Below are 115,343 nucleotides of genomic sequence, written 5' to 3'. Positions count from 1 at the left end.
CTGGAGGCCGCCGAGCAGGGCGACCAGCATGAAGGGCACGCCGAGCCAGATGTTGACGGCGATGACCGAGAACTTGGCCCAGGTGGGGTCGTTGAGCCAGGGCACGGCGTCGATGCCGCCGCCCGCCAGGAGCTTGTTGAGCAGGCCCCGGTCCTCGTTGTAGAGGAACCGCCAGGCGAAGACGGACACGAAGCCGGGGACGGCCCACGGCAGGATGAGCATCATCCGGTAGGCGGAGCGGCCCGCGATGCGGCGGTTGAGGAGGTTCGCGAGGGCGAGGCCGAGAACGAAGGTGAGGCCGACGCAGGACACCGTCCACACCAGCGTCCAGCCGAGGGTGGCGAGGAACTGACCACCCGTCAGGGCGTCGGCGTAGTTGTCGAGTCCGACGAACTCGTAGGTGGCGGGGAGGTGGTTGACGCCGATGTTGCGCTCGACGTTGCGTTCGTTGGCGTCGGTCAGCGACAGATAGAAGCCGCGCAGCAGCGGGTAGCCGACGATCACGCCGATCACGGCCACCACGGGGGCGACCATCGCCCAGGCGTACCAGTGGGTCGCGGCCGAACGCCGCACCCCGCCGGGGGGTTTGCCAGTGCCGCGGCTCCGGCCGCGGGCGACGTCCGAGTCACCCGCGGCCTTCACCGCCGACTGGCCGGTGTGCACAGCCATCAGCCGGCCTGCCTTCCTTTCCCTCGCTCGGTCCTACTTCCAGCCCTTGAGCAGCTTGCGGTAGGAGTCACCGGTCGTGCTGACGCCCTCCTCCGGGGTGGCCTGGCCGGTGAGGACCTTGGTGTACTCGGTGACCAGCGGGGCGAACAGGCTGCCGGTCTCCGGGATCCAGGGGCGCTCGACGGCCTTGTCGACGACCGGCTTGAAGAAGCCGACGATCTCGTTCTTCGCGACCTCGGGCCGGGCGTAGACCGACGTACGGGTCGGCAGCAGGTTCAGCTCGGTGGTGATCTTCGCCTGGGACTCGGCGGAGGACATGTACTCCACGAAGGCGTACGAGGCGTCGAGGTTCTCGGACCCCGCGTAGACACCGAGGTTGTGGCCGCCCTGCGGGGCGCCCTGGCCGGCCGAGCCGGCGGGCACCGGGGCGACGCCCAGGTTGGCCTTGTCGGTGAACTGCGGTCCGGCGTAGGTGTCGGCGATCGCCCACGGGCCGTTGATCATCATGGCCACGTCGCCGCCCTTGAAGGCGGCCTGCATGTTCTCCCAGCCGTCGGTCGCGTCGGTCTTGGCGGCCCCGGAGTCCACGAGGTCCTTGACGACCTCCATGGCCTTGACGCCGGCCGGGCTGTCGACGGTGATGGTCTTGGCGTCGGCGTCGACCAGGTCGCCGCCCTCGCCGTAGAGGAACGACAGGAACCAGTACGCGTCGTCGCCGCGCAGATACATGCCGGTCTTGCCGGTCTTGTCCTTGATGGTCTTCGAGACCGTCTTCAACTCGGCGATGGTCGTGGGGACTTCCACCCCGGCGTCCTTGAACAGCTTCTTGTTGTAGAAGATGCCCAGGGAGTCGATGACCTGCGGGACGGCATAGGTCTTGCCGTCGTACTTGGTGGAGGCGGCGGCCTGGGGGACGAAGTCCTTCTCGTCCTTCAGCGCGGCCGTGCCGTCCAGCGGCGCGAGGTAGCCGAGGTCGGCGAACTCGGGCGTCCAGGCGACCTCGGAGCGGATGACGTCGGGCGCGCCGGAGCCGGACTGCGCGGCGTTCTTGAACTTGTTCTGCGCCTCGCCGAACGGCACGTTCACATACTTGACGTCGACGCCGGGGTGCGCGGTCTCGAAGTCCTCGGCGAGCTTCTTGAAGACCTTGTCCTCGCTGCCCACGGTCGAGGTGTCCCACCAGGTGACCGTGCCCGAGAGCTCGCCGGGCTTCGAGCCGCCCTCGGTCTTCTCGTCGCCGCCGCAGGCGGTCGCCGCGAGCGCCAGGGTCGCGGCCAGGGCGGTGGCCGTTATGCCACGTCGCATCCGAACTCCTTCAACTGCCGTACCGCTCCGTCGCGGCGCCGGGTCGACGTGAAGGTAACAAGGTTGAAAGAAGGCCGAAAGAGCTTGCGGAAGATTTCTGCAAGCTCCCACGATCGTTACATTCGCGTGTCCGCACAGTTGCCGCAAGGGCTCTTGACGGGGAGCGCGCGGGCCGGCACGCACGCTCCGTGTCGGCCGTTACCGGCACGGTGAGCGGTCCGGGCGCTCCGGCGGAGCCGTCCCGCAAGGTCTTGCAAGAATTTGCCGTCCGGCGGCCCGCGACGCGCCGCGAGGCCGCCGGGCGGGCCCCTCACCGGCGTCGATGGCCGATAAGGGCGCTCGGTGGGCAATCGCGCACCCGCCCGGTAGAGTCGATTCACATGACCGCACGGCTAGCCGACATCGCAGCCCAGGCGGGGGTCAGCGAGGCGACGGTCAGCCGCGTACTGAACGGCAAGCCGGGTGTTGCCACGGCCACCCGTGAGTCCGTTCTCGCCGCGCTCGACGTCCTCGGCTACGAACGCCCGGTGCGACTGCGCCGGCGCAGCGCCGGCCTCGTCGGGCTGATCACGCCCGAGCTGGAGAATCCGATCTTCCCGGCGCTCGCCCAGGTCATCGGCCAGGCTCTGACGCGCCAGGGCTACACCCCCGTGCTCGCCACCCAGACGCCCGGCGGCTCCACCGAGGACGAGCTGACGGAGATGCTGGTCGACCGGGGTGTCTCCGGCATCATCTTCGTCTCCGGGCTGCACGCGGACACCTCGGCGGACATGGGGCGTTACGAGCAACTGCGCGCCCAGGGCGTGCCGTTCGTCCTCGTGGACGGTTTCTCACCGGTCGTCAAGGCGCCGTTCATCTCGCCCGACGACCGGGCGGCGATGCGGCTCGCGGTGACCCACCTGGTCTCGCTCGGCCACCGCCGGATCGGTCTCGCCGTGGGGCCCAAGCGGTTCGTGCCGGTCCTGCGGAAGATCGAGGGGTTCCGCGCCACGATGCGTGAGCAGCTGGGGCTGGCTCCGGACGAGATCGAGGAGTTGGTCCAGCACTCCCTGTACACGCTGGAGGGCGGCCAGGCGGCGACGACGGCGCTCATCGGGCGCGGCTGTACGGCGGTGGTGTGCGCCAGCGACATGATGGCGCTGGGCGCGATCCGCGCCGCGCGGCAGCTCGGCCGGGAGGTGCCGCGCGACGTCTCCGTGGTCGGTTTCGACGACTCTCCGCTCATAGCGTTCACCGATCCCCCGCTGACCACGATCCGCAAGCCGGTGCCGTCGATGGGCCAGGCCGCGGTCCGCACGCTGCTGGAGGAGATCGGCGGCACCCCGGCTCCGCAGAGCGAGTTCGTGTTCATGCCCGAGCTGGTGGTCCGGGGTTCGACGGCCTCGGGTCCGGTGCCCGGTCCCCTGGGGAATTTCCCGGAGGACAACGGCCGGAAGTAGGGGTCGAGGGGTCCTCCGCGGGGCGTAGCGCATGCGGCCGGGACCCACCCGGGGGATGATCGGTCGAAGGCGTAAATCTGGCAGACTCTCTCTCCATGGGTGAACTGACCGTGAAGATTCCGGAAGGCACGACGGCCACGCCGACACCCCCCGCGGGTGCGACGGCCGACGGGTCCCGCCCGGTGTCCTTCGCCGGTCGGCTGCGCCGGTCGAGGTCGCCGCGACGCCCCCGGATCTGGTTCGAAATCCTGCTGATCGCGCTGAGTTACTGGGTGTACTCACTGGTCCGTAACGCGGTGCCGGAGCAGCGGGCCGAGGCGCTGAAGAACGCGGACTGGATCTGGCACGCGGAGCGTTCCCTTGGGCTGGCGTTCGAGGAGAGCGTCAATCACGCGGTGAATTCGGTGACATGGCTGATCATCGCCATGAACTACTACTACGCGACGCTGCACTTCATCGTGACCGTCGCGGTCCTGGTCTGGCTCTACCGGCGCCATCCGGGCCGTTACGCGGCGAGTCGGCTCATTCTCTTCGCGACCACCGCTGTGGCACTGCTCGGTTACTATCTGTATCCGCTCGCGCCGCCCCGGCTGATGAACGGGCAGAACTTCATCGACACGGTGAAGGCCCACGAGACCTGGGGTTCGATGGCCTCGGGCAACTTCAAGGCCGTGTCGAACCAGTTCGCGGCGATGCCCTCCATGCACATCGGCTGGTCGCTCTGGTGCGGGCTGACCATCTTCGCGCTGGCCAAGGCGCCGTGGGCGAGGATCCTGGGGCTGCTGTACCCGGTGGTCACGCTGGTCGTGATCGTCGCGACCGCGAACCACTTCTGGCTGGACGCGGTGGGAGGCATGGTCTGTCTGGCGTTCGGGTTCGCCGTGTCGTACGCCTGGTACCGGGCGCTGCCGCACCAGCTGCCGCGCTGGGTCGAGGACGACCGGCCGAGGCGGCGGTGGTGGCCGCGCCGTCCGGGCACGCGGGGGCCCTCCGGGGAGGACCGGGCGCCGGAGCACACCGCACCGGGCGCGAGTGTCCCGAAGGTGCCGGCCGCCGGGCTGGCCGCCCGTGCTCCGGCGTCGACGCGGGCGTCGCCGTCGCCGCGGAGCGGGCCGTCCCGGCGCGGTGACGCGGCCCGGCGCAACGAGCCTCCCCGGGGCGAGAAGGCGCCGCGCAACGAGAAGCCGCCCCGGAACGAGAAGCCCTCGCGCGGCGACAAGCCGTCGCGGACCAGACCCTCCTCGACGCGGAGCACGTCGCCCTCCCGGACCACTCCGTAGCGCTCAGACGACCCCGCCGTAGAACAGCTCCTCCATCACCGCGCGTGCGCGCCGGGTGGTGCGCCGGTAGTCGTCGATCATGTCGCCGCTGTGGCCGTTGTACGGGTTCGGGCCGGGCGTCGCCGGGCCGGGGCCGTAGCCCAAGTACCTGCCCATCGCGGCCAGTTCGCGGCCGTCCGAGGGGAAGGTGTCGCCCGCCCTGCCGCGTACCAGCATCACGCCGTTGCGCACCCGGGTCGCCAGTACCCAGGCCTCGTCGAGGATCTGGGCGTGCTCCGTGCGGATCAGGCCCGCGGTGTGCGCGGCGGCCAGTGCCTCGCGGGTCCGGGTGGTGCGCAGGCCCGGCACCTCCCAGGCGTGCCGCATCTGGATCAGCTGCACCGTCCACTCGACGTCCGAGAGCCCGCCCCGGCCCAGTTTGGTGTGCAGGGTGGGGTCGGCGCCGCGCGGCATCCGCTCGGTCTCCATCCGGGCCTTGAGCCGGCGGATCTCCCGTACAGCGGCGTCGCTCAGGCCCCCGTCGGGATAGCGCAGCGGGTCGATCAGCCCGATGAAGTCACGGCCCAGGTCCGCGTCCCCGGCCATCGGCTCGGCGCGCAACAGGGCCTGGCTCTCCCAACCCAGCGACCAGCGGCGGTAGTAGGCGGCGTACGAGGCGAGGGTGCGGGCCAGCGGGCCGCTCTTGCCCTCCGGGCGCAGATCGGCGTCGATCATCAACGGCGGGTCGGCCGTGGGAATCTGGAGGAGCCGGCGCATCTCGGAGACGACGGTGGCGGCGGCCCGTGACGCCTCCTGTTCCTCGACGCCCTCGCGGGGCTCGTACACGAACAGGACGTCCGCGTCGGAGCCGTAGCCCTGCTCGTGGCCGCCGAAGCGGCCCATGCCGACGACGGCGAACCTGGCGGGCAGGGTGTCGCCCCAGCTCTGCCGTACGGCGGCGCGCAACGCCCCTGCCAGGGTCGCGGAGTTGAGGTCGGTGACGGCCCGGCCGACCCGGTCGACCAGTTCGCCGGGATCCTCCTCGGCGGGGTTCTCCTCGGTGCCGTACGAGCCGATGATGTCGGCGGCGGCGGTCCGGAACAGTTCGCGGCGGCGCACCCCGCGGGTGACGGCGACGGCGGTCTCGGCGGTCTCGGCCCGTCCGACGGCGGCCAGCACCTCCTGCTCCAGGTGTTCCCGGCCGCGCGGGCGCAGACCGCCCGGGTCGCCGAGGATGGCGACGGCCTCCGGGGCGCGCATCAGCAGGTCGGGGGCGAGCCGGCCCGCCGACAGCACCCGGGCCAGATTCTCGGCCGCCGCGCCCTCGTCCCTGAGCAGCCGCAGATACCAGGGGGTCTTGCCGAGGGCGTCGGAGACCTTGCGGAAGCCGAGCAGTCCGGCGTCCGGGTCGGCGGAGTCCGCGAACCAGCCCAACAGCACGGGCAGCAGGGTCCGTTGGATGGCGGCCTTGCGGCTGACGCCGGACGACAGGGCCTCCAGGTGCCGCAGCGCGGCCACCGGGTCCGCGTAGCCGAGGGCCTCCAGCCGCTGGCCGGCCGCCTTCGTGCTGAGCCGGATCTCGCCGGGGGCGAGCTGGGCGACGGCGTCGAGGAGCGGCCGGTAGAAGATCTTCTCGTGGAGCCGCCGGACCATCGCGGCGTGCCGTTTCCAGGCCCGGGTCAGTTCGGTGACCGGTTCGGTCCGCAGCCCCAGCGAGCGGCCGAGACGGCGCAGATCGGCCTCGTCGTCGGGCACCAGATGGGTGCGCCGCAGCCGGAACAGCTGGATGTGGTGCTCCATGGAGCGCAGGAAGCGGTACGCCTCGTCCAGCTGGGCCGCGTCGGTCCGGCCGACGTAACCGCCGGCGGCGAGGGCGCGCAGGGCGACGAGGGTGGTGCCGCTGCGCAGTGACGTGTCGCTGCGGCCGTGCACCAACTGGAGGAGCTGCACGGCGAATTCGACGTCCCGCAGTCCGCCGGGGCCGAGTTTCAGTTCGCGTTCGACCTGGCCGACGGGAATGTTGTCGACGACCCGGCGGCGCATCTTCTGCACGTCGGGCACGAAGTTCTCGCGGTCGGCGGCCTGCCAGACCATGGGGGCGACGGCGGCCACGTAGTCCTGGCCGAGCGCGAGGTCCCCGGCGACGGGGCGGGCCTTGAGCAGGGCCTGGAACTCCCAGGTCTTGGCCCAGCGCTGGTAGTAGGCGAGATGGCTGGAGAGGGTGCGGACGAGGGGCCCGTTGCGGCCCTCGGGGCGCAGATTGGCGTCCACGGGCCAGATGGTGCCCTCGGCGGTCGTCTCGGAGCAGATCCGCATCATGTGGGCGGCGAGCCGGGTGGCGGCGCGGACGGCCTCGGCCTCGGCCTTCGACGCGTCGGCGGCCTCCTGGGCGGCGGCGTCGGCGTTTGGGGCGGTCCCGCCTGCGCCCTTGGCGGTGGTGTCGTGCGAGGGGGCGTGCGGGTGGGCCGGTTCGCCGACGAAGATGACGTCGACGTCGGAGACGTAATTCAGCTCCTGCCCGCCGCACTTGCCGAGCGCCACGACCGCGAGCCGGCACGCCGCCGCGTCCTCGGGGGTGGCGGCGCGGGCGATGGCGAGCGCGGCGCGCAGCGTGGCGGTGGCCAGGTCGGCGAGTTCGGCGGCGGTCTGGGCGACGTCGGTGGTGCCTCGGACGTCGCGGGCGGCGAGGGAGAGCAGACAGCGGCGGTAGGCGACGCGCAGGCTGTCGACGTCGTGGGCCTCGGCGAGCCCGGCCTCGAACTCGGCCACGCCGGGGTGCAGATCGGCCGACTCGTAGGTGACGAGCACCTGCCAGTCGGCGGGGTGCCGGGCCAGATGGTCGCCGAGCGCCTCGGACGCCCCGAGCACCCCGAGCAGCCGGTCGCGCAGCGGTTTCGCCGCGAGCACCGTGTCGAGCAGCAGCCGGCGGTCGTCGTCGCCCTGTGCCTCGACCAGCCGGACGAAGCCGCGCAGCGCGAGGTCGGGGTCGGCGGTGGAGCCGAGCGCGTCGAGGAGGACGGGGTCCGTGCGCACCGTCGCCAGCTCGGGCAGGTCGAGCAGCCGCCCGGCCGCGGACGGATCGGTGAAGCCGTGCCGGAGCAGGCGGGTGAAGGTACTGCTCCTGCGTCCCTGCACCGTCATGCGGCCTCTCGTCCGTCCGATCGGGGTCCGCACCCGAGCCTAGTACTCCGCCGCGCCCCGGGGAGGGCGGCCACTCCCTTCGAACGGGCGGCGGGCCGCCGGGCGTCGGGTGGCCGGGGTGCGGCGCCGGGCCGCCGGGGTGGCGCCGGGTCACCGCGGTCGCGGCGGGGCCTCGCGTACGGAGGGGTCGTGAGCGTACTCCCGTACGCGGCCGTACCGGCCTCCGAGGAAGGAACCCATGTGAGGGAGCACCAGGAACCCGCGCCGAAGCAGCCGGCCGACACGCGTCTGGACGCCCGTTACAGCCACCCGGCGGCGGTCGCCGACGGCTGGGCGGACGCGGTGGACCGGCTGGCGGCGGCGGAGATCTTCTGGCTGTCGACGGTTCGCCCCGACGGCCGCCCGCATGTCACCCCGCTGCTGACGGTCTGGTGGCGGGACACCCTGTGGTTCAGCTCGGGCGAGCGGGAGCGGAAGGTGCTGAATCTCCGGGCCAACCCGGAGGTGGTCCTGACCACCGGCACGAACGCGCTCGTCGGCGGCCAGGACCTGGTGGTCGAGGGCACGGCGGTCCGCGAGAGCGACGACGCGCGGCTGCGCGAGCTTGCGGCCCTGTGGGAGCTGAAGTACGGCCCGGAGTGGCGCTTCGAGGTGCGGGACGGCGCGTTCGTGGGGGCCGGCGGCACGGTGCCGGTCTTCGGTGTCGTCCCCCGTACGGCCTTCGGCTTCACGAAGGACCCGTACAGCCAGACGCGCTGGCGCTTCGACTGACCGGCGGCCGGGGCAGCCGGCCGCCGGCGGACGGCCGTTGGCGGACGGCCGTTGACGGACGGCCGTTGACGGACGGCCGTTGACGGGGGCGCGACGGGATTGCGGCGCCGCCGGGGGATGCCCGGCGGTGTGACCCGGGGAGTCCTCGGCGCGGCGGGGCCGTGGCCGGCGCTCCGGTCCGGTACGACGCCGTGCGGTCCGGCTCACCCGGGGTGCCCGGGGACGAGGGCCGTAGCATGGGTCATCGTCATGGACACGATCAGCATGATCAGTACCTGGGAATTCGCCGCGCTCGCCGCCGCGGCGGCGCTCGTCGGGTTCTCCAAGACGGCGGTCAGCGGCGCCAATACGGTCAGTCTCGCGGTGTTCGCGGCCGTGCTGCCCGCCCGTGAGTCGACCGGTGTACTGCTGCCGATCCTCATCGTGGGCGACACGATCGCCGTGCTCACCTACCGGCGTCATACGCACTGGCCCACCCTGTGGCGGCTCTTCCCGGCGGTCGCCGCGGGGGTGGCGGCGGGCGCCGTCTTCATGCTGTGGGCCGACGACGGGGCCGTACGTGTCTCCATCGGGACCATCCTCCTCCTGATGGCGGGCGTGACGATGTGGCGGCGGCGTCAGTCGCTGGAGGACAGGCCCGCACCCGAGGACACCCTGTCCCTCAAGGGCCGGGTCAAGGCGCGCTCGTACGGGGTGCTCGGCGGCTTCACCACGATGGTCGCCAACGCGGGCGGTCCCGTCATGTCGCTGTATCTGCTGTCGGCCGGCTTCCGGAAGCTCGGCTTCCTGGGCACGTCCGCCTGGTTCTTCCTGATCGTCAACATCTCGAAGGTGCCGCTGAGTGTGGGCCTCGGCCTCATCAGCGCCCGATCACTGCTGCTGGACGCGCTGCTCGTGCTCTTCGTGCTGCCCGGCGCGGTCGTCGGCAAGCTGTGCGCGGACCGCATCAACCAGACCGTCTTCGAACGCCTGGTGATCGGCGCGACCATCCTGGGCGGCCTTCAACTGCTCCTGCGCTGAGCGGCGTCGTACGACCGCCGGGCGGCCTCGACCTGGTCCATGTTCCGCTCGGCCCAGTCCGCCGTGGCGCGCAGGACGGGCATCAGGCTCTGCCCGAGCGCGGTGAGCGCGTACTCGACCCGTACCGGTACGGCGGGGGTGACGGTGCGGGCGACCAGACCGTCGCGTTCGAGGCGGCGCAGCGTCTGCGTGAGCATCTTGGGGGTGACACCGGCGAGCGTACGGGCGAGGTCGCCGTACCGGCGCGGTCCGCCGGCCAGTTCCTTGAGGACCAGTGCCGTCCACTTCTCGCCGACGCGCTCCAGCAGCCGGTTGGCCGGACACGCGGCGACCCGGACCAGGTGCGCGCTCCGGGCATCTGCCTGCCGCTCGGCCGCGGTACGGGTCGTCATGGCTCTCCTCGACGTGCCCAGGGCACCTTGAAGTGCGTACTCCCGGCCCACGGTAGCCGCCGTCCAACGTCGCCGACGAGCGGCACGATCGTCACCCGGCCCCAGGAGCGGATCCCCCATGACCACCATCGCCGTCCTCGGTTCAGGAGCTGTCGCACGGGCCCTCGCCGGGGCCTGGCGGGACGCCGGCCACGAGATCGTCGTCGGCTCCCGCGACCCGCGCGGAACCGTCCCGGGAGCACACGTCACCGGCCTGCCGGAGGCGGCACGGGCGGGCGGCGTCGTGGTCAACGCCCTGCCCGGCGCGGTCAGTCTCAAGGTCCTCGGGACGCTGGCGCCCTCGCTGGCGGGCAAGGTCCTGATCGACGTCGCGAACGCCGTCGAGACCGACGCCCTGGGGTTCGCGACGGCACCCCTGTTCCCCGGGGGAAGCCTCACCGAGGAGATCCAGCGGGCGCTGCCCGCCGTACGCGTGGTGAAGACCCTCAACACCATGCACGTGTCGGTGATGGCCGCCCCGCACACCCTCAGGACCCCGCCGACGGCCTTCCTGTCCGGCGACGATCCCGGGGCCAGGAGGACCGTCGCCGCGCTGCTGGCCGATCTGGGCTGGCCGCCGGAGTGGGTCACCGACCTCGGCGGCGCGGAGACGGCACGGGCCCCGGAGGCTTTCCCGCTCATGGTGGGAAGCCTGGTCCGGGCCTGGGGCCCGGTGCCGTTCGCGCTGTCGGTCGCCCGCTGACCGGTCGTTACAGCACCGGCAGCAGGTTCTTCAGCTCGAAGGCCGTCACCTCGGAGCGGTACTCCTCCCATTCGCGCTTCTTGTTGCGGAGGAAGAAGTCGAAGACGTGCTCGCCCAGCGTCTCCGCGACCAGTTCGCTGCGTTCCATCAGGGAGATCGCCTCGCCGAGGTTCTGCGGCAGCGGTTCGATGCCCATCGCGCGGCGTTCCGCGTCGGAGAGGGCCCAGACGTCGTCGTCGGCGCCCGCCGGGAGTTCGTAGCCCTCCTCGATGCCCTTCAGACCGGCGGCGAGGAGGACCGCGTAGGTCAGATAGGGGTTGGCGCCGGAGTCGATCGAGCGGACCTCCACGCGCGCGGAGCCGGTCTTGCCGGGCTTGTACATGGGGACGCGGATCAGCGCGGAGCGGTTGTTGTGGCCCCAGCAGATGTAGGAGGGTGCCTCGCCGCCCGAGCCCGCCGTGCGGGTGGAGCCGCCCCAGATGCGCTTGTAGGAGTTGACCCACTGGTTGGTGACCGCCGAGATCTCGGCGGCGTGCCGGAGGAGTCCGGCGATGAAGGACCGGCCGACCTTGGAGAGCTGGTACTCGGCGCCGGACTCGTAGAACGCGTTGCGGTCGCCCTCGAAGAGGGAGAGGTGGGTGTGCATGCCGGAGCCCGGATACTCGCTGAACGGCTTCGGCATGAAGGACGCGTGCACCCCCTGCTCCAGCGCGACCTGCTTCATGACCAGACGGAAGGTCATGACGTTGTCGGCGGTGGAGAGCGCGTCCGCGTACCGCAGGTCGATCTCCTGCTGGCCGGGGGCGCCCTCGTGGTGGCTGAACTCCACGGAGATGCCCATGGATTCGAGCATGGTGATGGCCTGCCGGCGGAAGTCCATGCCGACGTTCTGCGGGGTGTGGTCGAAGTAGCCGGAGCTGTCGGCCGGGGTGGGGCGCCCGCCATCGACCGGCTTGTCCTTCAGGAGGAAGAACTCGATTTCGGGGTGGGTGTAGAAGGTGAAGCCCAGGTCCGACGTCTTGGCGAGGATCCTCTTCAGGACGAAGCGGGGGTCCGCGAAGGACGGGGAGCCGTCGGGCATGAGGATGTCGCAGAACATCCGCGCGGTGCCCGGGGCCTCCGCGCGCCACGGGAGGATCTGGAAGGTGCCCGGATCGGGCTTGGCGATCATGTCCGACTCGTACACCCGCGCGAATCCCTCGATCGCCGAGCCGTCGAACCCGATGCCCTCGTCGAATGCCTGCTCAAGCTCGGCGGGGGCGACGGCGACCGACTTGAGGAAGCCGAGCACATCGGTGAACCACAGGCGTACGAAGCGGATGTCGCGTTCCTCAAGGGTACGGAGCACGAATTCCTGCTGCTTGTCCATGTCTGCTGTCCTACCCATCCTTGCCGGTCAGGCCGCCTGCTCCCGCACTGCCGAGTACGCACCGGGGCACCCGAGCATGACACCACAGGATTTCCGGAAGGTTGCACACCGGCGTACTAAAGCATTGTCGGACACGCGCCCCGGGGAGCGCGCGTCCGGGGGCCGCGCCCGGACGGGCGGCGGCCGGGCGCCGTCCGCGCGGTCAGTGGAGCGGGGCCGTACCGTCCGACCAGCCCAGCGGGTACGGCTCCCCGTCGTCGTCCGGCAGGGGCCGTTCGCCGCCCGCCTCGGTGAAGGCCGTGAGGGCCGTCACGAGGGCCGTGCGCTGCTCGGGGGCCAGCCGTTCGACGATCGCCGTGATCCGGCGTCTGCGGGCCGCCGAGACGTCCGCGACGAGCCCCCGGCCCTCGTCGGTGAGCCGTAGCTCGGTCTCCCGGCGGTTGCCGGGGTTGGTCCCGCGCTCGGCCAGCCCGGCCGCGATGAGCCGGTCGACCATGCGCATCGCTGTGGAGGGGTTCACGCCCAGCCGGTCGGCGACCGACACGAGGTTGTCGCCCGCGTGCGCGGAGAGGACCTTCAGCAGCCGGAACTGGGGCAGGGTGACCCGGTCCTCGACCGTGGCCAGGGAGCGTACGGAGACGCTGACGAGCAGCCGGGAGGCGACCAGCACCGCGCGCGTGACGGCGTCCACGTCGGAGTCGGCGGACGGGGCGGGGCCGGACTCGGGCCCGGACCCGGGGGGATCGGCAGGGGCGACCGGTCCGCGCTCGGATTCGGGTTCGGGTTCGGGCTCGGGTCCGCGCTCGGGCTCGGGCTCGGGGGGATCGGCGCCGGCGGCGGGCGCGGCGGGTCCGTGCGGTGGGGGTTCCGGAGGGTCGGCCATGCCTCTTTGTACCGCGCCCGGGTCCTGCCGGACCCCTCCGCGCGGAGCCGCCTCGGCCGCCTCCTCACGGAGGACGACTCGGACCCGCGGGCACGTTCCGGACTCGTTGGCCGCCGCGCCCTCCTGTTCGGCCACCTGTACGGACTACGATCTGCGCCCATGGGGGGACGACGCCACATACGCGACGCGCGTCCCACGGCGCTGCTGAGCGCCGTGGCGACGCTGCTCGCCGCGCTCTCCCTCTGTCTGGCCTCCGTCGACCCGCACCACCCGGCCTCGTCGCCGGACCGGGGCGCGGCGGCCCACTCCGCGAGCGCCGGCATCACCCTCCGTACGGATGTGGCGGGCACCTCGGCCGGGCGGGCCGCCGCCCCCGAGTACATCTGCCCGTACGAGCGCAACGGCTGCCGCTTCGTGCCGCACCTCTGGCCGGCCGTGCTCACCGCGCCGCACCCCGCCGATCCGCCGGGCACCGGCGAGGTGAGCCCCGCGCGTCCCGCGCCGCTGACCGGCACCGGTCAGGTGGCCCGCTCCGGAGCGTCCCCCCGCGCGCCTGATCTCCACGTCCTTCAAGTACTGCGGACGTAGGGCGTCCGCCCCACCGGGTTCCCGCACCTCCCCCACCCCCGTTCCGCAGGTTTTCGAGAAGGACGACACAGACACCATGGCTTCCAAGACCCAGAGCACCGAGCGCAAGGCCCGAATAGAGCAGATGCGCCGCGCCGAGCGGGCCCGCGAGCGGCGCAACCGCATCATCACGATCACGGCGAGCGCCGCCGTGGTCGTGGCCCTCGTCGGCTTCGGCGCGTTCGTGCTCAACAAGGAGTCCGAGGAACAGAAGGCGCAGGACAAGGCCGCCGCCGCGCCCGTGAAGGGCGAGAAGTCCTGGGACGCGAAGAAGCTCGGCCGTGACCACGTCGCCGAGGAGGTCAAGTACCCGCAGACCCCGCCGGTCGGCGGCAACCACAACCAGGCGTGGATGAACTGCGCCGGCGACGTCTACAAGGAGCCGGTCCCCAACGTCAACGCCGTCCACTCGCTGGAGCACGGCGCGGTCTGGGTGACGTACAACGACAAGGCGTCCGACGGCGACGTGAAGACGCTCGGCGAGCTGGTGGGCAAGACCCAGTACTCGCTGATGAGCCCGGTGAAGGAGCAGGCCGGGACGGTCATGCTGACCGCGTGGGGCAAGCAGGTCACCGTGGACAGCGCGGACGACCCGCGCGTCGACCAGTTCCTCGCGAAGTACGTGCAGGGCGCGCAGACGCCCGAGCCCGGTGCGGCGTGCACCGGCGGAATCGGTGCCCAGTGACCCGCACGAACTGGGCCGCCGTCACGGCGGTCGTGCTCGCCCTGCTGTTCGCGGGGGCGGCCACGGTCGCCTCCGCGGGGCCCGACAAGGCGCCCGCGGCGTCGGCCACGCCCTCGGTGGGCTCGGCCGACGCCGGGTTCGCCCGTGACATGGCGGTCCACCACCAGCAGGCGGTGGAGATGTCGTTCCTCGTGCGGGACGGCACGGACGACGAGGAGGTGCGCCGCCTCGCGTACGACATCGCCAACACCCAGGCGAACCAGCGCGGCATGCTGCTGGGCTGGCTCGACATGTGGAAGCTGCCGAAGGCCGTGACCGATCAGGAGCCCATGGCCTGGATGGCGGACGACGGCGGGCACCCGGGCAAGGGCGACGCCCACGGCATGGACGGTATGGACGGCATGGAGGGCACGGACAGCGGCGAGGGCATGGATCACGGCGGCCACGAGGTCCGTGACGGCTCCCTGATGCCCGGCATGGCGACCCGCACGGAGATGGAGGCGCTGCGGACCGCCAAGGGCGAGAAGGCGGAGATCCTGTATCTCCAGCTGATGACCGACCACCACAAGGGCGGCGTCACGATGGCCCGTGGCTGCGCCGAGTCGTGCGAGTTCGGTACGGAACGGACCCTGGCCGAGGGCATGGTGGCGGCCCAGCAGTCCGAACTCAACCTGATGGCCGACCTGTTGAAGGCCCGGGGCGCGAAACCGCGCTCCTGAAGGCCCGTACCGCCCTCGTTCCGCCCTCGTTCCGCCCTCGTTCCGGCGTCGTTCCGCCTCGGAGACGCCGGACGAGTCCGTACGACGCACACCGCCGCCCCCGCCCGCGTGGATCACCTCCGCGGGCGGGGGCGGCGCCGTTGCGCGCCGGACCCCCGATTCACCCGTTCGGGTGACAGCGGTCGCGTACACCCGTTCGGCCCACCGACGATGGGGGCGTCAGGGCGGACGCTCTTCGCCTTACGGACATGCGGACACTCGGACGATCAGAGGACACACCCGGCCGATCAGAAGGGACCGACCCATGACCACCGCCAAGGACATCATGAATCCCGGCGCCGACTGGATCCCCTCGCACGAGACGCTGGACCGGGCCGCGCAGCTCATGCGGGACCTGGACGTGGGGGCGCTGCCCATCGCCGACTCCGGCGAGCGGCTGACCGGCATCCTCACCGACCGTGACATCGTCATCGGCTGTGTGGCCATGGGCCACGACCCGGCGAAGATCACGGCGGGCGAGATGGCCCACGGCACGCCGCGCTGGATCGAGGCGGACGCGGACGTGAACGATGTGCTGCACGAGATGCAGGAGCACCAGATCCGGCGGCTGCCGGTGATCGAGGACAAGCGCATGGTCGGCATGATCAGCGAGTCGGACCTGGCGCTGCACCTGACCGACGCGCAGATCGCCGGGTGGGCGGAACGGGTGTACGCGCACGACTGACCCCGCCGCGCGGCCGATGCGCTCCGGGTGCGGTGCGGTGCGGGGGCGATGCGGTGGGGTGCGGCGACGGCGCCTTGGCGGGGGCGGTACGGGCCGGAGTGGCCGGTGAGGCGTACGGGCCGGTGCGGGACGACGAGGGGCGGGCCCGCACCGGCCCGTACGCCGTCCCCGCGGTCCGGTCCGCTCCGGTCCGGTCCGGGCCTGCCCCGGTCGCCGCCACCCCGCCCCGGCCCGAGACGCTCCCCACAGCCGCCCGAACCCCCATCGCGTCAGAAAGACGATTACAGTGGGAGCCGTGCCTCAACTACGTCTCGCTCTGAATCAGATCGACTCGACCGTCGGCGATCTCGCCGGGAACGCCGAGGCGGTCGTGCACTGGACCCGGCACTCCGCCGAGCAGGGCGCGCATCTCGTCGCGTTCCCCGAGATGGTGCTGACCGGCTACCCCGTCGAGGACCTCGCCCTGCGCTCGACCTTCGTCGAGGCGTCCCGGGACGCGCTGCGCGCGCTCGCCGTCCGGCTCGCCGACGAGGGCTTCGGCGAACTGCCCGTCGTGGTCGGCTATCTGGACCGCTCGGAACGCGACCGGCCGCGCATCGGCCGCCCGGCCGGCTCCCCGCAGAACGCCGCCGCCGTGCTGCACCGGGGCGGTGTGGCGCTGGCGTTCGCCAAGCACCATCTGCCCAACTACGGCGTTTTCGACGAGTTCCGCTACTTCGTCCCCGGCGACACCATGCCCGTCGTGCGGGTGCGCGGCGTCGACGTGGCGCTCGCGATCTGCGAGGACCTGTGGCAGGACGGCGGCCGGGTCCCGGCCACCCGGGCCGCCGGGGCGGGGCTGCTGCTGTCGATCAACGCCTCGCCGTACGAGCAGGCCAAGGACGACACCCGGCTCGAACTCGTGCGCAAGCGCGCCCAGGAGGCCGGCTGCACCACCGCGTACCTCGCGATGATCGGCGGTCAGGACGAGCTGGTCTTCGACGGCGACTCGATCGTGGTGGACCGGGACGGCGAAGTCGTCGCGCGCGCACCGCAGTTCGCCGAGGGCTGTGTGGTCATCGACCTCGATCTGCCCGCTGCCGCCGCCGAACCGCCCGGCGGTGTCGTGGACGACGGGCTCCGTATCGACCACGTCGTCCTCTCCGAGGAGCCGCTGCCCGCCTACGAACCGGAGCTGACGGGCGGTCACGCGGAGCGGCTGGACGACGACGAGGAGGTCTACACCGCGCTGGTGGTGGGCCTGCGGGCGTACGCCGCCAAGAACGGGTTCCGGTCCGTGCTGATCGGCCTCTCCGGGGGCATCGACTCCGCCCTCGTCGCCGCGATCGCCTGCGACGCGCTCGGCGCGGCGAACGTCCACGGCGTCTCGATGCCGTCCAAGTACTCCTCGGACCACTCCCGGAGCGACGCGGCCGAACTGGCCCGCCGTACGGGGCTGAACTTCCGCACCCTGCCCATCGAGCCGATGTTCGACGCGTACATGGGCTCGCTCGCCCTGACCGGGCTCGCGGAGGAGAACCTCCAGTCGCGGCTGCGCGGCACGATGCTGATGGCCCTGTCCAACCAGGAGGGCCAGATCGTGCTGGCGCCGGGCAACAAGTCCGAGCTGGCGGTGGGGTATTCGACGCTGTACGGCGACTCCGTCGGGGCGTACGGCCCGATCAAGGACGTCTACAAGACGGCGGTCTTCCGGCTCGCCCGCTGGCGCAACCGCGCCGCCGAGGAGCGCGGCCAGGTCCCGCCCGTCCCGGAGAACTCGATCAGCAAGCCGCCGAGCGCCGAACTGCGCCCCGGCCAGGTCGACACCGACTCGCTGCCGGACTACGACGTGCTGGACCGGCTGCTGGCGATGTACGTCGACCGGGACCAGGGCAAGGAAGCGATCGTCGCGGCGGGCTTCGACGCCGAGACCGTGGCGCGGACGCTGCGCATGGTGGACACGGCGGAGTACAAACGGCGGCAGTACCCGCCGGGCACCAAGATCTCCGCGAAGGGCTTCGGCAAGGACCGGCGGCTGCCGATCACCAACCGGTGGCGCGAGTCGCCGACACCCTGAACCGGGCCGGTGGGAAAGGGAGTTCAGAGTTCGATACGGGCGGCGATCGGCAGATGGTCGCTGCCCGTCCGGGGCAGGGTCCACGACGACATCGGCTCGACGCCCCTGACCATGATCTGGTCGATCCGCGCCATCGGGAACGCGGCGGGCCAGCTGAATCCGTAACCGTCCCCGGCGGCGCCCTGGGTCGAACGCATCTGCGACGTCACGGCGTTGAGGGAGCGGTCGTTCATCGTGCCGTTGAGATCGCCGAGGAGCACGACCCGCCGCAGGGGCTCGTCCGCGATCGCCTCGCCGAGCGCGTCGGCGCTGTCGTCGCGCTGGTTGGCGGTGAACCCGGCGTGCAACTTGACGCGTACGGACGGCAGATGGGCCACATAGACAGCCACGTCGCCCCGGGGTGTCGTCACCGTGGAGCGCATCGCGCGGGTCCAGCCCATCCGGATGTCGACGGGCCGGCTGCCGGTCATCGGGTATTTGCTCCAGAGCCCCACCGTGCCCTGGACGGAGTGGTACCGGTACGTGCCGCCCAGCGCCTTCTCGTACGCGGGAACCGCCGACACCTTCAGCTCCTCCAGCGCGACGACGTCCACGCCGGACTCCACGATGCCGCGCGCGGTTCCCTCCACGTCGGCGTTCTCCGCGTTGACGTTGTGCGTGGCGACCGTCAGATCGCCGCCGGTGCCCGACTTGCCGAGCAGCAGGCCGCCGAAGAGATTGATCCAGACCACGAGCGGCAGCAGCAGCGCGATCAGCGCCGTGGCGGAGCGCCGTACCAGCGCGGCGGCCAGGATCACCGGCACGAGCAGCCCCAGCCACGGCAGGAACGTCTCCATGAGACTGCCGAGGTTGCCGACCCGGTTGGGGACCTGGGCGTGCAGGATCATCAGCAGCGCCGTCAGGACGGCGAGCACCGCGAGAACGATGCCGCGCCGCCAGATGCCGCGGTCGCCGCGCCAGCGCTCGCCGAAGGAGCGGACACGGCTCGTGGGAGGGTCGTTGTCATCGGCGCCGTCCACCGGGGACTCAGCCGTGTACTCCTGCGTCATTCCGCTGCCCTCACTGCCTTGCCGTTCACACCCGCCGTCGACCCTAGGCGATGACGGGCGTTCTCCCTGCCGTCTCCCGACGGCCGTACGGGGTCAAGGACGAGTGTCGCGGGGCGGCGGGTTCCGGTCGGGGGCCGGTGACCCGCCCGCTGTGACGCACCACGCACCACACGCGACGCACCCCGTACGGCCCGAGGCGGTCAGTCCCCGGTGTCCCCGTCCGGCCGGCCCGGCGCCCCCGCCGCCGCCCGCTCCCGGGGGAGCAGCCCTTCGAGGAGCGCCCGGAGAATGCGCTCGGAGAGGTCGTCGCCCAGCGGCGCGTCCTTGCGGTGGACGGTCCGTACGAGCATGGGGCCGACGAGCAGTTCCTCGATCAGCTGCGCGTCGACGTCGTCGCGGAGTTCACCGGCGGCGACGGCGCGGCGGACCGCCGCCGTCATCTCCACGCGCCGGGGCTCGATGACGGTTCGCTGGTACGCCTCCCAGAGCTTGGGGTGGCTTTTCATCTGCGCGAAGACGTTGTGCAGGAGCGCGGAGCCGCGCTGGGCGAGGCCCCGGCGGCGCATGGACTCCAGGCCGACGAGGATGTCGGCGAGGCCCGAGGTGCCGGAGAGGGCGGGTTCGTCGGGCTCGATGGCCTGGAGGACGTCGACGAAGAGGTCCTCCTTGCCGGGCCAGCGGCGGTAGATGGTGGCCTTGCCGACGCCCGCCGTCCGCGCGATGCGCTCGATGGAGAGCCCGGCCAGCGGCTCGCCCTCCTCAAGGAGCCTCACCACGGCCTGCACGATGGCCCGTTCGGCGGCCTCGCTGCGCGGCCGGCCCCGGCGGGGCTCCCGTACGCGGTCGTGCTCGCGTCGGCCGTCCTCACGGCGGCCGGCCCGCGCCGGTCGCCGGTCCGGCCGGTCCGGCTGCTGGTCCGGCGGTTCCCGGTGCTGGTCCCGCAGTTCCGGGCGCCGGTCCGGCCGGTCGGCCGGTTCCGGGCGCTGTTCCCGCCGCTGGTGTTGTCGCTGCTGTTCCTGATCCGGCAATGCCTCACCTTTCGCCCTGCTCGCGGGGGGCCGCGCACCCGGCGCGGCCCCCCGCACGCGCCGCCCCGGCCCCGTTTCCCCCGTGCCCGGCGCCCCACGTGTCCCGTGGGCCGATTCTCGCCGACGGCGGCGGGCCCGGGTGACCGCCGAGCCGTACCCGGCCGACGGGCGGCCGGGCCCCCACCGCCACCGCCACCGCCACCGTCGCCGTCGGTTCAGTCGCGCACGGCGGGTTCGGGCGGCGACGCCCCCGCGGGCTCCTGCCGTACCGGGTGTTCCGGAGCCGTACGGCCCGGCATGAAGCGCGCGACCACGGCGGTGCCGATCAGCGCGACGACCGCCGAGCCGAGTGCGGTGACATGCATCGCGGTCAGGAAGGCGTCGTGCGCGGCGGAGATCAACGGGCCCCCGGCGGGGCCGAGTTTCCCGGCGACCGCCATGGTGGCCTCGATCGACTCCCCCGCCGCGTCACGGGCGGCGGCCGGGACGGCGCCGAGATGGCCCTCGATCTCACCCCGGTAGGTGGTGGAGAGCAGCGAGCCGAGGACGGCGATGCCGAGCGCCCCGCCGACCTGGCGGAAGGTGTTGTTGACGGCCGAGCCCGAACCGGCCTTCTCGCGCGGCAGGGCCTGCATGACGGCGACGGTCACCGGCGGCATGATGTGTGCCATTCCGGTGCCCTGGACGAAGAAGACGACGCACAGCACCCAGACGGGCGTGGTGGCGTCGAACAGCGCGAACGCGGCGAGACCCGCCGCGACCAGCAGCATGCCGCCGGCGCAGACCGCGCGGGCGCCGTACCGGTCCACCACCAGCCGGGCACGCGGCGCGAACACCATCTGCGCGACGGCGAGCGGCACGATCAGCAGGCCCGAGTCGAGCGCGCTGTAGCCGCGCACGCTCTGGAGGTAGAAGGCCGAGAAGAAGGTCACGCCCATCAGGGCGAAGAAGACCAGCGCGATCGCGGCGACGGCGGCGGCGAACGCCGGCTTCTTGAAGTAGGCCATGTCGATCGACGGGTGGTCGCTGCGCTTCTCGTGCAGGACGAAGGCGGTCAGTACGGCCAGTCCGCCGAGGACCGGGGCGAGCACCGTGGCGTCGGTGAAGTCGGCCAGTTCGCCCGCGCGGATGATCCCGTACACGAGCAGGACGAGGCCGACGATCGAGAGCAGCACGCCCAGCGGGTCGACCCGGCCCGGGTTCGGGTCCCTGGAGTCCGGCACCAGCACCACCATGGCGATGAGCGCGACAACCACGACGGGGACGTTGATCAGGAAGATCGAGCCCCACCAGAAGTGTTCGAGCAGGACACCGCCGGTGATCGGCCCGATGGCGATGCCCAGCCCGACGCTGCCCGCCCATATGCCGATGGCCTTCGGCTGTTCGTCGCGTTCGAAGACGTTCATCAGGACGGCGAGGGTGGCGGGCATCACGAAGGCGGCGCCGAAGCCCATCACGGCGCGGTACGTGACGAGTTCGGCGGGCGACCCGGACAGCGCGGCGAGGGCGGAGCCGATGCCGAAGACGACGATGCCGAAGAGCAGCACCTTCTTGCGGCCGATCCGGTCACCGAGCAGACCGGAGGTGAAGAGCATCCCGGCGAAGACCAGGGTGTAGGAGTTGATGGCCCATTCGAGCTCGCTCTGGGTGGCGCCGATCCCGACGGGTTCCGGGCTGGCGATCGTCTTGACCGCGACATTCAGGATCGAGTTGTCGAGGACCACGATGAGCAGGCTGAACATGAGGACGCCGAGGATCACCCAGCGGCGCCGGTGGACGGCTTCGGGGACGCCGGGCGCGGAGTCGCGGGCGCCGGAGGGCGCGGATGACGGGAGGGACATGGCGGTGAGCCTAGGCCAATTTCAATACGGCACCGTCTCGTATTGTAAATTCTTTACCGAGGTGCCGGGGACGGCGGAACGGCCCCCCACTTCCCGTGAGTGGCCCGGAGATGCCACCATGGAGGCGGTCCGGGGACGCCGTCAGGGTGCCTCGAGATGACGAAGGAGCCGTGAGCCATGACGTCCGAGGCTGCGCAGAAACCGCCCGGGGCCTCCCCCGGGACTTCCTCCGGCGACACCCGGTCGCTCTACGGCGGCGCCGGTACCCGCCGCGTCACCGTCCACGACATCGCCGCCGCCAAGCGACGCGGCGAGAAGTGGCCCATGCTCACCGCCTACGACGCGACGACCGCGTCCGTCTTCGACGAGGCGGGCATCCCGGTCGTGCTCGTCGGGGACTCCATGGGCAATGTCCACCTCGGCTACGAGACGACCGTGCCGGTCACGCTCGACGAGATGACGATGCTGTCGGCCGCCGTCGTACGGGGCACCAGGCGCGCCCTCGTCGTCGGCGACCTCCCCTTCGGCTCGTACCAGGAAGGCCCCGTCCAGGCCCTGCGCAGCGCGACGCGGCTGGTCAAGGACGCCGGGGTCGGCGCGGTCAAGCTGGAGGGCGGGGCGCGCTCGCTGCCGCAGACGGAAATGATCGTCCAGGCGGGCATCCCGGTCATGTCGCACCTCGGGCTGACGCCGCAGTCCGTGAACACCCTGGGGTACCGGGTGCAGGGGCGCGACGACGAGGCCGCGCACCGGCTGCTGCACGACGCCAAGTCGGCGCAGGCGGCGGGGGCGTTCGCGGTGGTCCTGGAGCTGGTGCCGGCCGAGCTCGCCGCCGAGGTCACCCGTTCGCTGGACATCCCCACCATCGGCATAGGCGCCGGCCCGGACACGGACGCGCAGGTGCTCGTCTACACCGACATGGTGGGTCTGACGGGCGGCAAGGTGCCGCGCTTCACCAAGCAGTACGCGAATCTGCGGCAGACCCTCGGCGACGCCGCGCGGGCGTTCGCGGACGAGGTCACCGGAGGAACGTTCCCGCGCGAGGAGCACACGTTCCACTGAGCGCACCGCCCGGCCGGCCCACCACCCGGCCGGGCACACCACCCCACAGCCACTGCCGCACGAGAAGACAGCCCGCCGACATCCCCCATCGGCGGGCTGTCGGCGTTTCCCGGGCCTCGGTACGGCCGGTCCCGCGCGACCGGCCAACAGCGCCCCCGCACTCCCCCGCCACGCCGCCCGGCCACCCGGCACGTGACCGTCGGGTGCGTGTCGGCGGGCTGTCGGTCGGCTGTCGGCCCGCTGTCAGTGGCGGCTGCCAGGATCGTCGGTATGAACCACATCGGAACGATCCCTGCCGACGGCACCCCGGCCGTCACGGTGCGGGGCCTGGTCAAGCACTACGGTGCGACCAAGGCGCTGGACGGGGTGGACCTGGACGTCCGTGAGGGCACGGTCCTCGGTGTCCTCGGCCCCAACGGCGCCGGCAAGACCACCCTCGTACGCTGTCTGTCCACCCTGATCCTTCCCGACGCGGGCACGGCCGTCGTCGCCGGCTTCGACGTCGTGCGGCAGCCCCGGCAGCTCCGCCGCACCATCGGTCTCACCGGTCAGTACGCCTCGGTCGACGAGAAGCTCTCCGGCCGGGAGAACCTCTACATGATCGGGCGGCTGCTCGATCTCTCCCGTACGGCCGCCCGTGCGCGGGCCGACGAGCTGCTGGAGCGGTTCTCGCTCACGGAGGCGGCGAAGAAGCCGGTGCTCCAGTACTCGGGCGGTATGCGCAGGCGGCTGGACCTCGCGGCCTCGATGATCGGGCAACCCGCGGTGCTGTACCTGGACGAGCCGACGACGGGGCTCGACCCCCGTACCCGTAACGAGGTCTGGGCGGAGGTCAAGCGGATGGTCGCCGAGGGCGTGACCGTCCTGCTCACCACGCAGTACATGGAGGAGGCCGAGCAGCTGGCCGGGGAGCTGACGGTCATCGACCGGGGCCGGGTCGTCGCGGGCGGCCGGGTGGACGAGCTGAAGGCCCGGGTCGGCGGCCGGACCCTGGAGGTCCGCCCCACCGATCCCGGCCGGCTGCCGGAGATGGCACGGGCGTTGAGCGAGACGGGGCTGGACGGTGTCGCGGGGTCGCAGATCCGCGAGGGCATGCTGTACGTGCCGATACTCGCCGACGAGCAACTGACCGCCGTGATCGGCCTGCTGGGCGCACGCGGCTTCGACATCGCGCACATCGGCACCCATCTGCCCAGCCTGGACGAGGTGTTCCTGGCGATCACCGGGGAGCGGGCGAGCGACCCGGCCGCCGGACCGGCCGGTGACCCGCACGACGATCCGGCCGGCGACACGTACGACGACGCGGGGGACGGCACCCGGGGCGGCACGCGGCGGAAGAAGGAGGTCGCAGCATGAGCACGGCAACGACAACGACAACGACGAACGTGACGGACTCCGCGCCGTCCCCCCGGACCGGGCTGCCCGGCCGGGCAGCCACCGACGAGGGCCGGATCGGTCTGCGCGCCAATCTGCGGCACATCGGCGCCCTCGCCCGCCGCAACGCCCTCCAGATCAAGCAGGACCCGGAGTCGATGTTCGACGTCCTGCTGATGCCGATCGTCTTCACGCTGCTCTTCGTGTTCGTCTTCGGCGGGGCCGTGGCGGGCAAGGGCAACCAGTCCGAGTACGTCAGCTATCTGGTCCCCGGCCTGATGGCGATGATGGGGCTCAACATCTCGATGTCCGTGGGCAGCGGGATCAACGAGGACTTCCAGAAGGGAGTCATGGACCGGTTCCGTACGATGCCGATCGCCCGGTCGTCGGTCCTCATCGCCAAGATCGTGGTCGAGATAGGCCGGCTGATGGTCGCGTTCGCGATCCTGCTGATCGTGGGCTTCGTGCTCGGACTGTCCATCGAGACGTCGCCGCTCCACGTCCTGGCGGCGGTCGGGCTCTCGCTGATCTTCGGCGCGTCACTGATGTGGGTCTTCATCCTGATCGGTCTGACCGTGAAGACCGCGCAGGCGGTGCAGGGGCTGGGCTTCCTGGTGCTGATGCCGCTCCAGTTCGGCTCCTCGATCTTCACCCCGCCGTCGACCATGCCGGGCTGGCTCCAGAACTTCACGGACTACAACCCGCTGTCGAATCTGGCCGACGCCGCGCGCGCGTTGTTCATCGGCGGGCCGGTCGCGCACGACGTGTGGATGACGCTCGGCTGGGCGGCAGTGATCACGGTGGTGACGGCGCCGGTCGCGGTGGCCAAGTTCCGGAAGAAAACGTGACCGTTCAGGCCCGACGACCTGGGGCGCCCGACCATTCAGGTCCGACGGGCCGGGGGGCCTGACCATTCAGGTCCGACGGGCCGGGGAGCCTGACCGTTCAGGTCCGACGGGCCGGGGAGCCTGACCATTCAGGTCCGACGGGCCGGGGAGCCTGACCGTTCAGGTCCGACGGGCCGGGGGGCCTGATCGTTCAGGTCCGACGGGCCGGGGGCGGGGCGGGGGCGCGCGTCAGGCGCCGGCGAGGGCGAACGCCTCGTCGAGGGTGAGCGCGCGGCCCTCGGCCAGGGCCTCGTCGTAGGCCGCGCCGTCCAGCCCCGCGGCCCGTACGACCCCCTCGGCCGCCGCCCGGCTCTCGCGTTCCTGCGAGGCCGGGTGGTGGCCCTTCGGCAGATGCGCCCGGTACGCGCCCAGCAGCCGCGCCCCGTCCCGTACGCGCTCCGGGCCGCCGAGCCCGGCCAGCGCCCAGCCCGCGGTCAGCAGATGGACCGCCGGCATCTGCGGCGCCACCATCCCCGACATCGGGTCGCGCGAACTGGTCAGCGCGAGCCGTGCCCGGTCCAGCCCTTCGGCGTACCGGCCGTCGAGATTGTCCAGCCACGCGAGCATGCCGAAGACGAAGCCCTCGAAGATCGCGAGGTTGGAGTGTTTGAAGACCTCCAGCAACCGCCCCAGTTCCGCGCGTCCCTCGGCGGCGCGCCCGCTGCGGCCGAGCCGGATCGCCAGAAAGAGCCGGGCCGCCGGTTCGGCCTCGTAGTCGCGCCGGGCGCTGCGGGCGAGGATCTCTCGCAGCACCGCCTCGGCCTCGTCCCCGTCGCCGGTCTCCATCATCACGCCGGCCAGCCGGGTGCGCAGCAGGGAGACCTGGGACTCGGCGCCGAGCCGCCGGGTGTTCTCGATCGCGGCGCGGAAGTCGGCGGAGGCCAGGGCGAACTCACCGTGGCGCTCATGGGCCTCGGCGCGCGCCGACAGGGCCTCGGCGGCGCCCCACGCGTCGCCGAGCCGGGTGAAGATCTCCAGGCTCTCGTCGGCGTCCCGGCTCGCGTCGCCCAGCCACTCGGTGCGGTTGGCGAGGACGTTGGCACGCATCTGGAGGGCCGACGCCAGCTCCCACTCGTAGCCGAAGCCGTACTCACGGCACGAGTCCACCGTCACGTCCATGATCTCGCGGAACGTGTCGGCCTGGCCCGTCAGCAGAATCGCGAAGAACCAGAGCGATCCGGGCATCCGGCAGGTCTGCGGCAGACCCGGCCGGTACACCTCGCCGACGCGGCGCAGCCACTCCTTGGCCTCGGGCGAGGTCCAGCGGTCGAACTCGTGGTTCATGCTCGCGAGGTGGATCAGGCGGGCACCGCGCCGCGCCTCCAGCAGTTGCTCGGGCGCCATCGGCGGCGGGGTGTCGGTGCACCGTTCGTGAAGGGGAGGCGCGGGGGTGGTCGGCGGGTCGAAGGGGTCGGGGCCCAACTCGGCGGCGGCGTGCGACCAGTGCCGCGCGTCGGCCCGCAGATCGAGGATCTGCCAGTACCAGGCGAGCGCGTGGACGAGGCAGAGCGCCTCGTGCTCGTCGCGGTCCGCGACGGCGCGCCGCAGCGCGGTGCGCAGATTCTCGTAGTCGAGCGTGATCCGGGCGATCCAGACGAGCTGGCCGGGCCCGCGCAGCTTCGGGTCGGCGAGCCGGATCAGCTCCCGGTAGTGGGTGAGGTGGCGGCGCTCGGCCGCGGCGCGGTCCCCGGACTCGTCCAGCCGTTGGGCGGCGTACTCCAGGACCGTCTCCAGCAGCCGGTAGCGCATCGCGCCGTCGGGAGCGGGGGTGGCGACCACGAGGGACTTGTCGACCAGTGAGCCGAGCAGTTCGAGGGCGTCGGGGCCGCACACGGCTTCGGCGGCGGCCAGGTCGCAGCCGCCCGCGAAGACGGACAGGGCGGCGAGCGCGGTGCGCTCCGGGCCGGCGAGCAGGTCCCAGGACCAGTCCACGACGGCGCGCAGGGTCTGCTGCCGGGGCAGTACGGTGCGGCTGCCGCCGGTCAGCAGCCGGAACCGGTCGTCCAGCCGGTCGGCGATCTGCCGGAGGGTGAGCATCCGCAGCCGGGCGGCGGCCAGTTCGATCGCCAGCGGCAGCCCGTCGAGACGGCGACAGATCTCCTCGGCGGCGGCCGGGTCGTCCTCCGTACGGAAGCCGGGGCGGGCGGCGGCGCCCCGGTCGGCGAGCAGCCGCAGCGCCATGGGTTCGGGGAGGGGGCCGACGGGGCGTACGAGCTCACCGGGCACCCCGAGCGGTTCCCGGCTGGTGGCGAGGACGGTCACGCCGGGGCAGCGGGCCAGCACCTCCTCGGCCAGCCGGGCGGCGGCGTCCACGACGTGCTCGCAGTTGTCGAGCAGGAGCAGCAGCCGGCGGCGCGCGCAGTGCTCGACGAGCCGTACGAGCGGGTCGTCGGCGCCGGGGTCGACGGCCCGCAGCCCTTCGGCGCCCGCGCCCCGCAGCACGGTCTCGCGCGCGCCGAGCGCGACGAGCACGGCCTCGGGGACGGTCGCCGGGTCCTCCACGGGGGCGAGTTCCGCGAGCCATACGCCGTCGGGCCAGGCATCGCGGTCGCCCCCGGCGGCGGCCTCCTGCGACAGCCGTGTCTTGCCCGCGCCGCCGGCGCCGAGCAGGGTGACGAGGCGGGCGTCGCGAAGATCGCCCCGGAGCGCGACGAGATCGGCGTCGCGCCCGACGAAGCTGGTGATGCGGGCGCGGAGGTTGCCGGGGGGCGGTTCGGGGGGCGCGGCGGGGTACGGGGCGGGGGCCTGTCCGGTGTCCGCCGGGGTGGCTCCGGGGCGGGCGGCGGTGTCCGGGGCGGCGGGGAGGTGCCCGGGTCCGGTGGCCCGCTCGGCGCCGGCGCGCCCGTGGGGTGCGTGGTGCGGTCCGCCGCGCTCCGCCTCGTGCGGTCCGCCGCGCGGTACGTCGAGGGGCGCCGCGGGCCGCACCGTGGCGACGGCGCGGCCCGGCCGGGGCGGGGCGTCGGGGCCGGGGTCGTATCCGTCCTGGTCCAGCAACTCCTTGTGCAGCGCGCGCAGTTCCGGACCCGGGTCCATGCCCAGCCGGGTCGCCAGGTCGCGGCGGACGTCCTCGTACGCGGACAGTGCCTCGGCCGTACGCCCGACGGCGCGCAGCGCGCGGATGCGCAGGGCCTGGAGCAGTTCGTCGATCGGGTGCTCGTCGCAGAGCGCGGCGAGTTCGGGCAGCGCCTCCTCGGCGCGGCCGAGGGCGAGCGCCGCCGTGAGCCTGGCGCGGCGGGCGGCCAGCCGCCGGGACTCCCAGCGCGCCGCCTCGGCGCTGCGGTCGGGCAGATCGGTCAGCGCGGGCCCGTGCCACAGGGCCAGTGCCTCGTCCAGCAGCTCGGCGGCCCGCGCGGGGGCGCCGTCGTCCAGGGCCCGTACGCCCTCGGCCGTGAGCCGCTCGAAGTGGTGGAGGTCCACGTCCTCGGGGGCGGCGCACAGCCGGTAGCCGCCCGTCTCGGACACGACGGTCCCGGCGCCGAGCGCCCGGCGGAGCCGGCTGACCAGCGCCTGGAGCGCGCCCGCCGCGTCGGCGGGCGCGTCGCCGTCCCAGACCTCGTCCACCAGGGTGGCCGCCGGGACGGTCCGGCCGGGCCGCATGGCGAGCACCGTCAGGAGCGAGCGCAGCCTGGCGCCGCCGACGGCGCAGGGAGTGCCGTCGGCGCGCAGCGCCCGTGTCGGGCCGAGAAGCCGGTAGCGCACCCCACCATTGTCCGGTACGGCCATGCGCACGGCCGCCCGCGCCCCCCCCGGACCGGCGGATTCCGCCTCCGGGGGCGGGGCCGACGTTCACGGGCGGGGTCTGCGTTCGGCGCCGCCCGGCCGGTGCGGCCCGGCCGACCGACGGCGGGCGGTTCCCGGCGACGCCGCTGCTTTCCCGGCGACGCCGCTGTACGGTGCGACACCCCGGTACGGTCGGGCACGCACGGTCGGCCACACCGCACCGGCCGCCGCCGCCCGCGCCCGTCAGGAGCCGCGCATGACCACCGCACCCTCCCGTCGTGACGACCGGCGGATCAGTCCCGTCTTCCTCGGGATCACGGCCGTCACGGCGGCGGCGGGCTGGGCGCTGTGGGCGGACTTCGCGGCGGACGCCCGTGTCGTGGTGTTCCTGTTCGTCACGTCGGCGTGGGTGGTGTCGCTCTGCCTCCACGAGTACGCGCACGCCCGCACCGCCCTGCACAGCGGTGACATCTCCGTCGCCGCCAAGGGCTATCTGACGCTCAACCCGCTCGCGTACACCCACGCCCTGCTGAGCGTCGTACTGCCGGTGCTCTTCGTCGTCCTCGGCGGCATCGGGCTCCCGGGCGGCGCGGTCTTCGTCGAACGCCACCGGATCAGGGGCCGCCTGCGCCACAGCCTGATCTCGGCGGCGGGCCCGCTGACGAACGTCCTGTTCGCCCTTGTGTGCACGGCCCCGTTCTGGCTGGACGCGCTCGACGGCGTACCGGAGACCTTCCGCTTCGCCCTGGCCTTCCTCGCGCTGCTCCAGGTGACGGCGGCGATCCTCAACTTCCTCCCGGTGCCCGGCCTCGACGGCTACGGCGTTCTCGAACCGTGGCTGTCACGCGGCCTGCGGGCACGCGCGGAGTCCTTCGCGCCGTTCGGGATGCTCGCGGTCTTCGCGGTCCTGTTCATCCCCTCGGTGAACAACGCGTTCTTCGAGGCCATCGACACGATCCTGTCCACCCTGGGCGTCGGCGACGGCCAGACGTACTGCGGCCAGAACCTGTACCGCTTCTGGACGGGGCGGGACGAACTGTGCGGGTCGCTCGTCAACTAGTGCGGGTCTTCGCCCTGCGCACGTAGTACCACGCCATGTTCGAGGAGAGCCCTGCCAGCAGCACCCAGACGACGCCCAGCCAGCTTCCCTGGACGAAGGACACCACCGCCGCCGTGGCGGACAGGAGGCAGACGGCGAGGGCGTAGAGAGCGAGGCGGGGCATGGGGTCGGCTCCTGTCGGGGCGTGGGGCGTGCGGGTGGCGCGCGTCCAGTGTCCCCCATGCCCCGGACGGGTCAGACGTCGGTGACGCGCAGGCCCGCGTGGGCCTTGTAGCGGCGGTTGGTCGAGATCAGGTTGGCCACCAGCGACTCCACCTGGTGCGCGTTGCGCAGCCGGCCCGCGAAGACGCCGCGCATGCCGGGGATGCGGGCGGCGAGGGCCTGCACGATGTCGGTGTCGGCCCGGACCTCGCCGAGGACCATCACGTCGGTGTCGATCCGCTCGACCTCGGGGTTCTGGAGCAGGACGGCGGACAGGTGGTGGAACGCGGCGGTCACCCGGGAGCCGGGCAGCAGGGCGGCGGCCTGTTCGGCGGCGCTGCCCTCCTCCGGGGTGAGGGCGTACGCGCCCTTCTTGTCGAAGCCGAGGGGGTTGACGCAGTCCACGACGAGCTTGCCCGTGAGTTCGTCCCTGAGGGATTCGAGGGTCCTGGCGTGGCCCTCCCACGGCACGGCGACGACCACGATGTCGCTGCGGCGCGCGCATCCGGCGTTGTCGGTGCCCTCGATGCCGAGGCCGAGTTCGGCCGCCGCCGACTCGGCGCGGTCGGCGGCGCGGGAGCCGATGATCACTTTCTGCCCGGCGCGCGCCAGCCGGTAGGCGAGTCCCCGCCCCTGGTCGCCCGTGCCGCCGAGGACGCCGACGGTCAGGTCCGAGACGTCGGGGAGTTCCCAGGGGTCCTTCGCGGGGGGCTTCGGCGTGCTGCCACTGTCGGTTGAAGTCATGACCATGACCCTACTCGTCGGTACGGAGGCGCCGGGAGCACGGCCCGCGTACCGGTTCCGGCCGTCCGGGACGACTCCTTCGGGTGACTCCGTCCCGGACCTCCGGCGCGGGGCGCGCGGGCGCGGCAGGATCGCCGGCCATGGATGCCGTACGCGTCGCGCTGCTCCGTGACGTCCTGGCCGGTACGGAGTGGCCGGCCGCGACCCGCCGGTTCGCCGCCTCCCTGCGGTCCTCCGTCGTACCGCGCGGCGGCGGGCTGCTGCTGGTCGGGACGCGGGCGTACGAGCCGTGGCATCTGGCCGCGCATCTCGTGGACGAGGCGGCGTGGGCGGGATGTCCGGAGCTGACGCCGTCGCTCGTACGGCACCGGGTCCGGCCCGGCGACCCCGCGCATCTGTCCGTCGGGCTCGGCAGGCTGGAGGGCGCGGGCCGGGGCGAGACGCTGCTGCTGGTGGCGCCCGAGCGGCCGGACGGCGGGCTGCTGGAGCGGGTGCGGGACGCGCGGCGGGCGGGCGCGACGGTGCTGTCGCTGGGCAGCGCGGACCCCGAGGTGGTGGGGCTCGCGCACGACGCGCTCACGCTCGCCCGGCCCGAACCGGAGCGGGAGGAGCCGTCCGGCCTGGATCTCGACCTGGTGCAGCACCTGGTGAGCGCGGCGGCGGGTGAGAACAGCCTGCCGTCGACGCGGGGCAGGCGCCGCTTCCGGGACCGGCTGTCCCGGCTCGCCGACCAGCTGACCGCACCGCCGCCCGGCCGCTGGTGACCGAGGACGCGCCGGTCGGCCACGTGCCGTACCCGCTCCGGCGGATACCTCCTGAAGAAGGTGCCCGCCCGGATCGGGTCCGGCGGGAAACCTCCTAAAGGAGTTGCCCGGGGCGACCGTCGCGGCGCAGCATGGCCCCTCGTGACCAGAAAGCTCTCGGCGATCCTGCCGGACCTCTCCCCGCTGCGTACCCTGCGTGAGTTCCGGCTCCTCTGGATCCAGGGCCTGGTGACGTACTTCGGCAGCTCCATGGCCATGATCGCACTGCCGCTCCAGATCAAGGACCTCACCGACTCGCCGCTCGCGGTCGGCGCGATGGGCGCCGTCGAACTGGTGCCGCTGATCGTCTTCGGGCTGTACGGCGGGGCGCTCGCCGACGCGGTCGACCGCCGCAAGCTGATCCTGCTGTCCGAGGCGGGCCTGGGGCTGCTCGCGGTCGTCCTGCTGGTCAACGCGCTGCTGCCGCGGCCGGCCCTGTGGCCGCTGTACGTCGTCGCCGCGGGCGTCTCCGCGCTGTCGGGCGTCCAGCGGCCCGCGCTGGACTCGCTGATCGCCCGGATCGTGCCGCACTCCCAGCTCACGGCGGCAGCCGCGCTCAACGCGCTGCGCTGGCAGACCGCGGCGGTCGCGGGCCCCGCCGTGGCCGGTGTCGTGGTGGCGCTCTCGGGGACGGCGACGGCGTACGCGCTGACCGTGGCCGGGTTCGTCGTCTCCGTACTGATGTGTCTGCGGCTGCGCCCGGCGCCTCCTTCCAAGGAGGCCGCGAAGCCGTCGCTGCGCGGGATCGCCGAGGGCGCGCGGTACGCGTGGAGCAAACCGGTGCTGCTGGGCACGTACGCGATCGACCTGAGCGCGATGTTCTTCGCCTTCCCGCTGGCGATCTTCCCGTTCCTGGCGGAGGACCTGCACGCGGAGTGGGCGCTGGGTCTGATGTACGGGGCGATCCCGCTCGGCTCCGTGCTGCTCAGTCTGACCAGCGGCTGGGCGTCGCGGGTCCGGCGGCACGGGCTGATGGTGGTGCTCGGCGCGGGCGGCTGGGGTCTGGCGATGACCGTGGCGGGCTGGATGCCGAACATCTGGCTGGTGCTGTTCTGTCTGATGCTGGCGGGCGCGGGCGACATGCTCAGCGGGCTGGGCCGCTCGACGATCTGGAACCAGACGATCCCGGAGGAACTGCGCGGGCGGCTGGCGGGACTTGAGGTGCTGTCCTACAGCGTGGGCCCGCAGCTGGGCCAGGTCCGCGCGGGCACGGTGGCCGGCTGGACGGGCACCCGCACGGCGGTCTGGAGCGGCGGGGTGGCGTGCGTGGCGGCGGTGGGGCTGCTGGCGGCCGTACTGCCGAAGCTGATGACGTACGACTCCGACACGGACGAGGACGCGCTGCGCCGCCGGGCCCAGCAGGAGGCCGCCCTCGCGGCGGAGGCGGCGACCGGGGCGGAGGCTCCCGGAGCGGACGCCGCGGGTACGGCCGCCGGGACGGACGCCGCCGCGCCCGAGGCCCGGACGCCCGGCCCCGGGGCGGCCGTCTGACCCGCAGCCCCGCCCCGGCGGCACCCGCCCCCGTCAGCTCGGCGGCGGCGGATCCGTCGGCTCGTCGTGCCAGCGGGGGTCCGTCTCCCACTCCTGGTTCCGTTCCGACGCGGTCCGCATCGCGCCCTCCGCCTCCTGCCGGGAGGCGTACGGACCGAAGCGGTCCTTGGCCGGACACTCCGGCCCCTCCTCGACCTTCTGGTGCTGGAGGCAGTAGTACCACTCGCCCGGCTTGCCCGCCGTGCGCTTCTTGAACAGGGCCATCGTCGGCTCCTTCCTCTGAACGCCATGCTGCCCCACCGGCGGCTTTTGAACGCTGGTTAGACTCGTCGGTATGTCTGGCCAGTCGCTGCTCGCGCCCGGGGAGCTCTCTCCCGCCCGTTCCGTCCCCGGAAGGATCCGGCGTCCCGAGTACGTCGGGAAGCCCGCGCCGGCCCCGTACACCGGGCCGGAGGTGCAGTCGGACGAGACCGTGGAGCTGATGCGGATCGCCGGGCGGATCGCGGCCCAGGCGATGGAGGAGGCGGCGAAACACATCGCGCCCGGCGTCACGACCGACGAACTCGACCGCGTCGCCCACGAGTTCATGGTGGACCACGGGGCGTACCCCTCCACCCTCGGCTACCGCGAGTTCCCCAAGTCGCTGTGCACCTCGGTCAACGAGGTCATCTGCCACGGGATCCCGGACTCCACGGTGCTGCGCGACGGCGACATCGTGAACCTCGACGTCACCGCGTACATCAACGGGGTGCACGGCGACAACAACGCCACCTATCTCTGCGGCGACGTCGACGACGAGTCGAGGCTGCTGGTCGAGCGGACCCGCGAATCGCTGAACCGGGCCGTCAAGGCGGTCCGGCCGGGCCGCCAGATCAACGTCATCGGCCGGGTCATCGAGTCGTACGCCAAGCGCTTCGGCTACGGCGTGGTCCGCGACTTCACCGGGCACGGCATCAACTCGTCGTTCCACTCCGGGCTGATCATCCCGCACTACGACAGCCCGCAGGCGACGACCGTCATGCGGCCGGGCATGACCTTCACCATCGAGCCGATGCTCACCCTCGGCACCCACGAGTACGACATGTGGGACGACGGCTGGACCGTGGTGACGAAGGACCGCAAGCGCACGGCTCAGTTCGAGCACACGCTGGTGGTGACGGACACGGGCGCGGACATCCTCACCCTGCCCTGAGCCCCGCTCCGGGTCCGGGTCCGGGTCCGGCTCCGGGTCCGGGTCCGGTTCCGGCTCCGGGTCCGGCCGTGGGGCTCTGCCCCGAACCGTGCCCCGAGCCGCGCACCGCCCCGGCTCGCCCCCACCCGACCCGGCTCACCCCCACCCCCGGCCCCTGCCGCGCATCGCCCCCGCCCCCGCCGTGACCTGTCCGGCCCGGAGCGGGGGCCGCTCCATTTTCACCGGGTGTCCCCGCGCGGGCACCGGGGTATGTTTTTTACCGACAGGACGTCGGGAACCAGTTGACTTAGGTAAGCCTAAGTAAGAGGATCGGTGCAGGCAAGCGCCCATGCTTCCCCGCCGGATCCCGGTCCGGTACCCCGTTCCCTCGTTCCCGGAGGCCCGCCTTGGACGCAACCGCCACCGCCACCCCGTTCTCCACCCTCATCCGTGTCGCGTCGCACGAGCAGCACACCGAGGCGGAGACCTCCACCTTCATGAGCGACCTGCTCGGCGGACGGCTCGGGGTGGACGCGTACACGCGCTACACCGAGCAGCTGTGGTTCGTGTACCGGGCACTGGAGGGCGCCGCCGCGACCCTCGCGGAGGACCCGGTCGCCGGGCCCTTCATCCGGCCCGAGCTGGCGCGCACCGCCGCCCTGGAGCGCGACCTCACCCATCTGCGCGGCGCCGGCTGGCGCGACGGCCTCCGTCCGCTGCCCGCCACCGCCGCGTACGCCGCCCGGGTCGAGGAGTGCGCCCGCACCTGGCCCGGCGGCTATGTGGCCCATCACTACACGCGCTACCTCGGGGACCTCTCCGGCGGGCAGATCATCCGGGACAAGGCCGAGAAGACGTGGGGGTTCGCGCGCAAGGGTGACGGCGTCCGGTTCTACGTCTTCGAGGAGATCGCCAACCCGGCCGCGTTCAAGCGCGGTTACCGCGAACTGCTCGACGCCCTCCCGGCGGACGACCTGGAGAAGCAGCGCGTCGTCGACGAGTGCAAGCGGGCGTTCGACTTCAACGGCGCCGTCTTCCGCGAGCTGGGGGGCGAGTTCCCCCTCAGCGCGTAAGGAGCCACGAGGCGCGCCGCGTTCAGCGGGGCTGGAGCAGGCGGACGCGTCCGCCGATCTCGATCGAGCCGTCAGGGCCGGGGGCAGTGAGGATCTGCGACCCCCGGCCCTGCGTGATGTTCAGCGCGCGGCCGAGTTCGGCGGTGAGCAGCAGCGCCGCCGCCCCCGTCGCCTCGTCCTCCACGATGCCGTCGCCCCGGCGCGGGAAGGCCCGCGCCCTGACCCGGCCCGCCGGTTCGTCCTGCCACGCCCATGCGTAGAGCCAGCCCTCGCCCGGCGGCGGGGCGGGGAGCGCGTCGACCTCGGCGGGCGTCCCGTAGCGGCACAGGGTGCGCGGCGGGGCCCATTCGGGGCGCGCCGTGATCCAGGTGAACTCGCCGTCGTGGCGCGCCCACACCTCGCCGGCGGGCGGGTTGACGGTCTCCAGGTCGAGCAGCCACGCGGCGCCGACGAGCGGGTGCCCGGCGAACGGCAGCCGCAGGCCGGGGGTGTAGATGTCGACGTAACCGCGCTCGGGGTCGTCCACGAACACGGTCTCGCTGAGGCCGAGTTCGGCGGCGAACGCCTGCCTGGACGCCTGGTCGGGGTAGTCGCGGCCGTCCCGGACGACGCCGAGCGCGTTGCCGTGCCGCCCGTCGCCCCCGCAGAAGACGCGCAGTATCTCGATGCCGCCGCCCGCTGTGGCGCCGCTGCCGAAGTCAGTCACCCAGGCATTGAAGCATCACGCCGGACGTGTGCCCGACGGTGCGGGGCCGTACCGCGCGCTTCCGCGTGGTACGGCCCCGTCGTCGGCTGTCCCCGGTGGACCGGGGACAGCGGCCCGGCCGTCAGATCGTGTCGGTGACCTGCGTACGGCGACGGGCGAAGTACACGGCCGCGCCGCCCGCGACGGCCAGTGCGCCCGCCGCGCCCATCAGGGCGCCGGCCGGGACCTCGGAACCGGTGCTGGCGAGGCTCCCGGTGCCGCCCGTGGTGCCTCCGGCGGTGCCGCCGCCCGCCGTACCGCCCGTGGTGCCCGCGCCGCCGGTCGTGCCGCTGTCGCTGCCGCCCGTACCGCCCGTACCTCCGGTGCCGCCGCCGGAACCGCCCGGAAGATCCGCGTCCTCGGAGAGGGAGACGGCCGCCGTGAGGGCGTCCAGTGCCTCGCCCTCCGGGTACATGCCGCCGAACGCCTCGGTGCCGGCCGCCGTCAGCGAGGCGGGCACGGAGTTCAGCGCGACGACGCCGTCCTCGGCCTTCAGTTCACCGGCCGGCAGGTCGAGCGTGGCGATGGCCAGGTCCTTGAAGGTGGCGACTTCGTGGGTGGTCCGGTCCTTGCTGCTGACGTCGGCGACGAGGGTGCCCTTGCCGTTCTTGACCTCCGCCTCCAGACCGCTGAGCTTGAGGTCCAGGGTGTACGAGCCGTTCTCCTCGTGGCCCAGGAAGCGGACCGATCCTTCGAACGCGGCGGACAGGGTCTGCGCGGCGGCGTCGAAGGTGCCGGTGGCCTTCGTGAAGCGGTACGCCTCACCGGACTGGACGGCGCCGTCGGCGAGTTCGACCTTGCCGCGGGCGACGGGGCCCGTCACATAGGTACGGAAGCTTTTCTTGACGCCCCAGTCGAGGTTGCCGTCGACGAGCGAACCCTCCGTGACGGCAGGGTCGTCGGTGGGGTCGGTCGTGGGGTCCGTCGGATCATCGGTGGGATCGGTCGGGTCCGTGGGGTCGGTCGGGTCCGTGGGATCGGTGGGGTCCGTCGGGTCCGTGGGATCGGTCGGGTCCGTCGGGTCCGTGGGCGGTTGGCCCGCCGTGACCGAGAGCGTCGCCGGGTCGAGGGCGGTGCCCGCCGCGTAGAAGCCGTCGAACGACTCCGAGCCGGCGGCCGTCAGGGTGGCGGGGATGTCCTTGAAGACCATCGCGCCGTTCTCGCCCCGGCCCGGCGCGACCGCCGTCAGGTCGAGGTCCGCGATGGAGACGTCGTCGCGTGTCTCGCTCGTGCCCTCGGTCACGCTGGTGACGTCGGCGGTGATCTCCCCCGCCGTACGGCCGGTGTTGACCTTCACGTCGCTCAACGTGATGTCCAGGACCCCGTGGTGACCCTCGAAGTGCACGCTCCCCTTGAAGCCGGTGGCGGTCGCGTGCGTGCCCGTGTCGTAGGTCCCGGCACCGTCGGTGAAGGTGAACACCCCGTTCCCGGCGGCCTGGGTGGCGCCGTCGGCGGCCGTGATCTTCCCGGCGGCGACGGGCGAGAGGAGGTACCGGCGGAAGGACTCCTTGAAGCCCCACTCCAGGGTGCCGTCCTTCAGTTCGAGCTGCGGCGCGGCGGGCGCTCCGGGGGCGGCGGTGGCCGGGACCGCGAACGCGGTGGCACCGAGGGCCACGACGGTGGCGGCAGCTGCCGCGAGGGCAAGGGGACGGCGGGTGGCTGGCATGTTCGGGGGTCTCCTCAGGTATGGAAAAACACAACAAGGAGTGGGGGGTTGGGGAGGGGAAGAAACGTCAGGTCTGGTCGGAAGCGGAGCCGGGGCCGGGGTCAGGACCGGGGGCAGGACCGATGTCGGGGTCGGCGCCGGGCCCAGTGCCCGCACCGGCTACGGCGACGGCCTCCGCCCTCGGGGTACGGCGCCGCACCCCGGCGTACACCGCGAACGCCGCGGCGAGCAGCACGGCCGCGCCGACGCCCGCCCGGACGAGGGAGTGGGAGGACCCGGACGAGGACGCGGAGACGGCGTCGGTGTCGTCCGTCCCCGCCTTCCCGGCGGGCGGGTCGCTCGCGGCGGCGGGCGACGGCCCGGCGGACGCCCCGGCGTCGCTGCCCAGGTCGGGCAGCGCGGGCAGCTTCGCCGACGTGTCGACGGTCACGGCGAGCGAGACGCGGTCCATCGCCGTGCCCGCCCGGTAGAGGGAGCCGAAGGTCTCGGCGCCGTCCTCGGTGAGCGTCGCGGGCGCCTCGGTCAGCGCGGCGAGACCGTCCTTCGGCGTGAAGTCCTTCGCGATGAAGGTGACCAGGGGTACGGCCGTGCGCGGCGCCCCGCCCCCGGTGGTGACATCGGCGGCCAGGGTGCCCCTGCCGCCCTTCACCCGGACGCTCACCTTGCTCAGCGTCAGGTCGAGCCGGGTGCCGGTGAAGCGGACGCTGCCCGCGAAGCCCGCGTCGAGCGTCTGCTTCTTCGCGTCGTACGTACCCTCGCCCTTCGGGAAGCGGAAAAGCGCGCCGCCGTCCTGCGCCCCGTCGGCGAGCGTCCAGCGGCCCTTGGCGATGGGGCCGGTGACGTACTCGCGGTACGTGCGGCGTACGCCCCAGTCGACGGCCGCGTCCTCGAAGGCGCCCCCGGCCCGTGCCTTGCCGTCCTTGCCGGAGTCGTCGCCGGAGTCCTTGTCCGTGTCCTTGCCGGAGTCCTTCCCGGCGCCGGACGGGTTCTGTCCGGGCTTCTTCACGGAGTCCTGGCCCGCGGCCACGTCGACGGAGAGGCTGACCGGGTCGAGCGGGGTGCCCGCCGTGTAGTACCCGGCGAAGGCGGTGGCGCCCTGAGTGGTGAGCGTGGCGGGGACGTTGCTGAGCGAGACGGGGCTGCCACCGCCCCGCATGTCGATCCCGCCGAGGGAGAGCGCGGCGAGCGGGACCTGGTAGCGCGTGGTGATCTTGCCGCTGCCCTTGGCCTTGCTCGCCATGTCGGCGTACAGGGTGCCCCCGCCGCCGGAGATCCGGACCGTGGGGCGGCTGATGGTGAGGTCCAGTTCGTGCGACCCGTCGGGCTCGGTGTGGCCGGTGAACCGTACGCCGCCGCCGAATCCGGCGCGCAGCGCGCCGCTGTCGGGGTCGTACGTCCCCGAGGCGGAGTGGAACCGGAACTGGCTGCCGCCGACGGTGGCCGCTCCCCCGGTCAGGCTCCAACTGCCGCCCGCGATGGGCCCGGTGACATAGCTCTGGAAGGAGGACTTGATCCCCCAGTCGAGCCTGCCGCCCTGGACGGCGCGGTTCGCCGCCTGGGCCGTGGCCGCCGGGAGCAGGGCCCCGAGAAGTGCGGCGAGCAGCGCGACGGCGAGAGCGCGCACCGGTCTGGACGACAGCATCAGAGATCACTCCCATGTCGGAGAAGCCGGCGGCCACGGGCACGCCGAAGAAAGCCCGGAAGAGACAGACCCCGGACCTGGTCAGCAAGGTAAGGCTAACCTAAGCTATCTCCAGCCTGGCCGGAACCCTTCCGTCTCAGGTGTCTCAATCAAGACCACACACAACGACGGGACGGTGCACTCCGTGCGCACTCAACGCCTGGCGGGCGCGCTCATCTCGGCGCTGGCGCTCGCCCTGGTCACCGCCGGCTGCGGTGCCGGCGGCGGCAGCGGTGACGGCGACAGCGGCGGGACCACGAAGAGTTCGGGGTCGGCGACGGCGGCCCGCGCCGACCGGGTCGAGCCACTGGCCACCGTCCCCGCGCCCCGGCTGCCGGTCACCGTGGACTCCGCCGACGGCACGAAGGTCACCGTCACCTCCGCCGACCGGCTCGTGCCGCTGACCGGATCGCTCAGCGAGATCGTCTTCACCCTCGGCCTCGGCGAGCACGTCGTGGCGCGCGACATCACGGCCACCTTCGAACAGGCCGAGAAACTGCCCGTGGTGACCCGGGCGCACGACGTCTCCGCCGAGAGCGTGCTCTCCCTCCGGCCGACCCTCGTGCTCGCCGAGACCACCACGGGGCCGGCGGAGGCCGTCCAGCAGATCCGGGACGCCGGGATTCCGCTGCTCGTCGTGGCGCCGGCCAAGGGCCTGGACGACGTCGGCGAACGCATCACAACGGTCGCGCACGCGCTGGGAGCCGACGCGGCGGGCGAGGAGTTGAGCGCGCGCACGGCGGAGCGGATCGCCGCCGTGCGGAAGCGGATACCGGCGCCCGCCGACGGTGTCAGGCCACGCGTCGCCTTCCTCTACCTCCGCGGCTCCGCCTCCGTCTATCTGCTCGGCGGCCGTGATTCCGGGGCGAGTTCACTGCTGGAGGCGGCCGGTGCCGTCGACGCGGGCAAGGAGTCGGGGCTCGACAAGGACTTCACGGCGATCACCAGCGAGGCACTGGCGAAGGCGGCGCCCGACGCGCTCCTGCTGATGACCAAGGGGCTCGACTCGGTGGGCGGGCCCGACGGACTGGTGGAGATCCCGGGGGTCGCCGAGACGCCCGCCGGTCTCGACCGCCGGTTCGTCTCCGTCGACGACGGCGTCCTGCTCAACTACGGGCCCCGTACCGACCAGGTACTCGCGTCCCTGATCGAACAGCTCTACCCGGACGGCTCCTGAGATGACCACCGCACCCACCGTGACCGCACCCCCGGACCCCGCCCCGGCCGGGCCCGCCGCCGTACGGAAGAAGTCCCAACGGCGCGGCTGCACCTGGCTGTTGACCGCCGGGCTGCTCGGCGCGCTGCTCCTGCTCTGTCTGCTCTCCGCCGGGCTCGGCGCGTACGGGATCCCCCTCGGCGACGTCCTGGGCTCCGTCCAGCACCGGATCGGCCTCGGCGGGACCGCGCTCGACCGGGTCGCCGAGAGCGTCCTGTGGAACGTCCGGCTGCCGCGCGTCGTCCTCGCGCTGCTCGTCGGCGCCTCGCTGGGCTGCGCGGGGGCCCTGATGCAGGGCGTGTTCGGCAATCCGCTGGCCGAGCCCGGCGTCATCGGCATCTCGGCGGGCGCGGCGGTCGGCGCGGTCGCGTCGATCGCGCTCGGCCTGACCTTCCTCGGCAACTGGACGGTGACGGTCTGCGCGTTCGTCTCGGGGCTGCTCACGGTCCTGCTGGTGTACGCGATGTCCCGCTCCGGCGGCCGTACGGAGGTGGTCACGCTCATCCTCACCGGCATCGCGGTGAACGCCTTCGCGGGCGCCCTCATCGGGCTCTCCATCTTCTTCGCCGACAACGCCCAGATCAGCCAGATCACCTTCTGGCAGCTCGGCTCACTGGCACAGGCGACCTGGCCCAAGGTGCTCGCCGTCCTGCCGTGCGCACTGCTCGGACTGGCCGTCGCGCCGTTCTACGCAGGGAAGTTGGACCTGCTCGCACTCGGCGAACGGCCGGCCCGGCATCTGGGTGTGGACGTCGAACGGCTCCGGGTCGTGCTGGTCCTGGTCGTCGCGCTGCTGACGGCGGCGGCGGTCGCGGTGGCGGGCATCATCACCTTCGTCGGCCTGCTGGTCCCGCATCTGCTGCGGATGGCGAACGGCCCCGGCCACCGCTTCCTGGTACCGGGCAGCGCGCTCGGCGGGGCGCTGGTCCTGGTCGCGGGCGACCTCGCGGCCCGCACGGTGGCCGCCCCGGCCGAACTGCCGCTGGGCGTCCTGACGGCACTCTTCGGCAGCCCGTTCTTCTTCTGGCTGCTGCGCAGGACACGTCGCAAGCAAGGGGGTTGGGCATGAGAGCCGGCACACGGATGAAGGTCCTGGCACGGGGTGCGCTGGGGGGCCGGTTCGCCACGCGGGCGCGGGAGTTGCCCGCCCGCGTCGCCCCCGGGGAGGTCGTCGCCGAGGCGCGGAACCTGCGGGTAAGGCTCGGCGGGCGTGACGTCCTCGGCGGCGAAGCGGGCGGCGTGGACCTCCTCGTACGCGCGGGAGAGGTCCTGGCGCTCGTCGGGCCCAACGGCGCGGGCAAGTCCACCCTGCTCGCCGCCCTCGCCGCCGATCTGAGCCCCGTCGACAGCACCGCCGACAGCACCGCCGACAGTCCCGGGGGCGCCCCCGGCGGCACGGTCCGGATCGGCGGCCGGCCCGCCCACCACTGGTCCGCGCCCGAACTCGCCCTGCGCCGGGCCGTGTTGCCGCAGGCGGCCACCCTCTCCTTCCCGTTCCCGGTCGCGGAGGTCGTCCGGATGGGCCGCGCCCCCTGGGCGGGCACGGCGGCGGAGGACGACGACGAGGCGGCCGTGGCCGGGGCGATGGCCGCGACCGAGGTCACCGCGTTCGCCGAGCGCCCGTTCTCCGCGCTGTCCGGCGGCGAACGCGCCCGCGTCGCGCTCGCCCGGGTCCTCGCCCAGCGCGCCCCGCTGCTCCTCCTCGACGAGCCGACCGCCGCGCTCGACCTGCGGCACCAGGAGCTGGTGCTGCGCGTCTGCCGGGAAAGGGCGGCGGCCGGTGACGCCGTCGTGGTCGTCCTGCACGACCTCGGGCTGGCCGCCGCGTACGCCGACCGGGCCGCCGTCCTGCACGAGGGCCACGTCGTGGCGGACGGCCCGCCGGCCGGCGTGTTCGACGGCCAACTCCTCAGCCGTGTCTACCGGCAGGCGGTGGAAGTCTTCCCGCACCCGCGAACCGGGACCCCGCTCGTGGTGCCCGTCCGGACCGGTAGGGTTCGAACGGTCAGTGGGGGTCACGGAGCAGAAGGCGACCGATGAGAAGGCCGATTGGGGCAGCGGCGGGGCTGGCGATGGCGACCGCGACGTCGCTGCTCGCGAGTGGGTGTGTGACGGTCCACGGTGAACTGGCGGTCCTGCCGGGCGCGAAGAAGTCCGAGGCCGCCCAGGCGCTCACCGACTTCATCGAGGCGTACAACGAGGCCGACAAGGCGTTCGACCCCGCGCTGGACGCCGGGCGTGTCACCGGCGCGCTGGGCGCGATCAACCAGGCCGGGCTCAAGGCCAGGAGCGTCACCGACCCGAACGGCAACACCCGGCACCAGCCGCTGGAGTTGACCGACGCGCGCTATCTCATCCCCAAGAAGGCCGGCTGGCCTCGCTGGTTCGTCGCCGACACCGACAGCAACCGCGACCGTGACAACGGCCCCGACGACAACCGCTGGGTGCTGGTCTTCGTACGCAACGGCGCCGACCAGCTCTGGGAGGTCGCCTACCTCGCGATCCTCACACCGGACGAGATCCCCGAGTTCCGTACGGACCAGGACGGCCTCGTCGAACCCGCCCCGGCGGACAGCGAGTCACCGGCGGTGGCCCCCGGGGACGTGGGCGACGCGTACATCTCGTACCTGAAGACCGGCGAACCGGCCCGCTTCGCCCCGGGCCCGCACACCGACGCGTGGCGCGAGCTCCGCGCGAAGAACGCGAAACTGCCCGGCCTCACCGTCCAGTACAGCGATCAGCCCCTGGATTCCGGGGACTTCGGGCCACTCGCGCTCGCCACGAAGGACGGCGGCGCGCTCGTCTTCTTCGCGATCAAGTACTTCGAACGGCAGACGGCCGCCGCGGGCTTCACCCCCAAGGTGGGCCCCGACATCAAGCCGCTGCTGACCGGCCGGGTGACCAACACCCTCACCAAGGAGTGGGTGTCGAGCCAGGCGGCGCTGGTCCGGCCGGACGGCGCCGGCACGGACCAGGTGAACGTGGTGAGCAGACTGCAAGGCGTGGTGGGGGCCGAAGGCTCCTGACCCCGCCCGGGAACCGCCGGGCGGCGCACCGTCGGCGCACCGCCCGAGGTCAGCGGCCCAGCGGCCAGGCCACCGGGTGCGGGTCCAGTTCGTGGTTCTCGCCCGCGTACCGCGCGCACGCGTCGGTCAGCGACTCCAGCAGCGTCAGCGGGTCGGGCAGCGGAAGCTCGGGGCCGCGCAGCCAGGTCAGCGCCAGTTCACCGGGCAGCCGGGCGGGCGGTACGAGGACGTAACTGCCCCGGCAGTGCCAGCGGAAGCCGGGATGCTCGTCCATCGTCTCGGGGTGGCAGTCCAGTTCACAGGGCCACCACTCGTCCTCGTCCTCGGGTGTGCCCCGGGTCGCGGTGAAGAAGAGCATCCGGTCGCCGCCGGAGTCGGCCACCGGGCCGACGTCGACACCCGCCGCGAGCAGCCGCTCCAGCGCTCGGGCGCCCGCCTCCAGCGGGACGTCGAGGACGTCGTGGATCATGCCGGTGGCCGTGATGAAGTTGGCGTCCGGCTGGTTGGCGGCCCACCGTTCGATCTGCGCCTCGTCGGTCGTGGACTGCGTCTGCCAGGCGAAGGAGACCGGGTGCCTGCCGGGGGTGGGACAGCCGATGCGTTCGCACGAACATCGGTAGCCGACGGGGTGCGCGGCGGGTGAGACGGGCATACCGGCGGCGGCCACGGCGAGGAGCAGGGCCAGTCGGGCGTCGGCGTCCGGGGCGGGCTCGGGGCCGTCACCGGACTTTCCGGCGAACCGGCGCAGCCACTGGGAAACCTTGCCCTCAGTGCCGCGGTAGCGGCCGAAATCGTCGCCCATCTATCCCCTCACCTCATGCGTCGGCCCTCTCGGACACTTCCATGTTCGCACCATCCTGCGCCCCGGGGGGCCGAGCTTCGCCACCGGGGTGGGGCGGCGGACGCCGCTCACCGGGTGCCATCACTGGCTTTACCAGGAAATGAGCCGCCGATGCGGGCGATGGGCGCCGGTGGTGTTCGCCACAGTGACGGTTGTCGCGAATCACTCTGTCCCGGTTCCGTTTTCTGGTAAGGCACCGGGTGCCGCCGGGGTGCGCGCCGGGCCTCAGCCGACGCGGGCAACAGGCGCGGGCGGCGGGCGCGGGCGCGGGCCGGTGCTACGCCCTGGGCGCGAGGCCGAGCAGCGCGTGGTCGACCAGCGTGTCCGCGTACGCGTGGGTGAGCGGCAGCGTCCGCAGCAGCCAGCGGTGCAGCAGCGGACCGATCAGCAGCTCCGTCGCGGTGCGCGGGTCGATGTCGTCCCGTACGGCGCCGGCCTCCTGTGCGGCCCGCAGCCTCCTTACGTAGAGCGCGATCTGCGGCTCCAGCAGCCGTTCCGTGTACTCGGCGCCGATCGCCGCGTCCACGATGCCCTCGGCGGCGAGCGCGCGGGTCGGCGCCTCGAACGTCGGGTCGTTCAGCTCGTCGACCGTGGCGCGGAGCACCAGTTTGAGGTCGGCCGCGAGGTCACCGGTGTCGGGGATCTCGTACGCGTCGTCACCGCCCACCGCCTCGGCGGCCTGCTCGCTCAGGTCGAGGAAGGCTTCGAGGAGCACGGCGGCCTTCGAGGGCCACCAGCGGTAGATCGTCTGCTTGCCGACACCCGCGCGGGCCGCGATCGCCTCGATCGTGGTCTTCGTGTAACCGGTCTCCGCGACCAGGGACAGGGCGGCGGCGTAGATGGCGCGGCGTGACTTCTCACTGCGGCGTGTGACGTCCGGTGCCTTGTTCTCAGCCATTCCGGCAGCCTACCAGCGAGGCGAGACGCGCCGTCTCGTCCATCGCTCTCCCGCGCCCCGGTCGCCCCGTACGGCCGGTCGTCCACCGCGCCCCAAACCACCCGAACGGATCACTAGGCGAACGGCCCCCGACGACGCACCATGGGCATCAACGCACATACCCCGTGCGCTCCACCGTTCGTGAGGAGCCCTCGTTGCCTCGTGACGCCTCGCCCCGCCGCTACCTGATGTGCCCACCCGCGCATTTCAGAGTGACGTACTCCATCAACCCGTGGATGGATCCGACGAAACCCGTGGATCTGCCGCTGGCGCTCGCCCAGTGGGAGGTGCTCCGCGACCGCTACCGGGCTCTCGGCCACACCGTCTCCCTGCTGGAGCCCCACCCCGACCTGCCCGACATGGTGTACGCGGCCAACGGCGCCACCGTCATCGACGGCCGGGTGCTCGGCGCGCGGTTCGCGCACCCCGAGCGCACGCCGGAGGCCGAGGCGCATCTGGACTGGTTCCGCGCGCGCGGCTTCACCGAGATCCATGAGCCGGCACACATCAACGAGGGCGAGGGCGACTTCGCGGTCACCGGCTCGTACATCCTGGCGGGACGCGGCTTCCGCTCCAGCCCGCTCTCGCACGACGAGGCGCAGGAGTTCTTCGGCCGCCCGGTGATCGGGCTGGATCTGGTCGATCCCCGCTACTACCACCTGGACACCGCGCTCTGTGTCCTGGACGACGCGGCCGACGAGGTCATGTACTACCCCGGCGCGTTCTCACCGGGCAGCCGGGCCGTCCTCGCCCGGCTGTTCCCGGACGCGCTGATCGCCCGGGAGGCGGACGCGGCGGCCCTCGGGCTCAACGCGGTGAGCGACGGCCGCCATGTGCTGCTGCCCCAGGCGGCGGCCGGGCTGTTCGCGCCGCTCAGGGACCGGGGGTACGAGCCGATCGCCGTGGACCTGGGCGAGCTGCTCAAGGGCGGCGGCAGTGTGAAGTGCTGCACACAGGAACTGCGGCAGGACAGCGACCTGGACGTACGGCGGGAGGTCCTGCGCGCGGCCTGATCCCGGACCGCCGGACCATGGCCGCGCACAGCGGGGCCGCGCGGACGACGAACCCGCGAAACTACAACCCGTCGTCACCGGACGCGTGGCCGTATGTGTCGCCGGACGCGTCGCCCGCCGTGCCGCCGGACGTGTCGTGGGGCGGCCACGCGTCGCCCCACGACACGTCCCGCGCGGCCCGGTACAGCGGCCCGTGCCGCTTGCTCACCGTCTCCCGCCGCAGCCCGTCCGTCTCCGTGCACAGTTCGAGCAGCATCTGGCCCTTGCGGGTCTGCGGCTTGCGGGTCACCCGGGCCTGTACCGGCCGCGCGTCGAAGCGTGTCGCCGCCACGTAGCTGAACTTCTCGTCCTCGTACGCCAGCGAGCCCCCCTTCACCTGCCGGTGCAGCGACGACCGGCTGACCCGGGCCGCGAAGTGGCACCAGTCGGTGCCGGACCCGATGGGGCAGGCGCCGCTGTGCGGGCACGGCGCGGCCACCCGCAGTCCCGCGCCGATCAGCAGGGAACGGGCCTCGATGACCCGCCGGTAGCCGTCGGGGGTGCCCGGCTCCACGATCACGACGGCCTGCCCGGCGCGGGCCGCCTCGGTGACGAGGGCGGCGCGGTCGGCGTCGGTGAGTTCGTTGAGCACGTACGAGACGGTGACGAGATCGCACGCCGGGAGCGTCAGGCCCTCGGCGATCCTGGTGCGGGTCCACGCGGCGGTCCGCAGCGCGGGTGCGCCCGACCCGGCGGCCAGTTCGCGGCCGAGGGCGAGCGCGGGTTCGGCCCAGTCCAGCACCGTCGTCGTACGGCCCGCCGGGCCCCCGTCCCCGCCGCCGTCCCCGCTCGCGTCACCGTCCGCCCAGACCGCCTCGGCCGCCCAGACCGCCGCCCCGGTGCCGCCACCCACGTCCACGTGGCTGCCCGGCGCCCACCCGGGCGCCGCCTCCGCCAGCGCGTCGAGCGCGGACCGTACGGCCTCGAAGGTGGCGGGCATCCGGTACGCGGCGTACGCGGCGACGTCGGAGCGGTCGCGCAACAGCGGCGCACCGGTCGGGGTGACTCCCCGGTAGTTGGTGATCAGCCGCTCGACGGACCGGGCGGCCTGGCTCGGCGGCAGTCCGTCGAGAAGCCCGGCGAGTGCGGCGCGCAGGGCTTCGGCGGTGGGGAGGGAGGCGTTCACCGCCGAAAGTGTAGGCGCCGTGGCGATCGCCGGAATCCGCACGTCCGAACTTCCGCCGGCCTGCCGTTCGGCCGGGAAAACGGGCACGGATCGGGCATCGCACGGGCACCGCCCGAACTGCGGCGGAGACCGACCCAGTTGCTACGCTGACGGCCTCTGCCGCTCCATCGCCACACCGTGCACGTGGGGGGACCAAGTTGTCGTTTTACCGGACTCGCGGTCTGACTCCGATGTCCTTGATGACCAAGCGGCAGAAGATCGTCCGCCTCTCACTCGTGGCCGGGATCCTGATCCTGGCCATGCTTCTCATCCTGGCAAGCTGCGGCGGTGCGAAGAAGGTCGACGCGAAGCCCCGGAAGCCGGTCGTCAGCACGGGCCCCGAGACTCAGCTGAACGTGCCGGCCGGTTACGACACCGGGCACGGCTGGGAGATCGAGGACGTGTCGCCGCAGTACGCGGTCGCCTCCGCCACCGGTCTCGTCGCCTATCTGGCCCGGACCGACCAGAGCCGGTACCAGCTCCGTACGCTCAACTCCGCGACGGGGAAGGCCGGTTGGTGGGGCCAGGCGTGGCGTCCCCTGGCGCCGGTCGACCGCTACCCCCGGCTGCTCTCGGTGACCAAGGACGACAAGCAGTACTTCGTGACCTGGTCGTACGGGCGGCTCGGCGAGTTCGCGGTGGCGTCGGCCGACACCCTCGTCTCCCTCGACATCTACGACGCGGCCACCGGTGAGCAGCGGCGGGTCGAGGTGCCCTGGACGGACGCGCCGAACATCAGCGGTACCGGCCCCGGCATCCTGATCAGCGACGGCAAGGCCGTGAGCGCCGTGGTCGACCCGGCGACGGGCGAGGTGTCCCGGACGGCGCCCGGCTCGCTCGGCTATCCGAAGGGCTGCCCGAACTGCAAGAAGCTGACCGAGGTGCGCGGGGTGACCCCGAACGGTCTGCTGGTGAGCGGCGCGAAGGAGTTCTGGGTGCGGGGCGGCTGGTTCAGCCGGAAGGTCGCGCCGAAGGGCACCGAGCCCACGTCCGGGGTTCCGGCGTCCCTGACGGCGGGCCATGTGCTGGCCAAGTGGCAGAAGAAGAAGGGCCAGAAGGACGCCGCCACGCACGATCTGTGGGTGGTGCACGCCCTGGACACCGGCAAGGCGGTCGCGCAGGTGCGCTGCCGCAAGCCCGCCATCAGTTCGTCGGCCGAGCCGCAGCTCCTGCCGTCGCCCGACGGCCGCTATCTCGTCGCGGGCCGGCTCGCCTTCGACCTGGACGAGAAGACCGGGTACTGCTTCGAGGAGCCGGACGGCACCAGGCCGCTGACGCTGACGTCGGTGGCGGACACGGGTGTGGCGTACGGGGCGACGAGCGCCCGCAACGCGACGGACGCGCTGGCCGGCGGCGGCAATCCCGTACAGGTGGATCTCGCCACCGGGGAGCCCGATCCGCTGGCGCTGAACGTGCGGCTGCCGAGCGGGGACACCAACGGGGTGGGACTGTTCCGCTGGACGGACGGCAAGGACCGCCCGCACCTGATCGCGTACACCCGGCGCACCCAGAACTGACCACGGGAAGCCGGGGGTTGGGTGCGGATCCCGGGCGGCGTACCGGGAACTGAGGGGCGGCGCGGAGCACGGACTCGGTCGGCGTGGCGCGCACCGGCCGCGGCAACCCGGAGCCGGGACGCCGCCGGTCAGGCGCCCTTCGCCTCCGGCGCCGCCCGGTGCCGTGTCCGCCACGGGCGGCACAGCGCCAGGAAGCAGAGCAGCGAACCGGCCCCGCACACCACCTGCACGACCGCCATCGGCACCGCCGTGCCCTCACCCGCGATGCCGACGAGCGGCGAAGCGACGGCGCCGATCAGGAACGACGCCGTGCCGATGAGGGCCGACGCCGACCCGGCGGCGTGCGGGGTCCGCATGAGCGCCAGCGCGTTGGTGTTGGGCATCGCGAGCCCCATCGCCGACATCAGGACGAACAGCCCGGCGGCGACCGGGAACAGGCCGGGCTCGCCGAAGACCCCGCTCGTCATCAGCAGCAGCGCGACCCCGGCGAGCGTGATGACGGTCAGGCCGACGGCCAGCACCTTGTCCATGCTGACCCGGCCGACCAGCAGCCGGCCGTTGATCTGGCCGACGGTGATGAGTCCGATCGAGTTGACGCCGAAGAGCAGGCTGTAGGTCTGCGGCGAAGCGCCGTAGATCTCCTGAACCACGAAGGGCGAGGCGGCGATGTACGCGAAGAGGGCCGCGAACGCGAGTCCGCCCGCCAGCGTGTAGCCGGTGAAGACCCGGTCGGCGAGCAGTCCGCGCATCGTGCCGAGCGCTTCACGGACACCGCCGCTGTGCCGTTTCTCACTCGGCAGCGTTTCGTGCAGCCACTTCACGACGACCAGGGTGAGCGCGACACCGACCACCGTCAGCACCACGAATATCCCCCGCCAGTCGGTGACGTGGAGCACCTGGCCGCCGATGACCGGGGCGATGATCGGCGCGACACCGGAGATCAGCATCAGGGTGGAGAAGAAGCGGGCCATCTCGACCCCGTCGTAGAGGTCACGCACCACGGCGCGGGCGATCACGATGCCCGCGGCGCCCGCCAGTCCCTGGAGGAGGCGGAAGGCGATGAGCAGTTCGACGGTGGGGGCGAAGGCGCAGATCGCGGTGGCCAGGACGTACACGACCATGCCGAGCAGCAGCGGCCTGCGGCGCCCCCACCGGTCGCTCATCGGGCCGACGACGAGCTGGCCGAGGGCCATGCCGGTCAGACAGGCGGTGAGGGTGAGCTGGGCAGTGGCGGCCGACGAGCCGAGGGCCCGGGTGACGGCGGGCAGCGCCGGGAGGTACATGTCCATGGAGAGCGGCGGCAGGGCGGTGAGTCCGCCGAGGACGAGCGTGACGACGAGGCCGGCGGTGCGCGCGGCGGGAAGACCGACGCCGGTGCCCGGAGCCGGGGTGGCTACCGGGGCCGGGGTGGCTATATGTCCTTTACGTGCTTGTGTGGTCTGGCCGCCGTCCGGCATTCGCATCTCCAGGTCGTTGAAACCTTCCCTATGCTCTCAGCTTCGGCCGAGTGGTCGTGACCTTTTTTGTTGTAAGGGGCATTTATGACGGCGGAACAGGGCTCCGCGACCGCGGTGACGCGGTGGGGCGTGCTGGCCACGGGCGGGATCGCGGCGACGTTCACGGCGGACGTGCGGCGACTTGAGGGCGCCGAGGTGGTCGCCGTGGCGTCGCGGAGCGAGGCGTCGGCGAAGGCGTTCGCCGACCGGTTCGAGATCCCCCGGGCGTACGGCGAATGGGCCGGGCTCGTGGCGGACCCCGAGGTGGACGTGGTGTACGTCGCGACACCGCACGCGGCGCACCGCGCGGCGGCGGGGCTCGCGCTGGAGGCGGGAAAGGCGGTGCTCTGCGAGAAGGCGTTCACGCTCAACGCGCGTGAGGCGCGGGAGTTGGTGGCGCTGGCGGGCGAGCGGGGCCTGTTCCTGATGGAGGCCATGTGGATGTACTGCAATCCGGTCATCCGGCGGATGACGGAGCTGATCGCGGACGGTGCGATCGGTGACGTACGCATGGTTCAGGCCGACTTCGGCGTTCAGGGCCCGTTCGGCCCGGACCACCGGCTGCGCGACCCGGCGCTCGGCGGCGGCGCGCTGCTGGACCTCGGGGTGTACCCGGTGTCGCTGGCGCAGCTGATCCTCGGCGAGCCCGACCGCGTCCAGGCCGACGCGCTGCTCTCGCCGGAGGGCGTGGACCTCAACACGGGGATGCTGCTGGGCTGGGACTCCGGCGCGACGGCGTTGCTGAGCTGCTCGGTGACCGCCGGAACCGCGTCGACGGCGACGGTGACCGGCACGGCGGGCCGGATCGAGCTGCCCAGCGGCTTCTTCGCCCCGGACTGGATGGTGCTGCACCGCGAGGGCCGGGCCCCCGAACGGATCAAGGAGGACAGCCCGTTGACCGGTATGCAGCACGAGGCGGCGGAGGTGATGCGCTGTCTCCGGGCCGGCGAGACACAGTCGCCGCTGGTACCGCTGGACGGCAGTCTCGCGGTGATGCGGACGCTCGACGCGGTCCGTGACCGCGTCGGCGTCCGCTACCCGGTGGACGCGACTTCCTGACACACCGTCAGAGAGCGGTTGGTCAGACGGGCTTCAGACCCGGGTCGGCCGTCTCCGTCACGAAGGACCCGGCCGTCGACACCGGCGCGCCGGGCGTCGTGACGGCGGAGACCGTCCTGAAGTCGGCGCGCGCCTGCCGCTTGCCGAGCGTGACGGTCACATAGCCGCGCCGCCCGTTGTAGAACTTCATGTGCGGGTTGGCGGTGGTGAGGTTGTCGTAGTTGGCGGGCCGGTCGGCGCCGTCCTTGCCGCTGGCGACGGAGGTCGCGACGATCTCGGTGCCGACGGTGCGGGAGTCGGGATCGTCGAAGTCGGCCTTGAGGTCGAAGCCGTAGCCGACGTGCACGTCGCCGGTGAGCACCATCAGATTGTCCACACCGGCGGCGTTCGCGCCGTCCAGGAGGCGCTGCCGGGAGGCCGGGTAGCCGTCCCAACTGTCCATCGACAGCTTGAAGTCGGGGCGGGGCACATCGCGCCGCTGCGCGAACGTGACCTGCTGCGGCAGCAGGTTCCAGGTGGCGCGGGACTCCTTCCAGCCGTCGAGCAGCCAGCGTTCCTGCGCCGCGCCGGTCATCGTGCGCGCCGGGTCCTCGGACTCGGGTCCGGGGACCTGCCAGCCGTCTCCGTACGCCTGGTCGGAGCGGTACTGGCGGGTGTCGAGGATGTCGAACTGGGCGAGGCGGCCGAAGTGCAGGCGCCGGTAGAGCCGCATGTCGGCTCCTTCGGGCCGCTGCGGGGTGCGCAGCGGCTGGTTCTCCCAGTACGCGCGGTAGGCGGCGGCCCGGCGCAGCAGGAACTCCTCCGGCGGCACGTCGTTCTCGGGCGTCCCGTCCGCGTAGTTGTTCTCCGTCTCGTGGTCGTCCCAGGTCACCACGAAGGGGTGCGCGGCGTGCGCGGCCATCAGGTCCGGGTCCGACTTGTACAGCCCGTACCGCAGCCGGTAGTCCTCCAGCGTCAGCGTCTCGCGGTTGTAGTGCGCGGGCAGCCGCCGGCCGGTGTAGTTGCGGGCGCCGCCGACGGCGGTGACGGCGTACTCGTACAGATAGTCGCCGAGATGCAGGACGACATCGAGGTCCTCGGCGGCCAGGTGCCGGTAGGCGGTGAAGTAGCCGTCGTGGTACGCCTGGCAGGAGACGGCGGCGAGCTTCAGCTCCGTGATGTTCGCGGAGCGCGCGGGGGCGGTGCGGGTACGGCCGACCGGGCTGATCCAGGTGCCCGCGCGGAAGCGGTAGTAGTAGAAGCGGTCCGCGTCCAGGCCGGTGACCTCGACGTGGACGCTGTGGTCGAACTCGGGGTGGGCGGTGGTGGTTCCGCGTCTGACGACGCGGGTGAACCGTTCGTCGTGGGCGACCTCCCAGCGTACGGAGACCCTGGTGCGCGGCAGACCGCTGTCGCTCTCGTACGGGCTCGGCGCGAGGCGGGTCCAGAGCAGCACGGAGGCGGGCGCCGGGTCGCCGGAGGCGACGCCGAGCGTGAAGGGGTCGCTGGGGATCTTCGAGGCGTCCAGTTCGGCGGCGCTCGCGGCGCCCGCCGTGGGCAGGCCGACGGCGAAGGCGAGCGCGGCGGCGGCGCCCGTGACGGTGAGGAACCGGCGGCGGCCGAGCCGGGCGGCCGCGGCCCTCAGCTCGGGCGAGTGTGCGGCGGTGGTCGGTCCGGCGGGCCTGCCGTGGCGTACGGGTGTCATGTGAAGTGCCCCTCCCCTGACGGCTGTTGTCGCAGGACAGTGCAGTCGGACGCGACGTCCGGCCGTTGTCGGGTGCACGACATCGGGATGTCCGCACGATGAGTTCCCCGTGCGCCCGCCGGTCCCGCCGTCCCGCCACCGGCCCGGTGCGGCCCGCCGGGCCCTGCCCCGTACCCCCGCCGCCTCCCCTCCCGTACGCTGCGGGCCCATGGATGCCGTGGGGAAGATCGCAGTGGTGACGGGCGCCGGTTCGGGCATCGGGCGGGGTGTCTCGGTGGCCCTGGCCGGGGCGGGCTGGTCGGTGGTGCTCGCCGGACGGAAGGCGGAACGCCTGGCGGAGACGGCGGCGCTGGTGGCGGAGTCCGCGCCGGGCGCCGGGACGGTGTGCGTGCCGACCGACGTGGCACGGCCGGAGGACGTGGACGCGCTGTTCGCGACCGTACGGGAGCGGTACGGACGCGTCGACTTCCTCTTCAACAACGCGGGCACCTTCGGCCCCGGCGGCGTACCCCTGGAGGAGCTGCCCTACGCGGCCTGGCGGAAGGTCGTCGACACCAACCTGACGGGGTCCTTCCTCTGCGCGCAGGCGGCGTTCCGGCTCATGAAGGAGCAGGACCCGGGCGGCGGCCGGATCATCAACAACGGCTCCGTCTCGGCGCACGCGCCGCGCCCGGACTCGGTGGCGTACACCGCGACGAAGCACGCCCTCACGGGCCTGACCAAGTCGCTGTCCCTGGACGGGCGTCCGTACCGCATCGCCTGCGGCCAGATCGACATCGGCAACGCGGCGACGGACATGACGCAGCGCATGACCCGGGGAGTGCGGCAGGCCAACGGCGAACTGGCCGTGGAGCCGGTGATGGACGCGGCGGACATCGCGACGACGGTGCTGCACATGGCGGAGCTGCCGCTGGAGGCCAACGTGCAGTTCGCGACGGTGCTGGCGACGGCGATGCCGTTCGTGGGGCGCGGCTGAGGGCACTGTCCCGCGACGGCGACGCCGTACGACGACCGGGGCCGAAGGCACTGTCCCGCCACGGCGACGCCGTTCGTGGAGCGCGGCTGAAGGCACTCTCCCACGACGGCGACACCGCACGACGACCGGAGCCGAAGGCACTCTCCCACGACAGCGACACCGCACGACGACCGGAGCCGAAGGCACTCTCCCACGACAGCGACACCGCACGACGACCGGAGCCGAAGGCACTCTCCCACGACAGCGACACCGCACGACGACCGGAGCCGAGGGCGCTGTCCCGGCGCGGGGAATGAGTCCCCGCGCCGGGTCGTTGCTACGCGCATGAGTGAAACCGCGCTGACCGGCGACGTCCTGCGTTACACCGCCTTCTCCGCCGACCCGGACGGCGGCAACCCCGCCGGTGTCGTGCTCGACGCGTCCGGCCTCACCGACGACGCGATGCTCGCGATCGCCGCCGGTCTGGGGTACAGCGAGTCCGTGTTCCTCACGGCGGCGCCGGACGGCGCGGGCCCGCCGGGACGGACATTCGCCGTCAGGTACTTCAGCCCGAAGGCCGAGGTCCCGTTCTGCGGGCACGCCACCGTCGCCGCGGCGGTCGCCCTGGCCGAGCGGATCGGCGCGGGCGACCTGGTGTTCGAGACCCGCGCCGGGACGGTCCCGGTTTCGGTCGCCGCACCGGCGGACGGCGGCCCGCCGCGCGCGACCCTCACCAGCGTCGAACCGCGCGTCGAGCCGGTGGCGGACGCGGATCTCACCGAGGCGCTGGCGGCGCTCGACTGGCCGGCCGCCGACCTCGACCCGGCCCTGCCGTCCCGTATCGCCTATGCCGGCGCCCGCCATCTCGTGGTGGGCGCGGCCACCCGCGCCCGGCTGGCGGAACTGCGCTACGACTACGCCCGCCTCGAAGCCCTGATGCACCGCCTGGACCTGACCACGCTCCAGCTCGTGTGGCGCGAGTCGGCCGACGTCTTCCACGTACGCGACCCGTTCCCGGTGGGCGGCGTGGTGGAGGACCCGGCGACGGGCGCCGCGGCGGCGGCCTTCGGGGCGTACGCGCGCGAACTCGGCCTGGTCCCCGTGCCATCGGTCCTCACCCTGCACCAGGGCACGGAACTGGGCCGGCCGGGCGTGCTGACGGTGGAGCTGCGGGCGGACGACCGCCGTGTACGGGTGTCCGGCGCGGGAACGCCCATCGGCGCGTGAGCCGTGCCGCTACCCCCGCGCCCGTCCCTCCCCCGCCTATGCTCACCGCATGGAGCAGAGCGAGGTCCTGAAGCGCGTGATCGGCATCCTGACGCAGGCCGCGGACTGGCAGCGCCGGCTTGAGGAGAACACCAGCCAGGAACAGGACATGGACGCCGAGATGGGCGTCGTGACCGAACTGCTCAACGAGACGATGCCCCGCGTCGAGGTCCCGGCCGACGTGTCCCCGGAGGACCTGAGCGCCCTGCTCGGCCGGGAGGTCGGCGGCGCGGTGGAACAACTCGTCGGCGCCTTCACGCTCGCCTTCGTGACCCTGGCCCGCGTCCACGACGCGAGCGGCCCGGAGGTCTCCTCGACGGACATCCTCCAGGACCTGGCCCTGCGGGCGGAGGAACTCTGACCACGGGCGGGGGCCGCGAACCGGGCCGCCCTGCGACGCGGCGTCCGGCGGACCGGGAGAGAGGCGACGGATGATGGCCGAAGCGACGAGCGAGTCCCCCGGCCATCTGCCCTCGTCCTGCTGATCGCCGCCGACGCCCTCCGGGTCCACACGGGCGCCCGCGCCCGGTCCGTCGGGGCGCTCCCGTGATCTTCCCGGCCGGCTCCCTGACCCTGGACAGCCCGCAGGGGTGGGCGATCGGCAGCCCGGTGCAGTGGATCGTGCTCTTCCCGCTCCACCTCAAGGGCCGGGACCACCCGCACGGGCGCGGACGGCGCGGCGCGGGGGACCGGGGCGGCAGACGAGTCGGGCTCTACGCAGGCGAGCATCTCTGCACCCCTATGACCTGTGCAAACGTCGAGGGAGGGCGCTTGCGTGGCTGCCTTGATGGCCACGCAAGACTCCTGGGCCGACTCCGCCCGGTCGCCTTCGCATGCTGCAGCGAACTCTACGGTGGTGACGTAGAGTGCCTGCCCGTCAACGGCTGAGGCGGATCGGAAGCCCGTCGGTCCGGGTGGTCCTAGTTACCCATGGATGCGTTGGACGGCCCCGTTACGCGACCAGGTGGCGGATTCCCGCCCGGTTCGGAGTCGCCGTCACGGCCCGGATCCCGACGACCTCAACGGCCACTCCCCACGCCTGGAGCATCTTGGCCGTCTGCACGAGAGTGACCTGAGAGAAGGGGAACAGCGTGTCGGCGGTGAGGTCGGTCCCGTTCTTCAGCAGGATCGCGAAGACGACCTTCGACGGCCGGAAACCCTCCGGCAGGGCCCGGCCGGGCCGGGCCGCGGCAACCTTCCGGGCAAAGGCGTCTGCGGCCTGCGGCGAGTGCAGCAGGGTCTGCACGGCGACCACGGCCTGGCCGAACAGATGGCTCAGCGCGTCGGACCCCTTGGCACGCTTCACCATGACCAGGACGTTGTCCGGACTCAGCAGGTCGCAGATCTCCACGCCGTTGCCCCGGTGCAGCGACGTCCGGACGTTGTCCCGGTCGAAGCAGACGTACCCGGGCCGCAGATCGGGCACCGACTCGTTGTACTTCCGCTCGTTGTCGCCGAGCACCCAGGCCGGAAGGTTCACCGCAGGCGCCTCGGTGATGAGCTGCTTCACCTGCTCACGGATCGTCTTCAGGTACGCCTCACCGATTACGTACCACTGCCCGTCCAGCAGAAAGAACCGGCCGGCGCCGAGCGCCACCTCCGCCTCGATCCACCGCAGCACGCCCGACGTCCAGAGGACGTCGCCCTTCTCGGCCCGGGTGTGCGTGTAAAGGGTTACGGTGCCGTCCCGCAACGCGGCGAAGCGCGTTCCCGCCCGCTGCACGCGTGCCCGGTTGAGGACGTACTCAAGGCTGAAGTCGTCGGTGAGGTGGGCCTCCGAGCGCTTGACCCTGGTCGCGAACGCCTGGGCGGCGCCGTAGTCGTCCCAGTGGTCGGACGGGACGGCAACCGCGATACGGCCGTCCGCCCGCTCGCCGAGCATGTCGTCGAGCTGCTTCTCCAGCCGCGCGACGAGGTCGTCGTCCTTGACCGGAACGATGTGCTCGACGAACTCCAACTCCGGCGTGGGTGCCTCCTCCCGCAGAACACGGGCGATGGCGCGGATGTCCGTGACCAGGTCCATGGCGTCGATTCCGAGGCGCATCCGCAGCCCGGTACCGCCCTCGACGCTGGAGATCTTCGTACGGTCGTTCTGAGCGATGGTCATCTGGAGGCCGTCCAGCCGCCCTCCCAGCCGCCGCACGATCTGCGCGTGCTCCTGGACACCCAGGCTCCAGACCGGAGCACCGCCAGGCACGAGCGTGATGTCGGTCCGGCCGTTGCCCGGCGTATGGGAGACCATGTCCCGGATCTGGCCGGGGTCCACCCGGCGGATCACGAAACCCAGCCCGAACCGCCGGTCCTTGACACGGTCGGGCACCAGCCGGAAGCCCTGGTCGTAACCGACGGCATACACCTCCTCGTCGACCGCGAGCATCAGGAGCCCCGCCGACCGGTTCACGGGCCGCGACACCTCGCACCCGGTCGTACGACTGATCTCGCCGCACCAGCTCGCGACCGGCTGCTCGAAGCTGCCGGTGACCAGCAGCGCCGGAACGCCCAGCCGCTCCTGCGGGAAGTGCAGCTCCGCGTCTACGGCTTCGAGCTGGGCCGCATCGAGAACGTCGAACATGGCGTCGACCGAGGGAGCGATACCCGTGAGCCGGTACAGGGTGCGCTTGGACGTACCGGAGGTAGTGGTGGCCATGGAGCCGCTCCATTCGTATCGACGTCTTCCGGGCATGCGATGCCCGGGACCCCCGGGGAAGCCGGGAATGCAGGTGAAAGCAGAACCAGTAGAGCGTCGACTGAAAGCACTGTCAAATGGTTCACGACGGTTGGGTGCTGGTATAGAGTGAACCCATCCAGCCCACCGTCCCGACGTCACCCGGCAGGAGCCCATGAACCAGCAGGCCGGCGCCCTCGTGACCGCCGCCGACATTTCCCGGCTGGCCGGGGTCACCCGTGCCACGGTGAGCAACTGGCGTCGTAGGCACCCGGACTTCCCCACCCCGGCGGGAGGCACGGACAGCAGCCCCACCTACGATCTCGACGCCGTTCGCGCCTGGCTTTCCGCCCGTGGCCAACTCCCTGAGGACACCCCGGCAGACCGCCTTCGCACGACGCTGCGGACCCATCCCGGCGGCGGCGAACTGGCGCTGGACCTGCTTCCCGTGGTGCTCGCGGCCGCCCGGCTGGACCGGAGCGAGAGCGAGGCCCTGCCCGAACTGCGTGACGAACCCCTGCTGCGTTGGGTCAGGTCGGCAACGGACGACGGAGCCCGGTCCATCCCGGGCCCCAAGGGCGCCGCGTACGGCCCCGAGGCGGCCGGGCCGGTGAGAAGCCTCCTGCGGTATTTCGTCACGGACGGCGCCGAGGCCGCGGCGGACGTCCTGGCCGAACGCCTGCTGGAGGACACGGGCGCCACCGGCACCTACCTCACACCGCGCCCCCTGGCCGACCTCATGGCCCGCCTCCTGACCGACAGCGCGGGTGCGTTCCCCAAGAGCGTCCTCGACCCGGCGTGCGGTATCGGATCTCTGCTCGCCGCCGCGGCATCCGAGGGCGCGACGGCACTGCACGGCCAGGACATCCTGCCCGCGCAGGCCGCCCAGGCCGCCGTTCGGCTCCTGCTGAGAGCCCCCGAAGCCACTGTGTCCGTACGTGCGGGGGACAGTCTGCGCTCCGACACCTTCGAGGACCTCGCCGCCGACGCCGTACTGTGCAATCCCCCGTACGGAGTCCGTGAGTGGGGGCACGAGGATCTCGCGTACGACCAGCGCTGGGCCTACGGCGTCCCGCCCAAGGGCGAGCCCGAACTCGCCTGGGTACAGCACTCCCTGGCCCATCTCGTGCCCGGCGGCCGTGCCGTGCTCCTCATGCCGCCGGCAGTCGCGGAACGCACCGCCGGCCGGCGCATCCGGGCGCAACTCGTACGTGACGGAGCCCTCCGCGCGATCGTCTCGCTCCCCCAGGGCGCGGCCACCCCACTCCATATCGGCCTGCACCTGTGGGTACTCGAACGGCCCGATCCCGGTGCTGAGCCTCCGGGGTCGGTGCTGCTCGTCGATGCCGCCGCCTCGGAGAACCGGAAACTCGACTGGGCTGCCGTCGACAACACCGTTCTGTCGGCATGGCGGACTTTCCTCGCCGACAAGGACGGCTTCACCGGAATTCCGGGCATCGCCGAAGCCGTACCGATCACGGACCTCCTCAACGAGGCCGTGGACCTGACCCCGGCCCGCCATGTCCGCACGACCTCCCGGCAGACCCTGCGCCCCGCGCTGCTGGCCCGGCAGGCATCGGAGCTGGGCGGCCAACTCCACCAAGCCGCAAAGGATCTGAGCGACCTGAGCACCGACAGCGAGTGGGCACCGGCCGACGGCCTCCCCCGTGAGTGGCGTACGGCAACGGTCGCCGACCTTCTGCGCGGCGGCGCTCTCACTCTGCTTCGCACGCCGCCGGGAAGCCGCCGGACGCGGAGCGGCGAACCACTGCCGAAGCCCGAACCCGAACGCGCCGGACGACCGACACTCACGGTTCGCGATGTCGTAAAGGACCGACCCGCCTCCGGGACGGAAGCAGACTCTCCCGCCGGCACGGCGCTCCCCCTGATCCAGACAAGTGACGTGCTGCTCACGGAGATGCTTCGTACGGGGCACAGCACCGTGGCCCGGGTCGTCGAGCCGAGCGAGACAGGCTTCTTCCTGGGACGCCACCTGCTGCTCTTCCGCCCGGACCAACGTCGGCTCGACCCCTGGTTCCTGGCCGGGTTCCTCTCAGCCGAGCAGAACGTCAACGCCGCGGCCACCGGTACATCCATCGTGCGGGTGGATCCTCGACGGCTACGCGTTCCCTTGCTCCCCCTCGCCGAACAGCAGCGGTACGGCGCCACGTTCCGCCGCTTGCATGACCTGCGGACCGCCGCCCGCCGGGCCGACCAAGCCGCCGAGGATGTCACACGTCTCCTCCACACCGGACTCGTCGGCGGCGCGCTGTTGCCGCGCGGTCCCGGATCGGCGTGAAACGTGCGGCTCGGCACCGCGAACAGCCAGACTTGACGTCTCCGTCCCTCGGGGACGGCGAAACTCCGGAAGGACAGCGTTGAACAGCAGTAAGCACACGGAACTGGCGAACCACGCATGGTCGGTCGCCGACCTCCTGCGCGGCGACTACAAGCAGTCCGACTACGGCAAGGTGATCCTGCCGTTCACCGTGCTGCGGCGCCTGGAGTGTGTCCTCGCACCCACCAAGGACAAGGTCCTGGAGGTCGCCGCCCGCTACGAGAACCAGGACATCAACCCCGACCGATTCCTGCGCAAGGCGGCCGGTCACAGCTTCTACAACACCAGCACCTACACGCTGAAGGCCATCGCGGGCGACGCCTCGCACGCGGCGAAGTACCTCATCCAGTACTACGGCGCCTTCTCTCCCAACGCGCGGGAGGTCCTGGAGCGGTACGACTTCGCCCAGCAGATCAAGCGGCTGGATGCGGCGGACCTGCTGTATCAGGTGGTCGGGCGGTTCGCGGACCTCGACCTCCGGCCGGTGAAGAGGGACGCGGACGGCAATGTCGTGCTCGACGAGCACGGCAACCCCGTCGAGATCGTCACCAACCACCAGATGGGTTACACCTTCGAGGAGCTGATCCGGCGCTTCGCCGAGCAGTCCAACGAGACGGCCGGTGAACACTTCACCCCCCGGGAAGTCATCCGGCTGATGGTCAACCTGCTCGTGGCACCGGACAGTGACGCGCTGGTCCTGCCGGGCACCGTCCGGACCGTCATGGACCCGGCCTGCGGAACAGGCGGAATGCTGAGCGCGGCCGAGGAGCACATCACTGCTCACAACCGGGATGCCACGGTCAAGGTGTACGGCCAGGAACTCAACCCCGAGTCCTGGGCCATCTGCCGGTCGGACATGATGATCAAGGGCCAGAACCCGGAGAACATCAAGTTCGGCAACTCCTTCAGCGACGACGGCCACACCGGCGCCACCTTCGACTACCTGCTGGCCAACCCGCCGTTCGGCGTGGAGTGGAAGAAGGTCAAGGACGCGGTCGAGGACGAACACGAACGCCTCGGTGAGAGCGGGCGGTTCGGGGCCGGCCTGCCGCGTATCAACGACGGCTCGCTGCTCTTCCTCCAGCACATGATCTCGAAGATGAAGCCTGTGGACGCGTCGGGAGCGGGCGGCAGCCGAATCGCGATCGTCTTCAACGGCTCCCCGCTGTTCACGGGCGCGGCGGAATCGGGTGAGTCCAAGATCCGGCAGTGGATCCTGGAGAACGACTGGCTGGAAGGCATCGTCGCCCTGCCCGACCAGCTCTTCTACAACACCGGCATCTCCACGTACTTCTGGGTCCTCAGCAACCGCAAGGGTCGGGACCGGCGCGGCAAGGTCGTCCTGCTGGACGCGCGCGACTACTGGCGCAAGATGCGGAAGTCCCTCGGCGACAAGCGCAAGGAGTTGGGCGAGGAGCACATCTCCGAGATCACGCGGCTCTACACGGAGGCGCTGGCAGTCCTCGACGCGGCGAAGAGGGGCGGCGACGGACATGACCTGGCCGACCGGGCCGGGAAGATCAAGGTCTTCCGCAACGAGGATTTCGGGTATCACCGGATCACCGTCGAACGGCCGCTGAAACTCCGTTTCGAAGTGACGGAGGAGACGCTGGCGGCCCTGGTTGTGTCGAAGCCGATCGCACGAGCCACGGACGCCGAAGCATTCGCGGAGGCGCTGCGCCCGCTGGTCGGCAAGTCCTGGGCGACGAAGTCCGACGCGTGGATCGACCTCAAAGACGCGATCGTCGCGGCCGGCCTGCTGTGGCCGACAGGTGCGCCTTTCAGCAAGGCACTGCGAGAGGCGGTCGGCGTCCGCGACCCGGACGGCGAGGTTCAGCGCGTCAAGAGCGAGCCGGAACCGGACCCGGAGTTGCGGGACTACGAGAACGTTCCATTGGCGGAGGACCTGAAGGAGCACTTGCGACGGGAAGTTTTGCCGCATGTGCCGGACGCGTGGATCGACCACGGCAAGACGAAGGTGGGGTACGAAATTCCATTCACGCGGCATTTCTACGTGTACAAGCCGCCGCGGCCGTTGGCGGAGATCGACGCGGAACTGAAGGCTCTGGAGGGCGAGATTCAGGCGCTGCTGGGTGAGGTGACGGAGCAGTGAGTCGGCAACACACTACGGTGAAACTTGGGCGCGTGGCGCGGCTTGTCAGCGGTGTCGGATTTCCTCATGAATTTCAAGGGCGCGAAGCCGGCGACCACCCGTTTCTCAAGGTTTCCGATCTTTCCAGGCCAGACAGTAATGGATACAGCATAAGCGCGTCAAGAAATTGGGTTACCCGAGAAGAATTGCGACTCCTCGGCGCCAGATTGGCCCCACGCGGCTCCATTGTCTTTCCAAAAGTGGGAGCTGCCCTCCTGAAGAATCCCCGGCGCTTGCTGTCGCGGTCGGCAGCCATGGACAACAATTTGATGGCCGTCATCCCGCAAACAGGCGACAGTCGCTTCATGCTCTACGCCCTGTCTCTGATTGACCTGGGCGAGATTTCCGGATCCGGCCCGCTCCCATTCGTTAACGAAGGACAAATCCGTGACCTTCGGGTCATTTTCCCTGAAGCCGAGAAGCAGCGCCGCATCGCTGACTTCCTCGACGTTGAGACGGTCCGCATCGATTCGCTAAAAGCGGCATACTTGAAACTAGGCACTCTCGTGAGAGAGCACAGCCAAAGTGCTCTTGACGCTGCCATTGAGAAGCAACGGGAGACGATCCCTCTCCGCTATTTGGTGCAATTCCGTGAAGGACCGGGAATCATGGCAGTGGATTTCCAGGATGAAGGCGTTCCACTCGTTCGAATTAGCGGTCTCAAGAAGAGAGAGGTGACCCTTGGAGGCTGCAACTACTTGGACCCTGCCAAAGCAGCACGCCAGTGGTCCCAATTCCGTCTCAAAATGGGAGACCTTCTGATCAGTGGCAGTGCGACCATGGGTGAAGTCTCGGAGGTGAAAGATCCCGAAGTTGTGGGCGCCATCCCGTACACGGGACTGATGATTCTTCGACCAGCCCATCCAGACATCAAAATGGAATACGTAGAGGCATTCCTAAGATCAACTCACTTCGCTCGTCAAATCGATCTACTGAAGACCGGTGCTACGATGCAGCATTTCGGTCCGACGCACCTTTCACAGGTAAAAGTCCCCTTCCCGGGTAGGGAAAAACAGCGCGCAGTTGCTCTGTTGGCCCAACAGGTCGCGTCCCAAGCGGAAAGGGGAGAGGCTCTGGCCAACCGTCAGATGGCGCTGCTCGCCGAGCGCCGCCAAGCCCTGATCACCGCTGCCGTCACCGGCCAGATCGACGTGTCCACCGCCAGCAGGCGAGGGATCGGGGAATGATCGCGCCATGAGCCCTGCCGCGCCTCGCCAGCCTACGCCGTTCATCAGCCGTGTCCGGATCAAGAACTACAAGTCCATCGCCCACTGTGATGTGACGCTCGACCGGTTCACCGTGCTGCTCGGGCTGAACGCCGCAGGCAAGTCGAACTTCCTGGACGCCCTGCGCTTTGTTCGCGATGCGCTCATGGATGGCCCGGACGAGGCCGTGGCTGCGCGTGGCGGGTGGTCGGGGGTGCTGCGCCGGGTGCCTGAGCCAACGACTTCGTGCACGATCGGTCTGGACTTGCAACTTCCATGGACGGCTGACAGCGAGGGGCCCTGGGTCGGGCGATACGAGATCACGCTCGCCCCCGCGCCGGAAGACGGCACAGGCTGGCACTCAAGAATTGGCGTCCAAGTCCAGCGCGAAGTCTTTGACCTGCGTGGCCCTGGAGGAAGGCGTTTTCTGAATCCGGGTCACGTCGGGAAGAATCGCCATCAACGGTTCCTGGAACTTTCACGCATGAGGGGTGAAGACGGGCCGCTCGCCAATCTCCACGTGGCTCTCATGCAGATGTTCTTCTACAGCCCTGCCCTCTCCAGCCTGCGTGAGGCCCGGCCCAACATGTCCATCGCCCGGGCGCTTGAGGAAGACGGCCGCAATCTCGGCCCCGCTCTGGCCGCTCTCGGAGAGCAGGAGCGCGAGCGCGTCTCGCAATACCTGGGAGCGATCGTGCCCGGTGTCGTGGATGTCGGCCCCACAGACCCCTCCGCCGACTACATCGCGGCGCGAATCAACTTCGCCGCCGACGGCGAAACAGAACCACACGTCTTCCGGGCCGAGTCCATGTCGGAAGGGACCATCCGGGCCATCGGCCTACTCACCGCACTATTCCAACCTGACGCCCGCGAGGGCTGGATCCCGCTCATCGCCATCGAGGAGCCCGAGTTGGCGCTGCACCCACTCGCAGCCGGCGCCCTCTACGACGCGCTCACGGAAGCCAGCGAGCATGTGCAGGTCCTCGTCACCACGCAGAGCGCGGAGCTGTTCGACCGCAAGGAGGCCGACCTGTCGGCTATCCGCGTGGTTGCCGCCGAGCACGGGGTGACCGTGATTGGCGACGTGGACCCAGTGAGCCGGTCGATCGTCGCCGACGGTCTGGCGACCACGGCCGAGCTACTGCGTTCCGATCAACTGCGCCCTGTCGTGGTGGAACCCCCAGCCCAACCGGACGAGCAGCCGGAGGGTGAGGAGTGAACCAGTCGAGAGTCACGATCGCCTCCGTCGTGGAGGGCGAGGGCGAGATCAGCGCATTGCCCGTACTCCTCCGGCGGCTGATGCACGAGGCGCAGATCTGGGACGCGGACATCCAGCGGCCTTTCCTGGTCGACCGCGGCCGCCTCGTCCGGCCCGGCGGCTTGGAAAACGCCGTGGAGGCCCAGGCCCGACGCGTACCCGCCGATCACTCGGGCGGCATTCTGGTCGTGATCGACGCCGACGACGACTGCCCGGCCGCCCTCGGGCCGGCCCTGCTGGCGAGGGCCGAAGCCACCCGCCCGGACCGCCGGACGGCCGTCGTGCTGGCGAACCGGGAGTTCGAGGCGTGGTTCCTCGCGTCAGCGCCTTCGCTCGGCGGCCGGGCGGGGCTCGCCGAAGACCTGGAAATCCCGGCCAACAGCGAGTCGTTACGCGACTGCAAGGGCTGGTTGACCCACCGCCGGCGCGACGGGGTGCGATACCGGCCGCGCGTGGACCAACCCGCCCTGACCCAGGACATGGATCTCGGCCTCGCCCGCGCCAACTCGTCCTCGTTCAACAAGTTCTGCCGCGACATCACGTACCTGATCACCGGAAAGCAGGGGGGAATAACCGCTCATGTCCGTTCATGACGAAGCAGCATTCGGAAACGCCATAGTCGCCGCTCTGTTGGAGCGCGGTTGGAGTGAAGGAAGCCGGTCGCACTACCGGCCCCAACTCGGCCTGGACACCGCCCAGCTTTTCGAGTTCATCGGCAAGACCCAGGCCCACGACTGGGCCGATCTGATCGCTCTCTACGGCGGTGACCCCAACATCGCCCAGGCCGGGTTCGCCAAGCGCGTGGACCAGGCGATCGGCACCGACGGTGTGCTGGACGTACTCCGCAAGGGTGTCAAGGACAAGGGCACCCGGATCAGGCTCGCCTACTTCAAGCCGTCGCTTGTCGCGTCGGACGACATCCTGGATGACTATCGGGCGAACCGGCTGACCTTCGTCAAGGAGTTGCGGTACGCGGCAAAGCAGGCGGACAAGGGCAATGAGCTGGACCTCACCCTGTTCCTCAACGGAATCCCCCTGGCGACCGTTGAGTTGAAGAACGCTCTCACCCGGCAGGGAGCGGAGCACGCCAAGGAGCAGTACCGGCTCAAGCGGGACCCCACCGAGCTGATCTTCGCCCGCCGCGTCATCGCGAACTTCGCCGTGGACACGGACGTGGTCTACGTCGCGCCCGAACTGCGCGGGAAGATGACCAGGTTCCTGCCGTTCAACACGGGCTCCGACGGTCCCGGGAAGCCCGGCGGCGCGGGCAATCCGGCGCCCAGCGCCCCTGGAACGTACGCCACGTCCTACCTCTGGGAGCAGATCTGGGAGCGGGACGCCTGGCTGGACCTGATCGAGCGGTTCGTGCACCTCAGCAAGGAGAAGGGTGCGGACGGGCGGACGCGGAAGAAGCTGATCTTCCCGCGCTACCACCAGTGGGACATCGTCAGGAAGCTCGCCGCCCACGCGGCCCGCCACGGCGCCGGCCACAACTACCTCGGTATGGCCTCCGCCGGCTCGGGCAAGTCGAACACCATCGGCTGGCTGGCGCACCGCCTGTCGTCGCTGCACACGCCCACCGATCCGGCCGAGATCGACCCCGATGCCCTGGCCGCCGGACTCAAGCCCGGCGCGCCCGTCTTCGACAAGGTCGTGATCATCACCGACCGCCGCAATCTCGATGCCCAACTGCGGGAGACCGTCGGCAGTTTCGAGAAGACCGCCGGGCTGGTCGTGAAGATCGACGAGAAGCAGGGCGCGAAATCCGAACAGCTCGCCAAGGCACTGACCCGCGAGACCGGGAAGATCATCACCGTCACGCTGCACACTTTCCCGGCCCTCATCGACTACCTGCGCCGCAACCCGACCGAGATACAGGGCCACAACTTCGCGATCATCGTGGACGAGGCGCACTCCTCCCAGTCCGGGGACGCCGCCACGGCCGTACGAGCGGCGCTCCGTGACCTGGGACTGGATTCGGACTCCGACGATGCCGGGGCGAGCGAGCTGGAAGCGGTGGCGGCCACCACCGACGCCAAGCTCGTCCGCAAAGCCATCCAGCGCAGCAAGGCTGCGAACCTCTCCTACTTCGCGTTCACGGCCACGCCCAAGGCCAAGACGCTCGAACTCTTCGGCACCCTAGACACCGTCGACGGCAAGCCGACGTACGTCCCCTTCCACACGTATTCGATGCGCCAGGCCATCGAGGAAGGCTTCATCCTCGACCCCCTGCGCACGTACGTCACGTACGAGACCTACTGGAAGCTGGTGAACAAGAACCCGACCGAACGCGAGGTGGAACGGTCGAAGGCCAATCCACTGCTCGCCCGGCACGCGCTCACGCATGACTCCACGGTGACTCAGCGGGCGCACAGGATTGTCGAGCACTTCCGCACACACACGGCCGGCAGGCTCGGCGGGCGCGCCAAGGCCATGGTGGTCACAGGCTCACGGCACGGCGCGGTACAGATGGCCCGTGCCATCAAGAAGTACATCGGGGACAACGGGTACGCAGACCCCGGTGTCCTGGTCGCGTTCTCCGGCAGCCTGACGTACGACGGCGAGGAGACCACGGAGCCGAAGGAGAACGGCGGTCTCGCCGAGTCCGCGCTGCCGAAGGCATTCGCCTACACGCGCAAGGACGACAAGGCCGTACGCACCGGAGGTAAGCCGACACAGCGCGAGTACCGCATCCTGGTCGTCGCCGAGAAGTACCAGACCGGCTTCGACCAGCCGCTGCTCACCACGATGTACGTGAACAAGAAGCTCGCGGGCATCAGCGCCGTACAGACCCTCTCCCGCCTGAACCGGACCGCCGACCGCAAGTCCCAGGCGGATCTGGCCGTCCTGGACTTCGTCAACGAAGCCGAGGACATCAAGGAGTCCTTCCGCCCGTACTTCGAGGAGGCGAAAACCCTTCCCTCCGACCCGAACCTCCTCTACACCGCGCAGAGTCAGGTCCTGCGGCCCGACATCCTCGTCGATGAGGAGATGCGGGAGTTCGCGGATGCCTATCTGGCGGCCGAGGAGCAGGCTGCTGGCTCGGCCGCCCGCTGGGAGAAGCTCCACGCGGAGCTGTACCGCCATCTGGCCCCCGCCGTCGGGCGGTTCACCGATCTGCTGGACCGCACGGACGAGGCGGGCGACCCCGACGAGGAAGCCGTCAAGGAAGCCGAGCAGTTCCGTGCCGATCTCAACGACTACGTACGGAAGTACGGTTTCCTCTCGCAGATCGTGCCGTACCACGACGCCGACCTCGAATGCCTCTACCTGTACGGCCGCCACCTGCTCAATCGCCTGCCGCGACGCGGCGACGGCGGCGTGGACATCGGTGACGTCGACCTCAGTCACCTGCGCATCCAGAAGACCGGCGAGCACGACCTCACTCTGACCGCCGAGGGGGCGGCGGAACTGCGCGGCTTCGGGGAAGGCGGAGGCGGCGCGAAGGAGCAGGAGAAGTCCCTGCTGTCAGAGCTGATCGAAAAGTTCAACGACAAGTACGGAACCGACTTCACCGATCAGGACGTGATCACACCCTTCTCGGAGGCGAAAGCGGACCCGAAGGTCCGCGCCGCCGCCGTCAATGACGAGGAGAACTTCGGCCTTGTCTTCGACGAGGTCTTCGAGGACAAGATGGCCGAACACATCGACAGCATCGCCGACATGGGACGGCAGTACTTCAGCCACGACGACAGTTTCAAGCAGTCACTCAACCAGAGCGCGCGCCGCGCGGCCTGGCGGATGATCCGCAGGGAGGAGGACATCGACGACGAGGTGGCCTGACCCGCTCAGCTCCCGCCTCCTCCCCGCCGACCGCCCCGTCAAGTTCTCTGGTGAAACGGAAGCCCCGCGATCACGGACGTTCCACGAGTGGGACGAGGTCGGACCGTCCAGGCGGTGGCGAGACTCTCGACGAGGATCAGCCCCCGTCCGCTCTCGGAATCGGCGGTGGGGTGGGCCAGCACCGGCTTTCCCGTACCGGGGTCGGAGACGGCCAGCCAGTAGTGTCCGTCGGCCGGCCACAGCACGATTTCCACAAGGTCTTCGCCGTCCCCGCAGGCACCGTGCCGGATGGCGTTGGTGACCAGCTCCGAGGTCAGCAGACCCAGGTCACCCCCGAGGCGGGGCCGGAGGAGTTCCGGCAGCGATTGGGCGACGGCCTGCCGGGCCCGGCGCACGGAGGCGGGGTGGGCGGGGAAGCGCCAGTGAGCGGGGACGAGAGGGATCTCGGGCATGGCGAACTCCACTACGGTGTGAGGGTTTTGGGATCGCCGGTGGCCTACCGCCCTGGTCGCGGGCGCACCCGTCCCAGGGCGGACGGGCATGCTCGCGCGGTGCGCTTCCGGCACTGCGTGTGTAGATGCGCGATACTGACGGTAGGCCACCGGGGGCCATATTTGCCATTCGGTTCGCAATAATGGCCTCGATGAGGTGAACTTATGCCCATCTGTCTCATACGACGATGGCCTCGCGGCACGGAAGGTACAACATGCCACCCAGGACGGTCCTGACCCAACGGCAGAAGCGGTTGGGAAGCGAACTGCGCAGAATGCGCACGACAGCCGGTATGTCGGCGGAGTACGCCGCAGGGCTCCTCGGCGTCGATCGCAGCAGGATCTCCAACATGGAGTCCGGACTGCGCGCCATCAACCCCGAAAGGCTACGAACGCTGGCCTGCAACTGCGGCTGCACCGAGGAGAAGTACGTCGACGCGCTGGCCGAAATGGCAGAGCCGAGTGAGACGGGGTGGTGGGAACGCTACCGGGGAAGCTTGCCTCAGGGCATGCTCGACATCTCCGAAACCGAGGCCACCGCAGTGCGTCTGCGGGGCGCGAACACCGTGCACATTCCCGGACTGCTTCAGACATCAGCTCACGCCATGGCCATCTTCCGTGCCGTCGTCCCACCACTGCCCGAGCACGAGGTCGCTCTCCGATTGGCTCTCCGTTCCCAGCGGCAGCAGGTCATCACCGGCGGCAATCCGACCCCCTACGTCGCCGTGATCCACGAGGCTGCGCTGCGGATGCAGTTCGGCGGACCAGAGGTCACCCAAGCCCAGTTGCAGTACCTGCTGGAAGTCTCCGAGTGGGACAATGTCAACGTGCTCGTGATCCCTTTCAGCCACGGTGCCTTCCCCGGAGCAGGGCATTCAGTCGTCTACACCGAGGGCCCCGTACCGCAACTCGACACCGTCCAGGTGGACAACTCTCATGGCCCACTCTTCCTGCACGCTGACGGGCAGCTCGCGAAATATCGGGCACAACTCGATCTGTTGGAAGACTTGGCTCTGTCAGCGGAGCGGTCTGGCGACGTCATCCGTCAGATCGCTCAACAACTTTGAGGAGAGGCCAAAATGGCCAACATCACCTGGGAGGCACCGTTCTGCGGCGAAGGCAGCTCCTGCTTCCGCATCGGCGCCGACTCCGACGGCAACGGCTACATAGCCCTCAACGGCCAGGAAGAGCGCTACCTCACCGACTCCCTCGAAGCCCTCCGCACCCTCATCACCGACATCAAGGCCGGCAAGGCCGACCACCTGTTGTAACCCTGCCGCGCGCCACGCCAGTAGGTAGCGTGTACCGCGACCGGCTGACGTGACATCAGGACGACGGGGGCGCGAGGCGTGGCGCAGGCACGGAGGATCGGCGAGCAGGGCCGCTACGAGCTGATCGAGGAGATCGAGTCCGGCGGTATGGGCACGGTCTGGCGGGGCTACGACGCCGTGCTTGACCGCGAGATCGCGGTCAAGCTCATCCGGCCCGACGTCGTCGTATCGCCCGCGCAGGCAGAGGAGTTCGCCCGCCGCTTCGAACGCGAGGCGCGTGTCACCGCCCGGATCGGGCATCACGGAGTGCCGCAGGTGTTCGACGCCGTACTGGACGAGGCGTCGTACGACCGGCTGTATCTGGTGATGGAGTACGTGCGCGGGGTCTCCCTGCGCTCGGTGCTGGCCGGTGCCGACGAGGGAACGGCGGCGCTGCTGCCGGTGACCTGGGCCGCGTCGATCGCGGCCCAGATCTGCACGGTCCTGTCGTACGCGCACGCCATCCCAGTCGTGCACCGCGACCTGAAACCGGACAACCTCTTGATCGCCGCTGACGGCATGGTCAAGGTACTGGATTTCGGCATCGCGAAACTGATGCGCACGGATGTCACGCGGCTCACCGCGACCAACGGCTTCATCGGTAGCCGCCACTACATGTCACCCGAGCAGATCGACAACGCGCAGATCACCCCACTGAGCGACCTGTATGCCCTCGGCTGCGTGCTGCACGAACTCCTGTCCGGGCAAACGGTCTTCAGCAGCGACAGCGAGTACCAACTCCTCCAACAGCACATGGATGAGGTGCCGACTCCGCTGCGTTCCCTCCGACCCGAGGTACCGGAAGCTCTGGAGGCACTGGTCCTGGACCTGCTGGCCAAGGTCCCCGAACACCGTCCGGCCGACGCATACGCGGTGTACGAGCGCCTGTCGCCCTTCCTGCCGCCACCGGGATCGGCAGCCGAACGCGTGGCCCTCAGCCACGGCGGCTCCCCGTCCGAAGCTCCCGACCCAACGTTGGTCTACCGGCGGCCGAACGCACCCTTGCGGCGTACCACGGCGCCCGCACCCCCGATCGAGCCGAAGCCTCCCGTTCTGATGTCGGCGCGCGCCGACACCGCACTGCGGGATGCGATCCGGGACGCCTACACCCGGTCCACGGACCTTGCCGAGAGCGGGCGGTTCGCCCAGGCCGCAGACGTACTAAAGGCGGCGATCGCCACGGCGGCCACCGCTCTCGGCGCACACAACTCGCGTGTGCTCGGTCTGCGGCGGCAGCGCGCGGCGATTCTCATGGCAGGCGGGGATTACCGCCGCGCCCTGCCGGAGTTCGACACGCTGGCAGCCATCTACGCCCGTACGGCGGGACCCGCCGACGAAACTACGCTGGAGTGCCGTCGGCATGCCGCCCACTGCCGGGCCAACCTCGGTCAGGCCACGATCGCCCTGCGGGAATTCCAAGAGGTCCTGGAAGTCGTGTCCGACGCGGCCGGAGACGCTTCCGAAACCTCGCTCGACCTGCGCCGCAGCATCGGCGTACTGCTCTTCTCCGATGGCCGCCGCACCGAGGCGGAGGGAGTCCTCGACGCCCTCCACGAGGACATGTGTGTCCTCGTGGGCGAGGAGGACGAGGAGACCCGCGAGATCGCCGATCTCCTCGCCCGGCTGCGCGGTCCGGAGGGACAACACCCATGACACTTCCCGCCGATGCCGCCTGCGAGCCGTCAGGCCTCGGCGTCGTCCTCTCCCTCGGCCTCTTCTTTGTGGATGCGCTGGGCCAGGTTCCACAGGCTCAAATCTTCCGACGGGAACCAGCGGGCCGTGCCCTGATTGGCCACGGGGCGATCGTCCCAGTCGGCGTCTGCCCACATCTTGGACACCAGCCCGGAGGGCGAGTACTGCTGCTGGTCGTACGCCCAAAGGATTGGCTTGGTCCGGTGATTGACCCAGGTGGCCTGGCGTCGGCTTTCATCTTCGGCAAGCCACCCTGCCATGGCGTCCCGCTCGGGCTCGTTCAACGCCACGTAGCGGAGGGGGGCTCCCTCCTTCATGACACGTCGGTCGACCAGGATCGGAACGGTGTTCGGACGACGTGCCTTGCGCGTCTTCGTGGGTCGTGCGGGAACTGCCACGCCTCCAGCCAGGTCGGCAAGAACCAACTTCGCGAGCTGTCGGCAGGTCTCCCCTGAGTGAAACGCGGTCCTGATCTGGGCGCGTTGCCCATGCAGGGAGACAATGTGATGGGTGAGCCGACGAACCAACTCCGGTACAAGGGAAGGGATTTTCTCCAGAACCTCGCTGTCCCAGTCGAAGTCGGGGTCATCGATGCTTGTGGCGTCGAGATGCTGAAAGAGTAGGTGGGTAATGAGAAAGCCACCGTGCTCGGCGGTCGCTGCCTCGCGACCGTTCTGGCCACTGCCAAGTTCGTAGACCGCGCTGCGCGCAGTGCGCAGCGTGAGTACGGAGCGCCACACCCTCTGAGGAGAGGGTTCACGTTTGAACAGCAGGGTGTGGCTCCCCTTGGAGCCCTGCTCCCAGAGATTCTCCGTGGAACTGGCGGCCCGGGCGGCTTGTTCGGCGTCAGGGTGCAGGCACGCCAGTGCGAGTGCCAGTTCGTCAAGCGAGCAACCGGTCTCTGGCGCGGCGACCGGCTCCCCGCGCTTGATCACGTATTGCTTACGCAACTCGGCACGAAGGTTGGCCTTGATGGCCTGATGCACGGGTTCGAGCGCGATGTGATCGCGCTGCTCAATAGCGTTCTGCCGGTTCGCCGCCTGCGAGACCTGTACGCCGAACCCACCGTCTCCGTGCGTGTTGATGACCTTGATGCTCAGGGTGGCATTGGCTGCCGCCTCACCGTCGTCATGCATGGCCCTGGCGACAGCCCGTACCGTCTGAGCGCCGTTGACGATGCTCACCCCGGCCACGGAGAGTGTGGTCGGCCTGCTTTGGGGTGACTTGGCGCTGTCGTTCTTCGCCGTGAGCGAGGTGCAGATCATGGTGATGCCGTTGTTCAGGTGCCAGAACCTCGTGGGATCGGACGTAAGGGTCTGACCGATCTCCGCGTTGGTGACGGTGGGCCCGAGCGGAGCCCTGAGATTCTGCTCGAACAAATTGGCGCCGTATGTTTCGTACCACTCAGCGACGCTCTCGGCGGAAACCGTGCCCTGAAAGGCCTCAAGCGGCCCCTTCTGCTGGTACCAGTCGTCGAGACGTACGTCCAGGCAGATGGGCTCCGGCCGGAGATCCGCATGGATTTGGTCGTGGAAGTCAGCAGCGTAAAGGACCTTGACGGTCATTCGGGCGCCGTGCTTGTTGAACTCTGCGAGTGCGTTGTCAATAACCTCGCGTGCGGGCGGAGACGGTTCCACCGTGCCCATCAGCGCGATGACCAAAGTGGCTCTCTCGTTGACCATGAACGGTCTGGCTTCCAGGGCGAGCGCGCCGGCACGCTGGTTGAACTGGTCGTACAGCTCGTTCTCGATCCGGTTCAGGCCGTCCACCATCGCCTTGGCCGCATCAACGTCGAAGGTCGCTGTGCCCTTGTCGCTCCACTTCGCCTGAACCAGCAGAGCATGCTTGCTGTCCGGCAGGGGGGCGATGGCGTCCAACCCCTGGTCCGCGATGCCGTCAGTCACGAACCGGGCTGCCTCGGCCACGCTGCACTTAGCCACTCGACGTACCGCGAGGGCGGCGAGAGCACGTGAGAGGAAACGTTGTTCGTAGTTCCCGCCGCGGAAGTGGGCGATGTCGCTGTCATCTACCACCCCGTCGAAAGTCTCACGCAGTTGTTCACGCACCTGCGCGACCTGGCGAGGTGTATCCGCCCCCGAGTAACCCATGAATAGTCACCTTCCCCTTGGAGGCGTCATGCGACGCCCTGACTCCGCGTCTCGATCCCTGAACCGTTGCCGCGCGGTCTGCTACTGAAGTCAACAAATACCAAGGCAACACGCCCCGTTTGGACGGTGGCCTCTACCCAGTCCAAGACCATGCCGAAGGTCACATCGCGCGCACCGAGCCAACCGTCGCGCACCAGACGGGCGAAGTCCGTCGGCACCAGGTGCCGGGTGATCATGTCATTGAAGGGCACTGGGAGACCGCGCACCGCAGAGGCCGAGACCGCTTCGTAGATCTGGTCGTAGGGGTAGATCGCACCAGAGCTTGTCCGGTGCAGAGAGGAAGTAAAAGGAACCGGCTCGTGCACACGGAGAAAGAGCGGGTCGTTCAGCAGGCCGTAGTCGCCTAGGCCACGCCGGACGGAGCTCGGCCGAAATTTAACTCGGGAAAGGAATTCGGCCAGGCTGTGTCCGGTCTCCAACGACAGAAGCCCACTCGAGGTAGGGCGCAGGTAACGCAGTGCGACGAGCGTCTGGCTTTCGTAGTGGTAATAATAAGCGTCGAGGAAACCCTCTTCGCCAGCGGCCACCCGTCCGCCAACGATCGACGTGACTTCGACGTCGTAACGCTGGCGACCCCTATCGCTCACGAATGGACGGAGAACGATTTCACCGACACCGTTGAAATTCTCCGCAGCCTGTCCTCGAATTCCTCCGAATTCCTGCTGGGTCGGAGTCCCGGTGAGTCCACTCAGAAAACTTGTCCGGGCCTTTTCCCTGTCCCAGCTGTGCACTGGCGCGAAGTCCTTGCTGGCCAACCCTGCGATCTTGGCAAAGAGCAGAAGTGCATCGCGCTCGTCACGCCAGCGGAGTTCCCTCTTGGTCCAACCTGGGGTTTCGTCAAGCCACGGCATCAGATTCTCTACCGCGTTCTTGACTTCAGGGCACGATCGCAGGAGACCGGCCAACAGGCTGCTTGCGCCAACTGTGACAGGACCGCTTTCAGGTAACGACCATGAGAGACCGGTGACCCGCTCGCCGACGACACCCAGGAGGCCCACGGCGGGCACCAACTGGGGCAGCCTTCGCGTGCAGGTGACGACGACCTTGCGGTCACGGTCGGTCTCACGGGCAGGGCGCACAATTCCCAGCCCCCAGATCCGCTCCGGCTGCGGCTCGCCGCTTTCGTCACCGCGCCGGTCAGCAGGGGCAACTAGGATCGCAAGGTGTGACTTGACCTCGGGCCATTCACGACAGGGCTGGGAATAGGACCTTTCCTTGGCGAGATCCCTACCGAGGAGATCAAGAAAGTCTCTGTCTGGTCTCAGAATCGCCAGCCGTGGTGATCCCGCCACAGCCAGGCCATCTGTCGTTTTTGGTTGTGCGAATGCCATCTACTTCCCCCGAACCATCGGTCTCCACAGTGAAACCAGGCTCAAAGGATGGTAACGCGCACGCTCCAGGCGCGGGTTACATGTCCTCAGCTCTCGCCCGCCCGGACGGGGCCACCGCCCTTGGTGCAACCAACCCTCTCAGCCACTGGCCGACGCCCGTCAACGGTGCCCGAAGGCAGTCGCGGTGTATGGATCAGCACCTGTTACGGCGACAAGTGAGTTGTAGTCGGCAGACGTTGTGGATGGCCCCTCCGTCAGGGCCGAAGGGGTACGACAGGACGAGTCGGGCTCTACGCCGGATTCTGTCGCCCGGTCGCCTCGCGGCGGCCGGGGAGACGGCCATCCATCTAGGACCGGCGTTGCCGCCGGCCTCGTGCGGTCTACCCGCGGACTCGGGCGGGCAGCCCTCGGACGTCCGCGCAGGGCCGTCTCGCGACGGCCCCTCTTGACCTTGCTCCAAGTGGGGTTTACCTAGCCGCCCGAGTCACCTCGGGCGCTGGTGGTCTCTTACACCACCGTTTCACCCTTACCGGGGACCGAAGTCCCCGGCGGTCTGTTTTCTGTGGCACTGTCCCGCGGGTCACCCCGGGTGGGCGTTACCCACCACCTTGCCCTGTGGAGTCCGGACGTTCCTCGGGAGGATCCGTGGATCCTCACGCGGCCGTCCGCCCGGCTCGTCTGCCGTGATCGTCATGGTACCCGGCCGGGCGGGTGCCCGGCCGCCCGGCCGGTGAGCGGTACGGGCTCCGAGCCGGGCGGCCGGTGCGGGCGGAACGGGCCCCCGCGCCGGGCGGACAGGAGGGCGTGCCGCGTCGTCGGGCACGCCCGCGCCCGGTCCTTGACCTTGTCGCAGCGTCAGGGTCTGTACTGGGCGTATGCGAATCGGAGAGATCGCCGCGCTCGTGGGAGTCACCCCGCGCGCCGTGCGCCACTACCACCACCGGGGCCTGCTGCCCGAGCCGGTGCGACGGTCCAACGGGTACCGGGTCTACTCGGTGCGGGACGCCGTCCTGCTCGCCCGCATCCGGCGGCTCTCGGAGCTGGGGCTCGGACTGGACGAGGTGCGCGACGTGCTCGCCGACGACGCCGGGCGGGACCTGGAGGAGGTGCTCGGCGAGCTGGACGCCGACCTGGCGCGGCAGGAGGAGGACATCCGGGCCAGGCGGCGCAGGCTGGCCGAGCTGCGGGAGGGGGCGCTGCCGCCCGAGGGGCCGGTGTCGCCGACGCTCGCGCGGCTGCTGCGGGCCATGCCGGAGACGGACTCGGCGATGGCGGCCAAGGACCGTGAGCTGCTCACGCTGCTCGACACGGCGGGCACGGGCGAGGCGTTCTACGACGCGCTGCACCCGCTGGTGGACGACCCGGAGGTCCTCGCCCTCTACCGCAGGCTCGACGCGCTCGCCGACGCCGCGCCGGACGATCCCCGGATCGGTCGGCTCGCCGAGGAGCTGGCCGCGCTCGTCCCGGACGCGGTGCTGGACAGCATGTCGGAGCCGTTCGAGCCCTCGCTGGAGGGGGTCGGCGAGGCGATCCTCGCCGACATCGCGCCCGCGCAGGCCGAGGTGGGACGCCGGGTGATGGCCGCGCTCGTACGGAAGCACGGGCAGCGGACGACGAAGAGGGACGGGGAGGGAGCGGGATGAACAGAGCCCTGTGGGTGGTGGTGCCCGCCGAACTGGCGCTGGTCGGGTGCCTGGCGGCGGGCGTCGACGTACCGGCGCCGGTGCTTCTGGCCGCCGAGGCCGTCGTACTGACGCTGCTGGTGTGCGAGGCCGTGGTCGTACGACGCCACTACCGTGCGGCGCGAAGGACCGGAGCGGGGCGGCGGGCCGCCCTCGCGCGGGCCGTGGAGGCGGCCGTACCGGCGACCGCGCGCCGGCTGCTCGTCAACGAGGCACGCGGCCTGACCAGCCTCGTACGGTGGGTCGCCCGGCGTCGGCACGGGGTGCGCGAGGGTGATCTCGCCGCCCCGTACACCGGCCCGCAGACGGCGATGATGTACGGCCTGCTGTTCGTGTCCGTCGTGGAGACCGTGGCGCTGGCCCTGCTGATCCCGTGGCCTCTGGTGCACATGATTTTTCTGGTGCTGGACGTGTACGGCGTACTGATGGTGCTGGCGCTGCACGCGAGTTGCGTCACCCGGCCGCACGTCGTGGGCGCCGACGGCTCGCTCCGGGTGCGCTGGGGCGCGCTGTTCGACATGCCGATCGCGAGTGGTCTGATCACCTCGGCACGGGTCGAACGCCGTTACCCGGACGGCTCGTTGATCAGGATCGACGAACCCGGCGGGACGCTCGACCTGATCGTGGGCGGCCAGACGACGGTACGGGTGGAGCTGGCCGAGCCGGTCACGTTCGTACGGCCACTGGGCGGACGCGGCACGGCGAGGGTGGTCCGCTTCCACGCGGACGACCCGGCGGCTCTGGTGGCCCGGCTCACGCAGGTCAGGAAGGCGCTCGCGGAGGCACCGGACGCGGCCGGGGGAGACGCGGGCGACACGGGACCGGCGCGCCGCGTCGCTTAACCTGGCGGGCCGGGGCCACGCGCTCCCGGCCCGTGCGTCGTGCACGTCCCGTGTGCCGCGTACGGCCCCGGTGGCCCCGTCCATCGCACACGTCCCGTACGTCCCTGAGGAGAACCACCGTGCTCGTGCTGTTGCCGCCGTCGGAAGGCAAGGCCGCCTCCGGCCGCGGGGCTCCGCTGAAACCGGAATCGCTGTCGCTGCCCGGCCTGGCCGACGCGCGGGCCGCCGTGCTGGACGAGCTGGTCGAGCTGTGCGCGGCCGACGAGGAGAAGGCCGTGGAGGTCCTGGGCCTGAGCGAGGGGCTGCGCGGCGAGATCGCGAAGAACGTGGAGCTGCGGACGGCGGGGGCGCGGCCGGCCGGGGACATCTACACGGGTGTGCTGTACGACGCGCTCGGCCTCGCCACGCTGGACACGGCCGCGCGGCGGCGGGCCGGAAAGTCGCTGCTGGTCTTCTCCGGGCTGTGGGGTGCGGTGCGGGTCGGCGACCGGATTCCGTCGTACCGCTGCTCGATGGGGGTGCGGCTGCCGGGGCTCGGGGCGCTGGGCGCCCACTGGCGGAAGGCGATGGCGCCGGTGCTGCCCGAGGTGGCGGGGAGCGGGCTGGTGCTGGACCTGCGGTCGTCGTCGTACGCGCCCGCCTGGAAGCCGTCGGGCGAGGTCGGCGGCCGTACGGCGACGGTGCGCGTGCTGCACGCGCGGGTCGTGGACGGTGTCGAGCGGCGATCGGTGGTCAGCCACTTCAACAAGGCCACGAAGGGGCGGCTCGTCCGGGACCTGCTGGTGTCCGGCGCCCGGCCGCGTGGTCCCGCGCAACTCGTGGAGACGCTGCGCGAGTTGGGGTACGTGGTGGAGGTCGCGGTGCCCGGCGGAAGCGGGCGGCCGTGGTCGCTGGACGTGGTGGTGACGGAGATCCACTGAGCGCCTTACGGCCCCGGCTTCCAGTGCCGTTGCACAGGGCGCAACGCTCGTTGCGAGGGGCGTGGGCGACCCGGCAGGATGACCATATGAGCTCAGTGCTGGACCTCGCCGCCGTTGTCCCCGTCGTCGTCCTGGACGACGTCGCCGATGCCGTACCTCTGGCACGTGCCCTGGTGGCCGGGGGTCTGCCCGCGATCGAGGTGACGTTGCGCACCCCGGTCGCGCTGGACGCGATCCGCGCGATCGCCGCCGAGGTACCGGGGGCCGTGGTGGGCGCCGGGACGGTCGTCTCGCCCCGCTCGGTGACGGAGGCGGTGACGGCCGGGGCGCGTTTCCTGGTCAGCCCCGGCTGGACGGAGACGCTGCTGGAGGCACTGCGGGCTTCCGGCGTACCGTTCCTGCCGGGTGTGTCGACGGCGTCGGAGGTCGTGGCGCTGCTGGAACGCGGCGTGAGCGAGATGAAGTTCTTCCCGGCGGAGGCGGCGGGCGGCACGGCGTATCTCAAGGCACTCGCGGGGCCGTTGCCGCAGGCACGGTTCTGCCCGACGGGCGGCGTCTCGGCGGCGTCGGCGGGCGCGTATCTGGCGTTGGGGAACGTGGCCTGTGTGGGCGGCTCGTGGATGCTGCCCCCGGACGCGATCGTGGCGAAGGACTGGGACCGGGTACGAAAACTGGCCCAGGAGGCGGCCAACCTGCGCTGACGACGGGGCGCGGGGCTGCGGGGGGGGGGTGAGCCTGAGGGGGGTGGCTGACCCTGACCGGCCGTCAGTGGGATTGGCGGTGGGCGCACTTGCCTTGGTGGCCTCGCCAAGTTCGCCTGGGCGTGGAGTCTGTTGACGTCTTGCGGGTGGGCGCGGGACAGGGACCGACGCGGTTGCGCGACGGACGCGGTAGAACCCGCCTCTTACGGGAGCGGGCGTCCTGGTGGTGGGTCCACCTGTGCCTTGTCCATCTCGCGAAGTCCGTTCGGGGCGAGCCCTGTTGAGGCGCCGAGTCGGTCGGCTCGAACGGGGACCCGACGGGTGTCTCGGCGAAACGGTGGCCGAACCCGCCGAGCACGGAGGCGAGTTCGTACCCTGCCGCCCGGTGGGTACTGACGCTGGGCCACTGACTTGCCGACCTCATCAAGTCCGCTCCGGGCGAGCCCTGTTGAGGCGCCCTGTGAGTCGGCACGAGCCGGGAACGACGCGGCGTGTACGCGAACGGACCCAGCCGGAACCCGCCGAGTATGGAAGCGAGTTCGCCCCCGTCCCGGTGGGCGACCCGGCGGTGGCGACGTCGGCGCCCGAAGCGGGGGTGTCCGCTCCGCCCCCGGTGACCGAACTGCCCGGCGAACACGGCACGTTGAGGCAAGCCGACCGGCCGCCCTCTCGGCGAGAGCGCCGAGCGGGCGGGCGGCGCGGCACTGAACTCCGCTACGCCGCAACGTAGTTGACGCCCCGACCCCTCACCGCCGTCGCCCCCGGCCCCGCCCCCTCAGCGCAGATGCGCCGTGTCGTTCAGCAGCCGTACCGAGGCGTTGCCGTCCGCGTAGTAGGCGACCGCCGACAGTGACGCCGCCGACAGTTCCATCCGGAACAGCGACTCGGGCGGGGCGCCCAGTGCCAGCCGTACCAGGGTTTTGACCGGTGTCACGTGGGTGACGACCAGCACCGTACGTCCCGCGTACCGCTCCAGCAGCGTGTCCCGGGCGGCGGCGACCCGTGCGCCCACCGCCGTGAAGCTCTCGCCGCCGCCGGTCGGCGCCACGTCCGGCGAGGCCAGCCAGGCGCTGAGGTCGTCCCCGTACCGCTCCTTCGTCTCGGTGAACGTCAGCCCCTCCCAGGCGCCGAAGTCCGTCTCCCGCAAGCCGTCCTCGACGCCGACCTCCAGGCCGAGCCGGGAGGCGACGGCCCCGGCCGTCTCGCGGCAGCGCCGCAGCGGTGAGGAGACGATCGCCTCGATCGTGCCGCGCGCGGCGAGCGCCGTCGCCACGGCGTCCGCCTGTCGGCGGCCGGCCGCCGACAGCGCCGGGTCGCTGCCGCCGCTCCCCGAGAAACGCTTCTCCGGGGTGAGCGCGGTCTCGCCGTGCCGCAGCAGCACGAACGTGGCGGGGGTGCCGAGATCGGCGGGACCCCAGCCGACGGGCGGCGCGGTCTGCTCGGGGACCGCGGCGGACAGTTCGTGCGCGGGCGCGGTCAGTTCGTAGGAGGCGGCCAGCGCCGCGCGCGCCTTCGCCGCGCCGGCCGCCGCGTCCCCCGGCGGCCCGTCCGGGGCGGGCACGGCCGCCCGGCGCGCGGACGCGCGGCCCCCGCCCGACGTCAGCTCGGCCGAGGACCCCGACGGCGTCCACTGCCTGCCCTGTTTGCCCGCGTCCATGGCCTCGTTGGCGAGCCGGTCCGCGTGCTTGTTCTTCTCACGCGGGATCCACTCGTAACGCACCTGCCCGGCGGGCAGGACCCGCGCGGCCTCGGCGGCGAGCGGCTTCATGTCCGGGTGCTTGATCTTCCAGCGGCCCGACATCTGCTCCACGACGAGCTTGGAGTCCATCCGGACGTGCACGTCGGCGCCCGGGTCGAGCGCCTTCGCCGCCTTCAGCCCGGCGATCAGGCCCTTGTACTCGGCGACGTTGTTGGTGGCGACACCGATGTACTCGGCGGCCTCGGCGAGCGTCTGCCCGGTCATCGCGTCGATGACGACGGCGCCGTAACCCGCCGGGCCCGGGTTGCCCCGCGACCCGCCGTCCGCCTCGACGACGAAGGACGGCATCTACAGACCCGATTCGGAGGTACGGACAAGGATCCGGCGGCAGTTCTCGCACCGCAGGACGGTGCTGGGGCTCGCCGCCTTCACCTCGTTGACCTCGGTGATGTTGAGCTCCAGCCGGCAGCCCTCGCAACGGCGCTGGTAGAGACGGGCCGCGCCGACGCCGCCCTGCTGCACGCGCAGCTTCTCGTACAGCTTGAGCAGGTCGGCGGGGATCGTCGCCGACACGGTCTCGCGCTCCTTGGTCGCCGTCGCCTCCTCGGCGCCCAGCTTCTCCGCCGCCGCGTCACGGCGCGCGACGGCGTCGTCCGTCTTGGCCTGCACGGAGGAGACCCGCCCGGTCAGTTCCGCGGCGCGCTCCTGCGCGGACTCGCGGCGCTCCATGACCTCCAGGACGACGTCCTCCAGATCCCCCTGGCGCTTGGCCAGGGAGACGATCTCGCGCTGGAGGTTCTCCAGGTCCTTGGGCGAGCTGACGGCGCCGGAGTCGAGACGCTGCTGGTCGCGTACCGAGCGCTGGCGGACCTGGTCGACGTCCTGCTCCGCCTTCGTCTGCTCGCGCGCGGTGTCGCTCTCCTCGGTCTGCGAGGCGACCAGCAGGTCCCGCAACTGCGTGAGGTCCTTGGTCAGCGACTCGATCTCGGCGTGCTCGGGCAGCGAGTCGCGCCGGTGGGCGATCTGCTGGAGTCGCAGATCGAGGGCCTGTACGTCGAGAAGACGGATCTGGTCGGCGGGTTCGGCGTTCAGTTGGGGGCTCCTGAGGAATGGTGGGATGACCAGGGGTCGGTGACCGTCTTCGAGACATGGACCCGGAGGTCCCAGCCGTGGCGGTCGGAGATCTCGTCGAGCTGGGTGGCCGCCAGTTCGCACCAGGGCCACTCGGTGGCCCAGTGCGCGGCGTCGACCAGGGCCAGCGGTGCGTGCCGCGCGGCCTGCTGCGTGGCCTCGGAGACGGGGTGGTGGCGCAGGTCGGCGGTGAGGAAGACGTCGACGCCCGCCTCCCGTACGTGGTCGAACAGGCTGTCGCCGGAGCCGCCGCTGACGGCGACCGTACGGACGAGGGCGTCGGGGTCGCCGGCCACCCGGATGCCCTGCGCGGTGGCGGGCAGCCGGTGCGCGGCACGGGCCGCGAAGTCGCGGAGGGTGGCGGGGCGGTCGAGTTCGCAGACCCGGCCGAGCCCCCGGCGGCCGGCCGGGTCGGTCGGGTCCGGTACGAGGGGGCGTACGACGCGGAGGCCGAGCGCGCCGGCGAGGGCGTCGGAGACGCCGGGGTCGGCGCTGTCGGCGTTGGTGTGCGCGACGTGCAGCGCGATGTCGTGCTTGACGAGCGTGTGCACCACGCGGCCCTTGAAGGTACCGGCGGAGACCGTCGTCGTCCCGCGCAGATAGAGCGGGTGGTGGGTGAGAACCAGGTCGGCGCCGAGCCGCAGTGCCTCGTCCACGACGGACTGGACGGGGTCGACGGCGATCAGGACACGGGTCACCGGGGCGTCGGGATCGCCGCAGACGGTGCCGACGGCGTCCCACTGTTCGGCCCGCTCGGGCGGCCAGAGGGCGTCGAGCTGGGTGAGGACTTCGGACAGGCGGGGCACGGGGCAAAGGCTACCTGTCGGCTACGACACTCCGGCCATGGCCGGGGGTAGCGGGGGCCGGGGGCCACGAGGACTCCCGGCCGCGGGACGTGGCGGGCCGCGGGACGACGGGTGCGGTACCGGGATCGGGGATCTGCCCGGAGAGAGCGGCCCCGGGAACGGCCCGCGGAACGGCTCAGGGAACAGGTCGGGGAACGGCCGCAGGCTCCGTACCTCTGGAGGCCCCCGCTCCTGCCCCCGTCCCCGCCCCGGCGGACATCGGGGGGCTGCCCTGAACATCCGTCCGGTTCTCCTCGGACGGCCGCCACCTGCGCGATCGCCCCGGCGTCCGCCCGTGGCCGTCCGAACCGTGATTCCGCGCCCGCTCGGCCGTTGAACAGGGGGCTCCGCATGTCCGCACGCACCCGCGCACCCCACGCACCCCACGCACCCACACCACACGCCCATGGAGGCCACCGTGCCCGACCTCTGGATGCCAGGCGCCGAGCGACTCCCGATCGGCGATGTCGCCCCCACCGACGGGGGCCCGGCGAAGGCGATCGCCCACATCACCTGGGACCGCAACGCCAGCCGGGCGAAGCCCCAGGATCTCGTCCCGTACGCCAACCTCCGCTCGTACTTCGCGGAGAACGCCTCCGGCCGGGCGGTGGCGCCGCATCTCCTCTGGGACCCGTTCACCGGGCAGACCGCCCAGTTCTTCCCGGCGAACTCCCGCTCCCTGTCTCTCAAGGACGGCCCCGGCGGCACCCGGACCAACCGGGCCGGCTCGGTGGTCATCCAGGTGGAGGCACTCTTCTTCCCCTGGTGCCGGGTGAAGGGCAAGGTGTACGAGTCCCTCGTGAACACGCCCTGCGAGGGCTGGGACAAGCTGTGCGACTGGGCGGCGTCCTGGGGCGTCGCCGACTCCTGGCCGATGGGGCGGCCCACCGGCTTCACCGGGAAGCGGGACGAAAAGATCTGGAGCACCCGGGGCGGCTGGTTCGCGCACGCCCACGTCCCGGAGAACGACCACACGGACCCGGGCTCCTGGCCCGGTTTCCCGGCGGACCCGAAACCGCCCGCCGGCTCCTCGGGGACGAAGCAGTACGAAACCTTCCCCGGGACCGCCTGGTTCATCAAGGGCCGCAGGAGTCCGGTCGTGGCCCGGATGCACGACCGCCTGGTGGCCGTCGGCTGCGACCGGTACAAGAGCGGCACGAACAAGGACACCATCGGCTCCGGCGACGTCGCCTCCTATGAGGCGTTCCAGCGCAAGCTGGGCTTCACCGGCTCGGCCGCCACATGGCCGCCCGGCCCGGCCTCCTGGTCGAAGCTGAAGGTCCCGAAGGCACCGAAGGGCTGACGGGTTCCCAAGGCCGACGGATTCCGAAGGGCCGACGCCGCGCCTCTCAGCACAGCCACGACCTCCCCACGGCCGAATCCCGGCCCGGCCACCCTTATGTGTGAAGCGGTCCCTCCACTGTTGTCCGGCGGCGGGCGCGAACCTAGCGTCGTCGCCGGAGGTGACGGAGCGATGACAGCCTGTCTCATCGAGGGCGCGCACACGGGAGAGGGTCCGGTGCCGGAAGGAGGGCCGGCGCCGGGCGGGGGCGTGGTGACGGACGCCGGGCCGGACCGGGGTGCTGTGCCGGGCCGGACCGGGACGGATTCGTGTGCCGCGCCGGAGCGGGGGGTGCGGCGTTCGGGATTCGCGATCGCGGCGGACGGTTCGTACGCGGCACGGCTGACCCTCGGTGCGGGCACCGGCGCGGCCGGTCCTTCTGAAGAGGGCGCGGCGGACGGGGACGGGGCGGCGTGGTTCCCGGAACGGTGGACACTCGACGGGCCGGAGCCGTACGCCGTACCGCTTCCTCTCGACCAGCCCGAGGAGCCCGACGCCGAGGTGCTGCCACTGGTCGACGGGCGGGTACTGATTCACCGTCAGGTCGCCGACCGCCAGGCGTTCTCGCTGCTCTATCCGGCCGGGCCGGGGACCGGTGAACTGCCGCTGGGCGCGGTCGAATGCCCGGAGCTGACCCTGCTGCCGCCGTCACCCGACGGTGCGTGTGCCTACGCGCTGGCGCCGGGGCCGGGCCGCACCACCGTCTGGCAGGTGGTGGGCGGTTCCTACGGCCCGGAGCCGGTCGCGACGGTGCGGGGCCGCTGCACGGGCGGTGTCTGGCTCGACCGTACGGGGCGCATGCTGGCGCTCGACCGTGAACTGGACGGCGTGGTCAAGGCGGTGGTCGTCGATCTCGAACGGGCCGGTGAGGTCAGCCCGTTGCTCCAGCTCGCGGAGGGCAGCAACGACCGGCTCCTGCTGGCCGACACCGACAGCGGTCTGCTGCTGATCCGTTCCGACGCGCCCGGCCACGACCGGCTGGGCTGGGGCGTGCTGGGCAGCACCAAGCCGGTGCGCTTCCCGGAGTGTCTGCGGACACCGGGCCGTACGGTCACCCCGTTCGCCGTACAGCCGGGACAGGTACTGATGCCGGAGAGCTGCGCCGTCGCGCTGCGGATCGACGGACCGGACGGGACCTGGGTGGGGACGTGGCGGCCCTCGGGCCGTCGCCTCGTGCAACAGGCCGCGCCGGAGGGCTGGTTGGCGGGAGCGGGGTTGTGGACACGGGACGGGGTGCTGCGGCTTCCGTACGTCACGGGCACGATGCCGTGCGGCGTGGCCCGGCTCCCCGCGCCCCGCGACGTGCGGGAGGCGATGTCGTCGGACACCCGGCAGGGCGCCCCGCCCGGCGGACGGTTCGACGGCGCGGGGGCCTCCGCGCCTCCCGAAACCACCGGTGGGCACGGGTCGGCCGCACGGCCGACCCGCCCGGCGCCCAGGCCGGTGCCGCTCCAACAGGCGCCTCTCACCGGGCGCGTGGCCGCCGGATAGGTCTGGTTAGTATCTTCCGGCGGGTCGGACCGGTCGGTGACGGGGACGGTCGGCCCCCGTGCGTGACACGAACAACGACCACGACAGCAGCGATTCAACGGGGTGACATCCCACATGTCCGAAAGCCGGACAGACACGTCCCAGGACCGTCCGCACCACGCGGCCGGCGAGTCGGACGACATCGGCCACGGAAAGCACCGGGGCGGGGCCGCCGATACGGACGACTCCCAGTCGTCGGTACACGGCCGCCACCGCCGCCCCGGTGGCACCACCAACGAGGGGGCCTGACAGCTGTTCCCGGGCTCCCGGCGGGCCGTCGGTCCGCCCGGCGCCCGGGGCAGGGTCCGGCCACCGGACTCGGGGAGGATTCCGGGAGCGGATTCCGGGGAGCGAGCGGTTTTCCGGGGGCGGATTCCGAGGGCAGGACATTTGTCCCGGCCGAGTCCGTACATGCGCATCTGCCGGGGGCCCGGCCCGCTCCGTAGCGTCATCGGCATGACACAGCCAACGGCGACACCCACGCCGACGCATGCCGACCCGACGATGCCGAACACACCCACACCCGCGCCCACGCCCACGACAAAGAACAGCACGACGCCCATGACCGGAGCCACGGCAGCACCGGCACCGGCACCGGCGTCGGCGTCGGCGTCGGCGTCGGCGTCGGCGTCGGCGCGGACCGATGCGGGGCCTCGTCCCGCGCCCGCCGTGAGTATCGCCGGAGCCGTCAAGTCCTTCGGCGCGGTGCGTGCGGTGGCCGGTGTCGATCTCGACATGGCCCGTGGCGAGACCGTCGCCCTTCTCGGCCGGAACGGCGCGGGCAAGTCCACCACCCTCAATCTGCTGCTCGGCCTCGACACCCCCGACAGCGGGCACGTCCGGCTCTTCGGTGACACCCCCGAGCGCGCGGTGGCGGCGGGCCGGGTCGGCGCGATGCTCCAGGACGGCGGGCCGATCCGCCGTACGACGGTGCGCGAGCTGGTGTCGTTCGTGGCGAGCACCTATCCGCGTCCGCTGCCCGTCTCCGAGGCGCTGCGCCTCGCCGGGCTCACCGACCTCGCCGAACGCCGCGTCGAGAAGCTCTCCGGCGGCCAGTGGCAGCGTGTCCGCTTCGCGCTCGCCCTCGCCGGCAATCCGGAGCTGATCGTCCTTGACGAGCCGACGGCCGCCCTCGACGTGGAGGCCCGGCGGGCGTTCTGGACCTCGATGCGGGCGTACGCCCGGCGGGGCAACACCGTGCTGTTCTCCACGCACTATCTGGCGGAGGCCGACGAGAACGCGGACCGGATCGTCGTCATCGACCACGGCCGGATCGTCGCCGACGGACCCGGCGAGCACGTCAAGCGCGCGGTCGGCGGCCATCTCGTCGCCTTCGACCTCGCGGGACACGGCACGGAAGGTCTCGAAACGCTGCCGGGCGTGGTGTCGATGGAGATACGGGGAGACAGGGCCCGGATGCGTACGGACGACTCCGACGCCACCGTCACGGCCCTGGTCGGCCTCGGCCGCGCCAGGGGCCTGGAGGTCGTCCACGCCTCACTGGAGGACGCCTTCCTCGCCCTGACCTCGGCGAACGAGACTTCATGGAACGAGTCGGCGCAGCACATCACGGAGACGAACGAGACGGAGGCCGCAGCATGACACGGGAGTACGTACGGCTCGAAGTGCGGCGCACGCTCCGCGATCCGGGATTCGTGATCTTCAGCGCCGGGATGCCCGTGCTGATGTATCTGCTGTTCACCAATCTGGGCGCCGCCGACGACGGTGCCGCCGCCTGGAGGACGACCGCCATGGTGGGGATGGCCGCGTACGGCGCGCTCGGCGCGGCGGTCAGTGTCGGCACCGGGATATCGGAGGACCGTTCGCTGGGCTGGCTCCGCCAGCTCCGCGTCACGCCCCTGCGTCCCCGCCAGGTCGTTCTCGGCCGCGCGGTCACCAGTTCCGTGACCGTGCTGCCCGCGATCCTGACGGTGCTGGCGGCCGGCGCGATCGTGAACGGCGTACGGCTCGATGCCTGGCGGTGGGCGCTGCTGGTCCTGCTGCTGTGGGCGGGCACGCTGCCGTTCACCCTGCTGGGGATAGGCAACGGCTACCGGCTCTCCGCGCAGAGCGCCGGAGTCGTCAACACGGGAGCGCTCATGGGTATGGCGGTGCTCGGCGGACTCTGGTTTCCGATCGAGGCGTTCCCGGACTGGCTGCGGAGTGTCGCCGCCTACACACCCGCTCACGGCTTCGCCGAACTCGGCTGGGCCGCCACCGGCGCCCCAGCCTCCGCGCTCACGGCCCTCGCGGTGGTCCTCGGCTGGCTGGCAGTCTTCGGTTCGTACGCTGTGATGTCCTACCGCACCTCCGCGAGGACGACATGAAAGACCGATCGAAGAAACGACGCCGCTGGGGACACCGAGCGGGTCCGGCTTCCGGCTTCGCCCTGCTGCCGTGGCTGCTGCTGGGCCTCGGCTCCTTCTCCAATCTCATCCGGGGCGAGACCCCCAACCCCTGGTTCGGCGCCATCGGCCTGCTGGTCTTCAACTCCCTCTACATAAATGTGGTGTTCCGCGCCTTCCACCCGGAGGCACGGCGACGCAGGGCCACCTGGTGGTCGCTGGGTGGGATGGCGGTGATGACGTTCGGCCTCGGGGGCACCTACGGCGGCAGCTGGCTGTTGTTCTTCCCGCTCTTCGGGCTCGCCTGCGGGACCGCGCTGCGCGGCCGGTATCTCCCCCTGGTCGGCGTGCCGCTGACCCTCACGGTCGCGGTCGTCGCCGCGGTCCACGACAGCTGGGGCGCGATCACCATCGCCTACGGCACGGTCGTGTCGATGCTGGTCACCGCGGCGATCCTGGCCCTGTCGGAGACCGTGGTCGAACTGCGTTCCACGCGGCAGGAGTTGGCGCGTGCGGCGGTGGAGGAGGAGCGGCTGCGTTTCTCGCGCGACCTGCACGACCTGCTGGGTCACACCCTGTCCGTGATCGTGGTGAAGTCCGAGGCCGCGCGCAGGCTCGCGCCCCGCGACATGGACGCGGCGCTGGCGCAGATCACCGACATCGAGTCGGTGGGCCGGCAGGCGCTCACCGAGATCCGCGAAGCCGTCACGGGCTACCGCGAGGGCAGTCTCTCGACCGAGCTGGACCGGGCCCGCTCGGCACTGACGGCCGCCGGGATCGAACCGGTCGTACGGCGATCGGGACCACCGCTGGAGCCGCGCACGGAGGTTCTGCTCGGCTGGGTCGTGCGGGAGGCCGTCACCAACGCCCTTCGGCACAGCGGCGCGACCCGGTGCGAGATCACGGTCGACGGCACACCGGAGCGGGTCCGGCTGGAGATCACCGACGACGGCCGCGGCGTACGCTCGGCACCGTCCGACGGCACGGACGACAGCACGGACAGCGGCACGAACGACGACGCACGGACCGGCACGGGCGGCAGGGGTACGGGCCTGACGGGGCTCACCGAACGGCTGGCGGCGGCGGGCGGTTCGCTGGAAGCGGGTTCGGCGGACAGGACCGGGGGCGGTTTCCGGGTGACGGCCGTACTGCCGGTGGACTCCACCGTGGACGCGCCGCACACCGTGTCCACCACACCGACGGAATCGGGGATACCGGCATGATCAGAGTCCTCCTCGCCGAGGACCAGGGCATGATGCGTGGCGCTCTCGCGCTGCTGCTCGGCATGGAGAGCGACATCGAGGTGGTCGCCCAGGTCGCCACGGGCGACGCCATCGTTGACGCGGCCCTCGCCGCCCGCCCCGATGTGGCGCTGCTCGACATCGAACTCCCCGGCCGCACCGGTCTGGACGCCGCCGCCGATCTGCGGGAGCAGGTCCCCGGCTGCCGGGTGCTGATCCTCACCACCTTCGGCAGACCCGGCTATCTGCGGCGGGCCATGGAGGCGGGGGCGGCCGGCTTCCTGGTGAAGGACGGGCCGGTGGAGGAACTGGCCGAGGCGGTCCGGCGGGTGCTCGCCGGCGAGACCGTGGTCGACCCGGTGCTGGCCGCCGCCGCGCTGAGCGCGGGACCGAGCCCGCTGACCGGGCGTGAACGGGACGCGCTCAACGCCTCGGTGGACGGCGCGACCGTCGCGGACATCGCGGCCCGGCTGCATCTGTCCGAGTCGACCGTGCGCAACTACCTCTCGTCCGCGATCGGCAAGACCCACAGCCGCAACCGCACCGAGGCCGTACGGGAGGCCCGCCGCCAGGGCTGGCTGTGAAGACCGGCCTCCGCCCCACCTGTCGGGGACGTCAGGTGTCGGAGTGGCGTGGCAACCAGAAGAACATCAGCGCCGCGGCCACGAGCAGCAGCCCCGCGCCGGTCCTGAAGGCCAGCGCGTATCCCTCGGTGAGCGCGACGGGGCCGGTCCCGTGAGAGGTACGTGCGGCGGCGACCGTGGAGAGGACCGCGAGGCCGAGGGCGCCGCCCATGGTCCGTGAGGTGTTCACCAGCCCGGAGACAAGACCGGCCTCGCCGGGTGCCGCGCTTCCGGTGGCGAGGGCGGCGAGCGGAGTCATGGCCAGTCCGGCGCCCGCCATCATGAGGATGCCGGGCCCCAGGATCGTCCGGAGGAAAGTGCCGTCGGCGGTCATCAGCGACTGCCAGCCGAATCCCACGGCGCCCACGAGGGTGCCGAGCACCGCGACATGCCGGGCACCGATCCGCCGCATCAGCAAGGGCGCCAGTTTGGAGCCGAAGACGACGCTCAGCGAACTCGGAATGAGCGCGAGACCCGCCTCCAGGGGTGTGTAGCCGAGGACGTTCTGGGCGTACACGGTCATGAAGAACCACATCGAGAACGACACCGAACCGCACAGCAGCATCGCGGCGTTGGCCGCCGAGACCGCCCGCACCCGGAAGAGTCCCAGCGGCATCAGCGGGGCTTTCGTGCGGGCCTCCACCAGCAGAAAGACGGCGAGCAGCAGCAGCCCGCCGAGCAGCGGCACCAGGGTCGCGGCGGCTCCCCAGCCCGCCTGCTCGGTCTGCACGATGCCGTACGCGACGACCGCCAGACCGGCGGTGACCAGAACGGCGCCCGGCAGGTCCAGCCGTCTGCGGGCCTCCTTCGCGCGGCTCTCGGGGACCCACAGCGCGGCGGCGAGGAGGACGAGCGCACCGGCGGGGACGTTGATCAGCAGCACCCAGCGCCAGTTCAGCAGATCGGTGAGGACACCGCCGACCAGCCCGCCCGCCGCGCCGCCGCCCGCGCCGACCGCCGCCCAGGTGGCTATGGCCCGCGTCCGCGCGGGCCCGGCGGGAACGGCCGCCGTCAGGATGGTGAGGGTCGCGGGAGCGAGCACGGCCGCGCCGAGGCCCTGCACACCACGGGCGGCGAGCAGTTGCCAGTCCTCCTGCGCGAGACCGCCCGCCAGGGAGGCGGCGGTGAAGACACCCAGCCCGGCGAGGAACATCCGTTTGCGCCCGAAGATGTCGGCGGCCCGCCCGCCGAGGAGCATGAAACCGGCGAAAGCGATCGAATAGGCGTTGAGTACCCACTGAAGGCCGGTGGTGCTCAGGCCGAGGTCGGTGCGCATCGAGGGCAGGGCGACGTTCACGACCGACACGTCGAGTACGACGAGGAACTGCCCGGCGCAGGCGGCGAGGATGACGGCCCAGGTGTGCGCGGGCCCCGCGCCGGCGGTGCCGGGCCCGGGTATGGACGGCGGGCGGGGATCGGTTTCGGTGCGGCTCTCTGCCGGGACATGGGCCATGGCGGTCATCGTGACACCCGCTCCGGTGCCCCGTACATCGGGATTTCGGCCTACGGACACCGACCGCACGAGGTACGTACGGCCGCGTCCCGGCAGGCAGCACCCCGTCAAGCCACGATCACGGCAGGCCACGGTCACGGAGGCCACCGTCGCGACAACCGCTCCCGACAGGAGGAGGCAAGGGCAGGAGATGCGGAGGAGGACAGAGGAACAGCGCGAGAGAGCGGAGCGGCGGCCGTGGCGGGAGGGACCGTACGGGAATAGCCGCCCACCAGGAAACGTTCAGCGTGCATCCACTTGGACCGCGACCGTCCGTCGCCACCCGCCCTTCGTCTGCCCGGAGGCTCGACGTATGCCAGACGCCACACCCGACCAACCCGTCGGACCCACCCTCCTCAAGAGGGCTGACGGGCCCGGGTCGCGTCGGCGGGGAACCGGCGGCGTCGTCCCCGTCCTCGCGTTCGCCGGTATCACCGTCGCCGTCATGCAGACCCTGCTCGTCCCGATCATCAAGGACCTGCCCGCGCTGCTCCGGACCTCGCCCGAGAACGCGACCTGGGTCATCACCGCGACCCTCCTCGCCGGTGCGGTGTCCACCCCGATCATGGGGCGGCTCGGCGATCTGTACGGCAAGCGCCGGATGCTGCTGGCGAGTCTGGCCGTGATGGTCGTCGGCTCGCTGGTCTGCGCGTTCACCGACGATCTGACGGTGATGATCGCCGGGCGGGCCCTCCAGGGTTTCGCGATGGGCGCGATACCCCTGGGCATCGGCATCATGCGTGACGAGCTGCCCCGCGAGAAGCTCGGCTCGGCGATGGCGCTGATGAGCTCGTCGATCGGGGTCGGCGGTGGACTCGCGCTTCCCGGCGCCGCGTTGGTGGCCCAGCACGCCGACTGGCACACGCTGTTCCTGGGCGCGGCCGGGCTGGGCGCGCTGTCGATGGCGCTGACCGTTCTCGTCGTGCCGGAGAGTTCGGTGCGGGCCGGGGGCCGGTTCGACTGGTTCGGCGCGCTCGGGCTCTCCGCGGGGCTCGTCGCCCTGCTGCTGCCGGTCACCAAGGGCAGTACGTGGGGCTGGACCTCGCCGACGACGCTCGGTCTGTTCGGGGCGGCCGTCGTGGTCCTCGGGCTGTGGGGCTGGATGGAGCTGCGGCTCGCGGCTCCGCTGGTCGACCTGCGGACCAGCGCGCGCCGTGAGGTGCTGCTCACCAATCTGGTCTCGGTCATGGTCGGCGTCGCGTTCTACGCGGTGTCACTGATCCTCCCGCAACTGCTCCAGCTCCCCGCCTCCACCGGCTACGGCCTCGGCCGGTCGATGGTGGTCGCGGGCCTGTGTGTCGCGCCCCTCGGACTCACGATGATGTTCGTCGCCCCGGTCTACGCCCGGATATCCGCGCGGCGGGGCCCGAAGGTGTCTCTGATGGCGGGGATGACGGTCATCGCGATCGGTTACGGGGTCGGGCTGGTCATGATGAGCGCCGCCTGGCAGACCGTCGTGATCTCGGTGATCCTCGGCGCGGGCATCGGTCTCGCCTACTCCTCACTTCCCGCCCTGATCGTCGGGGCCGTCGACGCGAAGGAGACCGGCGCGGCCAACGGGCTGAACACACTGGCCCGTTCGATCGGTACGTCGGTCTCCAGCGCCGTCATCGGCATGGTGCTGGCACGGACGGCGATCGGTACGGGTCCCACGGCGGTGCCGAGCCTGCACGGGTTCCGGATCGCGTTCGTGATCGCCATCGTCGCGGTGCTCGGCGGACTGGTGCTGGCGGCGTTCCTGCCGTCGCGCTCGGCGTCGGGCCGGACCGAGTTGCTGGCGAGCAGTGCGGGCGACGCCGGGACCGCGCGAAACGCGGTCGTACCCACCGCGACTGGCGTACCCACGGCCGTGCCTGCCTCCGACGGGGTACCCGGGGCGCGGGCGCACGCCGGCTGATCGCCCGTCCGGCGGTGTACGGCAGCATGGGCGGTCCGCGCCCGTACGCCACGGGACGCCGCGAGCCGCACCGAGCCGCACCGAGCCGCCCCACGCTGGAGGAACGCATGACCGCCGGGCCCGACGCCGACCCCGTATCCGCCGATGTCCCCACCCGTGCGCCCGCCCCCGACCCCACATCCACCGACGCCACATCCACCGAACCCACATCCGCCGGCGTCCCCGCCCCGGACGTCCTCAAGGCGTTCGAGCGAGCCCAGGGCTTCATGCCGACCGGTGAGGGGCTGGCCCTGTACGCCGCCGCCACCGAGGCCGCCGCCCTCGGGCTGCCGCTGCTCGAAGTCGGCACCTACTGCGGCCGTTCCACCATCCTGCTCGCCGACGCCGCCCGCGCCGCCGGGGTCACCGCGCTGACCGTCGACCACCACCGCGGCAGCGAGGAGCAGCAGCCCGGCTGGGAGTACCACGACCCGGCGCTCGTGGACACCGAGGTCGGCCGGATGGACACCCTGCCGACCTTCCGCCGTACGCTCCACGCGGCCCGTCTTGAAGACCATGTCGTGGCGATCGTCGGCCGGTCCCCGCAGGTCGCGGCGGTCTGGGGCGGTCCGCTCGGCCTGGTGTTCATCGACGGCGGGCACACCGACGAGCACGCGAACGGCGACTACGAGGGCTGGGCGCCGCACCTCGCCGTGGGCGGGCTGCTGGTGGTGCACGACGTGTTCCCCGACCCGGCGGACGGCGGGCAGGCCCCGTACCGGGTGTGGCGGCGGGCGCTGGCGTCCGGCGCGTTCGCGGAGGTCTCGGCGTACCACTCGCTGCGGGTTCTGCGGCGTACCGGGGCGGGAACCTGACGCTCCGTCCCCCACGGACTAGCATCGCCGGGTGCCGTACGACGAGAGCCACTCCCCCGCCCGCCGCCCGACCACGCGGAGGGTGCTGACCGTCGCGGTCGCGGCCCTGGTGCCCGGGGCCTTCGCCGGATGGCTGGTCTGGCAGGCCACCGGCGGTCCCGGCGGGGAGGCCACCGCCCGGGGCACGGGCGCCGCCACCGCCCCCGCCGACACCGCGTCGCCGGAATCCGGCGCCCCCGCACCGTCCGCGCCCACGGGCGACGACGCCCCGGGGGACGGACGCCCGGCACCCGGCGAAGGCCCGCTCGCCGGACGGATCGTCGTCATCGACCCCGGACACAACCCGGGCAACTTCCAGCACACCGCCGAGATCAACAAGCTCGTGGACATCGGCACGCACCGCAAGGAGTGCGACACCACCGGCACCGCGGGCAACGGAAGCGGCGGAGGCAACGGAAGCGGCGCCGCTTACACCGAAGCCGAATTCACCATCGATGTTTCACAGCGCCTCCGCACGCTCCTCCGTAAAGAAGGCGCGACGGTGAAACTCACCCACGACAACGACCGGGCGTGGGGACCGTGTGTGGACGAGCGCGCGAAAATCGGCAACAACGCGCGTGCCGACGCCGTGATCTCGATCCACGCGGACGGTTCGGCCGCCGGCAACCGCGGCTTCCATGTCATCCTTCCCGCGCTGGTGAAGTCGGGCGGCGCCGACACGACGAAGATCGTCGCCCCGTCGCGGGCTCTCGGTGAACGCGTGGCGGGCAATTTCGCGCGCACGACCGGAAGTTCCCCCTCCAATTACCTCGGCGACGACACGGGCCTCGATGTGCGCGACGACCTCGGCGGACTGAATCTCTCGACCGTGCCCAAGGTCTTCGTCGAGTGCGGCAACATGCGTGACTCCAAGGACATCGCGCAACTCACCGACGCCGGCTGGCGCCAGAAGGCGGCACAGGGAATGGCGGACGGCATCAGCGGTTTCCTGCTGCGATAGCCGGGCACCGGGAACAACCGGAGTGCCGGGGAACAACAGGTCGACGCCCCGCCCTCGAAACACCCGCCGATACCGCCGATACGCCGCCCGAACAGCCGGAAACGGCAACGGATTCGCAACGAAAAGACCGCGATCGATTCTTCGGCGCGCGCTCCCGCAACCGTGGGAGGGGGCACCGCGGTCCTCTTCTGCGACGGCCCGGAACCGAGAAGACGACCCGCTCGGGCAGACGATAGATTCATCCGTACGATAGGGAGCCGCTCCCGAGCTTCGCCCTCCTCACCGTCGCCCTCGCGCCGGTGGCGACCGCCCCGACGAGACGATCTACGAAGGACTTCTACGTGAACATCCGCTCCCTCACACGAGGCGATGGCGTGGTGATCGGAGCAGCGGTGGTGCTGTTCATCGCCTCGTTCCTCGGCCTGTCCAGCATCGACTGCCCGTCGGGAGTCGACTGTTCGGGCATCGAGACCCCGAACGCCTGGGACGTGCTCGGCCTGGTGATGAGCATGTTCGTCGCCGGCATCATCGGCGCCGCGCTGATCGTCCTCGGCCGGGGCATGCCGGGTCGCAGGGTGGCCGGTCTGGACATCGGCCAGTTCGGTGTGGCGCTGACCGTCTTCGCCCTGTGGACCGCGTTCTGGACCATCATCGACACGGACAACGCGGGCGCGGGCATGATCCTCGGTCTGCTCGCGACGCTGGTGCTCGCGGCGGGCGCGCTCGCCACCCCGCTCGTCCCCGCCCTCAAGGCGCCCCTCGTGGGCGCGCCGAGGCCGCAGGTCGCCCAGCCGGGCGCCCAGCAGGGCTACCCCGGCCAGGGTTACGGCTACCCGGGTGCCCAGCAGGCCCCGTACGGCGGCCAGCCGGGCCAGGCGGGTCCGGGTTACGGCGGCCCGCAGCAGGGACAGTCCGGGCCGGGCCGGCCGTCGTCGGGCGGGCAGCAGGCCCAGAGCCCCAGCCAGGACGGTGGACCGGGCGGGTCCGGTGGCGCTTTCGAGCCGTTCTGGTTCGCCGTGCCGGTGGCCCGTCCGCTGTTCGGCGAGGACGGTTCGCCGTCGCCGATCGCCGAACTCGCACCGGGTACGTGGTATCTGGCCGTCGAGCAGCGCGGCGCGGCGCTGATCGCCCAGACGCAGGACGGCCGTCGCGGTCTGCTCCAGGACACGTCCGGCATCCAGCGCGGCTGACCTCCCGCCTCCCGGCGCGCGATCAGCAACGCACCACCACGGCCCCTCGCCCTTCCCGGGCAGGGGCCGTTCGCGTACGCGGGGTCGTGCTTCGGCCGTCGAACCGGCCTCGGTGATCCCTTCGGGCCCTTCGCGTAGGCGGGGTCGTGCTGAGGCAGCCGCCCACCGCACCGCGCACGCCGGAGGCACCGTGGCCGTTCGCGTATGCGGGGACGGTTCGCGTGCACCGGCGTGCGCTCGGCGCGCCTCACACACCGGGCGCGGCGGGGGCCCTGTCCGCCACACCGCCTAGCAGACAGAGCGTGTGGGCCGAGTAAGGGTTTCGCGCGCGCCGGAGCGGCAACACGGTCGTCATGGCCTCACGTACACGCAGTGGAAGCAGCGCAGCAGCCACGATCCTCATGGTGATCGCGGATGTCATGGCCTTCATCTTGGGCCTGTGGATCTTGATGTACCTGTTGGACGCCAACCGCGCCAACGACCTGGTGAACTTCATCCAGGACGCGGCACGCTGGCTCGCCAGCTGGTCCTACGACCTGTTCACCTTCGACGAGGCATGGGCACGGGTGGTGTGCGGGTACGGCCTGGCGGCCGTGGTCTACCTGTTCATCGGTCACGCTCTGGCGAGTCGGATACGCCGGGCCTGATGGCCCGTCAAGTCCCTTTGTCACCCCGTCCGTTCGCAGCAGTCCGGTTCCAGTCCGGACGGCAGCCTCTCCCCGCTGAAAACCGCCGTGGTCGCCTCGTCCCCCCCGAGAGCGGCCACGGCCAGCAGCAGTGAACCGGCGGTCCAGCTGGTCAGCTCCTCGGGCCAGAAGGCCGTTTCACCCTCGAAGACATAGCCCGTCCAGTAGAGTCCGCCGTTCGCGCGCAGATGCCCGATGGACTGGAGCACCTCCAGTGCCCGGTCCGACTCGCCCGCCACCCACAGGGCCAGGGCGAGTTCACAGCTCTCCCCGCCGGTGACCCAGGGATTGGGCAGCACACAGCGCACCCCGAGCCCGGGAACGACGAAGCGGTCCCAGTCCTTTTCGATCCGCGCCTTGGCCCGCGCCCCGGTCATCGCGCCGCCGAGGACGGGGTAGTACCAGTCCATCGAGTAGCGGCCCTTGTCGAGGAACCGTTCGGGGTGTTCCCGTATCGCGTGGGCGAGCGAGCCCGCCGCCAACTCCCAGTCCGGCTGCGCCTCTTCGCGTTCCTCGGCGATGGCGAGCGCGCAGCGCAGCGCCTGGTGCACGGAGGAGCTGCCGGTCAGCAGCGCGTCGTGCACGGCGGTGCCGTCGGCCTCGCGCTTCCAGCCGATCTGCCCGCCGGGCCGCTGGAGGGCCAGGACGAACTCGACGGCGGCGTGGACGACGGGCCACATCCGGTCCAGGAACGCCTCGTCGCCCGTGGCGAGATAGTGGTGCCAGATCCCGACGGCCGGATAGGCGCAGAAGTTGCTCTCGCGGCTCCGGTCGGTGGGGCGGCCCGCGTCGCCGTCGTCGTAGGCGGCGTACCAGGACCCGTCGGTGTTCTGGTGCCGGGCGAGCCAGTCGTAGGCGCGCGCCGCCGCCTCGTGTTCGCCGGACGCGTCGAGCGCCATGGCGGCCTCGGTGTGGTCCCAGGGGTCGAGATGGTGACCGCGAAACCAGGGGATGGCGCCGTCGGGGCGCTGGAGGGCGAGGATGCCCTCGACGGTCTCCCGTGCCTGATCGACCGTCAGCACACCGGGCAGGACGAGGTGTTCGGTACGGTCCGGGCCGCGACCGGGCAGGGTCACTTGCCCTCCGCCGTCGGCAGGTGCGGCTTGGTGGCGTACGCGACGAAGCTCTTGCCGACCACCGGGTTGAGCAGTCGCTCGGTGAAGCGGGTCGCGAAGGGCTTCTTCATGATGTCCCAGACGAGCATCCGGTGGTACGCGCGGACGGGCAGCACCCGGTCGTTGTCCACGCCGAAGGCGCACTTGAGCCACCAGTACGGCGCGTGCAGGGCGTGCGCGTGATGGGTGCCGTACGGCCGGAGCCCGGCCTCCCGCATCCGGCCGAGGAGTTCGTCGGCCCTGTAGATACGGATGTGGCCGCCCTCGACCTCGTGGTACGCGTCGGAGAGCGCCCAGCAGATCTTCTCGGGACCGTACCGGGGCACGGTCACGGCGATCCGGCCGCCGGGCCGCAGGACACGGACCATCTCGGCGAGCACGCCCTTGTCGTCCGGTATGTGCTCCATGACCTCGGAGATGATCACGACGTCGAAGGAGGCGTCGGGGAAGGGGAGGTTGAGCGCATCCCCCTCCATCGCGGTGGCGGTGGCGCCGGGCGGCGCCTCACCGGCCTCCTTCATGGCGGCGAACCAGCCCGCGACCTCGCGTATCTCCGCTCCGTTCCGGTCGAGGGCCACGACCTGGGCGCCGCGCCGGTAGCACTCGAAGGCGTGCCGGCCCGCGCCGCACCCCAGATCGAGCACCCGGTCGCCTGCGGCGAGCGGGAAACGGGAGAAGTCCACGGTCAGCACGGTTTCCTGCTTTCGCGGTCGGAGTGGGGTGAGGGCGGGGGCGGGGGCAGGGGCGGAGCGGGGATACGGGATCAGGGGGCCGGGGCGGGGCTCATCGGCGGGCCGCCGCGCGGGCGGCGACAGCGGCGCGGTACAGCTCGGCGGTGCCCTCGGCCGCCCGCGCCCAGGTGAACCGGCTCAGCACCCGCTCGCGCCCCGCCGCGCCGAGCCGCTCGCGCAACTCCCGGTCGTCGAGCAGCCTGTTGAGCGCGCCGGCCAGCGCGTCCGCGTCACCGGGCGGCACGGCCAGACAGGTCTCCCCGTCGGGCCCCGCGACCTCGGGGATCGCACCGCCGGTGGTGGCGACCAGCGGGGTGCCGGTGGCCATGGCCTCGGCGGCGGGCAGCGAGAACCCCTCGTACAGGGACGGCACGCAGGCGATCTGCGCGCCACGGACGAGGTCGACCAGTTCGGCGTCGGAGATGCCCTTGACGAACCGGACGGCGTCGCCGAGCCCGTGCCGCTCGATGGCCCGGTGGACCGGTCCGTCCTCGGCGCGTCTGCCGACGACGACCAGATGCGCGTCCGGACGCGACGTACGCACCTTCGCGAGGGCCTCCACGAGATGGACGAGGCCCTTGAGCGGCACGTCGGCGCTGGAGGTGGTGACGATCCGGCCCGGTGTCTCCGGTACGGCGGGGTCCGGCGAGAACAGCCCCGTGTCGGCGCCCACGGGGACGACGCTGATGCGCTCGGGCCGCACCCCGAGATGGTCGGTGATCTCCTGCTTCGAACTGCCGGAGACGGTGATCACGGACGGCAGCCGGCACGCGACGCGTTTCTGCATCCGGGTGAAGCCGTACCAGCGGCGTACGGAGTAGCGCGCGAGGCGCCCGTCGGCGGCGTCCAGCTCCAACCGCCGGTCGACGGTGATGGGATGGTGGACGGTGGTGACGAGCGGGGCGCCGAGGTCGCCGAGGAGCCCGTACCCGAGCGTCTGGTTGTCGTGCACGACGTCGAACTCGCCCCGGCGGGCGGCCAGATGGCGGCGGGCGCGCAGGGAGAAGGTCAGCGGCTCGGGAAAGCCGCCGGTCCACATGGTGGCGACTTCGAGGGCGTCGATCCAGTCGCGGTACTCGCCGCGTCCCGGTGTCCGGAACGGGTCGGGCTGCCGGTAGAGGTCGAGACTGGCGAGTTCGGTGAGCGGGACGCCCTCGTCGAGTACGGGGTAGGGCTGGGCGCCGATGACTTCGACGTGGTGGCCGAGGCGGGCCAGTTCGCGTGAGAGATGGCGTACGTAGACGCCCTGGCCGCCGCAGAAGGGGTTGCCCTTGTAGGTGAGGAGCGCGATCCGCAGCGGCCGGTCCGCCGCGCCGGAGGTGGCTGCGGGCCCCGAGGGGGTACCCGCCTCAATGGCCTCAGCGGTCACTCTCGGACCTCACTTCTCACTTCACTTTCGCCGGAGCGTAACCGCTCGCGTCAATCCGGAACAAGTTCCCGCCGGGGTACGGGGGAACACAGCGAATCTCGAATCTACCGGCAGGTAGCGCCGCGTCGACGGGCGGTGGTGGGTGATTCACGCCACGGCGGGCTCCTGACGGCGCGGCCGGAACCCTTGACCGGCGCTCTTGACCGGAGCCCTTGGCGGGCAAGGGGATGTGACGGTACGTCAGTTGTCGCCCGCCTCCGGCTGCGGGACCGGGTGGCGGTGGGCAGGGCCGGAGCGGCGAGCGGCGGTGGGGGCGATCGACAACGAACGCCTCTGCCGTCCGGCCCGGAGGGCCCGGCGGTGGCCCCCCGACCGTTCGGAAGGGGGCCGGTAGAGTGAGCCCGTCGTCATCATGCCCGTACGGGGGGAAGCCGGTGCGAATCCGGCACTGACCCGCAACCGTGAGCCGCCCTCACCGGCGGCGAGTCGGAACACCCCGGACGTGGTCGTGACCGGCTCGCGCCACCGGAATCCACCGGTGGCCGGCACCGTCGAGGCATACGGAGCCGGAGCCCGGTGCCCCCGAGCGCCTGCCCGGTTCCCGCGTCTACACGTGTCGGCGGCGTGCGCCGGTGCCGGCGACGGCGCGCGTCCCGTATGTCCGTGCCGTCTGTGATGTCCGCGCTGTTCGTACTGTCCGCGTTCCGTGTGCCCGTCCGCATTCCAAGAGTCCGTCCGCGTTCCGTTTGTCTGTATTCCGCGTGTCCGTGTGTCCGTGTTCCGTGTGTCCGTGTTCCGCAGGAGAGGCTCCACCGCCATGATCACCGTTCGCCGCCGCGTGGCGCGCAGCGCAGCCGCGTGCTCCGTACTCGCCGTCCTGTGGGTGGCCGCCGTTCCCTCGTCGGCCTCGGCCGCCCCGGCCGGAAAGCAGGCGCCGCCCGCGCCGCCGGTCGAGGTCCCGGCCGGGATGTACGGCACCACGGACCCCACGTACGACGGCGTCTGGCGGCAGTCCCTCGCGATGCTGGCCCAGCGCGCCGCGAACGTCATGCCCGCGAAGTCCGCCGTCGGCTGGCTGCTCGGCCAGCAGTGCGACAGCGGCGCTTTCCCGGCGTTCCGCGACGGGACGAAGCCGTGCGACGCGAAGACCGTGGTGGACTCCAACTCGACCGCCGCCGCCGTGCAGATACTGGCCGCCCTGACCACGCACCCCGACGCCATGAACAACGGCATGAGCTGGCTGGCCTCGGTCCAGAACAAGGACGGCGGCTGGGGCTACAGCCCCGGCGCCCCGAGCGACGCCAACTCCACGGCCCTGGTGATAGGAGCGCTGGCCGCGGGCGGCGCCCCGGTGGGCAAGCGGCTGTCGACGGAGGGCAGGTCCCCGTACCAGGCGCTGACCTCCTTCGCGATCCCCTGCGACGCGACGGAGGGGGGCGGGGCGTTCGCGTACCAGCCGGACGCGGCCGGGAAGCTGCTGCCCAACGCCGACGCGACGGCCGCCGCGCTGCTCGGCGGGATCGGCAAGCGCATGGTCACGACGGGCGTCGAGCCCGGCCCGGCGCCCGTCTGCCAGGATGCGCACCCGCTCACGCCGGAGCGCGCGGCGCGCAACGGCGCGTGGTATCTGGCGAAGGCGCTGGCCGGGAAGGGCCATCTCGACCAGCCGCCGATGCCCGGCGCCGAGGACTCCGCGCCACTGCCGGACCACGGCAACACGGCCGACGCCGTCGTGGCGCTGACGACCGCCGGGTACGGCAAGCAGGCGGCCGGGGCGATGAAGTGGCTGGAGAAGAACTCGGCCGGGTGGGCGAAGGAGAACGGCCCCGCCGCGTACGCGCAGTTGATCCTCGCCGCGCACACGACGGGCACCGATCCCCGTGACTTCGCCGGCACCGACCTGGTGAAGGCGCTGAACGCGACGGGGCCGACGCCCGAGTGGGTCGGGCCGAAACCGCTGACCGTGGCGGAGCAGCAGAAGGTGCTGGCGGACCAGAAGGCGGAGCGGAGCAGCATGTCCGGGAATCTGTGGTCGATGGGCATCGGGCTGTTCGTCGCGTTCGCGATCTGGACGCTGTTCGTCGTACGGGCGAAGCGGCGCCGGTCATGAGGCGCCCCGCCATATCCGCCCGGCGTCCGGTGGCGCCCGTCACCACCCCGGCTCGGCTCACCGCCGTGCCGGCTCTGTTCACCGCCCTGTTGGCGCTGGTGCTGGCGGGCGCGGGGCCGGCGCACGCGGCGGGTTACCGCTACTGGTCGTTCTGGGAGGGCGACGGTAGGGCGTGGGCGTACGCCACCCAGGGCCCGGCCCTCGCCCGGCCCGCCGACGGCGCGGTGAACGGTTACCGCTTCGCGGTCAGCGCCGACAGCCAGGACGCGGCGAAGCCCCGCGAGGCACCGGACTTCGCGGCCGTCTGCGGTTCGACGCCCGAGCGGTCCGGCAGCAAGCGGGTGGCGGTGGTGGTCGACGCCGGTACGGCCGCGGACGCCCCGGAGGGCGAGACTCCTCCGGCGCCGCGTGCCGCGTGCGCGCGGGTGGACACGGACGCGACGAGCGCGGACGCGCTGGCGGCGGTGGCGAAACCGCTGCGCTACAACGGCGACGCACTGCTGTGCGGGATCACGGGCTACCCGGCGTCGGGCTGCGGCGAACAGGTCGCGGACACCGGAGCCGCGTCCCCGACCCCCTCCCCGTCCATTACAGGCGCCTCACGGAAGTCCGAGGAGACCGACGGTGCCCCGTCGGCCGGCGTCCTCACCGGAGCCGCGGCGGTCCTCGCCCTCGCGGTGGCCGCCACCTGGCAGGCCCGCCGTCGCCGCGCCTGACCCGTCCCCGCACGGGCCCCACTCCCCCCGACCGACACCGGACGGCCCGGCACGGGCCGGGGTGCCGGGCCGGCGTACGGACAGCACGGTCCCGTGTCTCGGCGCGGGCACGCCGGGCCCGGCGGGGGCGACGGACCGTCCGGGCGGGCACGACCACCGCACCGAGCCGGGCTCGGTCCCGGACGCCGACAACGGAATCGACGCGCGCAACGAAATGGACACGCCACGCGCCCGCGCCGACGAAGCGGACGTCGCGGAAGCGACAAGCCGTCCCAGCCGGCACGACCACCACACCGAGCCCGGCACGACCCCGGACCCCGACAACGGGCCCGCCGGACAGTCCAGCCCGACAGACCCGCGCACCGAAACCCACACACCCGGCCCGGCGGACACGCCACGCGCCCGCGCCGACGAAGCGGACGTCGCGGAAGCGACAAGCCGTCCCAGCCGGCACGACCACCGCACCGAGCCCGGTACGGCCCCGGACCCCGACGACGGAGCCGACGGGCCGACCGCCCCACCCGGCCCGGCGGGGCGTTCCCTCCCGGGCTGGGCCCGGAGCCGGGGTTCGTGCCAGGCACCCGCCCGGCGTGGTGGCGGGCTGTGGGCGCCCGAGGCCGGTCGGAGTAACGCGCTGCATGCCGGGGCGTGGTGGGTGTGGGCCCTCGGGCTGGCCGTCGCCGCCTCCCGGACCACCAATCCGCTGCTGCTCGGGCTGCTCGTCGGAGTCGCCGGGTATGTCGTCGCCGCCCGGCGGACCGACGCGCCGTGGGCCCGGTCGTACGCGGCCTTCGTCAAGCTCGGGCTCGCCGTCGTCGCCGTGCGGCTCGTCTTCTCCGTCGTCCTCGGCTCGCCGGTCCCCGGCTCCCATCTGCTCGTGACCCTGCCCGAACTCCCCCTGCCCGGCTGGGCGCAGGGCATCCGGGTCGGGGGGCGGGTGACCGCCGAGCAGGTGGTGTTCGCGCTGTACGACGGCGCCAAGCTCGCCACGCTCCTCATCTGCGTGGGCGCGGCCAACGCGCTCGCCAACCCCGCCCGGCTCCTCAAGTCCCTGCCGGGCGCGCTGTACGAGGCCGGTGTCGCCGTCGTCGTCGCCATGACCTTCGCGCCGAACATGGTCGCCGACGTCCTGCGGCTGCGCACCGCCCGCCGCCTGCGCGGCCGTCCCGCCGGCGGGGTGCGAGCGGTGTTTCAGATCGGACTGCCCGTCCTGGAGGGCGCGTTGGAGCGGTCCGTGGCCGTCGCCGCGTCGATGGACGCGCGCGGGTACGGCCGGACAGCCGCCGTACCGCCCGCCGTCCGGCGCACCACCGCCGCGCTGACCCTCGGCGGGCTGCTCGGTGTCTGTGCCGGTACGTACGGGCTGCTCGCCGCCGAGGGCGCCGGGTACGGACTGCCGCTCCTCGCCCTGGGGCTGGTCGCCGCGCTGGCCGGTCTGCGTCTCGGCGGGCGCCGTTCGGTCCGTACGCGCTACCGCCCCGACCCGTGGGGCGTCCGGGCCTGGCTGGTCGCGGGGTCGGGCGCGGCCGTCGCCGTGCTGACGATCCGGGCGGGTGTGCACGACCCGGCGGGCCTGCACCCCGGCGTCGTACCGCTCGTGGCACCCGGCCTGCCGCTCTGGCCCGCCGCGGGGGTGCTGCTGGGGCTGCTGCCCGCCGTGGTCGCTCCCCTTCCCCCCACCGTCACGGCGAGCACCGCCACGGCCGGCACCGCCACGGTCACCGCCGGGGCCACGGACAAGGAGCGACCCCGGTGATCCGGTTCGAGCAGGTGTCGGTGACCTACGCCGACGCGTCGGCGCCCGCCCTCCAAGGGGTCGATCTCACCGTCCCCGAGGGCGAGTTGGTGCTGCTGGTCGGCCCTTCCGGGGTCGGCAAGTCGACGCTGCTCGGCGCGGTGTCCGGGCTCGTGCCGCACTTCACCGGGGGGCGGCTGCGCGGCCGGGTCACCGTGGACGGCCGGGACACCCGTACCCACAGACCGCGTGAACTCGCCGATCTGGTCGGCACGGTGGGCCAGGACCCGCTCGCCCACTTCGTCACGGACACCGTCGAGGACGAACTGGCCTACGGCATGGAGTCGTTGGGCCTGCCCACCGATGTGATGCGGCGCCGCGTCGAGGAGACCCTGGACCTGCTCGGCCTCACCGACCTGCGGGACCGCCCGATCGCCACCCTCTCCGGCGGGCAGCGGCAGCGTGTCGCGATCGGCTCGGTACTCACCCCGCATCCCAAGGTGCTGGTGCTGGACGAGCCGACGTCCGCGCTGGACCCGGCGGCGGCCGAGGAGGTACTGGCCGTGCTGCAACGCCTCGTGCACGACCTGGGGACGACCGTGCTGCTGGCCGAGCACCGGCTGGAGCGGGTCGTGCAGTACGCGGACCAGGTCGTCCTGCTCCCCGGTCCGGGCGAGCCGCCGGTCGTCGGCGGGCCCGAGCGGATCATGGCCGTGTCGCCCGTGTATCCGCCGGTGGTGGCGCTCGGCAGGCTGGCGGGCTGGGACCCGTTGCCGCTGTCCGTCCGGGACGCCCGCCGCCGCGCCGACGGCCTGCGCGCCCGACTCGCGACCACGGAGCCCCCGTTGGCGAGTACGACGACCTCCCCCGTGGCCCCGGAGGTACGGCCGGCCCCGCCCCGTACCGCCCTCGGCCGACTGCTGCGCCGCCGTCCGCCGGAACCCCAGGCGCCGGGCACCGACCTCGTCTCGGTCAGGGGGCTCGGCGTACGGCGCGGCCGGATCGAGGCACTGCGCGGGGTCGGTCTCACCGTCACCCCGGGCGAGACCGTGGCGCTCATGGGCCGTAACGGCGCGGGCAAGTCCACCCTGCTCGCCGCCCTCGTCGGCATGGTCGAACCGTCGTCCGGCTCCGTCACCGTCGGCGGGCTCGCCCCGCACCGTACGCCCCCGCCCGAGCTGATCCGCCGGGTCGGGCTCGTCCCGCAGGAGCCGCGCGACCTGCTGTACGCGGACACGGTCGGCGCCGAGTGCGCGGCGGCGGACACCGACGCGGGCGCGGCGCGGGGCAGTTGCCGTGAACTGGTCGACGCGTTGCTGCCGGGCGTGCCCGACGCGACGCACCCGCGTGACCTGTCGGAGGGCCAGCGGCTGGCGCTCGCCCTGGCGATCGTACTGACCGCCCGGCCTCCGGTGCTGCTTCTGGACGAGCCCACGCGCGGGCTGGACTACGCGGCGAAGTCCCGTCTCGTGGAGGTGCTGCGCGCGCTGGCGGCCGAGGGACACGCGATCGTGCTGGCCACGCACGACGTGGAACTGGCCGCCGAACTCGCCCTCCGGGTGGTCATCCTGGCCGATGGCGAAGTGGTCGCCGACGGCCCGACCCCCCATGTGGTGCTCTCCTCACCGGCGTTCGCACCGCAGGTCGCCAAAGTGATGGCGCCGCAAGGGTGGCTGACGGTCTCTCAGGTGCGTAAAGCCTTGGAGCCGGCGGCGGCGCGCGGTACGGCGGGTGGACCGGCATGAGCGCCGCACCCGACCACCGGCCCCCGGCCGACCCCCAGGTCCGCGCCGACCCCCCGTTCGATGCCCATCCCCCGTCCGCCGCCGAGCCTCAGGCCCGTGCCGTCCGGCTCGGTCCCCGTTCCGTCGCCGCGCTCGCCCTCGTCGGCGCGATCGGGGTGATGGCCTTCGGCTGGCCGCTGCTCGCCGACCCGGCGTCCGGCCTCGCCCACTCCCAGGACGCGCCCTGGATCTTCGCCCTGCTGCTGCCGCTCCTGGTGGCGGTCGTCGTCGCGACGATCGCCGACTCCGGGCTGGACGCCAAGGCGGTCGCGATGCTCGGCGTGCTGGCGGCCGTCGGTGCCGCGCTGCGCCCACTGGGCGCGGGAACGGCCGGGCTGGAGCCCATGTTCTTCCTGATGGTGCTCAGCGGCCGGGTGCTGGGCCCCGGTTTCGGTTTCGTCCTCGGCTCGGTGACCATGTTCGCCTCGGCGCTGCTGACCGGCGGCGTCGGGCCGTGGATGCCGTTCCAGATGCTCGCCATGGGCTGGTTCGCGATGGGCGCGGGGCTGCTGCCGGGCCCGGACCGGCTGCGCGGGCGCGCGGAGTCGCTGATGCTCGCCGCGTACGGGGCGCTCGCCGCCTTCGCGTACGGCACGATCATGAACCTTCAGGGCTGGACCTACCTGGGCGGGCTGTCCTCCGGGATCTCGTTCCGGCCGGGCGACCCGGTCCACGAGAATCTGGTGCGCTTCCTCGCGTACTGCGCGGCCACGTCGTTCGGCTGGGACCTGGGGCGGGCGGTGCTGACCGTCGTACTCACGCTGACGATCGGCACCACCCTGCTCAAGGCGCTGCGCCGGGCGACACGGCGGGCCGCGTTCGACGCGCGGGCGACGTTCGACACGGAGACACCGGGCGGCGCGAAGGCGGCGTTCGGGGCACCGCCGGTGCTCCCCGTCAGCGGAGCAGCACCCCGCGCAGAGTGATCCCGTGCCGGGTGCGCAGCCGCCTGAACTCCCACAGGGCCACCGCCGTCACCGACAGCGGCGCCCCGAGGGTGAAGGCCAGCCGTACCGAGAACGGCACCCCCTCGTAGGCGCCCCGGACGAGGTCGAACACGGCCAGTTCCCAGACCAGCAGGATCGCCATCACAGGGGGCACGGTCTCGTGGATGTCCGCCGTCCGGAAGATGTGCACGATCGACTGGACGACCCCGTACATCGCGAAGGGCACGAACCACACCAGGCTCCAGAGGTAGATCACGAACGTCAGGAGCCCCGCCGGGTCCGCGTGGATCTCCCGCCCCTCCACCAGGCCCGTCGCCATTCTGGGCAGCACCACGCAGGCGATCACGACGATCAGCGCCCCCAGGGGCTTGACGACGCGGCGCAGCAGCATCCGCCGGTTGGGCGGTCGGGCCGCGGCGACGAAGCCGATGACGACGATCGGGCAACTCGCCGCGAGCAGCACGAACGCCGCCTGTGCCTGGCCGAGTCGGTCGTCGACGACCTCGTCGGCGTTGGCCGCCACACCGTAGGACAGCATCATCCAGACCACGACGACCAGGCCGACGACGGACCGGACGACCTGGATCCGCTTGACCACCGGGTCACGCACACGGTCGGGCCGGGACGGCAGGAACACGCGGCGGGCCATGCCGATGGGGTTGAAGAGGGACCCGAAGGTCATCCGGGGTCGCGGCGGGTGGGGTGGGCCGTACGGAGGGAGGTAGGGAGGGCTGTGGGGAGGAAGGTGGGGAGGGCCGTTCGGAGGAGCGTGCGGTGGTACGTACGGCCCCCAGGGTCCTCCGCCGCCACCGCCGCCTGCCGGGCCAGCACTCATCGTCGATTCCCCCTTGTCGCGCCGCTCGCCGGTCATTGCTCGCGGCTTCCTACTTCTGACGCCTCTGAATCTCAGGCACGTTCATGCCTCTGCGCCCCTGCACCTCTGGTACCTCCAGTACCTCCGGTACCTCTGAACCAGACGCCGGAAGATCGACACCGGTTCCGGCGGAGTCGTCCCCGAACAGAGTCACGCCAAGGGGGCCGTTGCCAGTTCCAGCTCGCCCACCGTCTGGCCGCCGCTCGTCTCCCCCGTCGGCCGGAATCCGAGCCCCAGGTAGAAGAGTTCGGGGCCGTCGTCGCCGGGGTGCCAGGTGGTGGTCAGCCGGGTGCCGCCGCGCCGGCGGATCTCGGCGGCCACGGACTCGACCGCGAAGCGGCCGTACCCGCGCCCCTGTTCCCCGGCCGCGATGTTGAGGCGCCACAGCCCCGAACGGATGTCGCCCGTGCCGTCGCCCTTGAAGTCGATGTCCAGGAAGGCCATCAGGAAGCCGACGGCGCGGTCCCCGTCGAGGATGAGCCGGGGCCAGGCGGCGTCCCCGTGGACGTACGCCTCGGCGAGGGACGTCACGACGGGGTCCACCAGATGCTCCTGGTCGGGGCGGACCTTGACGGCCGCGGCGGCCTCGAAGTTGGCGGGGGTGATCTTCTCCAGACGGAGCGCGGTAGTCATACGGAAACGATAGGAGCGCGGATCAAGTGATTTTCCGGGCCGCCGTCGCCGGGTCCTCGTCCCGCGGCTCCGGCTCGGTCACGCTGCCGGGACTCTTCCGGCCGGAGGGTTCCCGGCCCTTGACCGCGCCCGTGACCTCGCGCTCCGGGTCGGTGCGGTCGGAACCCGTTCGGGCGTGATCCCGACCTGCATGATCCCGTCCGTCGTGATCCGTACCGTTGTGATCCGTGCCGTCGTGATCCGTGCCGCTCAGGGCTCCGGCTTCCGCCCGCGCCGTCGTCTCCGCCGGCCGGAGCCGGCGCGGCCCCGACAGGACGTACGTGAGCGTGAAGCCCACACCCACGACGACCGCGCCGCCCGCCGCGTCCAGGACCCAGTGGTTGGCCGTGGCGACGATCGCGCAGACCGTGAACAGCGGGTGCAGGAGCCCCAGGAGCTTCATCCACAGCTTGGGCGCGAGCAGCACGATCACGATGCCGCACCACAGCGACCAGCCGAAGTGCAGCGAGGGCATGGCCGCGTACTGGTTGGTGATGGTGGTCATCGCGCCGTAGTCGGGGTTCGCGAGGTCCTGCGGGCCGTGCACGGTGTCGATGTAGTCGAGGCCCGGCATCAGCCGCGGCGGGGCCAGCGGGTAGAGCCAGAAACCGAGCAGCGCGAGGAGGGTGGCGAAGGCGAGGGAGGCGCGGGCCCAGCGGTAGTCGGCGGGGCGGCGTACGTAGAGGACCGCCAGGATGCTGAGCGGCACCACGAAGTGGAACGACGTGTAGTAGAAGTCGAAGAATCCCTCCGCCCAACTCGCCTTCACCACCGCGTGGTTGACCCACCGCTCGATGTCGATGCCGAGAGCTTCCTCGACGGCGACGATCTGGTGCGCGTGCGATTCGGCGGCCTCGCGTCCGCCGGTGGCGGCGGCGCGGATGTGCGAGTAGACGGAGTAGCCGACACGGATGGCGAGCAGTTCGAGCAGCAGGTTGGGCCGGCTGACGAGCCGACGCCAGAAGGGCGCGAGCGGGACGTGTCTCCACCGGGCCTCGACGGGCTTCGCGTACTCGGTCGGGACCGGGTGCGCGAAGTAGGGCGATTCGCGGGTCAGGAAGGGGACGGCGCAGGCCGCCGCGAGGGCGGCGATCAGCAGGACGTTGTCCCGTACGGGGTGCAGGACCGTCATGTTGGGCAGCATCATGCGGCCCGGCAGGGTCATCACTATCACCACGACCACCGGCCACACGGGCCGGTCGGCCGCCCGGGTGCCGACCCGGCCCACGACGGCGAGCAGCAGCCACAACAGCTGGTGCTGCCACGCGGTGGGTGAGACGGCGACGGCCACGCATCCGGTGAGCGCGACGGCCAGCAGCGGCTGCCCGTCCAGGGCGTAGCGCGCCGCGCGGCGCAGCCCGACGAAGCACACGGCGGCGGCCAGCACGACGAACAGCGCGATCTCCAGCGGCCCTTCGAGGCCGAACCGCAGCAACGCGCCGTGCAGGGACTGGTTGGCGAGGCTGTCCGGGCTCTCACCGAGGCCCGCGCCGGCGAGATGGCGGGTGACGTACGTCCACGAGTCACTTGGCAGCGCGACCCCGGCGAGCGCGGTGCAGGCCGCGAAGGTGGCGAGGGTGGTCAGCGCCTGGCGTCTGCGGCCGGTGAGCCACAGGAGCGGGGCGAAGAGCAGCACGGCGGGTTGGAGGGCGGCGCCGAGCCCGATGAGGATGCCGGGGGCGGGTTCACCCCGGTCACCGCGTACGGCGAAGAATCCGAGCAGGACGAGCAGGACGGGGATGATGCTGGTCTGGCCGAGGTGGAAGCTGTTGCGGACCGGCAGGGAGAGCATGAGCAGGCTGATCGCGACGGGGGCGGCGAGCAGCCGGGTACGGCGTGACGGGAGGCCGAATCCGGTACCTGGGCGGGTGCCTGTGCCTGAGTCTGAGCGTGCGCCTGTGCCGTTCGTCGGTCCCGACAGTCCCGGCACCCCCGGCAGGGCGCGGGCCGCGACGAGGCCGAGGGCGACCACGAGCAGCAGCGTGCCGAAGGTCCAGGCGACACCGAGCGTCTGTTCGGCGGCGCGCCCGAGGGGCTTGAGCACCAGGCCGGCGAAGGGGGTGCCGGTGAACTTCCCGCTCTCGTACAGCGAGCCCGACACGTGCAGCACTCCGTTCTCCCCGGTCCAGGTCTCCAGATCGAGCAGTCGCTCGCCCGGAGGCAGTCGCAGGACGGCCACCGCCTGCCGTACCGCCAGACCGGCCGCCAGGGCCCAGAGCAGCGCGCGCGCCGCCCCGAACCCGTTGCTTCCTGCCACCGTGCCGCCCCGCACACCCCGCTCAGCATTCGCCACGCCGCGCCGACCCTCCGTTTCCCACCCTCGACACTGGGTCATGAGCCTCGCATTCCCCCACCGGGGAGACTCAGGCAACCCCCTCTTCGCCTGACTGTCACCCCGGTTTTGGCCAAATGACGATGAAAGCACCGATCCCACCACCGCTCTGGGGACGTGAACCGGACCGGTGGGTGCGCCTGTCTGAGGCGATGCGCGGCGCCGTGCGGGTCGCGGGTCGAGGGGGACGCGGGTGGGGACGGGGATGCGGATGCGGGTGGGGACGGGGATGCGGATGCGGATGCGGGTGCGGATTCCGAAGCAGATGCACCGGGCGCTTGTGGTGCTGTGCGCGTTACCCGAATGAGCCGAAGCAAGGCGCGACAATTCCTGGCCCAGCTTTCCGAGGCCACCGACGCGGACGGTGTCGTCGTGGTGCGGAAAGCCGAGCCGGGGCCGGAGGGGGCCGATGTGAGCCGCGGTTCCGTACTCACCTGGCCGCCGTGTGAATGCGGGAGTCCCAAGTGCCCCGATTACCGGTCGAGTTCGGCCGGTGAGGAAACGGACGCGCCTGCGGAGAGGAGCGGAGCGGACTCATCCGGCGAGAGGAGCCTTAAGGTTCGGGGCGCTCGACTGCCAGGCCGTGAACAGCGGGGCGCCGTCCGTCGCGTCCAGGACCACCACGCCGAACGGGCGGTCGAACGCGATTCGGGCCACGCGGCGGGGGCGGGGGGCTCCCGCCGCTCGCATCGCGATCGCTGTCACGGCCGCCGCCTCGACGCCCAGTTCCGCGACCTTCACGACCGCCTCCTGCACAACCTGGTCGATGGCGAGCGGTTCCGGGGAGAGGCCGGAGAAGTCGGCATCGGGGCTCGTCGCGTACGAGATGCCGAAGGCCGCCAGGTGGGGTGTGACGTCCGTGAGCGTACGGAGTTCGAGGCGGGGCAGTTCCAGGCCGATCACCTCGGCGTCGAGGGCGGTGCGGTCCTGATCCGGTACCCACGCGGCGGGCAGTACGTCCGCCGCCCGCGCCCCCTCCTCGCCGAGCACGAACCGTACGCGGACGGCCGATTCGCCGCCCTCGCAGCGCAGTTCGACCACCTGTGCGCCGTTCACCGTCCAGCCGGCGGGTGAGGGGAGCGACTGCCGCATGGTCGGTACGGCGGTCACCTCCCCGGCGGCGTCCGTGAAGGGCAGGTCGGCGGTCCGGTGGCCCGGGAAGGGGGTCGTCCAACGCGCCTTCAGGGCAAGGACGTTGACGAGGGCCAGCAGTGAGTTCTGGTCGATCTCGACCGGCAGTCTCTCGATCAGCCCGCCCGTCGCCTCCCGTACCCAGACGTCGATCCCGGCGGGGTCCATGGGCCCGAAGCCGATGTCCGGAAGGGCTTCCCGGTAGGCGGGGTGGACCGGCGTACGGCTCCATACGCGGGTGGCGACGCCGAGTTGCCCGGTCCGGGCCAGCGCGCGGGCGCTGTCGGTCACGACCGCCGCCGTACCGGCCGGAGTGTCCCCGAGACCCAGCGCGGCTTCCAGTTCGGCGGCCGTACGGCCCCGCGCCCCGGCGGTCACGGCGGCGAGGGCCAGCCACAGCCCGGCGGGCGAACAGACGAAGTCGCCGTCCACGCCGCCGCGTTCACCGTCGCCGCCTGCGGCGTCGCCGCGTACGCGCAGCCATCGCTCGGCGAGGGCCCGCATCGCGCCGGCGCTCGTCGTCAGTCCCGTCGTCTCTGCCATGCGGTGAGCCTACGGCGGGAGCGGTGGTCAGGACTTTCGTCCTTCTTCCGCACAGAGGTCGGGGACGGCCGCGGTCCCATCGCGGCCGTCCCCGAGTCTTTGGTTGTGCCGTCCGGTCTCCCGGTGGCTCAGATCCGGAGCAGGCGCTCCGTGACCTCGCGGTAGCTCCGCAGCGCGAGCCGCAGGTCCTCCGTGTCGGCGGCCGTCGAACCGTCGCTCTTGCCGCCCTTCGCGTCCCAGCTGTCACGCAGGGCGCGGGGCCGCTCGGAGAGGGCCGTCGTCAGACGCTCCACGGCCTCCTCCAGGACATCCGCCGCTTCCTCGACCGAGCGCCGGGGCCCGTCCACGAAGGTGGACAGCGCTTCCTGGAGCCGTACGTTCAGCTTGTCGGACTCGGACTGCGGGATCAGCCGGGGAGTCTGGGCCGGGGTGGCCTCCGGCGTCCGGCCGGGTACGGTCTCGCGCACCGGCTCGGAGGTGTCCGCCGTGGACGGCGAAGCGGACGGGGACGAGGACGTGCCCTTCGGCGTGGCCGTCGTGGCGGAATCCCTCTTGGTCGACGGTGCGGGTGTCGAAGCCGTTGCCGTTGCCGGTTCCGGTGCGGACGTGGCCTTCGACGCAGACGCAGACGTCGCGGCCGACGTGGACGTGGCCTTGTCACTGGCCGTCGCGCCGTTCGCGGTCTCCCGCGAGTGCAGCGGGTCCTTGTCCGCCGCCGTGTCCCGCGTCTTCTCCGTCCGGTGGCCCGACGCGGTCGGCGTCAGCGGCGGCGGTGTCGTGGGCCGTGCGGGCCGGCGCTCGGCGTCGCCGGCGGCAGCCGCCGCGGTCTCCGACTCGGACAGGGGCACGACAGGGGTCGCGGGCTTGCTGCCGCGCTCACTCCTGAGAGCCCGCTCGTCCCCGCCGGTCACCGACCGTTCCCGCTGCTTGTCCTGTTCCCGCTGGTCCTGCTGGTCCTGCTGCTTACGGTCCTGCTTGCGCTCGGAGTCGTACGGGTCGTACGTCATCACACGCCACTTCCTTTCGGCCGCAGTGCGGCGGTCCGGCCGGGAATGCCCGGACGGTGCCGAGGGCTGTCGTCCTTGGTGTCCAGGACCAGCCGCTCGAAGAGCTGACGGGCCTCGACCATCGCCTCACGCAGTTCCTCGGTGCTCGCGTCCTGCCCCGTCTCGGAGGCCGCGTGGTGCACCCTGCGATAGCCGTCCACCTGGTGCGCGTGGTGCACGGAGAGGGCGTCGAGGTGTTGGGAGTGCTGCGCCG

95 protein-coding genes, 1 other RNA gene, 1 pseudogene and 1 riboswitch (2 of these 98 cut by a window edge) are annotated in these 115,343 nt (G+C 71.6%); of the genes and pseudogenes, 58 read left to right on the top strand and 39 right to left on the bottom strand.

Annotated elements, in window-relative coordinates; genetic code table 11:
• A protein-coding gene (locus OG875_RS23115) for a carbohydrate ABC transporter permease (RefSeq protein WP_330176136.1) crosses the window boundary here: on the bottom strand, positions 1-669 show its 5' portion. 345 nt of this gene lie to the left of the window's left edge; only the first 669 of its 1,014 coding nucleotides appear in the window; its start codon is at positions 667-669; the stop codon falls past the left edge of the window.
• 33 nt (positions 670-702) lie between these two features.
• Positions 703-1,974: an extracellular solute-binding protein gene (locus OG875_RS23110; RefSeq protein ID WP_330176135.1), complete on the bottom strand. Its 1,272-nt coding sequence runs from the start codon at positions 1,972-1,974 to the stop codon at positions 703-705.
• Positions 1,975-2,354: 380 nt separating this feature from the next.
• Between OG875_RS23110 and OG875_RS23105 the strand changes: the two genes are divergently transcribed.
• Together OG875_RS23105 and OG875_RS23100 are read left to right on the top strand one after the other, a co-directional pair.
• Positions 2,355-3,413 (top strand): LacI family DNA-binding transcriptional regulator, encoded by a 1,059-nt coding sequence (locus OG875_RS23105; RefSeq protein ID WP_330176134.1) that lies wholly within the window; start codon positions 2,355-2,357, stop codon positions 3,411-3,413.
• A 95-nt stretch (positions 3,414-3,508) separates the two neighbouring features.
• Positions 3,509-4,363, top strand: a pseudogene (locus tag OG875_RS23100) (phosphatase PAP2 family protein); the annotation flags it as partial.
• Between the two features lie 333 nt (positions 4,364-4,696).
• On the opposite strand, the gene OG875_RS23095 reads toward OG875_RS23100, so the two are convergent.
• Positions 4,697-7,813 carry a bifunctional [glutamine synthetase] adenylyltransferase/[glutamine synthetase]-adenylyl-L-tyrosine phosphorylase gene (locus tag OG875_RS23095; RefSeq protein ID WP_330176132.1) on the bottom strand — a complete coding sequence of 1,039 codons (3,117 nt, stop codon included), beginning with the start codon at positions 7,811-7,813 and terminating at the stop codon, positions 4,697-4,699.
• Between the two features lie 240 nt (positions 7,814-8,053).
• On the opposite strand from OG875_RS23095, the gene OG875_RS23090 reads away from it, so the two are divergent.
• Both OG875_RS23090 and OG875_RS23085 read left to right on the top strand, forming a co-directional pair.
• Positions 8,054-8,584, top strand: a complete 531-nt coding sequence (locus OG875_RS23090; RefSeq protein ID WP_330177868.1) for a pyridoxamine 5'-phosphate oxidase family protein — start codon at positions 8,054-8,056, stop codon at positions 8,582-8,584.
• A gap of 249 nt (positions 8,585-8,833) precedes the next feature.
• Complete coding sequence (locus OG875_RS23085; protein ID WP_330176131.1) at positions 8,834-9,604, top strand: sulfite exporter TauE/SafE family protein; 771 nt, start codon at positions 8,834-8,836, stop codon at positions 9,602-9,604.
• Here the strand turns inward: OG875_RS23085 and OG875_RS23080 are convergent.
• Positions 9,586-9,996 (bottom strand): winged helix-turn-helix transcriptional regulator, encoded by a 411-nt coding sequence (locus tag OG875_RS23080; protein WP_330176130.1) that lies wholly within the window; start codon positions 9,994-9,996, stop codon positions 9,586-9,588. The two genes, OG875_RS23085 and OG875_RS23080, sit on opposite strands and share 19 nt — an antisense overlap.
• Before the next feature lie 118 nt (positions 9,997-10,114).
• On the opposite strand from OG875_RS23080, the gene OG875_RS23075 reads away from it, so the two are divergent.
• Positions 10,115-10,738: an NADPH-dependent F420 reductase gene (locus tag OG875_RS23075; RefSeq protein WP_330176129.1), complete on the top strand. Its 624-nt coding sequence runs from the start codon at positions 10,115-10,117 to the stop codon at positions 10,736-10,738.
• Positions 10,739-10,745: 7 nt separating this feature from the next.
• On the opposite strand, the gene OG875_RS23070 is transcribed toward OG875_RS23075, so the two are convergent.
• Together OG875_RS23070 and OG875_RS23065 are read right to left on the bottom strand one after the other, a co-directional pair.
• Complete coding sequence (locus tag OG875_RS23070) at positions 10,746-12,107, bottom strand: glutamine synthetase family protein (protein WP_330176128.1); 1,362 nt, start codon at positions 12,105-12,107, stop codon at positions 10,746-10,748.
• Positions 12,108-12,309: 202 nt separating this feature from the next.
• Positions 12,310-12,798 carry a MarR family winged helix-turn-helix transcriptional regulator gene (locus OG875_RS23065; protein ID WP_330177867.1) on the bottom strand — a complete coding sequence of 163 codons (489 nt, stop codon included), beginning with the start codon at positions 12,796-12,798 and terminating at the stop codon, positions 12,310-12,312.
• Between the two features lie 351 nt (positions 12,799-13,149).
• Between OG875_RS23065 and OG875_RS23060 the strand changes: the two genes are divergently transcribed.
• The 5 genes from OG875_RS23060 to OG875_RS23040 all read left to right on the top strand — a co-directional run bounded on the left by OG875_RS23060 (position 13,150) and on the right by OG875_RS23040 (position 17,801).
• Complete coding sequence (locus OG875_RS23060) at positions 13,150-13,578, top strand: hypothetical protein (RefSeq protein ID WP_330176127.1); 429 nt, start codon at positions 13,150-13,152, stop codon at positions 13,576-13,578.
• A 76-nt stretch (positions 13,579-13,654) separates the two neighbouring features.
• A complete protein-coding gene (locus OG875_RS23055) occupies positions 13,655-14,302 on the top strand; it encodes a DUF3105 domain-containing protein (protein ID WP_330176126.1) in 648 nt (215 codons plus the stop codon).
• The gene (locus OG875_RS23050; RefSeq protein ID WP_330176125.1) at positions 14,299-15,021 is read left to right on the top strand and encodes a DUF305 domain-containing protein; all 723 of its coding nucleotides are present in this window, start codon (positions 14,299-14,301) and stop codon (positions 15,019-15,021) included. The genes OG875_RS23055 and OG875_RS23050 overlap by 4 nt, the downstream gene beginning before the upstream one ends.
• 304 nt (positions 15,022-15,325) lie before the next feature.
• Positions 15,326-15,745, top strand: coding sequence for a CBS domain-containing protein (locus OG875_RS23045; RefSeq protein WP_330176124.1), 420 nt, complete (start codon positions 15,326-15,328; stop codon positions 15,743-15,745).
• Positions 15,746-16,040: 295 nt separating this feature from the next.
• On the top strand, positions 16,041-17,801 hold the full coding sequence (locus tag OG875_RS23040) for an NAD+ synthase (RefSeq protein WP_330176123.1): 1,761 nt from the start codon (positions 16,041-16,043) through the stop codon (positions 17,799-17,801).
• Between the two features lie 23 nt (positions 17,802-17,824).
• On the opposite strand, the gene OG875_RS23035 is transcribed toward OG875_RS23040, so the two are convergent.
• The 3 genes from OG875_RS23035 to OG875_RS23025 all read right to left on the bottom strand — a co-directional run bounded on the left by OG875_RS23035 (position 17,825) and on the right by OG875_RS23025 (position 21,719).
• Positions 17,825-18,850, bottom strand: a complete 1,026-nt coding sequence (locus OG875_RS23035) for an endonuclease/exonuclease/phosphatase family protein (protein WP_330176122.1) — start codon at positions 18,848-18,850, stop codon at positions 17,825-17,827.
• Positions 18,851-19,050: 200 nt separating this feature from the next.
• Positions 19,051-19,794 (bottom strand): TetR/AcrR family transcriptional regulator, encoded by a 744-nt coding sequence (locus OG875_RS23030; RefSeq protein WP_443079284.1) that lies wholly within the window; start codon positions 19,792-19,794, stop codon positions 19,051-19,053.
• A gap of 299 nt (positions 19,795-20,093) precedes the next feature.
• Complete coding sequence (locus OG875_RS23025; protein WP_330176120.1) at positions 20,094-21,719, bottom strand: DHA2 family efflux MFS transporter permease subunit; 1,626 nt, start codon at positions 21,717-21,719, stop codon at positions 20,094-20,096.
• 177 nt (positions 21,720-21,896) lie between these two features.
• On the opposite strand from OG875_RS23025, the gene panB reads away from it, so the two are divergent.
• The 3 genes from panB (at position 21,897) to OG875_RS23010 (ending at position 25,003) form a co-directional block, all read left to right on the top strand.
• Positions 21,897-22,781, top strand: a complete 885-nt coding sequence (gene panB / locus OG875_RS23020; RefSeq protein WP_330176119.1) for a 3-methyl-2-oxobutanoate hydroxymethyltransferase — start codon at positions 21,897-21,899, stop codon at positions 22,779-22,781.
• 270 nt (positions 22,782-23,051) lie between these two features.
• Complete coding sequence (locus tag OG875_RS23015; protein WP_330176118.1) at positions 23,052-24,137, top strand: ATP-binding cassette domain-containing protein; 1,086 nt, start codon at positions 23,052-23,054, stop codon at positions 24,135-24,137.
• Complete coding sequence (locus OG875_RS23010; RefSeq protein ID WP_330176117.1) at positions 24,134-25,003, top strand: ABC transporter permease; 870 nt, start codon at positions 24,134-24,136, stop codon at positions 25,001-25,003. Before OG875_RS23015 ends, OG875_RS23010 begins: the two co-directional genes overlap by 4 nt.
• A gap of 228 nt (positions 25,004-25,231) precedes the next feature.
• On the opposite strand, the gene OG875_RS23005 is transcribed toward OG875_RS23010, so the two are convergent.
• A complete protein-coding gene (locus tag OG875_RS23005; protein ID WP_330176116.1) occupies positions 25,232-28,765 on the bottom strand; it encodes an AfsR/SARP family transcriptional regulator in 3,534 nt (1,177 codons plus the stop codon).
• A 253-nt stretch (positions 28,766-29,018) separates the two neighbouring features.
• On the opposite strand from OG875_RS23005, the gene OG875_RS23000 reads away from it, so the two are divergent.
• On the top strand, positions 29,019-29,822 hold the full coding sequence (locus OG875_RS23000; protein ID WP_330176115.1) for a site-2 protease family protein: 804 nt from the start codon (positions 29,019-29,021) through the stop codon (positions 29,820-29,822).
• On the opposite strand, the gene OG875_RS22995 is transcribed toward OG875_RS23000, so the two are convergent.
• On the bottom strand, positions 29,815-29,985 hold the full coding sequence (locus OG875_RS22995) for a hypothetical protein (protein WP_330176114.1): 171 nt from the start codon (positions 29,983-29,985) through the stop codon (positions 29,815-29,817). The two genes, OG875_RS23000 and OG875_RS22995, sit on opposite strands and share 8 nt — an antisense overlap.
• Before the next feature lie 71 nt (positions 29,986-30,056).
• Entirely contained in the window at positions 30,057-30,767 is a 711-nt protein-coding gene (gene npdG / locus OG875_RS22990) for an NADPH-dependent F420 reductase (RefSeq protein WP_330176113.1), read from the bottom strand.
• Positions 30,768-30,907: 140 nt separating this feature from the next.
• Here npdG and OG875_RS22985 point away from each other — a divergent pair, with 140 nt between their 5' ends.
• Positions 30,908-31,531, top strand: coding sequence for a hypothetical protein (locus tag OG875_RS22985; protein WP_330176112.1), 624 nt, complete (start codon positions 30,908-30,910; stop codon positions 31,529-31,531).
• Positions 31,532-31,672: 141 nt separating this feature from the next.
• Positions 31,673-33,061 (top strand): MFS transporter, encoded by a 1,389-nt coding sequence (locus OG875_RS22980; RefSeq protein ID WP_330176111.1) that lies wholly within the window; start codon positions 31,673-31,675, stop codon positions 33,059-33,061.
• A gap of 33 nt (positions 33,062-33,094) precedes the next feature.
• On the opposite strand, the gene OG875_RS22975 is transcribed toward OG875_RS22980, so the two are convergent.
• On the bottom strand, positions 33,095-33,325 hold the full coding sequence (locus tag OG875_RS22975; protein WP_330176110.1) for a hypothetical protein: 231 nt from the start codon (positions 33,323-33,325) through the stop codon (positions 33,095-33,097).
• A 70-nt stretch (positions 33,326-33,395) separates the two neighbouring features.
• Between OG875_RS22975 and map the strand changes: the two genes are divergently transcribed.
• Positions 33,396-34,253 (top strand): type I methionyl aminopeptidase, encoded by an 858-nt coding sequence (gene map, locus OG875_RS22970; protein ID WP_330176109.1) that lies wholly within the window; start codon positions 33,396-33,398, stop codon positions 34,251-34,253.
• Between the two features lie 386 nt (positions 34,254-34,639).
• Positions 34,640-35,305, top strand: coding sequence for a biliverdin-producing heme oxygenase (locus OG875_RS22965; RefSeq protein ID WP_330176108.1), 666 nt, complete (start codon positions 34,640-34,642; stop codon positions 35,303-35,305).
• A 22-nt stretch (positions 35,306-35,327) separates the two neighbouring features.
• Here the strand turns inward: OG875_RS22965 and OG875_RS22960 are convergent, their stop codons facing one another.
• The 3 genes from OG875_RS22960 to OG875_RS22950 form a co-directional block, all read right to left on the bottom strand.
• Positions 35,328-36,011 carry a PhzF family phenazine biosynthesis protein gene (locus tag OG875_RS22960; RefSeq protein ID WP_330176107.1) on the bottom strand — a complete coding sequence of 228 codons (684 nt, stop codon included), beginning with the start codon at positions 36,009-36,011 and terminating at the stop codon, positions 35,328-35,330.
• A 121-nt stretch (positions 36,012-36,132) separates the two neighbouring features.
• Complete coding sequence (locus OG875_RS22955; RefSeq protein WP_330176106.1) at positions 36,133-37,716, bottom strand: HtaA domain-containing protein; 1,584 nt, start codon at positions 37,714-37,716, stop codon at positions 36,133-36,135.
• Positions 37,717-37,783: 67 nt separating this feature from the next.
• On the bottom strand, positions 37,784-39,358 hold the full coding sequence (locus OG875_RS22950; RefSeq protein ID WP_330176105.1) for an HtaA domain-containing protein: 1,575 nt from the start codon (positions 39,356-39,358) through the stop codon (positions 37,784-37,786).
• Between the two features lie 184 nt (positions 39,359-39,542).
• Between OG875_RS22950 and OG875_RS22945 the strand changes: the two genes are divergently transcribed.
• From OG875_RS22945 to OG875_RS22930, 4 genes are read left to right on the top strand one after another with little or no spacing between them, the layout of a single operon-like run.
• Positions 39,543-40,574, top strand: coding sequence for a heme/hemin ABC transporter substrate-binding protein (locus OG875_RS22945; RefSeq protein WP_330176104.1), 1,032 nt, complete (start codon positions 39,543-39,545; stop codon positions 40,572-40,574).
• 1 nt (position 40,575) lies between these two features.
• Positions 40,576-41,682, top strand: coding sequence for a FecCD family ABC transporter permease (locus OG875_RS22940; RefSeq protein WP_330176103.1), 1,107 nt, complete (start codon positions 40,576-40,578; stop codon positions 41,680-41,682).
• A 14-nt stretch (positions 41,683-41,696) separates the two neighbouring features.
• Positions 41,697-42,653 (top strand): heme ABC transporter ATP-binding protein, encoded by a 957-nt coding sequence (locus OG875_RS22935; RefSeq protein WP_330177866.1) that lies wholly within the window; start codon positions 41,697-41,699, stop codon positions 42,651-42,653.
• On the top strand, positions 42,650-43,639 hold the full coding sequence (locus tag OG875_RS22930) for a hypothetical protein (protein WP_330176102.1): 990 nt from the start codon (positions 42,650-42,652) through the stop codon (positions 43,637-43,639). The genes OG875_RS22935 and OG875_RS22930 overlap by 4 nt, the downstream gene beginning before the upstream one ends.
• A gap of 49 nt (positions 43,640-43,688) precedes the next feature.
• On the opposite strand, the gene OG875_RS22925 is transcribed toward OG875_RS22930, so the two are convergent.
• Entirely contained in the window at positions 43,689-44,441 is a 753-nt protein-coding gene (locus OG875_RS22925; RefSeq protein ID WP_330176101.1) for a bifunctional DNA primase/polymerase, read from the bottom strand.
• A 316-nt stretch (positions 44,442-44,757) separates the two neighbouring features.
• Positions 44,758-45,378: a TetR/AcrR family transcriptional regulator gene (locus tag OG875_RS22920; protein ID WP_330176100.1), complete on the bottom strand. Its 621-nt coding sequence runs from the start codon at positions 45,376-45,378 to the stop codon at positions 44,758-44,760.
• Between the two features lie 164 nt (positions 45,379-45,542).
• Here OG875_RS22920 and ddaH point away from each other — a divergent pair, with 164 nt between their 5' ends.
• Positions 45,543-46,430 (top strand): dimethylargininase, encoded by an 888-nt coding sequence (ddaH, locus tag OG875_RS22915; protein ID WP_443079176.1) that lies wholly within the window; start codon positions 45,543-45,545, stop codon positions 46,428-46,430.
• A gap of 61 nt (positions 46,431-46,491) precedes the next feature.
• On the opposite strand, the gene OG875_RS22910 is transcribed toward ddaH, so the two are convergent.
• On the bottom strand, positions 46,492-47,595 hold the full coding sequence (locus tag OG875_RS22910; RefSeq protein ID WP_330176098.1) for a small ribosomal subunit Rsm22 family protein: 1,104 nt from the start codon (positions 47,593-47,595) through the stop codon (positions 46,492-46,494).
• 239 nt (positions 47,596-47,834) lie between these two features.
• On the opposite strand from OG875_RS22910, the gene OG875_RS22905 reads away from it, so the two are divergent.
• On the top strand, positions 47,835-49,151 hold the full coding sequence (locus OG875_RS22905) for a hypothetical protein (protein WP_330176097.1): 1,317 nt from the start codon (positions 47,835-47,837) through the stop codon (positions 49,149-49,151).
• Between the two features lie 128 nt (positions 49,152-49,279).
• On the opposite strand, the gene OG875_RS22900 is transcribed toward OG875_RS22905, so the two are convergent.
• Positions 49,280-50,608 carry a Bcr/CflA family multidrug efflux MFS transporter gene (locus OG875_RS22900; RefSeq protein WP_330177865.1) on the bottom strand — a complete coding sequence of 443 codons (1,329 nt, stop codon included), beginning with the start codon at positions 50,606-50,608 and terminating at the stop codon, positions 49,280-49,282.
• Between the two features lie 84 nt (positions 50,609-50,692).
• Between OG875_RS22900 and OG875_RS22895 the strand changes: the two genes are divergently transcribed.
• Complete coding sequence (locus tag OG875_RS22895) at positions 50,693-51,706, top strand: Gfo/Idh/MocA family protein (protein ID WP_330176096.1); 1,014 nt, start codon at positions 50,693-50,695, stop codon at positions 51,704-51,706.
• A gap of 22 nt (positions 51,707-51,728) precedes the next feature.
• Here OG875_RS22895 and OG875_RS22890 read toward each other — a convergent pair whose 3' ends face one another.
• The gene (locus OG875_RS22890; RefSeq protein WP_330176095.1) at positions 51,729-53,390 is read right to left on the bottom strand and encodes an alkaline phosphatase D family protein; all 1,662 of its coding nucleotides are present in this window, start codon (positions 53,388-53,390) and stop codon (positions 51,729-51,731) included.
• Between the two features lie 208 nt (positions 53,391-53,598).
• On the opposite strand from OG875_RS22890, the gene OG875_RS22885 reads away from it, so the two are divergent.
• From OG875_RS22885 to OG875_RS22875, 3 genes are all read left to right on the top strand, one after another.
• The gene (locus tag OG875_RS22885) at positions 53,599-54,366 is read left to right on the top strand and encodes an SDR family oxidoreductase (protein ID WP_330176094.1); all 768 of its coding nucleotides are present in this window, start codon (positions 53,599-53,601) and stop codon (positions 54,364-54,366) included.
• 324 nt (positions 54,367-54,690) lie between these two features.
• Entirely contained in the window at positions 54,691-55,572 is an 882-nt protein-coding gene (locus OG875_RS22880) for a PhzF family phenazine biosynthesis protein (protein ID WP_330176093.1), read from the top strand.
• A 49-nt stretch (positions 55,573-55,621) separates the two neighbouring features.
• Positions 55,622-55,972: a hypothetical protein gene (locus tag OG875_RS22875; RefSeq protein ID WP_330176092.1), complete on the top strand. Its 351-nt coding sequence runs from the start codon at positions 55,622-55,624 to the stop codon at positions 55,970-55,972.
• A 591-nt stretch (positions 55,973-56,563) separates the two neighbouring features.
• Here the strand turns inward: OG875_RS22875 and OG875_RS22870 are convergent.
• The gene (locus tag OG875_RS22870; protein WP_330176091.1) at positions 56,564-58,258 is read right to left on the bottom strand and encodes a TIGR04141 family sporadically distributed protein; all 1,695 of its coding nucleotides are present in this window, start codon (positions 58,256-58,258) and stop codon (positions 56,564-56,566) included.
• Positions 58,259-58,451: 193 nt separating this feature from the next.
• Here OG875_RS22870 and OG875_RS22865 point away from each other — a divergent pair, with 193 nt between their 5' ends.
• The 6 genes from OG875_RS22865 (at position 58,452) to OG875_RS22840 (ending at position 69,012) form a co-directional block, all read left to right on the top strand.
• Complete coding sequence (locus OG875_RS22865) at positions 58,452-60,575, top strand: N-6 DNA methylase (RefSeq protein ID WP_330176090.1); 2,124 nt, start codon at positions 58,452-58,454, stop codon at positions 60,573-60,575.
• Between the two features lie 79 nt (positions 60,576-60,654).
• Positions 60,655-62,727, top strand: coding sequence for a type I restriction-modification system subunit M (locus OG875_RS22860; RefSeq protein ID WP_330176089.1), 2,073 nt, complete (start codon positions 60,655-60,657; stop codon positions 62,725-62,727).
• Between the two features lie 32 nt (positions 62,728-62,759).
• The gene (locus OG875_RS22855) at positions 62,760-63,953 is read left to right on the top strand and encodes a hypothetical protein (protein ID WP_330176088.1); all 1,194 of its coding nucleotides are present in this window, start codon (positions 62,760-62,762) and stop codon (positions 63,951-63,953) included.
• A 7-nt stretch (positions 63,954-63,960) separates the two neighbouring features.
• Positions 63,961-65,190: an AAA family ATPase gene (locus OG875_RS22850; protein WP_330176087.1), complete on the top strand. Its 1,230-nt coding sequence runs from the start codon at positions 63,961-63,963 to the stop codon at positions 65,188-65,190.
• A gap of 29 nt (positions 65,191-65,219) precedes the next feature.
• Positions 65,220-65,822 (top strand): DUF4276 family protein, encoded by a 603-nt coding sequence (locus OG875_RS22845; protein WP_330176086.1) that lies wholly within the window; start codon positions 65,220-65,222, stop codon positions 65,820-65,822.
• On the top strand, positions 65,809-69,012 hold the full coding sequence (locus OG875_RS22840) for a type I restriction endonuclease subunit R (RefSeq protein WP_330176085.1): 3,204 nt from the start codon (positions 65,809-65,811) through the stop codon (positions 69,010-69,012). Before OG875_RS22845 ends, OG875_RS22840 begins: the two co-directional genes overlap by 14 nt.
• Before the next feature lie 38 nt (positions 69,013-69,050).
• On the opposite strand, the gene OG875_RS22835 is transcribed toward OG875_RS22840, so the two are convergent.
• A complete protein-coding gene (locus OG875_RS22835; protein WP_330176084.1) occupies positions 69,051-69,464 on the bottom strand; it encodes an ATP-binding protein in 414 nt (137 codons plus the stop codon).
• Positions 69,465-69,718: 254 nt separating this feature from the next.
• On the opposite strand from OG875_RS22835, the gene OG875_RS22830 reads away from it, so the two are divergent.
• The 3 genes from OG875_RS22830 (at position 69,719) to OG875_RS22820 (ending at position 72,466) form a co-directional block, all read left to right on the top strand.
• Positions 69,719-70,570 carry a helix-turn-helix domain-containing protein gene (locus OG875_RS22830; protein WP_330176083.1) on the top strand — a complete coding sequence of 284 codons (852 nt, stop codon included), beginning with the start codon at positions 69,719-69,721 and terminating at the stop codon, positions 70,568-70,570.
• 12 nt (positions 70,571-70,582) lie between these two features.
• The gene (locus OG875_RS22825) at positions 70,583-70,774 is read left to right on the top strand and encodes a hypothetical protein (protein WP_330176082.1); all 192 of its coding nucleotides are present in this window, start codon (positions 70,583-70,585) and stop codon (positions 70,772-70,774) included.
• 78 nt (positions 70,775-70,852) lie between these two features.
• Positions 70,853-72,466, top strand: coding sequence for a serine/threonine-protein kinase (locus tag OG875_RS22820; protein ID WP_330176081.1), 1,614 nt, complete (start codon positions 70,853-70,855; stop codon positions 72,464-72,466).
• A gap of 29 nt (positions 72,467-72,495) precedes the next feature.
• Here the strand turns inward: OG875_RS22820 and OG875_RS22815 are convergent, their stop codons facing one another.
• The 3 genes from OG875_RS22815 to rnpB form a co-directional block, all read right to left on the bottom strand.
• On the bottom strand, positions 72,496-74,613 hold the full coding sequence (locus OG875_RS22815; protein WP_330176080.1) for an AIPR family protein: 2,118 nt from the start codon (positions 74,611-74,613) through the stop codon (positions 72,496-72,498).
• Positions 74,614-74,639: 26 nt separating this feature from the next.
• Positions 74,640-76,004: a hypothetical protein gene (locus OG875_RS22810; RefSeq protein WP_330176079.1), complete on the bottom strand. Its 1,365-nt coding sequence runs from the start codon at positions 76,002-76,004 to the stop codon at positions 74,640-74,642.
• 275 nt (positions 76,005-76,279) lie between these two features.
• An RNA gene (gene rnpB, locus OG875_RS22805) (RNase P RNA component class A) lies at positions 76,280-76,681 on the bottom strand.
• Between the two features lie 198 nt (positions 76,682-76,879).
• On the opposite strand from rnpB, the gene OG875_RS22800 reads away from it, so the two are divergent.
• From OG875_RS22800 to eda, 4 genes are all read left to right on the top strand, one after another.
• Positions 76,880-77,647 (top strand): MerR family transcriptional regulator, encoded by a 768-nt coding sequence (locus OG875_RS22800; protein ID WP_330176078.1) that lies wholly within the window; start codon positions 76,880-76,882, stop codon positions 77,645-77,647.
• A complete protein-coding gene (locus OG875_RS22795; protein WP_330176077.1) occupies positions 77,644-78,528 on the top strand; it encodes a hypothetical protein in 885 nt (294 codons plus the stop codon). The genes OG875_RS22800 and OG875_RS22795 overlap by 4 nt, the downstream gene beginning before the upstream one ends.
• A 119-nt stretch (positions 78,529-78,647) precedes the next feature.
• Positions 78,648-79,448: a peroxide stress protein YaaA gene (gene yaaA / locus OG875_RS22790; RefSeq protein WP_330176076.1), complete on the top strand. Its 801-nt coding sequence runs from the start codon at positions 78,648-78,650 to the stop codon at positions 79,446-79,448.
• Positions 79,449-79,534: 86 nt separating this feature from the next.
• Positions 79,535-80,149: a bifunctional 4-hydroxy-2-oxoglutarate aldolase/2-dehydro-3-deoxy-phosphogluconate aldolase gene (gene eda, locus OG875_RS22785; protein WP_330176075.1), complete on the top strand. Its 615-nt coding sequence runs from the start codon at positions 79,535-79,537 to the stop codon at positions 80,147-80,149.
• Between the two features lie 775 nt (positions 80,150-80,924).
• Here the strand turns inward: eda and OG875_RS22780 are convergent.
• From OG875_RS22780 to OG875_RS22770, 3 genes are read right to left on the bottom strand one after another with little or no spacing between them, the layout of a single operon-like run.
• A complete protein-coding gene (locus OG875_RS22780) occupies positions 80,925-82,196 on the bottom strand; it encodes a bifunctional RNase H/acid phosphatase (RefSeq protein WP_330176074.1) in 1,272 nt (423 codons plus the stop codon).
• Entirely contained in the window at positions 82,197-82,940 is a 744-nt protein-coding gene (locus tag OG875_RS22775; protein WP_330177864.1) for a zinc ribbon domain-containing protein, read from the bottom strand.
• A complete protein-coding gene (locus OG875_RS22770; protein ID WP_330176073.1) occupies positions 82,937-83,785 on the bottom strand; it encodes a Nif3-like dinuclear metal center hexameric protein in 849 nt (282 codons plus the stop codon). Before OG875_RS22770 ends, OG875_RS22775 begins: the two co-directional genes overlap by 4 nt.
• Before the next feature lie 445 nt (positions 83,786-84,230).
• Here OG875_RS22770 and OG875_RS22765 point away from each other — a divergent pair, with 445 nt between their 5' ends.
• From OG875_RS22765 to OG875_RS22735, 7 genes are all read left to right on the top strand, one after another.
• Entirely contained in the window at positions 84,231-85,127 is an 897-nt protein-coding gene (locus OG875_RS22765; RefSeq protein ID WP_330176072.1) for a peptidoglycan-binding protein, read from the top strand.
• A gap of 171 nt (positions 85,128-85,298) precedes the next feature.
• Positions 85,299-86,657, top strand: a complete 1,359-nt coding sequence (locus tag OG875_RS22760) for a hypothetical protein (RefSeq protein WP_443079175.1) — start codon at positions 85,299-85,301, stop codon at positions 86,655-86,657.
• 114 nt (positions 86,658-86,771) lie between these two features.
• Positions 86,772-86,945 carry a hypothetical protein gene (locus OG875_RS22755; protein ID WP_330176070.1) on the top strand — a complete coding sequence of 58 codons (174 nt, stop codon included), beginning with the start codon at positions 86,772-86,774 and terminating at the stop codon, positions 86,943-86,945.
• A gap of 420 nt (positions 86,946-87,365) precedes the next feature.
• Entirely contained in the window at positions 87,366-88,298 is a 933-nt protein-coding gene (locus tag OG875_RS22750; RefSeq protein ID WP_330176069.1) for an ABC transporter ATP-binding protein, read from the top strand.
• Complete coding sequence (locus OG875_RS22745) at positions 88,295-89,023, top strand: ABC transporter permease (RefSeq protein WP_330176068.1); 729 nt, start codon at positions 88,295-88,297, stop codon at positions 89,021-89,023. The genes OG875_RS22750 and OG875_RS22745 overlap by 4 nt, the downstream gene beginning before the upstream one ends.
• Positions 89,020-90,264, top strand: coding sequence for a sensor histidine kinase (locus OG875_RS22740; RefSeq protein ID WP_330176067.1), 1,245 nt, complete (start codon positions 89,020-89,022; stop codon positions 90,262-90,264). Before OG875_RS22745 ends, OG875_RS22740 begins: the two co-directional genes overlap by 4 nt.
• Positions 90,261-90,866, top strand: a complete 606-nt coding sequence (locus OG875_RS22735; protein ID WP_330176066.1) for a response regulator transcription factor — start codon at positions 90,261-90,263, stop codon at positions 90,864-90,866. Before OG875_RS22740 ends, OG875_RS22735 begins: the two co-directional genes overlap by 4 nt.
• A 31-nt stretch (positions 90,867-90,897) precedes the next feature.
• Here OG875_RS22735 and OG875_RS22730 read toward each other — a convergent pair whose 3' ends face one another.
• A complete protein-coding gene (locus OG875_RS22730) occupies positions 90,898-92,367 on the bottom strand; it encodes an MFS transporter (protein WP_330176065.1) in 1,470 nt (489 codons plus the stop codon).
• A gap of 343 nt (positions 92,368-92,710) precedes the next feature.
• Here OG875_RS22730 and OG875_RS22725 point away from each other — a divergent pair, with 343 nt between their 5' ends.
• The 5 genes from OG875_RS22725 (at position 92,711) to OG875_RS22705 (ending at position 97,985) form a co-directional block, all read left to right on the top strand.
• Positions 92,711-94,294 (top strand): MFS transporter, encoded by a 1,584-nt coding sequence (locus OG875_RS22725; protein ID WP_443079174.1) that lies wholly within the window; start codon positions 92,711-92,713, stop codon positions 94,292-94,294.
• A gap of 266 nt (positions 94,295-94,560) precedes the next feature.
• Positions 94,561-95,148: a class I SAM-dependent methyltransferase gene (locus OG875_RS22720; protein WP_330177862.1), complete on the top strand. Its 588-nt coding sequence runs from the start codon at positions 94,561-94,563 to the stop codon at positions 95,146-95,148.
• A gap of 31 nt (positions 95,149-95,179) precedes the next feature.
• On the top strand, positions 95,180-96,148 hold the full coding sequence (locus tag OG875_RS22715; RefSeq protein ID WP_330176064.1) for an N-acetylmuramoyl-L-alanine amidase: 969 nt from the start codon (positions 95,180-95,182) through the stop codon (positions 96,146-96,148).
• 341 nt (positions 96,149-96,489) lie between these two features.
• On the top strand, positions 96,490-97,338 hold the full coding sequence (locus tag OG875_RS22710; protein WP_330176063.1) for a hypothetical protein: 849 nt from the start codon (positions 96,490-96,492) through the stop codon (positions 97,336-97,338).
• A gap of 353 nt (positions 97,339-97,691) precedes the next feature.
• Positions 97,692-97,985 carry a hypothetical protein gene (locus tag OG875_RS22705; protein WP_330176062.1) on the top strand — a complete coding sequence of 98 codons (294 nt, stop codon included), beginning with the start codon at positions 97,692-97,694 and terminating at the stop codon, positions 97,983-97,985.
• A 20-nt stretch (positions 97,986-98,005) separates the two neighbouring features.
• On the opposite strand, the gene OG875_RS22700 is transcribed toward OG875_RS22705, so the two are convergent.
• From OG875_RS22700 to OG875_RS22690, 3 genes are all read right to left on the bottom strand, one after another.
• Entirely contained in the window at positions 98,006-99,094 is a 1,089-nt protein-coding gene (locus OG875_RS22700) for a prenyltransferase/squalene oxidase repeat-containing protein (protein ID WP_443079283.1), read from the bottom strand.
• Positions 99,095-99,096: 2 nt separating this feature from the next.
• Positions 99,097-99,831, bottom strand: a complete 735-nt coding sequence (locus OG875_RS22695) for a class I SAM-dependent methyltransferase (protein ID WP_330176060.1) — start codon at positions 99,829-99,831, stop codon at positions 99,097-99,099.
• Between the two features lie 91 nt (positions 99,832-99,922).
• Positions 99,923-101,239: a glycosyltransferase family 4 protein gene (locus tag OG875_RS22690; RefSeq protein WP_330176059.1), complete on the bottom strand. Its 1,317-nt coding sequence runs from the start codon at positions 101,237-101,239 to the stop codon at positions 99,923-99,925.
• A gap of 424 nt (positions 101,240-101,663) precedes the next feature.
• Positions 101,664-101,736: riboswitch (cobalamin riboswitch) on the top strand.
• Positions 101,737-102,059: 323 nt separating this feature from the next.
• Between OG875_RS22690 and OG875_RS22685 the strand changes: the two genes are divergently transcribed.
• From OG875_RS22685 to OG875_RS22665, 5 genes are all read left to right on the top strand, one after another.
• Positions 102,060-103,349, top strand: coding sequence for a prenyltransferase/squalene oxidase repeat-containing protein (locus tag OG875_RS22685; protein WP_443079282.1), 1,290 nt, complete (start codon positions 102,060-102,062; stop codon positions 103,347-103,349).
• A complete protein-coding gene (locus OG875_RS22680; protein WP_330176057.1) occupies positions 103,346-104,065 on the top strand; it encodes an SCO2322 family protein in 720 nt (239 codons plus the stop codon). Before OG875_RS22685 ends, OG875_RS22680 begins: the two co-directional genes overlap by 4 nt.
• Before the next feature lie 601 nt (positions 104,066-104,666).
• A complete protein-coding gene (locus tag OG875_RS22675) occupies positions 104,667-105,821 on the top strand; it encodes an energy-coupling factor transporter transmembrane protein EcfT (RefSeq protein WP_330177861.1) in 1,155 nt (384 codons plus the stop codon).
• Positions 105,818-107,545, top strand: a complete 1,728-nt coding sequence (locus tag OG875_RS22670) for an ABC transporter ATP-binding protein (RefSeq protein WP_330176056.1) — start codon at positions 105,818-105,820, stop codon at positions 107,543-107,545. Before OG875_RS22675 ends, OG875_RS22670 begins: the two co-directional genes overlap by 4 nt.
• Complete coding sequence (locus OG875_RS22665) at positions 107,542-108,510, top strand: ECF transporter S component (protein ID WP_330176055.1); 969 nt, start codon at positions 107,542-107,544, stop codon at positions 108,508-108,510. The genes OG875_RS22670 and OG875_RS22665 overlap by 4 nt, the downstream gene beginning before the upstream one ends.
• Here OG875_RS22665 and OG875_RS22660 read toward each other — a convergent pair.
• The 6 genes from OG875_RS22660 to OG875_RS22635 all read right to left on the bottom strand — a co-directional run.
• A complete protein-coding gene (locus OG875_RS22660; RefSeq protein ID WP_330176054.1) occupies positions 108,482-109,213 on the bottom strand; it encodes a hypothetical protein in 732 nt (243 codons plus the stop codon). The genes OG875_RS22665 and OG875_RS22660 overlap by 29 nt on opposite strands.
• Positions 109,214-109,555: 342 nt before the next feature.
• The gene (locus tag OG875_RS22655) at positions 109,556-110,038 is read right to left on the bottom strand and encodes a GNAT family N-acetyltransferase (protein WP_330176053.1); all 483 of its coding nucleotides are present in this window, start codon (positions 110,036-110,038) and stop codon (positions 109,556-109,558) included.
• A gap of 22 nt (positions 110,039-110,060) precedes the next feature.
• Positions 110,061-112,370, bottom strand: a complete 2,310-nt coding sequence (locus OG875_RS22650) for a bifunctional glycosyltransferase 87/phosphatase PAP2 family protein (RefSeq protein ID WP_330176052.1) — start codon at positions 112,368-112,370, stop codon at positions 110,061-110,063.
• Positions 112,371-112,943: 573 nt separating this feature from the next.
• The gene (locus OG875_RS22645) at positions 112,944-114,083 is read right to left on the bottom strand and encodes a serpin family protein (protein WP_330176051.1); all 1,140 of its coding nucleotides are present in this window, start codon (positions 114,081-114,083) and stop codon (positions 112,944-112,946) included.
• 128 nt (positions 114,084-114,211) lie between these two features.
• On the bottom strand, positions 114,212-115,090 hold the full coding sequence (locus tag OG875_RS22640) for a hypothetical protein (RefSeq protein WP_330176050.1): 879 nt from the start codon (positions 115,088-115,090) through the stop codon (positions 114,212-114,214).
• Positions 115,090-115,343: the end of a hypothetical protein gene (locus OG875_RS22635; protein ID WP_330176049.1), read on the bottom strand. It continues 364 nt past the right edge of the window; the window shows 254 of its 618 coding nt (coding positions 365-618); its start codon lies off the right edge, out of view — the gene reads right to left on this strand; the stop codon is at positions 115,090-115,092. The genes OG875_RS22640 and OG875_RS22635 overlap by 1 nt, the downstream gene beginning before the upstream one ends.

Source organism: Streptomyces sp. NBC_01498, from assembly GCF_036327775.1.
Classification (GTDB): domain Bacteria; phylum Actinomycetota; class Actinomycetes; order Streptomycetales; family Streptomycetaceae; genus Streptomyces.
This window is presented reverse-complemented; position numbering and strand designations above follow the sequence as displayed.

What these genes read in the sequence shown, in the direction of transcription:
- OG875_RS23110 (WP_330176135.1), bottom strand. Translation starts at nt 1,974, where the DNA reads ATGCGACGTGGCATAACGGCCACCGCCCTGGCCGCGACCCTGGCGCTC.
- OG875_RS23105 (WP_330176134.1), top strand. Translation starts at nt 2,355, where the DNA reads ATGACCGCACGGCTAGCCGACATCGCAGCCCAGGCGGGGGTCAGCGAG.
- OG875_RS23095 (WP_330176132.1), bottom strand. Translation starts at nt 7,813, where the DNA reads ATGACGGTGCAGGGACGCAGGAGCAGTACCTTCACCCGCCTGCTCCGG.
- OG875_RS23085 (WP_330176131.1), top strand. Translation starts at nt 8,834, where the DNA reads ATGGACACGATCAGCATGATCAGTACCTGGGAATTCGCCGCGCTCGCC.
- OG875_RS23080 (WP_330176130.1), bottom strand. Translation starts at nt 9,996, where the DNA reads ATGACGACCCGTACCGCGGCCGAGCGGCAGGCAGATGCCCGGAGCGCG.
- OG875_RS23075 (WP_330176129.1), top strand. Translation starts at nt 10,115, where the DNA reads ATGACCACCATCGCCGTCCTCGGTTCAGGAGCTGTCGCACGGGCCCTC.
- OG875_RS23070 (WP_330176128.1), bottom strand. Translation starts at nt 12,107, where the DNA reads ATGGACAAGCAGCAGGAATTCGTGCTCCGTACCCTTGAGGAACGCGAC.
- OG875_RS23060 (WP_330176127.1), top strand. Translation starts at nt 13,150, where the DNA reads ATGGGGGGACGACGCCACATACGCGACGCGCGTCCCACGGCGCTGCTG.
- OG875_RS23055 (WP_330176126.1), top strand. Translation starts at nt 13,655, where the DNA reads ATGGCTTCCAAGACCCAGAGCACCGAGCGCAAGGCCCGAATAGAGCAG.
- OG875_RS23045 (WP_330176124.1), top strand. Translation starts at nt 15,326, where the DNA reads ATGACCACCGCCAAGGACATCATGAATCCCGGCGCCGACTGGATCCCC.
- OG875_RS23035 (WP_330176122.1), bottom strand. Translation starts at nt 18,850, where the DNA reads ATGACGCAGGAGTACACGGCTGAGTCCCCGGTGGACGGCGCCGATGAC.
- OG875_RS23025 (WP_330176120.1), bottom strand. Translation starts at nt 21,719, where the DNA reads ATGTCCCTCCCGTCATCCGCGCCCTCCGGCGCCCGCGACTCCGCGCCC.
- panB (WP_330176119.1), top strand. Translation starts at nt 21,897, where the DNA reads ATGACGTCCGAGGCTGCGCAGAAACCGCCCGGGGCCTCCCCCGGGACT.
- OG875_RS23015 (WP_330176118.1), top strand. Translation starts at nt 23,052, where the DNA reads ATGAACCACATCGGAACGATCCCTGCCGACGGCACCCCGGCCGTCACG.
- OG875_RS23010 (WP_330176117.1), top strand. Translation starts at nt 24,134, where the DNA reads ATGAGCACGGCAACGACAACGACAACGACGAACGTGACGGACTCCGCG.
- OG875_RS23005 (WP_330176116.1), bottom strand. Translation starts at nt 28,765, where the DNA reads ATGGCCGTACCGGACAATGGTGGGGTGCGCTACCGGCTTCTCGGCCCG.
- OG875_RS23000 (WP_330176115.1), top strand. Translation starts at nt 29,019, where the DNA reads ATGACCACCGCACCCTCCCGTCGTGACGACCGGCGGATCAGTCCCGTC.
- OG875_RS22995 (WP_330176114.1), bottom strand. Translation starts at nt 29,985, where the DNA reads ATGCCCCGCCTCGCTCTCTACGCCCTCGCCGTCTGCCTCCTGTCCGCC.
- npdG (WP_330176113.1), bottom strand. Translation starts at nt 30,767, where the DNA reads ATGACTTCAACCGACAGTGGCAGCACGCCGAAGCCCCCCGCGAAGGAC.
- OG875_RS22985 (WP_330176112.1), top strand. Translation starts at nt 30,908, where the DNA reads ATGGATGCCGTACGCGTCGCGCTGCTCCGTGACGTCCTGGCCGGTACG.
- OG875_RS22975 (WP_330176110.1), bottom strand. Translation starts at nt 33,325, where the DNA reads ATGGCCCTGTTCAAGAAGCGCACGGCGGGCAAGCCGGGCGAGTGGTAC.
- map (WP_330176109.1), top strand. Translation starts at nt 33,396, where the DNA reads ATGTCTGGCCAGTCGCTGCTCGCGCCCGGGGAGCTCTCTCCCGCCCGT.
- OG875_RS22955 (WP_330176106.1), bottom strand. Translation starts at nt 37,716, where the DNA reads ATGCCAGCCACCCGCCGTCCCCTTGCCCTCGCGGCAGCTGCCGCCACC.
- OG875_RS22950 (WP_330176105.1), bottom strand. Translation starts at nt 39,358, where the DNA reads ATGCTGTCGTCCAGACCGGTGCGCGCTCTCGCCGTCGCGCTGCTCGCC.
- OG875_RS22940 (WP_330176103.1), top strand. Translation starts at nt 40,576, where the DNA reads ATGACCACCGCACCCACCGTGACCGCACCCCCGGACCCCGCCCCGGCC.
- OG875_RS22935 (WP_330177866.1), top strand. Translation starts at nt 41,697, where the DNA reads ATGAAGGTCCTGGCACGGGGTGCGCTGGGGGGCCGGTTCGCCACGCGG.
- OG875_RS22930 (WP_330176102.1), top strand. Translation starts at nt 42,650, where the DNA reads ATGAGAAGGCCGATTGGGGCAGCGGCGGGGCTGGCGATGGCGACCGCG.
- OG875_RS22925 (WP_330176101.1), bottom strand. Translation starts at nt 44,441, where the DNA reads ATGGGCGACGATTTCGGCCGCTACCGCGGCACTGAGGGCAAGGTTTCC.
- OG875_RS22920 (WP_330176100.1), bottom strand. Translation starts at nt 45,378, where the DNA reads ATGGCTGAGAACAAGGCACCGGACGTCACACGCCGCAGTGAGAAGTCA.
- OG875_RS22905 (WP_330176097.1), top strand. Translation starts at nt 47,835, where the DNA reads ATGACCAAGCGGCAGAAGATCGTCCGCCTCTCACTCGTGGCCGGGATC.
- OG875_RS22900 (WP_330177865.1), bottom strand. Translation starts at nt 50,608, where the DNA reads ATGCCGGACGGCGGCCAGACCACACAAGCACGTAAAGGACATATAGCC.
- OG875_RS22895 (WP_330176096.1), top strand. Translation starts at nt 50,693, where the DNA reads ATGACGGCGGAACAGGGCTCCGCGACCGCGGTGACGCGGTGGGGCGTG.
- OG875_RS22890 (WP_330176095.1), bottom strand. Translation starts at nt 53,390, where the DNA reads ATGACACCCGTACGCCACGGCAGGCCCGCCGGACCGACCACCGCCGCA.
- OG875_RS22885 (WP_330176094.1), top strand. Translation starts at nt 53,599, where the DNA reads ATGGATGCCGTGGGGAAGATCGCAGTGGTGACGGGCGCCGGTTCGGGC.
- OG875_RS22880 (WP_330176093.1), top strand. Translation starts at nt 54,691, where the DNA reads ATGAGTGAAACCGCGCTGACCGGCGACGTCCTGCGTTACACCGCCTTC.
- OG875_RS22875 (WP_330176092.1), top strand. Translation starts at nt 55,622, where the DNA reads ATGGAGCAGAGCGAGGTCCTGAAGCGCGTGATCGGCATCCTGACGCAG.
- OG875_RS22870 (WP_330176091.1), bottom strand. Translation starts at nt 58,258, where the DNA reads ATGGCCACCACTACCTCCGGTACGTCCAAGCGCACCCTGTACCGGCTC.
- OG875_RS22865 (WP_330176090.1), top strand. Translation starts at nt 58,452, where the DNA reads ATGAACCAGCAGGCCGGCGCCCTCGTGACCGCCGCCGACATTTCCCGG.
- OG875_RS22850 (WP_330176087.1), top strand. Translation starts at nt 63,961, where the DNA reads ATGAGCCCTGCCGCGCCTCGCCAGCCTACGCCGTTCATCAGCCGTGTC.
- OG875_RS22840 (WP_330176085.1), top strand. Translation starts at nt 65,809, where the DNA reads ATGTCCGTTCATGACGAAGCAGCATTCGGAAACGCCATAGTCGCCGCT.
- OG875_RS22835 (WP_330176084.1), bottom strand. Translation starts at nt 69,464, where the DNA reads ATGCCCGAGATCCCTCTCGTCCCCGCTCACTGGCGCTTCCCCGCCCAC.
- OG875_RS22830 (WP_330176083.1), top strand. Translation starts at nt 69,719, where the DNA reads ATGCCACCCAGGACGGTCCTGACCCAACGGCAGAAGCGGTTGGGAAGC.
- OG875_RS22825 (WP_330176082.1), top strand. Translation starts at nt 70,583, where the DNA reads ATGGCCAACATCACCTGGGAGGCACCGTTCTGCGGCGAAGGCAGCTCC.
- OG875_RS22815 (WP_330176080.1), bottom strand. Translation starts at nt 74,613, where the DNA reads ATGGGTTACTCGGGGGCGGATACACCTCGCCAGGTCGCGCAGGTGCGT.
- OG875_RS22810 (WP_330176079.1), bottom strand. Translation starts at nt 76,004, where the DNA reads ATGGCATTCGCACAACCAAAAACGACAGATGGCCTGGCTGTGGCGGGA.
- OG875_RS22800 (WP_330176078.1), top strand. Translation starts at nt 76,880, where the DNA reads ATGCGAATCGGAGAGATCGCCGCGCTCGTGGGAGTCACCCCGCGCGCC.
- OG875_RS22795 (WP_330176077.1), top strand. Translation starts at nt 77,644, where the DNA reads ATGAACAGAGCCCTGTGGGTGGTGGTGCCCGCCGAACTGGCGCTGGTC.
- eda (WP_330176075.1), top strand. Translation starts at nt 79,535, where the DNA reads ATGAGCTCAGTGCTGGACCTCGCCGCCGTTGTCCCCGTCGTCGTCCTG.
- OG875_RS22780 (WP_330176074.1), bottom strand. Translation starts at nt 82,196, where the DNA reads ATGCCGTCCTTCGTCGTCGAGGCGGACGGCGGGTCGCGGGGCAACCCG.
- OG875_RS22765 (WP_330176072.1), top strand. Translation starts at nt 84,231, where the DNA reads ATGGAGGCCACCGTGCCCGACCTCTGGATGCCAGGCGCCGAGCGACTC.
- OG875_RS22760 (WP_443079175.1), top strand. Translation starts at nt 85,299, where the DNA reads ATGACAGCCTGTCTCATCGAGGGCGCGCACACGGGAGAGGGTCCGGTG.
- OG875_RS22755 (WP_330176070.1), top strand. Translation starts at nt 86,772, where the DNA reads ATGTCCGAAAGCCGGACAGACACGTCCCAGGACCGTCCGCACCACGCG.
- OG875_RS22745 (WP_330176068.1), top strand. Translation starts at nt 88,295, where the DNA reads ATGACACGGGAGTACGTACGGCTCGAAGTGCGGCGCACGCTCCGCGAT.
- OG875_RS22740 (WP_330176067.1), top strand. Translation starts at nt 89,020, where the DNA reads ATGAAAGACCGATCGAAGAAACGACGCCGCTGGGGACACCGAGCGGGT.
- OG875_RS22735 (WP_330176066.1), top strand. Translation starts at nt 90,261, where the DNA reads ATGATCAGAGTCCTCCTCGCCGAGGACCAGGGCATGATGCGTGGCGCT.
- OG875_RS22730 (WP_330176065.1), bottom strand. Translation starts at nt 92,367, where the DNA reads ATGACCGCCATGGCCCATGTCCCGGCAGAGAGCCGCACCGAAACCGAT.
- OG875_RS22725 (WP_443079174.1), top strand. Translation starts at nt 92,711, where the DNA reads ATGCCAGACGCCACACCCGACCAACCCGTCGGACCCACCCTCCTCAAG.
- OG875_RS22720 (WP_330177862.1), top strand. Translation starts at nt 94,561, where the DNA reads ATGCCGACCGGTGAGGGGCTGGCCCTGTACGCCGCCGCCACCGAGGCC.
- OG875_RS22705 (WP_330176062.1), top strand. Translation starts at nt 97,692, where the DNA reads ATGGCCTCACGTACACGCAGTGGAAGCAGCGCAGCAGCCACGATCCTC.
- OG875_RS22680 (WP_330176057.1), top strand. Translation starts at nt 103,346, where the DNA reads ATGAGGCGCCCCGCCATATCCGCCCGGCGTCCGGTGGCGCCCGTCACC.
- OG875_RS22665 (WP_330176055.1), top strand. Translation starts at nt 107,542, where the DNA reads ATGAGCGCCGCACCCGACCACCGGCCCCCGGCCGACCCCCAGGTCCGC.
- OG875_RS22660 (WP_330176054.1), bottom strand. Translation starts at nt 109,213, where the DNA reads ATGACCTTCGGGTCCCTCTTCAACCCCATCGGCATGGCCCGCCGCGTG.
- OG875_RS22655 (WP_330176053.1), bottom strand. Translation starts at nt 110,038, where the DNA reads ATGACTACCGCGCTCCGTCTGGAGAAGATCACCCCCGCCAACTTCGAG.
- OG875_RS22645 (WP_330176051.1), bottom strand. Translation starts at nt 114,083, where the DNA reads ATGGCAGAGACGACGGGACTGACGACGAGCGCCGGCGCGATGCGGGCC.
- OG875_RS22640 (WP_330176050.1), bottom strand. Translation starts at nt 115,090, where the DNA reads ATGACGTACGACCCGTACGACTCCGAGCGCAAGCAGGACCGTAAGCAG.